Source organism: Planktothrix serta PCC 8927, from assembly GCF_900010725.2.
In the GTDB taxonomy this organism is placed as follows: domain Bacteria; phylum Cyanobacteriota; class Cyanobacteriia; order Cyanobacteriales; family Microcoleaceae; genus Planktothrix; species Planktothrix serta.
In genome coordinates this window covers 76,270-191,612 of sequence record NZ_LR734865.1, presented here as the reverse complement: position 1 = coordinate 191,612, position 115,343 = coordinate 76,270, and the positions used below count along the sequence as shown (strand labels likewise).

The window sequence follows — 115,343 nt, the reverse complement described above, 5'->3', positions numbered from 1 at the left end:
CTCGCCGCCTTCAAGCGTTTCTGACCTTCCAGACCTACTTCTGGCAAAATCAGATGGCGGGAGTAACGTTCGTAGTCGTCTTTCGTTAACTGGATTTCATCCAGATTGGGATTTAGCATAGCAATTTCGACAAAAAATATAACCGTCCCTTTTACGGGTTTTGGTCATCAAAACTATATATTGTATGTCCTAGGGAGGAAAATTGGTTAATATCTTATTAATTCTTCAACTTGAAACTGTTGATACTCATCTAAGCTCCAGTTTTGCAGGTCGGTTGCTTTTCCTGTTTGGACGGCAACAATAATATAAGAATAATCTGACCAAGCACAAACTCGATCAAATTCTGAGGGAATAGCTGGATGATCAGGATGGGAATGATAGATCCCTATAATAACAAGATTGCGATCGCGTCCTTGTTTTTGGGCTTGAATCATTTGTTGAGGAGAAATCGTAAACCGACGTTCAGAGGTGACGGGTTTATTCGGGGTTTCTACTTCCTCAAAGGTTTTAGCGGTTTCCGAATTCCAAGCATTTTCAGTAGAAATAATCTCCTCTACAATTTTATCATGATTTTCGTTAATTTTACCCATTAATAAGCCGCAACATTCCTGGGGATAGGTTTGTTCTGCATGGGTATAAATTGCTTGAATCTGTTCTGAAGATATTGTTAATGTAGGCATCGGTTAATATTCATTTTAGAATAGATTAGGATAATCATCAGTTTATTGACAACAAAAGACGAGACTAATAATAAAATAGCCGTTATCATTAATTCGATTAACTGAAACCAGAGAATAGACGGTTTAGAATTTCAATTTGACATCTGAATTAAGGATAATTACGATTGTTAACTAACTCTATTCCTAATTCGATAGCAGCTTTCATACTAGACTCATCTGCAATTCCTTTTCCAGCAATATCAAAGGCTGTGCCATGATCAGGAGAGGTTCTAATAAAAGGTAAACCAATCGTTGTATTAACGGCTCGATCAAATGCCATTAATTTAACCGGAATTAACCCTTGATCATGATATAATGCTAAGTAACCATCATGGGCATTTTTCCCTAAATTAAACCAAGCTTGACCCGGTTTAACCCACATCGTATCAGGCGGAATCGGGCCGTCTAATTGAATATAAGGATAGCGATCGCGTTGTTGATTTAACCAAGGAATTAACCAGTCTTTTTCTTCTGTTCCTAACTGTCCATTTTCTCCACTATGGGGATTTAATCCCGCCACAGCAATTCTAGGATTTTCTAGTCCAAATTCATGACGTAAACAATCCACAAATAACCCTAATTTTAAACTCATTAATTCCGGCGTTAAAGTTTGGGAAACTTGCGAAAGGGGAATATGAGTAGTAGCTAAAAGGGTTCTTAATGTCCATCCTGTATAGGGAGAACGAGCAACAAATAACATTCCAAAGCGTTTAACTTTGGCTTTTTCTGCTAATAATTCCGTTTGTCCGGGGTAATCATAACCCGCTAGATTCCATAATTTTTTAGCAATTGGCCCCGTAACAATACCATCAAATTCCCCTTTTAAAGTTCGAGCGATCGCTGTCTCCAAATATTGAAAACTCATCGCCCCACTGCTGACATTTCCGCCGCCTATTTTTAAACTCGGTAAAGTTAGATCAGGATCTAAATTAATGATCTTTAATTTATCCGGTTTTGCAGAATAAAACCCTTGACTTTGTAACTGCTGATAGGTTTGTTGTAAAATGCGATCGCTTCCTATCACAGTCAGATCACAATGTTGAGATAACACCGGATCAGCTAAGGCTTTTAACACCACTTCTGGCCCAATTCCTGATGGATCACCTAATGTTATGGCTAAACGAGGTAATTTTTGAGATTGAGTCATAATTCCCGTAGTAAGCCCTTCAGGGCTTTTTCTTAATCGTTTTAAATATTGTAGCCCTAAAGGGCTTACTACAGTAGTAAGCCCTTCAGGGCTTTCTCTTAATCGTTTTAAATGTTTTAGCCCTAAAGGGCTTACTACGGGGGAAGAATCAGTTAAAATTAACCCTGATAGAGAAATCAGTTTATATTCAACCTCAACTCATGAATATTCCCTCAACTTTGAATGTCGTGATCGGTTTATTTTTTATTTATTTGCTCCTGAGTTTATTCACCTCAGAAATTCAAGAAGTTTTAGCCAGTTCAGTTTTTGATTGGAGGGCCAAAAATTTATATCGTTCTCTGGAAATGATTTTAGGAACTCCGGTAACAAACTTACTTTATCAACACCCGTTAATTAAATCATGGAAAGATTATAAACAACGGGTGAATAAAAGTTCTATTGGGCCATCTTATATTCCCAGTTCTACCTTTGCTTTAGCTTTAATAGGTGTAATATTAGAACAGTCGGGGGTACAACCGAAAATCGATAGTTTGACTATTGAAGATTTTATTAAAGCTATTGATTCTGAATCTATTCAAAAGATTTTTGACCCAGATCAGATTAAACTGTTTAAAATTTTAGCCGTCAAAGCCAGTAATGAAGCCAGAGAATCGACGAATATTGAACCCTTAGAACGGGAAATCAAAGATTGGTTTGAACAGTCCATGAACCGAGCATCGGGAGTATATAAACGTCAAGTAAAATTCATTACCTTGGTGATTGGATTAATTGCAGCCATTGGATTAAATGCAGATACCTTAAATATAGCTAATCGCTTATTTCAAGAACCTGTTTTACAAGAAAATCTCAGCCAAACGATTAATATTGTATTAACTCAAGAGCCAAATTCTCAACTTCAGAATTGTTTAAAACCCCAACCCGACTCTCCAGAATCCTGCCAAAATTTAACAGAGGATTTTCTTTATTCTTATTTATTTGACTTTTCCTCTCTCCCATTAGGCTGGGGTAGATCTAACCTGAATCGACAGTTTAATTCAGAAGAAAATTTATTGACTTTTAATCTAATTAAAGCTATAATAGGATGGGGATTAACAGCGATCGCAATTTCAATGGGATCATCTTTTTGGTTCGATCTTCTCAACAAATTAATTAACGTTCGCAATACCGGATCAAAATCTTAAGGATTGACTATTGGCTAATTTCAACAGATGCGCTACAATCCCAGAACTAAAGGTAGACTATGCTAAAACGATTTAGTCGTTATAGTATGGGCGATAGTATATGGTGGGGAGTTGGCAATCACAAAATGAATCTAACGCAGGAAATTGTTCTCCAGAACGGCAAATATCGGATTGATGCTGTTCTTGGTCTAGGCGAGTTTGGCGTGACCTACCAAGCAACTCACCATCTAACTGATCAAACGGTGGCGATTAAAACGCTGCATCCGAAATTTATCACCTCCGTTGATTTTCCCCAAATTAAGCAGCAATTTATCACGGTTGCTAAACGTTTAAGCCAGTGTCATCATCCTAATCTGGTGCGTGTGCTGGACATCTTTGAAGAAAAGGGTTTACCCTATTTGGTGATGAATTATATTTCTAACCAAACCCTAGAAGAAACCTTAAAAACGAGTTCTCCGTTATCCGTTGATCAGGCGCTACAATACATCCGTCAGATTTCTTCCGCCTTGAGAACACTGCATCAACAGGGTTTACTACACGGAAATCTCCAACCCCGAAATATCCTGCTCCACAAGGGTACAGATATCCTCACCTTAGTTGATTTTGGGTTAACGAGTGGATTTATTGAACAGAATGCGGGGTTTCCCATCCGTAACCGGGTGTTATCCGTTGGTTATGCGTCCCTAGAACATTATCTCCCCCATCAACACCTAACCCCCGCAACGGATATTTATAGTTTGGCGGCGACGTTTTATTGTTTATTAACAGGTGAACCTCCCTTAGAAGCACCTTTGCGAGTCAATGAAGCCACACAACAGTTACTCACCGCTTCTAAACCCAGTTTAAGACAAATTCAACCTACCCTCAGTCCCGTCGTTGAACGCTTAATTTTCTGGGGATTAGAAATTGAACCCTCCCGACGTCCCCAGGGTGTTGATCAGTGGATTGCTTTTTTACCCATTGAAGACACGCTCACTGTGATTCAATCTCCCCATACCCTGATTCAACCTCAAAATCCCGTTATTGTACCTGCTACCCCTGAATCTGTGGCGGTGAAAGCTCTTGTTGAAACCCCTGTTGCGGTTCAAGAAAAACCCCTAACTCCTGTTGCTACATTATCGAGTATTCCCGCCAGTCCTCCTCCTCTTCCTCAAATCCGACCTGTTCCTATCAATATTCCGACTTGGGAACCCATAGAAACAACTTCTTCCTTGGGGTTTTTACTTCCGATTTTATTCTTAATTACCTCCTTATTTTTTGGTTGGGTTGGGTTTGATTTAACTCGGCGTTATGGGTATATTATTAGTCAGAAAACCAACCTTCAATTTAATCATCCCTTCAATAACTTAGATTCCACAGAACCGATGTTTGAAAATCCCTCTGTGGAAACTCAATCTCCGGCGGAAGTGGCGCCCGAACGTTCCACAGAAGAACCTTTAGAAGTCGGGGATGACTCAACCTTAGTAGAAGCACAAACCGAGGAAACCGCACCCGTTGATCAATATAGTAATACCAGTGTTATTGCTGAAACTGAGGGTGAAAGTTCATCAACTTCTGAGTCTGAATTAGAAGAATATTTACTCTCTCCTCCTCAAGAAGAAAGTTATTCTGATGTCGGATCGGAACCCTACGTTACAGACCCTTCAGTCTCTACTCCTGTAACCAGTTATTCTGATGATAATTATTCAACGGTTGAACCCTATACCCCCCCAGAACCCAGTTATCCTGAACAGACTAATGAGACTCTACCGACCGAGACGACATCGGGAGGAGGCGGTTCATTCTATCAAGAACCTGATCCTAATTATTACACTGAACCGACAGTTCCCATAGAGCCCGAATATCCCATTTCTTCAGAAGAAACAACCCCGATGACATCAGCACCGAATTATGGAACAGAATCTACTCTTCCCGCTTCCCCTTTAACTCCTCCTATCAGCAATTAACAGATTTTGGCTGAGTTTTGAAGTTGCGATCGCCTCTTAAATTTAATTAGGAGGAAAAGTATATTTTTCTAATTCCGTTGTGGTTTTTAATGTGCCTTTATCATCAAATATTTGCCATTTAATCGCCCCGATAAAATTCCCATACCAAGCCACTTTTTTAAACGGAGTTCCGGCTTTTGTGCCCTCAATTTCGACTTTAAACGTTGAAAATTTCCCGGCGGGAACTTCAATATCTTCTGTTCCTACAACCCGATAATTTTCTTTAACTTCTGTGGTCATTACCGCAATTTCTTGACCTTCCCAAGTCCAAGTATCCCCAGATGCTGGAGGATTTTTTAGAATCGTTTTTGCAGGTTCTAACCGATATTCGGTATTATTTCCTCCAAAGGTATAGAGTTGTCGATATTCTTTGACTAATCCATTAGGTTTAGCATACCAAATATAAAACGGTGCAAACCCCAAATTATTTTCCGTTTTATAAAGTGTTGTTCCATCGGATTGTGTTTCTAACCCTTCAACTTTAACCGTTAGTTTAGATTGCTTCCCATCAGCCGTTTTTGCTTGATATTCCCACACTCCTCCTACAGGTAGAGGAAAATAGTCCGGGGGTGGAGGTGGCGTTTCCGCAAAACTTTTGAACCCAATCATCACCAAAACAATTGTTAGAAATAATCCCCAAAAGCGTTTTTGCTTAAACATGATTTTCCTTCTTAATACTCTGTTGTTTTATTAAACCCCATTCAGGTATTAACGTCGAGACTGACGCAGAAACCTGGTTTCTTGGATTTTGTTATCTAAGCTATAATACAGTTAATCTTGTTCCTTGCTGTCCTATGGAAGAAATCTTAACCCTTAAAGAACTTTTGCTTAAAGGCGATATTTCAGGTTCTCTTGCTGTTGTGGAAGAATTAGAAGAAATGGGTCGTAAAGATATTATCAATAATATTCGCAGTTATGGTGTAATTCTGCTGTTGCATTTAATTAAACGAAAAGTTGAAAATCGCACCACTCGCTCTTGGGATGTTTCCATTCGGAACTCAATTTTAGAAATTCGAGGTTTAAACAAACGGCCGAAATCAAAAGGTATTTATCTTCCTGATGAAGATTTATATGCAACTTTAGAAGAAGCTTATTTTCAAGCCCTTAACAAAGCATCTTTAGAAGTTTCAGAAGGAATTTATGACTCAAAACAATTAGAACAGTTAGTCAATCCAGAAGAATTGTTAAATCAAGCAATGGAGTTAATTAACCCTGAAGGTTAAGTATAGAGAAATTTTAAGGAAGGGGTTTAATAGTAGAATGGGTATAGCCCATCCTACTAACCCTTATGGCTCAACAATTATTCGGCGTGCTGACGATACCAATCAATAGTATTTTTCAACCCTTCTTTAAAGCCAACTTCTGCTACAAAACCGAACTTTTCTTTGGCTCTCGTTGTATCTAAACAACGGCGAGGTTGACCATTCGGTTTATCGGTTTCCCAGACAATTTCCCCCTCAAATTCCATTAATTCACAAATCGTTTCTACTAAGTCTTTAATTTTGATTTCCTGATTTGTGCCTAAATTCACTGGATCGGGTTCATTGTATAATTGAGTCGCTCTCACAATTCCCCGCGCTGCATCCGTTGAATAGAGAAACTCGCGGGTAGGACTACCATCTCCCCAAACGGGAAGGGTCTGATCTCCTCGTTTTTGAGCTTCATAAACCTTGCAAATTAAAGCCGGAATAACGTGGGAACTTTTGGGATCAAAATTATCTTCTGGGCCGTATAAATTCACGGGTAACAGATAGATACCGTTAAAACCATACTGTTGACGATAGGATTGTAATTGCACCAATAAGGCTTTTTTAGCAATTCCATAAGGTGCGTTAGTTTCTTCGGGATATCCGTCCCAAAGATCATCTTCTTTGAAAGGAACTGGGGTAAACTTTGGATAGGCGCAAATTGTCCCCACACAGACAAACTTTTCGACTCCCGCACGATAAGCGCTGTCAATTAATTGAGTTCCCATGATCAAATTATCATAGAAAAGTTCCGCAGGTTTGATTAAATTTAAGCCAATTCCCCCAACGTGCGCCGCCAAATGAATGACAATATCTTGACCCTGAACAACTTTTTGGCAAGCGTCTAAGGTACACAGATTATAATCCTTAGAACGAGGGATCATAATCAGATTGGGATCGGCTCCCGCTTGATGCAGTTGAGCCACCACTTGACGACCCAAAAAACCCGCACCCCCTGTTACCAGAATCCGTTTATTTGTTAAATCCAGTGAATTCATGAATTTAGCCCCTATTGTATCCGTAATTAATCAAAGTGATGGCTTGCTTCTTGAGTTTCTTCTAAGGCTTTGAGATCGGAATCTACCATTAATTTTACCAATTCTTCAAAGGTAACAGTCAGTTCCCATCCTAATTTTTCTTTGGCTTTAGCGGGGTCACCAATTAAAATATCCACTTCCGCCGGACGCAAATAACGTTCATCGAATTTGACATAATTTTGCCAATCTAAATTGACATGACCAAAGGCAATATCTAGGAATTCCCGAATAGAATGGGTTTCGTTTGTAGCAACCACATAATCATCTGCTTCCGAATGTTGGAGCATCAGCCACATTGCTCGCACATAATCTTTAGCATAACCCCAATCTCGCTTAGAATCGAGATTTCCTAAATAGATTTCTTTTTGTTTTCCCTTAACAATTCGAGCCACAGCACGGGTAATTTTCCGGGTGACAAAAGTAGGGCCGCGACGGGGACTTTCATGGTTAAATAAAATCCCATTACAGGCAAATAAACCGTAGGATTCCCGATAGTTTATCGTTTGCCAATGTCCATAAACTTTAGCGCAGGCGTAGGGACTGCGGGGATAAAACGGTGTGGTTTCTTTTTGAGGAATTTCTACCACCTTCCCGAACATTTCTGAAGAACCTGCTTGATAAAAGCGGACTTCAATTCCGGTACGTTGTTGATAATCTCGAATGGCTTCTAATAGACGTAAGACCCCCATTCCAACAGTATCAACGGTATATTCTGGAGAGTCAAAACTTACCCGAACATGGGATTGAGCACCGAGGTTATAAATTTCTACGGGTTTAACTTCTTCCAAAATTCGGCGTAAAGTTGTGCCATCGGTTAAATCTCCATAGTGTAGAAATAATCGCGCCTCAACGTTATGAGGATCTTTATAAATATGGTCAATACGCTCGGTATTAAAGCTAGAACATCGGCGGATGATTCCATGAACTTCATAGCCTTTTTCTAGTAACAATTCACTCAAGTATGAGCCATCTTGACCTGTAATTCCAGTAATTAAGGCTCGTTTCCGTTCCGTCATTTAAACTATTCCTTAGAGTTTTGTTAGTTAATATTCCCTAGGTTAATTATATATAATAACTAATCAGGGGAGTGTATTCAATCTGCACCCCAGAAGATCATCAGCAATTGAGCACTCGAATCTATAACCGTGATCTTGCGGGTTCGTCAGTTTTGGATCAGCACCCATAACCAAATTAACCTGACATCAGTTTTAATTCAAGGCGAATTTTAATTCATACTTCTATGTGGCAATTTCATCCCCAGGAAAATAACAGATCATGTTGCCTGTTCCACTCTATCCTGAATTGTCCGTCTATGGGACTCATAATAAATCCCTAAACCTATCTATGTCAGAAGGTTTAGGGATAAATAAATCCTCAATTTTGGGGTTCAAGAAAAATAAAATAAGCTTCAAGTTATCCCTGAATTTTGTATTTTTTATCTTGAACTAATAAGCTCCATTATTTTTAGGAAAAATGACAACACCAATAGTTTTAATGACAATCCCCAAATCTGTCGAAAAATTCTTAAAGGTGACATAGTATAAATCCATCTGAACTCGACGAGGATAGGGAATATCATTCCGTCCTGAAACTTGCCAGAGTCCAGTAATCCCAGGTCTAATGGTTAAGATTTTATCCATGTGACGACCATATTTATGTAGTTCTTCCACCACTAAAGGTCTAGGGCCAACTACACTCATGTCACCGATTAAAACATTCCAAAATTGGGGGAATTCATCTAAACTTGTCACCCGTAAAAATCGACCTATCCAAGTAATTCTAGGATCATGTTTGAGTTTGAAATTATTCTGAAATTCTTCTCGCAGATGAGGAGAAGTTTCCATCATTTGCGCTAATATTTCATCGGCATTACTCACCATCGTTCTGAATTTAATACATCCGAACAACTTTCGGTTCTTCCCCACTCGCTCCTGTACATAAAAAACTGACCCTGGAGAGCTTAAGGCTATCAGCAGAGCCAAAATCAAGTAAACCGGAGCAAACAAAATCAGAACAGACAGAGAGAAGACAATATCAAATAATCGCTTAAAAAATTCCTCGTCTAAACGCTGTCGAGAGAGGGGTCGAGGCATTGCTCGATAGGCCAAGGGCAAAACCCCCCGCCTTGTGAACCCACGCCGAAGTCCCTTACCAAAGATGAGTTGGCTATTGGCAGTCATCTTACTCCTTCAATTCACACCACACACAGTCTTGATCATAAAGCCTCAAGACACCCAATATAGGTAATTCGGCTTTAGTTCGTCAAAATTCGGGGAGAAAATTATTTCTGACAGCAGCAGAAACGAGGGTAAACTCACCGAGAGTAGGGATAAACAGCCAAGCTTGATCCTGTCTTGACCCACTGCTAGGAACTTTACGTCTGAACCGTCTGCTGTTGGAAAGCTATTTTCACGCATCCGAAATTAATTGGCATTTTAGCATCTTCCGCAAGAAGCCCCACGTCTGACCCGGTAGGGCAGCGTGGGATGAATTGCGGTCAAGGATTATCGGAACAATCAGGTTGATTTTGATTCTCGATATATCGTCTCAGGGTTGAAATAGTTATTCCGCCACAACTTGCAACAAAGTAAGAACCATTCCAAAAAACATCTTTCCAGTAAAAAGAACTTAAATAACCAGAGAATTCTTGCCTGAGTTTTCGAGATGTCACGGATTTGAGGTTGTTAACTAAATTACTCAGAGCGATATCTGGATGATATTGAAAAAGAAGATGAACATGATCATCTTCACCATTAAACTCAATTAATTTACAATCCCACTTTTGGAGTAATTCTTCTAGGATTTCATGTAGCCGATTCAGCATTTCAAGAGTAAAAACCCGACCTCTGTATTTGATAGCAAAATCATAACACCCAACCAAGGAGGTGATTCAAAGTGCTGAAGGCAACAAAGGTTAGACTCTATCCAACACCCGAACAGGGATTGGCGTTAGCTAAGTCATTTGGTTGTGCAAGATGGTATTGGAATTTTGCCTTAAATGCCTGTATTCAGCACTATCAAGAAACTGGCAAAAGCCTAAAATTAGCATCTTACAAAGGAATGCTCCCTCAACTCAAAAAAGAATATCCTTGGCTCAAAGAAGATTGCTACTCATCGGTTCTCCAATGTGTAGCTATAAACTTAGACAGAGCTTACAAGAACTTTTTTGAGGGACGAGCTAAATTTCCTAATTTCAAGTCTAAACATCACAAGCAATCAATTCAGTATCCCCAGAGCGTTACTGTTAACGGTGAATATCTAAAAGTCCCTAAGATTGGTGAAATTAAAGCGATATTTCACAGAGAAGTCACAGGAAAGATTAAAACGGTAACAATCTCCAAAACTTCGACTGATAAATATTTTGCTTCAATTTTATGTGAAGTAGAATCAAACAGAGTTAAGGAATTAAGCAACAAAGTTATCGGGATTGATCTAGGGTTAAAAGATTTTGCAATTGTTCACAATGGAGAAACTGTAACCAAATATGCTAACCCTAAACATTTGTATCGCCATCAGAAAAATTTAGCCCAAAAACAGAAAAAGCTCTCCCGAAAAACTAAAGCTTGCACTGAGCGTAGCCGAAGTGGTAGTAAANGATATAGCACTACGCATTACAGTTAGGACATTTCTAAATCTTGAAACCCTTTCACTTCTTACTGTTCCCTGTTCCCTGTTCCCTTTCGCGTAGCGCTATACCTACTATAATTTCCTGCTTTTTTACCCTAAATCTACCTGCTAACGCCCTAGAAACCCGGTGTGGATGGTTATCAAATCCCACTCCTGCTAATTGGTTTTTAAAAGACACAGAGGGGACGTGGACTCTTTCGGTTCAAGGAGGATATCAAGCAAGCGGAATGGAGAATATTCCCGATCTTGATGGGCCAGAATATGTTAAAACCAATGGCAATTATGGCTATACCTGTGCCTGTTTAGATGTTAATACAGAGAGTAGCCAGATGAGAATTACTTCCATCCAAAGTGTTCAACCTTTGTCGCTTTCCACTTGTCAGGAAGATCCAAATTTACCCGCTTGGTAATTAACTCATTTAAACTAATAATTCCTCTAATTTATGTTGATTCCAAAGGGTCTGATAGAGTCCTTTTAAGGCTACTAATTCAGCATGGGTTCCCGTTTGAATAATATGTCCTTTATCCATCACAAAAATCCGATCAGTCATGGCAGCCGCTGACATTTGATGGGAAATAAACACAACGGTTTTGCGTTGGACTCCAGCTTTTAAATTCTGTAAAATTTCCGTCGCGGTTTGATTATCCACACTGGAAAGAGCATCATCTAAAATTAAAATCGGTGCATCCACTAATAATGCTCTTGCTAAGGCTGTTCGTTGTCGTTGTCCGCCGGATAATTGAATTCCTCTTTCTCCCACCAGGGTTTCATATTGTTTGGGAAAATTCAAAATTTCTTCATGAATTTTAGCAATTTTAGCAGCAACTTCAATTTCAGATAGTTTGGCTAGGGGGTTGCCATAGGCAATATTATTATTAATAGTGGTACTAAATAAAAAGCTTTCCTGGGGGACATAAGCGATCGCACTTCTTAAATCTGATAATGTTAACTGAGTAATATCCTGACCATCTACAAATAACTGATCCATCTTAATATCTAATAACCGAGGAATGGCATTAGCTAAAGTTGTTTTTCCTGAACCAATAGGGCCAACAATTGCAACGGTTTCCCCCGGTTTAATCAAAAAATTAACATCATTTAAAGCGGGAATTTTAGTTCTAGGATAGGTATAATTCAGATGAAATGCACTTAACCAGCCTTTAACCGGAGTCGGTAATATTAAGGGTTCTAAGGGATCTTTAATCCGAGGTTCAACACTTAAAATGGCTTCAACTCGATCAATACTAACTTCTCCCCGTTGATAAGCCGTAATTGTAAATCCCAATAAAGCCGTCGGGAAAACTAAGCGTTCTACATAGAGAATTAAGGCGACAAAATCACCAATACTGAGTTCTCCATTCGTGATTGATTCATCTCCAATTCCTAATAAAATCAAGAAACTTAAACTCGCAATTCCTCCTAATATTGGAAACAAAAGATTTCGGGTTTTTGCTAACTCTAAATTTGCCTCAAATAATTCTTGATTATTCCCAGCAAAGGCTTTTCGTTCATTTTCTTCTTGAGCATAAATTTTAATTAAAGAAATCCCACTCATATCCTCTTGAATCAAATCACTGATATTCGAGAGCTTGTTCTGAACATTTGTTTGTTGATCTCGGAGTTTTCCACTAAACACCTGTACTAAAATCAACATGAACGGGTAAACAGAAATTGATAATAAAGTTAGGCGAAAGTTAATGGCTAACATCACCGGAAGCGTTAACCCATAAGCAAATATCGTATTCGCAATACTGAGAACAGCAAACCCTAATAAACGGCGAATATTATCAACATCACTGGTAGACCGATTAATTAAATCTCCAACGGTACTTTCTGAGAAATAGGAGGGTTCTAGGGTTAATAAATGATTAAAAATCGTTTGTTTTAAATCAAATTCAACTTGACGACCCACCCCAAAAATAATAATGCGGGAAATCATCCGAATCACCCACATAATCGAGGCTAAAATAAAAATCCAAAATACTTGAGTCTGTACGGTATTAAACTCAATTGCCACTTGTAGCTCATCAACTACATCCCGAATTAAAATTGGAATATAAACCCCCACAGCGTTAACGAGAAATAGCGCGACAATTCCTAATGTGGCAGCTTTCCAATGGGGACGCAGATAGGCTATCAGTTTTTGTAATCGAGAAGATTTCATATTTAGGTGAATAAAGTTAACAGATTAAATTATAGGTTTAGTGCATCCGATGCAGTTTACACACCATACAGTTTAGCAATCAGATACTACCATTTGTCCTAGACATTTGAGAATTAATAACACATCATACAGTTGATTGTGACGCGGAAGCAAGGAAAATATATTAGATAATTCATATCGAGGAAATTCTTGATTGTTCAGTTTGACAAAGATAAAATTTCCGCCATTTGTTACCATGCCAAAAACAGGTCGTTCTGGATGGGGATTAGTTAGCATATAAGCGAAGGTTTGTGGTAAAGCAAGTTCTAAAGAAAAACTCGTTTCTTTGGATTCTATGACCACAACCCACAGGGTTTCTAGGAGAACAAGCGCATCAATTCGTCCTCGATAAATTACATCCTCACTTTCTGCTGTAATTTGCACAGTTGTTTCGGTTTTAAACCTAAATGGAGGATCAAAAAATCCCGCTAAATCAAGTAATGGAGAGAGAACAATCAATTTAATCGTTTCTTCTCCCAGTTGACCATCAGACAGTTGATAAAAGTATTTTTGCTGAATAGCATCAAGGGCTTTTTGTTCCTTTTCTGTTATTTCGCTATCAGGGTTTAACCATTCAGTAAAAAATTGATCATCTGTATTCCGTTGGAGGTTGAATTGGGTTTGCGGTTGACTGAATGTTTTAATCGTGCGCTCGATGGGAAAGGTTTGAGTCATAATTAATATATTATAAAATAAATACTATAGCTTATTTTGTCAAGAAATCACTCAGAAGCACGTTTTTACGATACGGTGCTAAAGCGCAACAACCTACTTATAGCTTTTGTAACACTCGGTTTTTTTATTATTATATAGAATTAACTGGAAATTAAGTTGTTGGTTCGTTCCCTTCTTCATCTGTAACTTCAAAATTAATTCGTTCGTAAATATCTCTTAGCGGGATTTGAAATTCTACGGATTCAAGGGTTAAGATAGATTCTTCTAAATCATATTCTGTTAATACCCATTTCCCGTTAGAAATTTTAGCAAATTGTTCAATATGATAGCTATATTGGTCAATTAAAATATATTCTTTAAATTCAGGAATTGAGCGATAGGCGAGAAATTTACCCCCTCGGTCATAGTCTTTAGTTGAATTAGACAAAACCTCAATAATCATTAAAGGATTTATCACAACTGTTGGGTTATTTTCTTGATAGATGGGTTCTCCTTGAATCACCATGATATCGGGATAGACATAACGGCGAGTTTGGGGTATCCACAGACGCACATCATTGATAAATATCTCGTAATCTTGACCATTCACAGTCAAAGGAAATTTGCGGCAAAAATTCAGCGCGAGTTTGTTGTGGTTAGTTGTTCCGCCTGGCATTGTTACTATCTCCCCATCATGATATTCACTTTTGTCGATCGCAGTTTCTTCTAATGCTAGATATTCCTCCGGCGTGTAATAACGTTTCTCTGTTTGTGGTAGCTTTTCGATAGCTAGTTTTTCTTGGGTTTGCATGGTCATTACCTCCTGCTCTCAAGTAATTTTATGATAACATGAAATCAGTTAGATTAAATAGCAATAAACATACTTTATCACCAATCAGATTATGACTATCATTGAACAAATCTACGAGATTGTTAAAAGCCTTCCTCAAGAGCAATCCCGCGAAATTCTCACTTTTGCGGAATTTATTCGCGCCCAGCACCTGAATGCTAACCCATCGAGTGCTACATTAGATACTTCGACTCCTTGGGCGGAACTGGTTTATTCCCTAGCTGGAACATGGGCAGAAGACTTTCCTACTCTGGAAGATATTCGTGGCACGCTGGAGGTCAGAAACCGGGTTTCTCAATAAATCTCTCGGTTGGGAAACAAAGGTTATTGCAGAAACCCGGTTTCTTGGCGTTGGCGCGATCGCAATTTCTCAGAAACCCGGTTTCTTTGAGTGCGAAATAACGTATCATAAATTTAGACTCTACTTAGCATTGATTGATTTTTCATGCAGTTTGAATGGGACGAAGCAAAGAGATCGGAAAATATTGCCAAACATCGGATTGATTTTGCAGATGTTTCTGAGATGTTTGATCGCCCGATGCTAACAGAGATCGATCAACGTACTGACTATGGGGAGGATCGTTGGATTGGGATCGGGTTTTTGCGAAATGGTGTAGCGGTTGTTGTCTGGACAACAAAGGCAGGATGATATAATTAGGATCATATCAGCACGAAAGGCAAATCGATATGAGCGTCAACGATTCGAGCAATATCTCTCGTACTAATTGGAAAGCATTAGAAGCGATGAATGATGAGGATATTGATTACTCTGATATTCCACCTTTGACGGATGAATTTTTTGATCATGCTACGCTAAGAATACCAGCCGCCCAAGCTCGTAATTTGATTCAGTTAGATGCTGAGGTGATAGCATGGTTTCGAGAGCAAAGTGCCGAGTACAAAACTACAATTAATTCGGTGTTGCGGCGTTATATTGAGAGTAGTGATGGTAAACAAGTAGTTTAATATTTTTCTCGTGGATAGTTCGGGGATATAATTTACCAAAATTCTTCTCCTTCTGGTTTTCCCCAAGAGATTTCTTCGCCCGGTTCTATTTCGCCTGCTAATAATTCATCTAGGGTATATTTTGAAATTTTATTATTTACAGGCTCTATAACCATTTTTCCATTTTCTATACTGCAAATTACTGAGTCCTCTGCTTTCAGGTTGAAAAATTTTACAATATAGTCCGGTATTGGCAAAGCTAAGGAATTACCCAAGTTGCTGATGTTTATTTTTGCTGTCATATATTATTCACCACATAAATAGTTCTTTGTCAACATAAACATATTTCCCCAAAACCGTCAGTGGTATCATCTCTCCTCTCCCCAGTAAATCAATTGAAACCCCATCTCTAATCAATATTTTAAACCATTCCTCGTCATCTTTTATTAAACTAGCATCTAATTCAATAACTTGACCTTCTTCCCCCATTACCTCCAACAAATCAGAAGTAAATACTTGAAATATTTCCTGATTATTACACCGCGAAGTCAAGCAATTGCCGTAACTTCCCGTAGCTTCAATATCAGATATTACCCATTGCTTTAAGAGATAATTTTTGTCTAAATACTCAATGATTTTTGCAACTTTCAATTCCAGTTTTTCTTCTGCTTCCGGGCAAAGAGTCACAGCCCATCTTTGACCGATATTATAGGTAATAGCCGACTTTTCAGATTTATAACGCCCAGCCGGAGTAATTCCGGTTTGATTCATTTCTCTAAATAATCCCCCAATGATATCATAAGAGCTTAGTTTATTTTGCAGACAATCTTGTACACAAGCAATAAATAAATCTTGAGGTAATAATCCCCGATCTTCGGCAAACATGGCTAACACACATTGTAAAATAAAGCGTTGAGCGATTAATTCAGAATTGCTTTCTTTTGATAATCTTTGTTGTAAAGTTGTAAATAATTCTCCCATTCTTCGCGCCGCAATTTCAGTAATTTCTACTTGATTATTTCTAAAAACAGGAGTCCGATTTCCCAACTCCATAAAAGCAAAAGCACTCGCTCTTTCTACTAAGTTAATCAGAGCAACTTTATCAACAGGTTCATCTAATTGATTATCAAAATCAAAAATCCAAAATTCATCAAAATTACAAAGAATCACATAACGAGGGCGATTAGGTACTAAACGTTGCCAATAAGCAAAAGCTTGGGCATAATGTTTATTTAGATCCTCACCCCGTTGTTTCATCTCAATTAAAACTTTAGGTTTCCAAATTAAATCAGCAAAACCAGTTTTACCTTTTTGACTCGCTTTTTTGATCGCTTCCTCATATTTTGCTCCCGCTTCTAAAGCACCCTCATAACCGAATGCTTTAAAAAAACGATCTAAAAAAGTTTGTGCTTCTTTTCTTTCTTGTCCTGTGATATGTTCTTTACAAAAATCAATAAATTTTTGTAAACTTTCCGGTGTTGCTACCATTTGATAATCCTCGCTCTGGTTTTAACTAATCAGAAACCCGGTTTCTAGTCTTTTAACGTTCTGGAAATAGCTTACATTCCCTGGATGTCGGTTTATTAACTTCCCCTAAACGAGAGTTTAAAAAGCGATCCATCCAGTTTTCAAAATAGATACGATTAGCTTGTTTTTGTTCGGGATCAGTTGTACTAATAGGATGGGGTGCTAATCCAATAATAGCGGCTGTTGTTACACAGAACATAGACTTTTGAAAACTTTGGCAAATCTGCACCCGTAAATCGTCTTCTCCTCGACAACTATTTTGATAAATATTATGTAAATAATCGGGAAGAAAATGACGCATATCCTGCATTAATTGAGTTGGGGGAATTCCTGAACCGCCAATGGGTAAGGGATCGGCGTATAATGCACCATAAGCAAAGTCTTTTTGTTCTGTGGGAATTTGATGGGCTTGAGCATTATAAGAAACTGTTCCAGGGAAAGGGGCTCCTCGAAAGAAAACCGCTTCAACATAGGGAACAGCCGTATCCATTAAAAAGGTTAATCCGGCAGATTTTGGCAGGATATCATAAACTTTATTATTGATTTTTACACTATAAGTAATCGGTTTATTGGCAGCTTCTACTAAGGCTAATAAAATATGATTGACTACATCAGGAATCGATTTAATTTCTCCTTGATCATAGCGATCGCTCAAGGAAATAAACATATCACTCATCACCCGCCAAAATTGACCTAATCCACTGTAATAAGCAAGTTGTCGAATTTGTTCAAGTAGAAATTCTGGGAAAAGTTGGTGTAACGGTTGAATGATTAGATTTCCCTTGATTTTGGCTTGAATTGCGGCGGTGGCTAACTGCACAAATTCAGGAGAATCTAAATAGCGATCTAAGGCTCCTCCCCCATGCCAAAACATAATTTTCATACAATATTCAGCATATTCAAAATTAATCCGATCATGCCACAAATATTGAAATATTTTTTGGGTTTTTACCTCTCCATTAAAATATTTAAAAAACGGAAATAATTCTAAAAATTGCCCCTCCGCAATATAAATTAAATTCTTGGAATAAGCATCCAGAACAATACCATAACTTTTTAAAATGCCAACAACTTCAACCAAATTTTCGGGATAATCGGGTAATAAGGCTTCACCGGACTCTAGGCGATAAATATACTCAGACAGAGGATGTTGAGAGGTAGCAGAAAATTGGGTAGGGGTCATTTTGTTTAAAGTTTTGATTAAAATTGCAGTTGATTTTATTGTACAAACAAGTGGATTCTAAGTGAAGAATGACTCTGACTCTCTCCCAGAAAGTCAGAGTCCCATTGAGGAATATTAAGGTTTTTCTAGGAGATGATTCGCAAACAAAGGTTGAGTATGAGCTAACGCTGTTGTAGACGCATCACTTAATCTCACCATCAGATTCGGTTGAATTCCTAACACAACAATAATTAAGGCTAAAACTATCGCTGGAATTCGATCGCGCCATTGGACGGGAGGCAAATTTACCACATATTCTGAGAGGCGACCAAAGAAAGCTTTATTCATCATAATTATGAAGTAAACGGAGGTTAATCCGGTTCCGATCATGCACAATAAAGTTTGGACTGGAAAGACTTCCATACTGCCTCGAAATATAATAAATTCTGCCACAAATCCGACTAAACCGGGTATCCCTGCACTCGCCATGACTGCCATAATCATGATGGTTCCAATTAAGGGTAAACCCCGTTCTGGATTCAATAATCCTTGAATAATATCTAAGTCTCGACTTCCGGCTTTTCGATATACAACTCCAACGGTTAAAAACATTAATCCTGAGATTAAACCATGACTGACCATTTGCATCACAGACCCTAACAAACTGATGGAGTTAGCGGCAGCAAACGCCAGTAAAATATACCCCATGTGAGCAATAGAACTATAGGCGACCATTTTCTTCATATCTTTCTGATAAATGGCACAAAAAGCTCCATATAAAACCGTTACTACGGCCCAACTTGCCATCCAGGGAGAAATTACTAACCAAGCATCAGGAAATAGGCCTACACCAAATCTTAATAGTCCGTAGGTTCCTAACTTTAATAAAACCCCGGCTAAGAGAATAGAAACGGGGGTTGAGGCTTCAACGTGAGCATCCGGTAGCCAGGTATGGAAGGGAACCAGAGGGATTTTAATTCCAAATCCAATTAAAAGACCTCCTAATAAAATTAGTTGAGTTGTTAAGGGTAAAGAGGAGACTCCTAACGCCGTTGAACTAATCGTATCTAAATCAAAATCAAGGGTATGAGTTAGCCAAACAATCCCTAAAAAGGAAGCTAAAATTAAAAAGCCGGAAATGGCGGTATAAAGTAGAAATTTAGTGGCTGCATAACCTTTGCGTTTCCCTCCCCAAATCGCAATTAATAGATAAAGGGGAATCAGTTCTACTTCATAAAACAGCAGAAACAATAAGAGATTTTGGGATAAAAATGTTCCGGCAATTCCAGCCGCAATCAGCAATATAGACGCATAATAAAGTTGATGGCGACTAATAAATAAATCCGTACTGGCGATCGCAATGGTAATTAATAAACCATTTAAAATTACTAAAGGTAACGATAAACCATCAACCCCTAAATAGTAATTTAATCCCAAGGGTTTAATCCAAGGAATATATTCTTTAAATTGTAAGGAGGGATTACTCGGATCAAATAATCCGGCTAAAACTAACGACCATAAAAATAACCCTCCAGCGATCGCCAATGACAATTGACGAGCCGTTTTACCCGAAATATTCGGCCAAAAAGCAATTAAAGCCGCACCTAACAAAGGAACCCAAATTAATACACTAAGCATAAATCAGTTATCAGTTGTAGGGGCGGGGTTTCCCCGCCCATAATTAGTTATCAGTCGATCTGTCTAAATCTGGGATTAAAAGAGCCACAACATCAGTCCCACGAGTCCTCCGACTCCGACAGCAATGGTGAGCAGATAAAATTGGGATTGTCCAGAAATGCTATATTTTAAGCCTTCTCCACTAAACAAGGTTGCTAAACCAAAAGCATTAACAATTCCATCAATAATATAGCGATCAATCCAAGCACTCAACGCAGAAATTCGACTGACCAATAAAACAACCGTGAGATTGTAAACTCGATCAATATAAAAATCGTAGGCGAATAAATCTTGCAATCCTTTCCAGGGTAATTTGAACGGTTTAGAACCCATTCCATATAAATAAATAGCTCCTCCAATTGTCACTCCGATTAAACCAGAAATTAACAGTAAAGGAACTGTTACTTGACGCAAAGTCTCAGCAAATCCAGAAGCAGGAACTTCAACGAAAGGTGCATTCCAACTGAGTAATAATTGCCATTGTTGTAACATCATTGGAACTAATAAAGTCACAATAATCATGGCAACCATTGGTACTGCCATTGGCCATGCAACTTCTGGGGCGCGTCTGGTTTTTTGTTGCGGTTTTCCGGCAAAAACTAACCCAAAAATCCGGGTTAAATTCAAAGCTGTTAAACAATTCACCAATAGCAACACTAAAATTAACCACAGGGGAACTGTCCAAAATCCATTGACCCAACGCCGCATCGTCCAAAACGTTCCCAAGGGCATTAACGCTACTAAACCCGCCGACCCCACAATAAAAGCCGTTGTCGTGGCGGGCATTTTTGACCATAACCCGCCCATTTCCGTTAAATCTTGGGTGTTGGTGGTGAGAATAATTGAACCCGCACTCATGAAAATTAGAGATTTAGCGATCGCATGGGTTAACAATAATAAAAGGGCAATATCAACTTGACTTTCTCCAACCGCAATAAATACCAATCCTAAATAGGCACTGGTGGAATGGGATAAGGCCCGTTTAATATCAATTTGAGCAATCGAAACCAGGGAAGCACCAATGGCCGTGACCGTGCCTAAAACGACCAACGTTGTTGAAGCAATCGGAGATAATGCTAAAACGGGTTGTAGTTTGATTAAAACATAGGCCCCACTAGCCACCACCACCGAATTTCGCAGAATCGAGGCTGGGTTTGGGCCTTCCATCGCTTCATCTAACCACAAATGCAAGGGAAATTGAGCACATTTTCCAATCGGCCCCGCAATTAACGCTAAACCCAGTAAGGTAGCCGTTAACGGGGGTAAGGAGGCCGTTTCTGACCAGGTTTCCAAATCGGAAAAACTCAAACTTCCGGCCGTTGTCGAGAGATAAACCACCCCCATCAATAGCAACACATCCCCCACCCGTTTCGTGAGAAAGGCATCCCTAGCAGCCGTCACTACCAACGGTTGAGCATACCAGAAGCCAACGAGGAGATAGGTAGAAAGGGTTAATAACTCTAGGAGAATATAACTAAGTAATAAAGAATCACTCAACGCTAATCCACTAATTGCCGCTTCAAAGAATCCCATCAGGGCAAAAAAACGAGCCAGTGCCCAGTCTTTTTCCATGTATCCTAGGGCGTAACATTGAGCAATTAAACTTAGGCTGGTGACTAATTCCATTGACCCTAAACTCACTGGGGAAATTTCCAGGGCTAAGGACAGGTCTAAATCGGTGGTTTGTACCCAATGGATAATAATTTGCTGAATGGGTTCATCCCAGGTGGTACGGAAAATCACTGAACCATGTATAAAAGCCAAAACCGTCATTAACAAATTAAAGTAGGCGGCGGGTCTTGGCCCGGTTCGTCGCACCAGTCCTGTTGACCAAGGTAAGGTCAAGATTGCCCCAAATAAGCCATACAAAGGAATCCACCAACTGGTCTGGAGGAGAAAATCAGTCATTTAAGTTAAATTAGAAAATTCTTATGAATTATCAATTTACTATACCAAGATTTCGCCTTTGGGTTTGCTCTCAGCCTTGATCTCTCGATTTTTTGTACATTTTTATAGAGCTTAAATCAATATGGCTCTATAAAATAGAGTTAAAAATCTTATGGCATGATTTTATCTCTCAAAAACTTAACAAAACTTAATCAAAATTCATTATCACCAAAAATAATATTAAAAATGAGAAAATATAATGCAGATTAATATTGTCAAGAGTGTCACGCTTCTCCTATTCTTAGAGAGGGAGGTTCGTTACTATTTCTGCAAATTGAAATTGTAGGTAATGTAAAGCCGTAATTGACAAAAAATTAAGGTACGGTAGAGCCTACCGCGACCGTCTCGCTCCCCAAGAGCAAAGCTTATCTCTCCTTCCATCCTAACAGGCTGGAGGTGAGCAATAGGAAAATATAACTATTGCGAAATCTAGGGAGCAATAAGCCGTAAAATTTGACTTAAAGGCGAACTACGACTGGCGAGTGTAGTCCTAAATCCGACGGTTTAAGCTGTTGGAAAGTCACTTATTGCTTAAAAATACATTGTAGTTTAGTCTGTTCATTAATTAGGAGTTAAACAATGTCAATTGCTGTTGGAATGATTGAAACCCTGGGCTTTCCTGCTGTTGTTGAAGCCGCAGACTCAATGGTAAAGGCTGCTCGCGTTACCTTAGTTGGATATGAGAAAATTGGCAGTGGCCGAGTCACCGTGATTGTCCGGGGCGATGTCTCCGAAGTCCAAGCATCCGTAGCGGCGGGAATTGAATCCGTCAAACGAGTCAACGGTGGTCAAGTAACTTCCACCCATATTATTGCTCGTCCCCATGAGAACTTAGAATATGTTCTCCCGATTCGCTATACCGATGCGGTGGAGCAATTCCGGTCTTACTAGAGACTAAAAAAGTATAACGTTGAATTGACGAGCGGAGAAGTTTTAAACAGCAATTTCACGCTTTAAAAGTCAATTTCAATTGAAATCGGAATTATTCCTGTTCTAGGCTGAAATTCCGTATTATTCCTTAACCGTTTAGATTGATTTTAGGAGTCAAATTTAATGGCGATTGCAGTCGGCATGATCGAAACTTTAGGCTTTCCTGCTATTGTTGAAGCCTCAGACTCAATGGTAAAAGCTGCCCGTGTCACCTTAGTTGGATATGAGAAAATTGGCAGTGGTCGCGTTACCGTGATTGTACGGGGCGATGTGTCCGAAGTCCAAGCATCCGTAGCGGCGGGAGTTGAATCTGTCAAACGAGTCAAGGGTGGAGAAGTTTTATCGACCCATATTATTGCTCGTCCTCACGAAAATTTAGAATACGTTTTACCCATTCGCTACACCGAAGCGGTAGAACAATTCCGCGAAATGGTGGCTGGGCGTCCCATCAACCGTCCCTAATTTCCAGAGAATTTAAACCAAGACTCGAAGCAGGCAGATCCTGCTATTTATTCTTGCAAATTTCCCTTTATTCTTCCTCCCACCCTTATGCAAATTGCCAAAGTGATTGGCACGGTCGTCGGTAATCAAAAAGAACCCAGTTTACGCGGTTCTAAATTTCTCCTAGTCAGATTTGTCGATGAAAATGGAGAAGATATATCCAATGGATATGAGGTGGCGATTGATGCCGTAGGGGCTGGAGTGAGCGAATGGGTACTTGTCAGTCGAGGTAGTGCAGCCCGTCAAATAGAAGGGAGTGAAAAACGCCCCAGCGATGCGGCTATTGTTGCCATTATTGACACTGTAAGTGTGGAAAATCGCTTGATTTACAGCAAAAAAGATCATTATTAACAGGAGAGAAACTGGGAGCAATTGAGAAGCCAGGAGCTTTAAATTTTTTAAGAGGGAGAAGGTAGGGATAAGTTAATTATTAGGATAAGTCAAATTTTGAAAAAAAGTTGAGATTCCGCACCCGAAATTAAAAACTTCAGACCTTCTTAATGTTTAATTGAATCAACTTCTGATTAATCCCCGATTTTGAAACCTGAGATAACGAACCCCTGAAAACGGACAACAAACAACTATTCGGTTAGGAGAAATTAAAATATGGCAGTTCGTGGCCTAGCGGCACCTCCAACCCCTTGGTCGAAGAACTTGGCAGAGCCGAAAATCGACCCAACGGCTTATGTACATTCTTTTTCTAATATTATTGGTGACGTTCGGATTGGGGCCCATGTATTAGTCGCCCCCGGTACCTCGATTCGCGCCGATGAAGGCTCACCCTTTGCGATTGGCGAAAATAGCAATATCCAAGACGGCGTAGTGATTCATGGCCTAGAAGAAGGTCGCGTCAAAGGTGATGACGGTCAATATTACTCCGTTTGGGTTGGGAAGAATTCTTCAATTACCCACATGGCCCTAATTCATGGCCCCGCCTATGTGGGAGATAATTGTTTTATTGGATTTCGCTCTACGGTATTTAACGCTAGAGTCGGGAATGGTTGCATTGTGATGATGCACGTCTTGGTCAAAGATGTGGAAATTCCCCCTGGAAAATATATTCCATCGGGTTCAATTATCACCAATCAACAACAAGCTGATCGCTTACCTGATGTCACCGAAGCCGATAGCAGCTTTGCGGCTGATGTGATTGGGGTCAACCAATCTTTGAAAGCAGGTTATCACTGTTCTGAAAACGCTTCTTGTATTCACCCCATCCGTAATGAAGCGGCGGGTCTTGGTAATGGGAGTGGACGCGATCGCTCCAATTCCTCTACCGGGAGTGCCAATTTAGCCTCCGAAATCGTGCAGCAAATCGGGGATCTGTTAGCCAAAGGCTACAAAATTGGCACTGAACACGCCGATGCTCGTCGCTTCCGCACTGGATCTTGGCGTAGTGGTGCTCCGATCACCGCTAAAAATACTGGAGAAGTCGTTGCAGCTTTAGAAGCTTGTCTGCGAGAACACACCGGGGAATATGTGCGTCTGTTAGGGATTGATTCCAAAGCCAAACGCCGGGTGTTGGAAGAAATTATTCAACGTCCCGATGGCCCCGTTGCTCAGAAATCTGGCAATGGTAAAGTTAGCACAGCAACAACTGCTTCAGGTTCGGCCAGCAGCGCCAGTTCCGATTTAGGGGGACAAATCGGGGATCTGTTAGCCAAAGGCTTCAAAATTGGCACTGAACACGCCGATGCTCGTCGCTTCCGTACCGGATCTTGGCGCAGTGGCCCCAGCATCTCTGGCTCAGGGGTAGGAGACATTCTCTCCAAATTAGATGCCATCATCAGCGAGCATTCAGGAGAATATGTACGTCTGATTGGCATTGACCCCAAAAACAAACGCCGGGTGTTGGAAGAAATTATTCAGCGTCCCGATGGTAAAGTTGTCAGCAAATCTGGCAGTGGTAAGGTCAGTGTCTCTGCATCTGCACCTGCAAGTTCAGCCACCAGTAGCAGTTCCGCTCTGGGGCAACAAGTTGGGGATCTGTTAGCCAAAGGCTTCAAAATTGGCACAGAATACGCCGATGCTCGTCGCTTCCGCACCGGATCTTGGAATAGTGGCCCTAGCATCTCTGGATCAGGGGTGGGAGACATTCTCTCCAAATTAGATGCCATCATCAGTGAGCATTCTGGGGAATATGTGCGTCTGATTGGCATTGACCCCAAAAACAAACGCCGGGTGTTGGAAGAAATTATTCAACGTCCCGATGGTAAAGTTGTCAAAACTGCTCCGGCTGCGGCGGGTGCTTCTACCAGCAGCACCAGTGCGGCTCCGGCTCCCCAAAGTAAATTTGGTAACACAGTTACGGATCAAGTTCGGGATCTGTTAACCAAAGGTTACAAAATTGGCACTGAACACGCCGATGCCCGTCGCTTCCGCACCGGATCTTGGCACAGTTGTTCTCCGATTCAATCTAACAATATTTCGGAAGTGATGGCAGCTTTAGAGGGTTGCGTGAACGAACATCGCGGCGAATATGTGCGGTTGATTGGGATCGACTCCAAAGCCAAACGTCGGGTACTGGAGGAAATCATTCAACGTCCTTAACGATCCATCCAGTTCCCTGTTGAAGCACTCTTTAGGTTCCAGCAACCATGAACATATCGCCACCGCAACTCCTAAACCCTGATGTTTATGTGAGTGGCGATGTCACTATCGATCCAGATGCCACCTTAGCACCAGGAGTAATCCTACAAGCTGCAACTGACAGTCAGCTTCGGATTGCTGCGGGAGTTTGTATCGGTCGGGGAGTCATTATTCAGGTTTATCAAGGTATCCTAGAGATAGAAGCCGGGGTAGTGTTGGGGTCGGGGGTGTTAATCCTGGGATCAGGAACTATTGGGGAAAATGCCTGTATTGGTTCAGAGACAACGATTTTGGAGAGTTCTATTGCACCTCAACAAGTCGTTGCTGCGAGATCTCTGATTGGGGATCAATCTCGTTTATTAGAACCAGAACAGGTGCCTCCCCCACCCGAACCCCCACAGTCCCCAGAACCCCAGAGAATTTCGACCTTTGAGGACGAGTTCGATCCTCTATCTGAGTTAGCCTCTTTTCCTCCTGAACCGCAGATTACGGCGATATTGGAAGAAAAACCTGCTCAACCTTCGGATGTTCTCTCAACTTCTCCTGAACCGGAAACGGCGATCGCATCTTCCTCGGAACAATCGGAAGAAACGGCTCTGGCTCCACAGTCTCCAGAATCGCTGGAACTGTCATCCCAGCCCCTCCCTCCGATCATCTATGGAAAAGATCACCTCAGTCAGTTATTGGATACCTTACTTCCCCATCGCAAAGCCTTCAATAACCCCCAGAATTGAAGCATTTCGGGTGTTGGTTGTCGGTTAACAGTCAACACCCCTGTTCCCCGACCCATCGGAATGATTGAAAATGGACGCAAACAGACAAAATTCCGGTTATTCTGAACAGTCAGTTCAGCACGAGTTTAGAGATATGGCTCTGGGTTTAGTTTCGACTCAGAGCTTCCCGGCTATTGTGGGAACGGCTGATATGATGCTGAAGTCCGCCGGGGTTCATTTAGTCGGATATGAAAAAATTGGGGGTGGACATTGTACCGCCATTGTTCGGGGAAAAATTGCTGAAGTGCGTTTAGCGGTGGAAACTGGGGCGCAAACGGCTAAACAGTTTGGTCAACTGATCTCTACGTTAGTGATTCCTCGACCTTTCCCTAACCTGGAAATTATACTGCCGATTAGTTCCCGGTTATCCCACCTCACCAACGGGGGGGCGAGTCATCGTTTGAGTAATCAGGCGGTGGGTTTACTAGAAACGCGGGGATTTCCAGCAATGGTAGGGGCGGCGGATGCGATGTTGAAGGCGGCGGATGTCCGTCTGATGTCCTATGAACGGATTGGGGCGGGATTGTGTACGGCGATTATTCGGGGGCCCGTGTCCGATGTGGCGATGGCGGTTGAGGCGGGAATGTTTGAAGCCGAACGCATTGGCGAGTTAAACGCCGTGATGGTGATTCCGCGACCTTTGGAAGAGTTGGATCAAACTTTACCGTTAGCCAGTTGTTGGATAGAACAGCGTCAACCCTTGAGAGTTCCGATTAATGTTAAGGAACAGGAGAAAGAAGTGATTCAAATCCCGGATTTACAAAAAGTCGAAATTCCGATCCAAGAAGAATATTTATAGATTTTAATGATTAGGCCTATCTGCATTAATTCGGGGTCGTTGATACAAGGAATTTAAGACTTTTTGAGCATTGGAGGTTCGACGACCTAATGTTTGGATTTGGGCATCTACTGTTTTCTGAAGTTTTAAAATTTGATCAAAAGTTGTAATACTATATAGTTGCGGATTTCTAGCCAGTCATCTCGTTGTTAGGAATATATTCTGAATACATATCTAACCGACCTAATTCTCGATTTGCTTGTTCTAGAAGTTTTTGGATTTCCATGTTATCCAATGTCCAACCTTTATTGATGAGGTTGGGTTGAAAGCTTCTGTAATGACTCTGTTGGATGTATGTGCCAGATTTAAAGTTCTTCATCAGGAATCATGGGATGCCTTATTTTAGATTTTACCAGAAAACTAAAATAAGGTGGATGCTTATTTTAGATTTTACCAGAAAACTAAAATAAGACGGATGTTTATTATAGTTTTTGCTCAAAAACTATAATAGTCGCTTTCTCTGATTTAGGATTCTATACTTAATTTATGAGTCTTACTTTGGGAATAGTAAAAGTGTTTATAGTACAGTTTAAGCATTCATGATTGACAGGAACAAACAACTATGAAAATTGCGATCGCTCAACTTAACCCCACCGTTGGAGACTTAAGCGGAAACGCTCAACGAATATTAGAAGCAGCCGAAAAAGCGTTTGAAGCGGGATGTAATCTGTTATTAACAACAGAATTATCCTTAACGGGATATCCCCCTAGAGATTTATTAATTCGTCCGAGTTTTATTCAGGCGACAACGGAAAAATTACAGCAATTAGCAAGGGATTTACCCCCAGAAATAGCGGTTTTAGTGGGAACAATTCAACGAAATTTAGACTATCAAAATCAGGGTGGAAACCCGATTTTTAACAGTGCAGCGTTATTAGAAAAGGGTGAAATTAAACAGTATTTTAAAAAACGATTGTTACCGACCTATGATGTTTTTGATGAAGATCGATATTTTGAACCGGGGTTAGAAAGTCATTTTTTTGTATTAGAAGAAAGTATTAAAGTGGGGGTAACAATTTGTGAGGATTTATGGAATGATGAACAATTTTGGGGTAAACGCAATTATCCTTGTAATCCTTTCCAAGATCTCGCTAATCTAAATGTGGATTTAGTGGTTAACTTATCGGCTTCTCCCTATCAAGTCGGGAAACAAAAATTCAGACAATCTCTAATTAGTTATAGTGCTAAACGTTATAATACTCCGATTTTGTATGCAAATCAAGTGGGGGGAAATGATGATTTAATTTTTGATGGTTGTAGTTTTGCGTTTAATAAAAATGGCGATAAAATATTAAGTTTAAAACCCTTTGAAACCGATTTTGAGATTATAGAATTTAATACAGAAACACAAGATTTAATCGCTATTTCTGCCCCAAATCAAGAGATAGAATTTATTAAAAATGAGGATCAAGAAATTTGGTTGGCATTAGTTTTGGGGGTAAAAGATTATGTTATAAAATGTGGATTTTCTCAAGTTGTTTTAGGGTTAAGTGGGGGAATTGATTCGGCTTTAGTTGCTGCGATCGCAACGGAAGCATTAGGAAAAGAAAAGGTTTTAGGGGTATTAATGCCATCTCCCTATAGTTCGGATCATTCAATTCAAGATGCTTTAGAATTAGCCAATAATTTAGGCATTAAAACCCAAACTTTACCCATTGGGAATTTAATGCAAACCTTTGATCAAACCCTAGAACCGATATTTGCAGAAACCTCCTTTGGATTAGCAGAAGAAAACCTGCAATCTCGCATCCGAGGAACCTTATTAATGGCGGTTTCTAATAAATTCGGACATTTATTATTAACCACTGGGAATAAATCAGAAATGGCGGTAGGATATTGTACCTTATATGGCGATATGAATGGGGGATTAGCGGTAATTGCAGATGTACCTAAAACCCGTGTTTATTCCCTATGTTCTTGGTTAAATCAATATCATGAAAAAGAAATAATTCCCCATCATATATTAGTAAAACCACCCAGTGCAGAACTTAAACCGGGACAGGTAGATCAAGATTCTTTACCTCCTTATGAAATTTTGGATGATATTTTATATCGTTTAATAGAAAAACATCAATCTTGGAGTGAAATTGTAGAAGCCGGACATGAACAAGCAGTCGTTAAAAAAGTAATTCGATTAGTGATGATTGCTGAATTTAAACGCCGTCAAGCCGCACCGGGATTAAAAATTAGCGATCGCGCCTTTGGAACAGGTTGGAGAATGCCTATTGCTAAAGCAATTGATTGGTAATTAGTCCTTGAGTTTATACTTCCGTGATATTTCCAGATACTAAAACTTGTTCAACAGTTAAAGAAAGTTGAGGAAAGATTCGAGAAATAATCGTTTGATTTTCGGTAAAAATTGTTTCTTCATATAACCCTTCTTCCCACAATAACACAGAGATTTTGTTAGTTATTGGATCAATAATCCAATATTCAGAAATGCCTAAAGCAGCGTATTCAGAGCGCTTATATCGATAATCTCGTGTAACAGAATCAGGACTAACAACTTCTACTGCTAACAGGGGAGGAGTTTGACAAATAGCAGATTCATCTAATAATTCTCGCACTTGTTCCCGTGTGATAATATAAACATCGGTCAGTCTTGATTTTTTCCACCCTGTTCTAATTCCGGCTTCTTTAAAACAAAGCCAAGGTAAACTTAAACGCTCAATTTCTATTTCTAAAATCCGTTCAATAAACTTAGCAATTAATAAATGTCTAAAGGTTGGAGGATTCATTAACTCTAGCTTACCATCGACTAATTCATAACGTTTATTTGTACCCTCATCATAAGCTAGATATTCCTCAAAGGTATAATTTTTTTGGGGAATGACGGTAATCATAGCATCTGATCGTTTAAGATAACTCAATTATATCGCATTTTTATTGCCAAGGTCAAACCTTTTTATCTCCTGAACTGACCCCAAGACTTCACAACTTCAAGAATAATATTATAACGGTTCAATTTCAATATAAACGCCTGTTTCCTTAGCATCAGGATCAAATTCAACACTTAACTGCGGTAAACAACTTAAACGGTCATCAATTAAGACTCCTGCACCATTTAAAGTTAAGGCATCTAAACAAGCACCTGCTAAATTATCAATATCAGAATTAGTGCGATGATTGCCTAATAATCGAATCACAATTGCAGCTTTCCGCAGGGGGAATTTATGGGTAATATTTTGTTCTGAAATTTGCCGATAAATTTCCACTTCGGCATGATTTCGCCAAGCGCGATAACGAGGAGGTAAATAGGTTCCATTGCTAGTGACTCTAGGACGAGCTTTAGGAACTACAACCCCAGGAATCATTAATTTAATCAATTCTGAGGGTTTTTTAGCAGGTTTTGGAGGGTCAACCGGAGGAGGTTCGGGAGGGTTAATAGAGGTAAATTCAACATCAATAATCGATTCTTTAGGATTAATTGTAATTCGAGTGACGGGAGATTCTAAGACTTCAGGTTTTTCTGGAATTGGAGAATTTTTGAGAGGGGAAGATTCAGCAGAAACTTCCGAATGAGACGGCGTTATAATCTTCTCAAATCCTGGTAGAGACGTGCCATGGCGCGTCTCTACATTTGTTAAAGGTTCTGGGTTTTGAGGTGCAATTTGAGGGGATTTAGGCGAAACTATTTTAACCTCATCCGTTGCATAATCTGGTAAAATCGGCTTAACGGGAATAGCCGGAAAAACAAGAGTTTTTGCTGGCTTAGGATTAGAATCAATTGCTGAGGAAAAAACACCGGGATTTACCCCTGGCATTTTTTTAGCAATTTGCATATACATGGCGGCAGTTTGTTGAGAAAACTTAAAATGTTCGTTAAACCAAACTTGCCAATTTTCAGGAGATAATTGAGCTTGAACGTGCAGTAACCATTCCCCAGCATTCCGCGCATGAATTAAGGAGGTTTGGGGAGTATCTAAACACTGTTGGTGTTCCTGATTAATGCGTTCTGCAAAATCATCTAAAGTGGGGAGAGGGGACTTAGAATCGCTTAGGACTTGCAAATAGGTTGACAGCATTAAATAAAAGTTTTGAATTTCAACAGGAAGTCGGTGGAAATTTGCCCCCATCCAAGACAAAAAAGGGGGAGTTACAGCGTTGGAATGGGGGTAAGATTGTTGATTCACCGACGGAATATTAAGATAAAGATTAATTCAGGAAATAGAGTTAAGTTTTGGGTGCTTCCATCCAAAACTGTAAGCTTTGTTTTTTGATATCTGATTTGACGATAACTCCAGGTTCTTTTTGCATGGGTAACACATCAAAAATATCCGTTTTAGCGCAATATTTCAAGTCTTCATAAGACCCTAAACGTAATAACCGTTGACCATGACTGGCATGATTTAACAGTTCAAATAAGTTATTTTGCCATTGAGAATACAATGAAATTGCCGCAAACACTTCATCATTTCCCGCAAAATCATCTAAAGGATAACCCATTTCATTAACTAGATTCTGGGCAATGGCCCCCGCACAAGCGGTGTCTTCTAGGGAAAAACTGCCTTCCCAACCGGAACCTAACACCCAAACGGTTTCCGGGGTTTTGGTCATTAAATATTCTACAATGGCCCGTCGATTAATAAACGCAGCCGTTAACACCACAGCAGCAGCTTGAACCCGTTCTAAACTGCGGGTTCCGTTGGTGGTGGTCATAAACAATCGTTTACCCTTCACGACCTCTGGAGTGCAACTCAGGGGAGAATTGCCCAAATCGAACCCATCTACCATTGCACCCCCCCGTTCACCGACCCGAATTCGTTTATCGGCGGGCCATTTTTCGCTAACTTGCATCAATTGGTCAATGTCGCTGAACACTTGTACCGCCTCGGCTCCCGCATTTAAAGCGGTGGCGATGGTGGTTGTCGCGCGTAACACATCCACGACAATTGCACAGTCGGGGAGAACATTCGCAGGGGCTAGTTCAGGAGTATGATAGACAAAAAATTTCACGGTTGGGGCTGTGTTTGATAAAATTGTCAATTTTTATTGTACATAGAATTGGCTCAAAAATTGAGCATCCGATGAATTTAATCTTAAACTGACTCCTGTTTTTAGATAATTATAGCAGAAATTCATGAATAATAAACGAATTTTATTTTTAAGTAATGGTCACGGGGAAGATACTTGTAATGGGGAGATTATTAAGGCGTTATTATCCTTAGATATCAATCTTAAAATGGCGGCGGTTCCGATTGTGGGGGAGGGAAATATTTATCGTCGTTTAGGAGTTCCGATTCTGACCCCAACCCGAACTTTACCATCGGGAGGATTTTTGTATATGAATCCTTTCGTATTTCTTCAGGATATCGCATCGGGTTTAATTGGATTATTAGGTAAACAATTACAAATGATTTGGAAACAAGCCCCACATTATGATATTTTAATGGTGACAGGGGATATTGTTGTAGCTGCGATCGCTTATTCTACAAAACAACCCTATATTATTTTTCTGTCTGCCTATTCCAGTTATTATGAAGGTCAACTCAATTTAGGGTTAATTCTTCCTTATCTGCTCAATTGCGATCGCTGTTTAGCAGTATTTACAAGGGATAAGTTTACCGCAGATGATCTAAAAAAACAAGGGATTAAAAAAGCTCAATTTGTGGGAACTCCGATGATGGATAATCTCACCCCAACGGGAGTTAATTTAAACCTAGATTCTGAATCTTTAATGATTGCTATTCTTCCCGGTTCTCGTCTTCCTGAAGCTAAAAATAACTTGATTTTACTGTTAAAATTAGTTGAAATTATTGATAATATTAGCAATCAAAAACTTCAATTTAGAGTCGCTGCGGTGGCGAGTTTAATGGTAGAATTAGATGAAATTGCAATATCGTTAGGTTGGCAACACCAAAACGGAATATTAATCAGTAAAATGGGTTTAAAAGTTATTTGTGATTCTGATAGGTTTGCAGATATTTTAAACGCGGCTGATTTAGTTCTAGGAATGGCAGGAACCGCCAACGAGCAAGCGGTGGGACTGGGAAAACCTGTGATTACAATTCCAGGGAATGGCCCCGCCTTTACCTATCGATTTGCTGAAGCACAATTAAGATTATTAGGATCATCGATTCAATTAATCGGAACTAAACCTGCGGATGATTCTATTTTACACCAAACTGCCCAAAAAGTTATCCAAACCTTACAAAATTCTAACTATTTAAAATCTTGTTTAAAGAATGGGAAAGAACGTATGGGAAAACCGGGAGGAAGTTTAAAAATTGCTCAATTTATATTAGAAACCGGGTTTCTTAAACAATAGATGTTACCACAAAGACACAAAGACACGAAGAAAGCAATAATGATGATTCAGGTTGTGACGAGGGTAGGGTTTAATACAATAAAAACTGTTATCAATCTTAAATATCTCCTTCATATCTTCCTTTGTGTCTTCGTGCCTTTGTGGTAAAATCTATAGTAAAAAAAAACGATTTTCAAAAACCTCTAAATTAAAAAAATGATCATGAAAAAAATTGTATTCAGTTGTTTAATATCCCTATTCACAATATCCCAACCCGTTTGGGGTCAAACTAAAAAAATCTGTCCAACGGAATTAGAACCTGCGATTAATACGATTGTAAATCGTCCGCAATTTCAACAGTCTCGCTGGGGAATTTTAATCGAAACCTTAACTTCAGGTACAACCCTTTATAATCGAGATAGTCAATATTATTTTATTCCTGCTTCAACGGTTAAACTGTTAACAACCGCCACCGCTTTACAAAAATTAGGCGCGAATTTTAGAATTAGAACCTCTGTTTATGGGGATAATCAAGGGAATGTTTATATTGTTGGGAGAGGCGACCCTAGTTTAACTGAAACTCAACTTAAAGATTTAGCACAACAGTTAAAAAATAGAGGAATAAATCAGATTAATCAATTAATTGCTGTCGATGGTTATTTTACAGGTTCACCCATACAACAAAGTTGGCAATGGGAAGACATACAAGCAGGTTATGGCGCACCGATTAATAGTTTAATATTAAATCAAAATTCCTTAGATTTAATTCTGTCTCCCCAAGCTGTCGGACAACCTTTAAAAGTAACTTGGGTACGTCCAGAACAAGCAACAGGATGGACAGTAGAGAATCAAACAAAAACTGTTAGCAAAAATCAACCGGAATTTGTAGATATTGGGCGAGATTTAAGCAAACCTATTATTCGAGTTTCAGGACAATTAAGAGTCGGTGCTGAACCTGAACCCGTTTATGCGGCTGTTGTGGAACCTACAGATAATTTTATCCAAGCATTTAAGCAGGTTTTAATTAATTCTGGAATTCAAGTTTTACAAACCTCAATTGCTGCTAATTTTTCCTATCCTCCAGAAGAATTAGCGTTTGTAGAATCTCCGACTTTAGCCGAATTAATTAAAACGCTGAATTTAGAAAGTAATAATGTTTATGCTGAATCTATTTTAAGAACATTAGGGGTACAGAATTCCCGTTCTGATAGTGTAGAATCAGGATTAAAAGAAATTAAATTAATTTTAACTCGATTAGGTGTTAATCCCAATAGTTATCAATTAGTCGATGGTTCAGGACTTTCTCAAAATAACTTAGTTAGTCCTTTAACTTTAGTCCAAACCTTAAGAATGATGGCAGGTTCTCCCCTGGGAGAATTATATCGGAATTCCCTCCCAGTTGCGGGAATCAGTGGTACGTTAAAAGGACGGTTTCGAGACACTTCTGCGGTCGGAATTGTACAAGCTAAAACGGGAACTTTAACCGGAGTTTCATCCTTGGCGGGTTATATTTTTTCCCCAGATTATCAACCCTTAGTATTTAGTATTATCATTAACCAAACTAACTTATCCACTCAACAACTCAGAGAAGCTATTGATGAAATTGTACTATTATTAACTCAGTTAAAATCTTGTCCTTGAATCTTGTTGTTATATAGCAATCTGTGTAGAATTTGTGATCAAAACCCGTAGGGGTGGCGTCCCTCCCAACCCTTTTTGCACCTGGGTTGGGAGGGACGCCACCCCTACACGGATTGTTATATTTTAATCAGGAGGTGCTAAAGCACAACAACAGATTTTTGATATAATTTTGAGGAGATTTAATTAATCAGAGTTGAGAATGAATCTACCCACAGCGACTTTATTAGTATCCTGTCCCGACCAAAAAGGATTAGTTGCTAAAATTGCTAATTTTATTTACTCCAATGGCGGAAATATTATTCATGCCGATCAACATACGGATTTTAGTGCTAACATTTTTTTAACCCGAATTGAATGGCAATTAGAAGGATTTAATTTACCCCGTGATGTGATTGCGCCTGCTTTTAGTGCCATTGCTAAACCCTTAAATGCTAATTGGCAACTGCGTTTTTCTGATACCATTCCTCGGTTATCCATTTGGGTGACAAAACAAGATCATTGTTTATTAGATTTATTGTGGCGATGGCAAGCTAAAGAACTAATAGCAGAAATTCCCTTAATGATTAGTAATCATTTAACATTAAAACCCCTTGCTGATCAATTTGGGATTGATTTTTATCATTTACCGATAAGCGCAGACAATAAATTAGAACAAGAAACCCAACAATTAGAACTCTTGAAAAAATATCAAATTGATTTAGTTGTTCTCGCTAAATATATGCAGATTTTAACTCCTGGAATTATCGATAATTTTTCGCAAATTATCAATATTCATCATTCATTTCTCCCAGCTTTTGCAGGTGCAAATCCCTATCAACGAGCCCATGAACGAGGAGTTAAAATTATTGGTGCAACGGCTCATTATGTCACGGCAGATTTAGACGAGGGGCCAATTATTGAACAGGATGTTGTGCGGGTCAGTCATCGGGACACCGTAGCAGATTTAATTAGAAAAGGCAAAGATTTAGAACGATTGGTTTTAGCGAGAGCCGTTCGTTTACACTTACAAAATCGCGTGTTAATCTATGGAAATCGCACTGTTGTTTTTGCTTAAACACTTAAAAGGGTTATAAAATGAGCCAAATTTTACAAGATTTACAAACAGAATGGCAGACTATTCAAGATCAAGTTGATGCCGTTAAAAGTGAATATAATGCGTTACGAAATAAACGTTCTAACCATCATGTTACTGTTTTATTTTCCTCCGATTCTTCCCTAGAATCCTTGGCAATGTTACAACAACAAGCTGAGGCAGAAGCCAATCGCTGGTCATTTGATTTACAACAACTCGATCAAGAAATTCAAGCCACTCGGATTAAATTAAGACAAATTCGTGCTAAACTAGCCGTTAAGCAAGCCCAAATTTATCGAGCGCAAGCTCAACAGAATTGGATTCAACTTAAACAACACCATGAACGCATTAATCAATTAGCTACTACTTTAGAAGCAGAAATTTTAGCCTTCTCTAAAACTGCCGAAAATTTTCAACCTCTTTCTGAAGAATGGCTTCCTAAACCTCCCCAATTATTAGAATTAGAAATGACTAATATTCCTTATATTAAGGCAGAGGAGAAAAAATTTAAGCTCGTGGGTAAACCCATTAATTTCAATCTGGAATGAAGGCAAAAAAGTGGATTAAAATTTTTCTGTGTATTGGGATGACGATGGGGATAATCATCGGATGTTATGATGTATTTTCCCCCCGTAAAATTGATTCAATTCCTTTACATTCTCCAATTCAAGTTACACCTTCACCATCTCCATCTGTTTCTGGGATCTCTCCTCAACTTAATACAATTGACCCTGATCAATTGTGGAGTCATGTTCAAGCATTAGTAGGAGAACGATATCAGAATTCTGATCGAAAAAGGGTGCGAAATTATTTAATTCAGCAATTAGAATTACTCAAGCTTTCTCCTAGTTTACAACCCTTTGAACAAGGGATTAATATTGTTACTAAACGTCTAGGAACTGATCCCAAAGCCGGATCAATTTTATTAGCGGCTCATTATGATACTGTTTTGAATTCTCCGGGTGCTGATGATAACGCCTCTGGGGTCGCTGTAATTTTAGAAATAGCTCGTTTATTGGTTCAAAAACCAACCCCTCGCAGCTTAGAAATCGTCTTTTTTGATCAAGAAGAATTAGGACTTTTAGGAAGTTTTGCCTTTACAGGACAGCCGGAAAATTTAAAGAATTTGCAAGCCGCAATTATATTAGATATGGTGGGTTATGCTTGCCATACTCCCGGCTGTCAAACCTATCCCCCCGGACTAACCGTAACTCCTGTTTTAGAAGCCGCAGGAATTGAATTTCCAGATCGGGGAGAATTTTTAACGGTAGTAGGAGAAGTTCAAAATTTACCCCTATTAAAAATCTTTCAAACGGTAGATAAATCCCTCAGAAATATAGGTTCTGATTCTATCAAAATTCCTCCTTTGGTTGCCCTTCCTATTCCCTTAAAAGGCTTATTAACACCGGATGTTTTACGCAGTGATCATGCTCCCTTTTGGTATCAAGGAATTCCGGCGGTTTTAATCACCGATACCGCTAATTTGCGATCGCCTCATTATCATCAACCGAGTGATACTCTTTCTAATATAGAGCCTAAATTTTTTGAAGGATCAGCCCAGATCATTTATAATGTAATCACTGAACTCCTGAATAGTCAAACTCCATTTATTCTTCCCCCTTCTTCATCCTAAACCAATCAATTGAGGATTTTTATCTAAACGGCTTTATTCTTCCCTGATGATCCTGTAAACTTTAAAATGAAGATTGGAGGGAAATGAACACCTATAAATAATACCTTTGATTTCTGACCGAGAATTGATTGAATTGAGATTCTAACAATGAATACTAAAGAAAAACTACAACGGCTATTATTAGATCTCGATAATCGAGGTTATAAAGCTTATAAAGATATTTTAGGGACTTATGAATTCCCCAATTTTACCTTAATTATTGATTACGTTCAAGGCGATCCTTTTGCAGCACCGAGTAAATTTCGGGTTCATATTCCCTCTAATATAGCCGGATTTCCCTCGGAATTATACCGTACTCAAAGCCGTGAAATTGCCCTAAGAGATTACCTAATTCGTGAATTTGACCAGACTGCAAGAGAGATTAGTAGCCCTAGAGGAACGGGCAAAAGTGGGATGATTGCAGTGACAAAAATGGGTCAGGAAATCTTAGAACGAACATCGGCTTCATTAATTACAATAACTCCCCCTTCTCCTAAACCCATTATTGTTGAAAACCAAGCCTTACAACGCGCTCGTCCAACACTTTCAACCCCAGAAAAAGGCATTGAAATTCGCTTTTTTGTCGGACTTCCAGCACGGGGACGGAATATTTTAGGTCGTCAAGCCGCGATGATGATTTGTGATGATATTCCGGCAATTGTAGACCGAGCTTTACGATATCAAAATTTGGATGGGGAAACCATTAAACGTCACGTTGAAATCGCTGAAGATGCGGATTATTTACGAGAACAATTAGCCGAAAAAGATTTAGTTGCTTTTATTGCAAACGGCGCAATTTTACCCCGTCGGAGTGGTGTTGATAGCCGTCCTTTAGCAGACAATGTGATTGCATTTCAATCTCCAAAATCCTTAGAAGTCGAGTTTAATTGTCCCAACCAAGGTACAATTAAAGGTATGGGAATTACCAAAGGAATTACATTAATTGTAGGAGGCGGTTATCATGGAAAATCGACGTTATTAAAGGCAATTGAATTAGGAGTTTATAATCATATTCCGGGGGATGGTCGGGAATTTGTGATTACCAATCCATCGGCGGTCAAAATTCGGGCTGAGGATGGTCGCAGTGTTGCAGGAGTTGATATTTCTGCGTTTATTAATCAACTCCCTCAAGGTCGTTCAACTAGAGAATTTTCTACGGAAAATGCCAGTGGAAGTACCTCCCAAGCTGCTAATATTATGGAGGCATTAGAGGCATTAGTTTTAGCCAAAAAACCGGAATCTTCCTCTATTCCTGCGGTGTTATTAGTGGATGAAGATACGGCGGCAACAAACTTTATGATCCGCGATCGCCGAATGCAAGAATTAATTGCCAAAGATCAAGAACCTATTACCCCTTTTATTGATAAAGTGCAACAACTTTATACCGATTATTCTGTGTCTACAATTTTAGTGATGGGAGGAAGTGGCGACTATTTTGATGTCGCTAATACTATAATTGCAATGGAGAACTTTCAGGCGCTAGAATTAACCGCAAAAGCCAAAGAAATCGCCCGTCAATATAGCACAGGTCGCACCTTAGAAGGGGGTAAAACATTTGGGATGATTCGCCCTCGAATTCCGATTTCTGAAAGCTTAGATCCCAGTCGTGGACGTTGGGATGTGCGGATTAAAGTTCGAGATCTGGATGAGGTGTTATTTGGAACAGAAGATATTGATGTTTCTGCGGTAGAACAAATTGTTTCTAAAGATCAATTACGAGCGATCGCTGCCGCAATGGTTTATGCTAAACAAAACTATATTGATGGAGAGAAAACTTTACCTCAAATTTTAGATGTCGTTATGCAGGATATTTCCACAAAAGGGTTAGATATAATTACCCCATTTCCCCAGGGAGATTTAGCAATATTCAGACGGTTTGAATTAGCTGCGGCGATTAACAGAATTAGAACGTTAGAAGTGAAACAATTTTAAATTGATCCCCCCGCCTTAAGAAGGGGGGGATCACAGAGTTAAAATCCCCACAAGGGGAAATCAAACCATCAAAGTCCCCCTTTTTAAGGGGGATTTAGGGGGATCTAATAACCCGTTTAATCATTGATTTTTTATTTTTAATAATTATGTCAAATCTAAAGATTCGAGTCAGTGTTGTTTTTGGAACTCGCCCCGAAGCGATTAAATTAGCGCCTGTAATTCAACAGTTAAAACAAAACCCAGGGTTTGAAATACAGGTGATTTTAACAGGTCAACATCGAGAAATGGTTTCCCAGGTGATGACATTATTTAATTTAACGGCCGATCACGATTTAAACATTATGCAACCGCAACAAACCTTAACTAATATTACCTGCGGAAGTTTACAAGGATTAGAAGATTTATTTAAACAATTAAATCCCCATTTAATATTAGTTCAAGGGGATACAACAACGGCTTTTGCTGCCAGTTTAGCCGCATTTTATCAAAAAATTCCAGTGGGTCACGTTGAAGCTGGATTACGCACCAATGATGTGTTTAATCCCTATCCTGAAGAAGCAAATCGGCGGTTAATTTCTCAGTTAACGCAATTGCATTTTGCCCCCACCATTCAAGCGGTTCAAAACCTAAAAAATTCTGGAGTTTTAGGAGAAATTCATCACACCGGAAATACAGTGATTGATGCGTTATTATCCGTTGCTCAACAACAACCTAAACTGCATATTTCCGAATTACAAAATAGTCCCTATCGGTTAATTTTAGCAACGGTTCATCGGCGGGAAAATTGGGGCGAACCGCTTCAGGGAATAGCAGAGGGATTCTTACAAATTCTGAATGAATTTCCCGATACAGCTTTATTGTTACCTCTCCATCGAAATCCAACGGTCAGAGAACCTTTAACCGAAAGATTAGGAAATCATCCCAGAGTCTTTTTAACAGAACCTTTGGATTATACCGAATTAGTGGCGGCGATTGATTGTTGTTATTTTGTATTAACAGATTCGGGAGGATTACAAGAGGAAGCACCGAGTTTAGGAAAACCTGTTTTAGTGTTAAGAACAACTACAGAACGTCCTGAAGCAGTGGAAGCAGGAACCGCTAAATTAGTAGGAACAGAAGCGGCGGATATTTTTACAGAGGCGAGTGTATTATTAAAGAATGAAACCGCCTATCAAAATATGGCAAATGCGATTAATCCCTTTGGGGATGGTCACGCTTCCGAACGGATTATTAATATTATTCAAGGGTATTTTTAGGGTTGAAAATAGTGACAAGGGGGAGATATTGAAATTGGAAGGCGGAAAAAAATTGAAACTTTAGTGATCTTTCTTCCTTTCTTAGTGTCTTAGTGTCTTTGTGGTTCTTTCAAAAATCAGAGTTTTTAGGCTTAAGTTAACACTAATGGGTGATATTAACTATTTGAAGACAGCCCTGAAGGGCTTACTACGGGGTGCGTAAGCCAAAATAAGTTAGGATTAAATTTGTATTTCCTGTATTGGTGACTTCGTGAACTTCCCCAGGTTCTACTGCTATACAAACCCCTGGTTTTAATTCATAATCAACGCCATTAATCGCAATATTTCCTAAACCCGATTCTACAAAAAATACTTCACACATATCAGCATGGGAATGACCACCCGCCACTTGTCCGGGGGCAAAACAGGCTTGAGAAAAATTTGTTAAATGGGGTAAATCTCCTAAACTCAACATCACCTTTTTTTTAATCGCTGGATTATGGGAAACTTCCTGTTCTGGAATTTGGTTTAAATCTGTTATTTTCATAGAATTAAAGATAAAATTCATTTTAATTTTACCAAATTAATGTTATTTAGTCAATTAATTTAGCTAAACAATTTTTAACAGTTTGAATAGCACTTTCAGGAGAATCTACAATAAAAACCAGTTCTGGAGCTAGAGATTTAAAAAAACTTTGGCTTTCTAAGTTTTGATTTAATAAAATAACGGGCTTATTTTGTTTAATCGCTAAGGCAATTTCTGAAGCGGTTCCGGCTCCGATTCCACAAGCAATCACAACATCGGAAGATAATATATTAATCACATTTCTAGCTTGACCTAAATTCGTAAAAATTGCAATATCAACGGCTTCAGACATTCCTTGATTATCAGCATTGGGTAAAATTCCTAAAGTTAAACCCTTAGCTGCTTTTGCTCCTTGATTAGCCGCTTCCATCACGCCACTATTTCGACCTCCTGTTAATAAGACCCATCCTGATTGAGCAATGAATTGGCCTAATTGATACCCATAATCAACATCCAGGGAAGTTGCTCCTTCTCCTGGCCCCATAATGCCAATGATGATTTTTTTCATAACTAATATGATAAGATGCCAGACATCTATTAATTTAGAGCGATAGGTCATCGCTGATTTCTAAACCTTGAGAAATCTTAAGATTTGTTATGAAAACTAAACTAAAGTTGAAAAAAGTATCCGGGGATGCCTTAATCCAAATGCGGCAGGATTTAATGGCGGAGTCCAGAGCCAGTTTTAACTACATCATTTTGGTGATAACGGCTTGTTTAATTGCGACATTTGGATTACTCAGTAATAGTACAGCCGTGATTATTGGAGCTATGTTAGTCGCTCCGATTATGTTACCGTTGCGAGGTTTAGCCTTTGGGATTTTAGAAAATGATCAAGAATTATCTCGGTGTGGTGTTATCTCGATTGTTGTGGGAACAATAGTGGCGCTGGTCTTATCAATTACTTTAGGAAAAATGGTTGGAATTGAAGATTTTGGTTCAGAAGTTTTAGCGAGAACTGAACCCAATTTAATAGATTTAGGAATCGCTGTTGTAGCTGGAGGATTAAGCGGTTTTACTAAAGTTGAAAAGGGAATTAGTGACGCCGTAGCTGGAACGGCAATTGCAGTGGCGTTAATGCCTCCTTTATGTGTCATTGGGTTAACGTTATCTCAAGGTTTTTATGATTTAAGTTATGGCGCAACATTGCTTTATTTAACCAATTTAATTGGCATCGCCTTAGCTTGTATGATTGTTTTTGTTTTGGCAGGTTATTCCCAACTCAAAAGAGAATTTGCCATTACACTGATTGTGGCTTTTGTTTTAGCTATTCCTTTAGGGATTAGTTTTTTACAGTTCGTAACTCAACTGCGGTTACAAACGGATTTAAGAAATATTTTTCAAGATAAAACCTTAACGGGACAACGAGTAGATTTACAAGATACTTATATTAATTGGAAACAAAATCCTCCCAAAGCTTTTTTAAAAGTTCGTGCTACTGAACCCGTGACCCCCAGACAAGTGCGTTTAGTTCAAGATTTTATTAATCAAAAAATGAGACAGAATTTTACGTTAGTTTTCTTAGTTGAAGAAGTTGAACAAGTAGAAGCAGAAAAGTAATCAGTTATCAGTCATCACATCTGTAATTTACTTTTGTTTCCCCACCTCCCAAATTGGCCCCATGAGGGTTCCTCGCAGTCGCCAGGAAGGTTGTTGAGGAACTTTAACCTCTAGTTGGCCACTATAAAGCTGTTCTTGAATATAAGGACTGTCTAAAACGGGCCAATTTTCTAAAACTCGTTTTTCTCCATTAATGACCGCATCTCCGATCGCCCCATTTTTTTGATAAGTTAGGGTTAAGCGATCGCCTGCTAAACTTTTATAACTTAATTTTCCTTGATTTTTCCAATCTTGAGCTTGTATTTCGGTTTGATCTAAAGCGGTTTTCAACTGTTGAAAATTAGGATAATCATCAACCGCAGCAACATCAGTGATCCAAGCGGTTTGATTTCCCTCGGCGGCTAAAGCTTGTAAATTCGGTTGTTTCTCAGAAATTGAAGATTTTAACTCAATTTTATCCCCCCAAGGTCGAGCCACTAACCAAATATTATGAATTTTCCAAATATACCAATTATTATAGCGTTGAGGTTGACCATAATCTTGAGGTAAAACCAGATGAGAAGCAGCAGGAACTCCCGCTTTTAAATCGGTTTGATTTAATCTTAATTGAAAGATTACAGCCCCCCGTTTTTGGACTAATTGATCTCCTGGACTGCGACCTGTGGCTTGAAGACCATGATAGGTTCCTCCTAAACTAATCACGGCGTTTTGTTGACCCTTTGGATCTCGCACCACTAATTTATAAGTTGCATATTGAGCGCGAATAGTTCCTTTGACTTGATAGACTCTGGCGGGTTCTAATAGGGTTCCTAAACTATAGTTTTTTGTGATATAGAATGTTTCCCAGAGACGGTTACTTTCGTGATAACTATAATATGCCGGATGGCTGGCTCTAGCTTCAAAAGGCAGGGGAATTTCTTTACGAGCGATCGCGGTTAAAATTTCAGGAGGACGATAGGAACTTAAGGCCGCAGGTAAAGCTAACTGAGCATATTTTTCATCCATTTTTTCTGCTAATTCCGGTTGATTTCCCCACCATAACCAAGCAACAGCCGTTAATCCATTATTCCAAGTATTGCGATCAAATCCTCGACTTTCTGCCCCGCCTGCGGTTCCCCAACTCAGGCGTAATGCCATATTAACGGCATACCAATCTAATAAGCCTTTGGCTAATTCTCGTAATTTTTGATCTTGAGAAAAATCATATAGATTTAATAACCCACTAATACTATACCCATAATAAATAGAAGAATGAAACTCGCCCTGACCAATGGTTAAAAACTTATTTAATTCTGAACGTAACCACGCTTCATTGGTGGCTGCACTGGCTGGATCACCGACAGGAAAACCACTAGCATTCATTAACGCTAAACCCGATGCACGCTGCATAAAGGTATGGTTTTCTGTTCCGCCTTCTGTCCATTCTAAAACCCTCGGTGATTCTAGTTGACGACGATAGGCAAGTTTGACATCTAAAGGCATACTATCTTTAAATAAAAAGAAGATTCGTACATCTAAAGGAGCCCGAAAATGATAGAGATCCGGCTGATCTTGATCCAGTTTTAATAAAACATCCCAACTGTGTTGAGAATCATATTTTTTCCCGTCGGGTTGATTTTGGAGACTTAATCGTGCTAAAATAATAGGGAGTAAATATTTATGAGGATCACCGAGTTTAATTTGTCGCCACCAAGCCTCTTTTTCATCTAAATTAAGGGCTGCTAATTTTTTCTGAATGGCTAAACTTCTGGCTTGAAATGCTATTTCCTCGGAAGAATTGACCTTAAGAGGTTGTGGGATAATCAAGTTTTTTGGGGGGACGGAATTAAGAGCAAAATCTTCTAGCAATAGGTTAGGAATCTGCGTCTCTAAATCAGGCTTTTGGGATTGAGAGTTAACGGAATGGGAACGACAGCCCGAAGCAAAAATGAATATAGCTGTTAACCCGATCAGAATTTTAAAAAGGGTGTTCATGACTTTTTTAATAATTGTAGTGGTGTGCGATCGCTTCCTTTCTATTCTGTCCCCCACCGCCGACATCCCACCCCCCTAACGAAAAAAATAGCTCAATCCCCGATACGGCAAGAATTCAGCATTTTTTCAGGAATGCCAGACTTAACCTAAGATGATAGAGGCGGTAAGATGGGAAATACCTGATCTATTCATCTGGGAGTAGGGAATCGCATGAGTCGGGGAGATGGTCGAAAGCTGAAACTCATGGTCGTCGATGACGAACCAGACAACTTAGATTTGTTGTTTCGGACATTTCGCCGGGATTTCCAAGTGTTCAAGGCCGACAGCGCCCTCAAAGCTCTGCAAATTCTCGACGACGAGGGTGAAATGGCGGTGATTATTTCCGATCAACGGATGCCAGAAATGAACGGAACCGAATTTCTCGGCAAAACCGTTGAACGTTTCCCTGACACCATTCGGATTCTGTTAACCGGATATACGGATGTTGAAGACCTAGTGGAAGCGATTAACTCTGGTCAAGTTTTCAAATACATCACCAAACCTTGGAATCCTGAAGAACTCAAGTCTGTAATTCAACAGGCGTCTGAAACTTACAAATTCTTCAAACAACGAACAAATGCTCTGCGGCGCGCTCTGCGTCGGGAATCTCTGTATAACGATGTGGTCAGCGCCCTGCGAGAGTCCCTAGACTACTCCAGTATGCTACAAACCATTGTTCGCACCTTGGGAGAAACCTTCGATGCGACGGGCTGTTGTATTCGTTCTGTCGAAGAAGGAAGACTTTCACTGCAAATCTTTTCTTATGGGGGAGACGCGGAGAATGTCCAAACCTGGCTATCTCAGCTTGAAACTTCTATGCAAGCGGTGCTAGAAAGTCGGGAAACTCAAATTCAACAAGGGCCAAATCATCCCGATAACGGGACTGAAATTATTTTACCCCTGACCTATCAGCATGATTTACTGGCTGTTTTGGCTCTTTATCAAGACAACAGTATTTCTTCTTGGTCAGAGGATGATATTCAACTGTTGGAAGTTGTTTCCGAACAAGCTTCTTTAGCGCTATCTCAAGCCAAACTCTATCAACGGACAGTAGAGTTAGCTGAACAGATGCGAAATGAACTCAAAGTCGCCAGTCAAATTCAAAACAATCTCCTGCGTCAAAGTTGGCCAGAGTTTGATACCTTTCGGGTACAAGCCTGTTGTCATCCGGCGCGAGAAGTGGGGGGGGATTTCTTTGAAGTCTTTATTCATCCCCAAGGGGATATTTGGGTAGGCTTAGGGGATGTCTCTGGTAAAGGGGTTCCAGCGGCCCTATTTATGGCGAGCGCGATTTCGGTGATGCGTCGGGAACTGTCCGTGGAAACGTCTCCTGAACCGGATCAGGTGATGCAAAACCTCAATCAGATTTTGTCTGATGATTTAGTCAGTAATAATCACTTTATTACAATGGTTTTGGCTCGTTACACTCCCTCTACGGGACATCTAGCCTATGCCAATGCTGGACATATTTATCCGATGGTCTGGGCAAATTACCCTCATCCATCCCTAACCCTTGAACCCACGTTTCTCAAGACTCGTGGCATTCCCTTGGGAATTCTTCCCGTCTGGAAAGGCAAAGGAGACAGTCTCACCCTCAATCCTGGGGATATCTTCTTAGTAACCAGTGATGGTATTACTGAAGCTACAGTGGTGCACGAAGCAACCGATGGCAGTCCCGCCATTCGCTCGATGTTGCAACAGGAGGGACTTTGGAAGTTACTCCAACAACAGGAACAGCTAAATTTAGATGGTTTATTATCGGCTATCCGAGAACATAATCCCGTTCAGGAAGATGATCAAACTATACTCTCTCTGGAGGTTTTGTTGACTGATGAAAACTGAGCTTCAAGTGCCAAGCGATATTAGGTTTTTAACAATTGTTGAAAACTGGTTATTGAGCAGTTTGGAAGTCGAACTAGGAGATCATGTGGATTGGCCCCGTCAGTCAAATCGGTTCCGCCTCGTCCTCGCAGAAGCTTACTCCAACGTCATTCGTCATGCTCACCGCGATCAACCCCATCTTCCTGTGATGGTTCGTTTGGAATTAAAGGATCGAGATATTTCTTTAGAAATTTGGGATCACGGTACAGGCTATGAGGTGGATAATTACCATCCTCCTAAGCCTGAAGATAAACAAGAAAGTGGTTATGGTTGGTTAATTATGAATCGATTAATGGATCGGGTAGATTATTGTTTACAAATTGAGGGCCGTAATTGTTTAAAATTAGAAGCTAGTTTACCTGAAAAAGTAACAAAATCTTAAAATGTTTGACGGTTTAAGGAATAGGGAATAGGGAATAGGGAATAGGCAATGGTCAAGAATATTGCTGTGCGAAGTACAATTGCTTTTTGCCTTTTGCCTTTTGCCTTTTGCCTCTTGCCTCTTGCCCACTGATTACTGATGACCGACAAGAATTTAATATGAAATCCCTTAATGTTTGCTACAAATCCCCCCCTGTAGAGACTAGCCATGCTTAGTCTCTAGGGGTTAGAGGGAATCATCTGTAGCATCTATAATGGGATTTCATATAAGTTAAGAACGAGTTTGACTCGCTTGCAATTGTTGTAACATTTCTTCGGGATTTTTGGCAGGTTGATTACATTTTAATCCCTGACAAACTAAGCCGATAATATCAGGGGAAAGCGTGTTATCAACTTTAAAAATAGTAGCGGGGAAATACTGTACACTCAACCCTAAAATTTGTTCGGGAGAAGTTCTAACGAGGGTATTATTTCGATACCAATCTAACGCAGTAAATAAACTCGGACAAGCTTGGGGAGATTTTTGCATCACCGAACTAAAGGCGGTTAACCCTTGTTCAGCTAAATCTAAAAATTCCAGATTTTCTGTTAATAAAAACAGACGGACTAAATTAGCAAGAGCCACCCCATTCGCCGCCGGAGTTGCATTATCAATATAACTCCGTTCTCGAATTAATAAATCTTCTCCGGTGTCTTTGGCCGTATTAAAATATCCTCCGAGTTCCACACTCCAGAGTAAATTATCAAATTCTTCTTGAACTTTTTTCGCCTGTTCTAACCAATAATCAGGCTGTACTAAAGCGGGGGTTACTGTTAAACTGGCTTGATGTAAATCAATTAACGCTTTAATCAATAACGCATAATCTTCAGATTGAGCTACAACGTCCGGTTGTCCTTCATAATTGACTCGATGTAAACGTCCTTCTACCCATTGATGATTGAGAATAAATTGAGCCGCTTTTGTGGCTAATTCTAAATATTCAACTTCCCCAAAAACTTTGGCAGCTTTGGCTAAACCTGAAATCATTAAACTATTCCAAGCTACAATCATTTTAACATCAGTAACTGGGGGAATTCTGCCTAACCAGTCGTGAGTTTTTGCCTCTTGATTATTCCGGGCGGGAGGAAAGAGTTTCACCGCTTCTGGCAATTCCCCATACCGGATTTGAAATAGTTTTTCTAAAGCAGATTCAATGGTATTACTTAACTCCTCTGCATTCCACCGTTGCAAGACATTTTTGCCTTCAAAGTTCCCCGATTTGGTAATCGTAAATTGTTCTTGCAAAGCTGCATATTCTTCTGGCGTTAAAGCTTGTTCCAGTGTACTATTATTCCAGACATAAAATGCTCCTTCTTCGGGTTCTAACTCCTCTGGAGAAGTAAAATTATCGGCATCTTGGGACGCATAAAAATAACCTTCTGGGGCGGTCATTTCCCGTTTTAACCATTCAAAACTTCCCTGAATTGACCGTTTAAAAGCAGGTTTTTGAATCCCCGCACTCCATAAATCCGCTAAATATTCAACAATTTGCCCATTATCATAGAGCATTTTTTCAAAGTGGGGAACTGTCCAAGTCGGGTCAACGGTATAGCGATGAAATCCTCCCGCAACGTGATCATAAATTCCCCCTAAAGCTAAGTCTAAACCCCGTTGAGTACAAGCTTGTTTCGCATCATATTCAGACTCAAGATTAAACCGAATTCTTCGCAATGCCATGTCAGCATAAGGAATCATCGGAAACCTTGGCCCCCCATATTCATTGCGAGTAATTACCCCGGTATTCGCTTCTAATCCTTTTTGTAATAAATCTTCTGTTAATTCAGACTCCGGTAAAATTGTCGCTTGTTGCAAATGCGTCATAATTTCATCTTTAAACGCTTGCAATTTGGTCTTTTCTAAGTCATAAAATCGACGAATTGATTGTAAAACTTCTAAAAATCCGGGTCTTCCATAACGGGGCTCTAAGGGAAAGTAAGTTCCACCATAAAAGGGGATTTTTTCATCGGGACTTAAGAATATATTTAACGGCCATCCTCCTTGACCTGTCATCATTTGTAAAGCCTGCATATAAATACTATCAATTTCTGGTCGTTCTTCTCGATCAACTTTAATCGGTAAGAAATTTTGATTCATATATTGAGCAATTCCAGGGTCAGAAAATGCCTCTCCTTCCATGACCGTACACCAATGACAACTGGAATAACCAATAGAAAGAAATATGGGTTTATTTTCCAAACGAGCTTTTTCTAACGCTTCATCACACCAGGGCCACCAATCAATCGGGTTTTCTGCGTGTTTCCGAAGATAGAGACTTTTGGACTCAGAAAGACGATTAACCATTAGGGATACCTGAAGATGTTTTTAGACTCAATCGATTTTAGTTTAACATTTTGATTCGGTTCTGGGTATGGATTTTTTGATTAGCAATTTATGGTTTAATATGTAGAGACGTTGCATCCAACATCTCTACGGGGATTATTTCTTAGATTCTGGGTTTTGAAATTATGGTTTCTCGACGACAGTTTAATCAACTCGCTGCTTATTTTTCCCTGGGTTCGCTTGTTCCTTCGGCTGTTTCTCAATTATTTAATTATAACGCAACTGAAACAGAAATTCAACAGGAATTTAAAACATTATTATCCATTTTAGATCCAGAAACTGAGTTATTAATCCCGACTTATTTAGGGAATGATCAACGGCGTTTTTATGGTCGAGGTGTTCCTAAAAACTTGAAACAAATTCATAAGTTTCCGTTAGGAACAGGAGTTACTTATGTGGGACGCACCCGTAAAGTTTGGAGTGGTGCCGGGTGGACAGGACAACCCACTATTACGCGCGATCGCGGCAAAACTTATATTATTATAGGAGCATTCGACTATTATTTAAGAAAAATAGAATTAGAGACTCAGAAGGAAATTTGGAGATATAAATTTGATGATGTCATTAAAGGAACATCGAGTATTTATATTGATGAAACAGCAACAGATGAGAACAGAATTGTTGTTTTACAAGGAAGTCGGAGCAGTCTGTCAAAAGGAGGATTAGCCACCAGTTTTCGGGCAATTTCCTTTAGGACAGGAAAAGAACTCTGGAAGTTAAATTTACGGTCTACCCCAAGTTATAGTCGAGATAATGATAGTTCGCCTTTATATTTAGGAGATGGAGTTATTTTTAATGCGGGAGAAAATGCCATCGGTTATTTTCTCAATAGTTCAGTTAAAACAGCCGAAAAAAAATCAGGATTTTTACAACCGCAAATTTTATCAGAAGTCAAACTTTATCAGGATGGAGATAGTAGCCGACATGGGGGAAATTTAGTGAGTGAATCTTCTCCTTCTCGGTTAGAAAACCGAATTTTTATGGCATCGGGTTCGGGACATATTTATGGAATTGATTTAAAAACTAGAAAAATTATTTGGGATTTTTATACGGGTTCTGATATTGATGGTTCGGCGGTTATTTCTCAAGAAGGGAAGTTATTTTGTGCGATTGAAAAACAATATATTCCGGGAAATGGAGGCGTTCTTAAACTTAATCCTAACCGCGAACCTAAAGAGAGTGTGGAATGGTTTTTCCCCACCAAAAATCAACGGTTTAATACCTGGGAAGGCGGTATAATTGGTTCTGTAGCCTTAAATGATGAATATAATCCCGATGGATTTCCAGCTATCTTTGCCACCAATGCGATTGATGGGTATTTATATATTGGATCTCAAATGATAACTACCGGAAAAACCGTAACCGGGCCATTAGGAAAGGGAGAATATAAAACCCCTTTAATATTAGTACAGGAAAAAATCGGAGCCTCGATTTCAACGCCTATTTTTACCGATGGTTATAAATTAGTAACGGCGGGATATAATGGAGTTTATTTATTTAATTTATATTGGGAAGAAGCCAGAGCAAATCAAAGTAATGCGATTCCCAACCAACGGGGGGAATATTATCGGTTAAGAGTCGAACAAACGGGACGATTTAAACCGGAAGTTTCCTTCGAGTCAACTCCTATAGTTTGGAATGGTCAGGTGATGATTTGTGGACGGGATGGGGGATTATATACGTTAGGGTGAATTTTATCCCTAGAAGTATTTAAAGCCTATAAGCCAGCGAGCGAGGACGCTCGCACTGCGGCGGTTTAACAATTTTAGAATAGGAAATAAGGAATAGGAACTTTTGGGCTTTTTAATCAGGGTTGAGCCAGTTTTCTACTTTCAAATTAGGAACACGGGAAAATTCACGGACATTGTTTGTAACTATGGTTAGATGTAATGTCAAAGCATGGGCAGCAATTAATAAATCATTACTTCCAATGGGAGTTCCTTGCTGTTCTAAATAAGTACGAATTTCTGCATAATATTGCTCTACAGGATGAGTTAGAGGCAGTATTTCAATACTATCCAAGATAGTTTGCAGTTTTTCTATAAGCTTTTGAGAGTTCTTTTTTTGGGCTCCAAACTTTGATTCACAGGCTACGATAATACTTGTACAAACTTGATCTTCTCCGACCTCTTGAATTTTATAAAATATCACTCCTCTGGGGTTTTTAATTAATTCGGAGATGATATTTGTATCTAATAAGTATAAATAATTCATTTTTAGAATTCGATATCATCTAAGGGTAATAATCCTTCGTCCACGTCTGCAAAGTCTTCATCTAAGGGTTCAAGGGTAGAAAGGGTTTGTAGGAGGGATTTTTTCTGGACTGGGGAAATAATAGCGAAGGGGATACCGTCTTGGATGATGGTGAGGGTTTCGCCTGTTTTTTTTGCTTGGTTAATTAGAGTTTGGAGGGTTTCAGGAAGTTCAGCAAGGGTAATTTGTGTCATGGTAGTTTCTAGGGTTAGGGAAGATCAACTTGGCTTACATCTATTTTACCTGTGACGGCGGTACGATATTCTTGTGAACTACCCACACTTACTCGTAGAGAACTGTGGGCTTTCAGTGATGGGTATTTATATATTGGTTCTCAAATGATGATTTGTGGACGGGATGGGGGATTATATACATTAGGTTAAAACTATCAGAAACCCGGTTTCTCTACTTACAGATAGGTGCTCAGAAACCGGGTTTCTAATGTTATCTCTCGGTTAAGATCAAAAGTTGACTGAAGAAACCCGGTTTCTCTTTACAACCGTAAAATTAGAGTGTGGCAACCTGTTAATTTGAGGTAGAGCCTCAAAGTTAGCATTGTAATGCAGAACATTGGAACAAGGAGAAATTGGCATTTTTATGGGAGTTTATGTGGTATTTTTTAGGAAAATAATCTTGATTATTATGAGTGTACAATCCATTTAGACTTGCTATATCTTCCTCAAAATGTTATAATTAAACTAGCAATTTTTATATGATTAGTTATGTCCGAAGGATTACAAACCTCAAGGCTTCAACAAGCATTAGATAAAGTAGAAGCACTCTCAATTGAGGAACAAAACCTCATCGTTGAAATCTTAGTTAAGCGCCTACAGAGAAACCGTCGAGAACAACTACTCCAAGAAATTCAAGAAGTTCGACAGGAAGTGGCAGAAGGCTTGATTACAGTGGGTTCTGTAGATGATTTTCTTCGGGAGTTAGAGACTTGAGAAAAATTGCTTGGACTCCCAAATCTCTAAGAGCTTACAAACGATTAATTCGTCAAAATCCACAGTTGCGAGTTGCTATTGAAGAAACTCTCCGTCAACTGGCTACTGATCCTTTTCATCCTACTCTAAAAACGCATAAACTATCTGGTGAGTTTGATGGGATTTGGTCAGCTTCAATTGACTATCGTTATCGTATTTTGTTCGAGTTTACTGTTATCAATGACCCTGAAAATATTATCTTACTGTTGAACCTCGGAAACCATGATGATGTCTACTAAACAAGAACTTACGCAACAAGTCAAAGAAACCGGGTTTCTCGTTTGCATCGGGTTCTAGTCCGTTAGAAGCCATCAAGGAGACTGTGATTGAGGGGATTACTATTCCTAAAGGAACGAAAGTCTATTGGTCAATGCTCGGTGCGGGAAGGGATGCTGAAACCTATCCTCAACCTGAGCAATTTCTTCCTCAACTGCCATTACGATTTCAATCCAGAGAAGTTGTACCCAGTCTTTTAAAGTGATAGTAAGATGTTAACAGCTTTTCTGTTTCCAACTATTAAACTTATTTGAGCAATCAACTGATGGTAACAATCAAAACTCAACTTACTCTCGATGAATTTCTGACCCTTCCTGAAACCGACTTAAATTATGAATTGATTAATGGAGAAGCAATTCCCAAAATGGCCCCCAAACGTTTTCATTCTCGAATCAGAGGAACTCTATGTACCCTGTTAACTCAATGGTGTCAAAATCGAGGAGAAATCGGGATAGAATGGGCGGTTATTCTCAAAAAAAATAATCGAGATTGGGTTCCAATTCCTGATTTACTTTATATTTCCTATAGTCGTCTACCTTTAGACCGATTTATTGATGAAGCTTGTCCTGTTCCCCCTGAATTAGTAATAGAAATTATATCGCCGGATCAAACCTTTGGCCAAATGAGTGAAAAAGCGATTGATTATCTCAATGCTGGAGTATTGAGGGTTTGGGTTATTGACCCTAAAGCTAAAACCATTACTATTTTTTATCCTGATGCACCTCCTCAAACAAAACGAGATGAAGCAATTTTAACGGATAATTTATTAGAAGGATTACAACTCACGCCTCTGCAAGTTTTTCAACAAGCTGGGATTATTTGAAATTATTGTATCTAGTCAATTAATATCCTCTGGATACATTAATAGTATTATTTAAAGGTAATCCCTCTTGACTCTTTTGCAGGGCTTCAATAATTTGGGGAGCCACACAAGCCGGAATTGTTTTAGCCGCAATATGAGGAGTTATAATAACTTTTGAATGAACCCAAAATGGATGATTTTTCGGTAAGGGTTCATTCTGAAAAACATCTAAACACGCTCCCGAAAGTTGACCGGATGTTAACGCAGTTAATAAATCTTCTTCAACTAAATGTTTCCCTCTGGCGACATTAATTAAATAAGCGCCTGGAGGTAACGCCGCAAAGGTGTTTTGATTTAAAATCCCTTCGGTTTCTGGTGTTAACGGTAACAAACAAACTAAAACCGAACATTCACTTAAAAATAAATTAAATTCTTCCTTTCCTGAAAAACAATTAATATTATCTAATCTTTTAGGAGTTCGACTCCAACCTCGAACCGAAAACCCGATCAATTTAAGTTTTTGAGCAATATCTAAACCCAGAACTCCTAACCCTAAAATTCCAACGGTACAATTTGCTATATTTCTAGGAGGTAAACCTTGCCATAACTGTTGATTTTGCTGAATTTGATAGGCGATAAATTGACGATGAAACTGCAAAATCGCTAATAAGATATATTCGGACATTTGGGCGGTTAAAGACTCATCTACTAATCGCACAATTGGAATATTAGGCGGTAAATTCGGATCTCGTAAAATATGATCAACACCCGCTCCCGTTGAGATAATTATTTTTAAATTGGGGAATTTTTCAATCACTCCCAAGGGGTGCATCCAAACTAAAACGGCATCAATTTCTAATAAATTATCAAAATTAGGGTAAACTTCAATTTTTAACTCCGGTTGATCAGTTTTTAGAGCAGAAATCCAAATTTCAGGATTTTCAAATTCTCCTAATAATAATAATGTCATTTTTTATCCTTTAGACGGTTAGCAACCATTCTTGAAACTCCCGACGCACTGCAACACGACCGGATTTAATATTGTTTTTAATGATTTGAGGTAAACTTTCTAGGGCAATTTCAGGAAACACTAAACTTCTCGGACTGGGTTGATACTCTTGTCCTTGTAACTGATAAATTTTAAGTTTATTTTGATCACAACGCCAAATTTCAGGAATTCCTAAACGGCCATACATTGAACGTCTGGAGAGAGATTTTCGGGTTAAATCAATTTCTAATACTAAATCAGGAGGTGGATTTTCCGGTAAACTAATCGTTAACTTATGATCAATTGCCGATAAATTTTGAATATAAAAACAACTATCCACTTCTAAACTAATCTTTAAATCCGGTCGTTGCCAGAGCATTGTTCCTAAACAACGATAATTAATATTTTGTAAATCTAACAGCATGATGATAAATTCTTCTAAAATTTCACGGTATTCCTGATGTTGGGGGGAAGGAGTAATCAATTCCAAAGTTCCCTGATCATAAGCCAGTAAAGTCCCTCCATTTTTTTGCCGTTTAAACAGAATTGTTTCTAAATCCTGCCAAGGGACATTCTCAAGGAGGATATTGCCGGGATGAGGAGATTTAGACATTCTCGCAATCAAAAAAGTGAACAATCATGATTAATATTATTCTATATCGATCTAAGATTAAGGTGGGAACGTTCAATTCCTTGGTGAAATTGCCCCATTTAGGAGAAGTTGACCTATGCCCAAAGGGTCTTTTGCAGAATACAATGCGGCCACAGCAACGCAAATCACCTTTTATTATGACAATGGCCATGATGAAACCTTTAGCATTCCTATGCCATCGGCGGAATTAGCCCCCCTACTGTCCCAACTCTTAAATCAAGCCTGGCTGACCTTTCACCTGGTTGATCAAACGGTCATGATTAATATGGCGAAAGTAGAAAAAGTCGAGTTAAAACCCCCGCTTATTGAAGTAGAAGGAGAGGGAATTTTCCTGAATTCTCAACGGGTAACAGCCCTACATCGGGGCGCCGTAGGTCGTTTAAAAGTTACTGAATAAATTAACCCCTGCCATCATATTCCATACCTTAAAATCACCCCATAGGATTCCAGATTTATGCCCACTGTGTCTTTAATTCAAACTAACTCCTATAACCCTCAACGGTTAGAAACATCCTTAGAAGCTCTACTGGAACCCTGGGGAGGGATGAGCGCCTTTGTCAAACCGGGCGATCGCGTTCTCCTCAAACCCAATTTATTAACCGGAAGTCGTCCCACAAAAGAATGTGTGACCCGACCGGAATTGGTGGCGGCGGTGGCTAAACAGGTGATTGCGGCGGGAGGAAAACCTTTTTTAGGGGATAGTCCCGCCTTTGGGAGCGCCTTGGGGGTCGCCCGTGCTAATGGCTATTTACCCTTAATTGAATCGTTAAATTTGCCAATTGTTGAATTTCAGGGAAAACGGTATCAAACTGTTAGTGAAGGTTTTGATCATTTACGGTTAAGTAAAGAAGCGATGGAAGCCGATGTGATTATTAATTTACCCAAACTAAAATCCCATGTTCAACTCACCCTGACAATGGGGGTTAAAAATCTTTTTGGTTGTGTACCGGGAAAAATGAAAGCTTGGTGGCATTTAGAAGCGGGAAAAGATGTTAATCGGTTTGGAGAAATGTTAGTTGAAACCGCTAGAGCGATTAATCCTAATTTAACGATTTTAGATGCAATTATTGGTCATGAAGGTAATGGCCCCAGTGGGGGTGAACCTCGTGAATTAGGGATTTTAGCGGCTGCTGATCATGTGTTTTCCCTGGATAGAACAATTGTTGATATTCTTCAGGTTGATCCGAGTTGGATTCCGACAATTGTGGCGGCTCAACGATTGGAATTATGTCCTGAATTAACAGACATTCAGTTTCCGTTATTAACACCTGAAGAATTACAAGTTTCTGATTGGAAATTACCCGATGCTTTAGTCCCGATTGATTTTGGTTTACCTCGCGTTTTGAAATCTACTTTCCGACATTTTTATATTCGCTGGATTAAAGAACCCATGACCACCTATAGCAGTCTTAAATAGGTTGTAATATTTTATTGTAGGGGTGGCGTCCCTCCCAACCCAGACAGTTAGAGGGTTGGGAGGGACGCCACCCCTACAGAACTTTTTCACAAATCCTACACAGATTGCTATACACCCATCGTTACCTATTCTATTCAGTTTCAGCGATCGCTTTTATTAACTCCAGAATCACATCATACCGAAAATCATCGGCTAATTGAGTTAATAATTGACCAATAGACCCCTGAGCAGTCGGAATCTTTTGAATAGCTTCAGCCACTAACTTAGAATTAAGTTTTAATGTCGCTTGATATAACTCTTGAATCAGGGGTTTGGGTAACAACGCTAATACTTCTGGTGTTAATTCTGCAATGTGGTTTAATTCTCTGGGGGAAGTAGATATTTCTAGGGGTTCTAAATTGACTTCATTTTCTTCATAAATAAAATCAACCCCTAAATGTTGAGCAATTTTTTCAAATAACACTTCAACCCGAAACGGTTTCCGAATAAAATCATCACATCCTGCTGATAAAACCACTAATTTATCCTGTTGTAAAGCACTGGCTGTTAACGCAATAATTACCGTTGCTTGACCCTGTAAACGCTGTTTAATCCATTCTGTCGCTTCATAACCATCCATCACAGGCATTCGCATATCCATAAAGATTAAATGGGGTTGCCAACTTTCCCAAAGACTAATCGCTTCCTGACCATTTTCGGCTTCTTTTAATTGAAATCCCAAAGGGTTTAAAACCTTAATTACTAACTGTCTATTTGTCCAATTATCATCAACTACTAAAATTCGATAATGGGGTTGATTCGGTGCTAACCCGATGACTCGCCGGGTTAATTCTTGACACCGACTTTCTGAAAACTTGGCTAAATTGGCTTTAATATAAAATTGAAAGTTTGTTCCTTTTCCGATTTCACTGGTAACGGTTATTTCTCCTCCCATTAATTTCACAAACTGTTGACTAATCGGTAAGCCTAATCCAGTTCCTTGTTGAGATTTTCGCCCTGTTTCAGTTTGTACAAACGGTTGGAATAATAATTCTAATTCTTCGGGGGCAATTCCTGGGCCAGTATCTTCAACTTCAAAATTAAGTGGAATTTGATTAGGGGATGAGTTTGAATTTAAAGGTTTTACCCTTAAAGTAATAGACCCCTTTTCTGTAAATTTAATCGAATTTCCCAAAAGATTAATTAACACCTGTCGTAATTTACTTTCATCGGTTTCAATATATTCAGGAAGACTGGGATCGGCAATAATATTAAACGCTAAACCTTTAGATTCGGCTTTAAAGGCTAACATATCCTTAATACAATCAAGGAGACGTGGTAAATCAAACTTAGCCGGATTTAATACAATTCGTCCCGCTTCAATTTTAGACATTTCTAAAACATCATTAATTAAATTTAACAGATGTTCACCACTGCGACTAATAATGTCTAAATGTTCTTGATGATTGGCTAATAAAACTTGAGAATTTCGCTGTAAATCCCGTTCTATCAGTTGCGTAAATCCTAGAATAGCATTCATCGGCGTTCGCAATTCATGACTCATGCGGGCTAAAAATTCACTTTTAGCATGATTCGCTGCTTCTGCTGCTTCTTTCGCCTGTTGTAAGGCGATTTCTGCTTGTTTGCGATCGCAAATATCCCGAACAATTGCACAGCCGTATTCTTTTTGATTATATTCTAAATAACTCAACGTAATTTCAACACTAATTTCCTGACCTGTTTTCGTTAAATGAACAGATTCAAACGTAAAAGAACCCTGTTGTTTTAAATCCTCCCAAGAAATCGGCCATGCGTCATCAGGTGCTTGCCGATCAATATCTTTAACCCGCATTTGAAGTAATTCTTCTCTGGAATATCCCAAAGCATTACAAGCCGCTTGATTCACATCAAAAAAACGCGCTTTCCCATCGGTAAATAAAAAATAATCCCTTGATTTTTCAATCGAAAACTGTGTTAATCTTAACTTTTCATCAATTTCTTTGCGTTCGGTAATATCTTCAATTACTCCTAAAATTCCGATCACATTTCCCTGAGAATCCTGCATCGGAATTCGACTAATATCTAACCATAACGTTCGACCATCGGCGGAAGGTTTTTGTTTGGGTGCAATTAAGTGCATTTCCGCTTGTTTTGATGCCATCACCCGCCGATCTTGTGCGCGAAAGAAATCACCAATCTTCGGGTCAGGAAATAAATCATGATCCGTTTTTCCAATCACATACTCTTGACTTTCAAACTGTGCCGCTTCCGCCCAATTTTTATTACAGCCTCTAAAGACTAAATTTGTATCTTTCCAAAATACTTGTTGAGGAATATTATTCAAAATTAACCGTAAATATTCCTCTCGTTTTTTAATATCTTCTTCCGCTAACTTCCTTTCTGTGATATCCTGAATTTGACCCATAACAGAATGGGGTTTTCCCTGAGAATCTAAACGTAAATAACCGTTAACAATCGCATAAACCCAATATCCTTCTTTATGAAGATAGCGTTTTTCTAATTGAAATTGAGGAATTTTTTGAGTAATTAACTGATTAAAAAATTGAAAACTAATGGCTCGATCATCAGGATGGGTAATTTGATTCAGTTCAAATTCCATTAATTCAGCTTGAGAATAACCCACGAACTTACAAAAGGAAGCATTCACCTCCAAAAATCTCCCCTCTAGGGAAATTTCTACCATTCCAATGGGAGATAAATGGAATAAATCTCTCCAATGGGATTGACTTTCTTGCAATGCTATTTCAAGTTGCTGACAAGCTGGGATTTCTTGTTCTTCTGATCCGTTAGGAGTTATCATAATCCTCCTGATCTGATTTTGGTAATGTAAAATAAAATGTAGTTCCAATTCCCCATTCTGATTCTATCCAAATTTTTCCCCGATGACGATCAATAATTTTTTTACAAATTGCTAACCCTACCCCAGTCCCCGGATATTCTTGATTGGTATGAAGACGCTGAAACACTTGAAAAATCCGGTCAAAATTTTCGGGTTTAATTCCAATCCCATTATCTTCAACCTTAAATAGCCATTCTTGGGGCTTTTCTTGAACTGAAATTACTATTTTAGGCTGAACATTAGGACGTTGATATTTAATGCCATTACCGATTAAATTTTGAAACAATTGCCCCATTTGAATCCGATCCGCCATCACCGTTGGTAACGGCTCAGAAGTAATAATAGCACGACTTTCTTCAATCGCACTATGCAGATGAGCTAAAGATTTTCTGAAAACATCCTGACAGTCGGTAGCTTCAAATTTACGTTTTTTCGTTCCCACTCGACTATATTCTAGCAAATCCTTGATCAGTTCTTGCATTCTAATCCCCTCATCTAAAATGGGGGCAACATACTCATCCGCTTCTTGTTCTAAATTAATTTCCGACTTCAACGCTAATAACAGTTCTGCAAAGCCTGTTATTGTTTGTAGTGGTTGCTGTAAATCGTGGGAAACTACATAAGCAAATTCTTCTAATTCTCGATTAGAACGCTGTAATTCTTGATTTAAGTGTTCTAATTTTAGATTTTTATCTTGTAATTGTTTTTGTAAACGCCGAATCGTTAATTGATTTTCAATTCTAGCAAAAACTTCTTCTACTTGAAACGGTTTTGTAATATAATCAACTCCGCCAACAGTAAAGGCTTTAACCTTATCAAAAACATCATCTAAAGCACTTAAGAAAATCACAGGAATTCCCGCCGTTTTTTCCTGACTTTTCAAGACTTCACAAACTTGATACCCATCCATTTCGGGCATTTTAATATCTAATAAAATCAAGTCCGGTGGCTCATGCTTCACCGCCATTAACGCTAACTTGCCATTAATCGCACATTGAACTTCATAGCCCTGTTCACTTAAGGTTTTTGACAACAACCTCAAGTTATCAGGCGTATCATCAACAATTAAAATATGACCGAGATGATCTGACATATAGCAGGGAACAGGGAACAGGGAACAGGGAACAGGGAACACCGGAGGAAAAGACAGGTGTACAGTTTAGCTTTGCTGCATCAGTCTTTGTCCTAATAGGTCTAGCGACTGCTATACCGTTTTTAATCAATTCATCCCTGCATGACAATTTAGCATTTTAGGGGGAACAGGGGTGTTGACGGTTGACTATTCGCAGCTAACAGTCAACCGTCAACCGTTTCTAACTAGCCATCTAAACTGTTTAAACTAAGGGGAACCATATCGCCTTGAAACGTGAGTCCTAAAAACATTTCCTCTTTGGGTCGAATAATTGTTCCGGTTAAGACACAGCGTTCCTCCTGTTCAGCAATGGCGGAAATATGGGCGCGAATATCTTCTCTGGTCAACGATGGTCGATAATCTCCCGATTTTTGTTGGACATAATTCCATAGTATGTCTCGAATCAGTGCTTGATAGCCTTTGTTCTTTGCTAGTCCTTTTAATCTTTCTTTGAGTTCCCGTTCCAGGCGAATGCTTGTGACTTCCATATCCGTTGTTGAAGTTCGAGGAAGGGTATACATAATTTTTTCTCCATGAATAGGTAGACATCTCTGTAATATTAGTGTAGTATAAATAACGTGAGATTAAAACTATCTATAGCAGTCGCCAGACCTATTAGGACAAAGAGTGACACTGAAACCTAGACAGTGAAGTCTTTTCCTCCGGTGTTCCCTGTTCCCTGTTCCCTGTTCCCTGTTCCCTGTTCCCTGTTCCCTGCTATATATCGAGGTTTAGGTTTCAAGTGATCAACTTATCCACACTCTGGCAAAATTCCAATCATTTCAAGGGTTCGGGCTCATTCAGTGGAGTCACCCGGAATCATGAAACCGGAACCTCGATTAATGAGGGCCAGTCAAGCAGTGGTTATAGTGATCTATTAGAAGCAGATCAATCAAGGATATCCAAGCAATTTCACTTTAACCCTCTGATGATTGCACCATCCTTGTTTTATCAACAAAGCGGGAGGTACAGATGGATATGAACTGTACCTGCACCCAAGCTCAAACCGGACTTGGTTGAACCCCCGCTTCCTGATCAGAAAAACAGGCGGGGGTTTGTGTGTGTATCAGTAAGCCTAAATGGAGTAAAACCGTGACCAGCCCAACTGACGTATTAAGGCAATCTGTGGTCGTATTCTCCCAAAATTATTTGCCCATGAGTCAAGTCAATATCAAACGGGCAATAGCGTTGTTAGTGACCGGAAAAGCTGAACCTTTGGATCTCAATTCCAATGAAGCTGGCTGGTTCGTCCATTCTCCCAGTACCGTGCTTCACGTTCCGGCACATATTCGCTTAACCATGGCAGGTCAAGAACGGATTTGGAAAGTTCCCCCGGTAAACCGTCGGGAAATTCTGCGCCGAGATCATCAATGCTGCCAATATTGCGGGAGTTCCAAACGATTAACCATCGATCATGTCTTTCCCCGTTCTCGTGGGGGTACTCATACCTGGGATAACGTGGTCACGGCTTGTGAACGTTGCAATACTGTTAAAGGGAGTCGCACCCCTGAAGAAGCTCGAATGCCGTTACGCACGAAGCCCAAAGCACCTATCCACCCTGTTGTTGCTTTCGCCGAATATTTCTGGCAAGGAAGGTAGGCAGTCAGTTGTTAGTTAACAGTTAACCGTCAACCGTCAACCGTCAACCGTCAACAAACCCTTGCCTTTTGTGAAAAGGGATTGATCAATCAATGCTGAAGTTAACTTATACCGAAACAGCCTTTCATATCGAGCGTCTGAGTCAATCTCCAGAACAACTGGTGGCGCTGCGAGTAAAGTTGGCAATGCGAATGGGCCAAACAATGGTCGTTGAACCGAGTTCTGCCTCATTTCTTTTACCTGTCAATATCTCCACTTTATCGATGTTAGAGGCGGCTATTCGTCTACAACGCTCAGAAGCGATCGCGTTATGTGTGGCGGATACAGAAACTATTGAAGTCAGTTTAACGGGAACTTGGATTACCGTTGATCCAGAGGGTGAAAATGGAATTTTTCTGACTGTTTTAGGCGATCGCACTGAATCTTTACTCTATCACCTGTGGCAACAAGCTCACGGCAGTGCTTCTGTGATTCGAGATTAATTTTAAGGTGGGTTAGGTGTAGAAAATATTGAACTCAATCATTGATTAATGTTCAAAATATGCTGTAACCCACTGATCTTTTATCAATCAACAAAATCAATATTTTTTTGATAAATTTCTAAGGGTAAATTATCTGGATCTTGAAAAAATGTATATCGTTTTCCTGTGATTTCATCTGTGCGGATGGGTTCTACTATTATTCCCTTTGCTAATAATTCAGCAACAGTTTGATCAATATTATCGACTTCAAAAGCTAAATGTCTTAAACCACAAGCTTCTGGTTGATTGGGTCGTTGAGGAGGATTGGGAAAGGAAAATAGCTCTATCTGATCTTGGGTTCCCACTCGCAAATCTAACTTATAAGAATTCCGTTTTTCTCTAAAAGTTTCGGCAATAATTTCAAACCCTAAAAGATTGACATAAAAATCCTTTGATTTTTGATAATTAGAACAAATAATTGCAATGTGATGGATTTTATTAATTTTCATGGTTTATCCTTCTTAAAAACCAAATCCTCGATGTCCAAAACTTGAACCTTGTCAACGGTGTCAACTTCTGCTATTGTATAGAGTCTGTTGTCAACAACGCTGTTGATCAAATTGCAGTATCCTACACTACAAATTTTTCCGATCCCTTCCCTCAGCTTCCTTTTTTCTTCGGCAATAACTAGACTAAACACCAGATATAGGATATAATTGCGGATAAATCCCAATAAAAACACTATATCTAGTATTTGGGAAAATTATCGTCCAGAATCTAGGTGTTTGCCCATGTCTCAGAATTTAATTAAGGCTGGAGTTATTGTTCCGAGTCAATGGCCCCTAGCCCGTGTTTGGCTGGAAGTTGCCACCTTACTCAGTATCGCACCCCGACACATTGAGCGCCTAGAATTCTGGCATCATCAAATTTGGGTAAAAATTCAACACAAAAAGGCGGTTTTCGTGAGTTACCGTCGTTTACCCCTGTGGACAGAAACGGGGTTAGATGCCATTCAAAATTGTAGCGATCGCTCCAGCTTAGAGCAATTAGGGGAAATGCTGAGTTTAGAAGTCAAGCACTATCAAACGCAGTATAACCCCTTGGTGTTGGAAGAATGGCGTTCTGCTTATGCCCAAAAATCCCAACAATTCAAACGGGAAGTCCAACGACAAGCGCAAGAAGAAGAACGTCTTAGACCCCTGCGGGAGCGTCAACAAACCTGTCAACAATGGCGAGATAGCTGGAAAACCATTTTACATTATTGTAATAGCTTCGATGCCTTAGAACGGTTAGCTCCCGAACTCCAACAACAAAGTCAAGAATTTGCCGACTTACCCGAAGGCGAAACTGCAATGCAACTGTGGCATCAACGCTGGCAAGAACTCACCCAAGCAACCGCTTAGGAATCTTCTTCCTCAATATCCCATTCATTAGAAACTGTTAATCCTGAGATTAGCAGTTTATTCCTATTGGTGCTATTAATTTGCAACAATTTAAGATATAATGAAGCAGGTTTGAATTCCCAGAGTATTACATTAAACCTGGATATCAGGGTAGTGATCGATCTCAAAAGTATCGCACAAGGATACAAGGATACAAAATCAGGGTCAGCGCTGAATCCATCATCGGCGCGATGAAGATAGATATACCCTGTATGGGGGATGACCTTTCAGACTCCCTTGTTAACTAGAGTTAGCAAAAATATATCGCTGACGATAACCTTAAACCCATCGTCAACGGCAATTCAAGACGTAGCAAAGTTCAAAACGTCAAATTTTTTAAATCCTCTCCAAAAGTAGGGTAAAGCATACCCGAACTCTAAAGTCAAATATTCTCAGTCATCTTGGGGAGATCATACCCTCTAGGTAACTTCAACTTACCTTTATTAGTCATGTTTTTGCATCCTTAAAACGCTGTAGAAACACTCAAAAATAAAGGGGTGCTTTTCAGGGATTTTAATCAACCCAAAACCGCTTTACTTGGGTAAAGGGGAATATCAGACTGTTTGCACAAGTAAACCCCTATAAAACAGAAAGGAGGTGACACCCATGTTCAAGCAAAATCAAAATAAACTCAAAAAAGTGCAATTAGTTGAAGGAGTATTTGTGTATACTCCCCTTGATGATGTTTGCATTCCTGCTTTACGTTCTGGGTATGCAGGATATCCTGTTAATCCTCGGTGGAATGCTATCAAATTTCATGCTTGGAAAATCGGACGCCAATGGCGCTTGGCGCTAGGACGTGGTGAAATGCTCATCCGTTCAACGGACTCCACATTAGTACCAATTCAGCAGACTGAAGAAAGTAGTGATTCCCCGTTACCTCGATCGTGGGGCGTTGTCAGTTATCAATTATCAGTTATCAGTTATCAGTCATGAGTGAATCGTTAAGCTGTTAAGCTGTTTTAGAGGGTTAACAGCTTAATGATTGCTATAGCGCTACTTGAACAGGGAACAGGGAACAGGGAACAGGGAACAGGAAGAATTAAAAGGGTTTCATGGTTTAAAAATGTCCTAACCGTAATGCGTAGCGCTANCGCTGACAATCAATTGAGAGCATAATAAATGTCTCTGTGATGGTGATTTAATATTGGTGCGTGCGCGGAGCTTACGCACCCTACAATTTGATCAAAAATTTTTAATATAAATTGAGTGCGATCGCATCCCCAACCCGTAGCACCAACCCCAACCCCAATTAAATAATCAAACCATCATCAAAGCGATCGCTTCCCAACCCAATTAAATGCTCAAATTACAATGAAGAAGAATCCAAACTTTTGGCTTCTTCTTCCGTTTGAGGTAAATGTAAACCACATTCTTGTTTTAAACCTTGGAAACGAGTATCCCGTTCATTTTCATCTGTTGCCATTAATGGACGGCTAGAATGCCAATCTCCGACGGTCGTATAACCCAGATCAAAATAGGGATGGTAGGGTAAATCATGGGCCGTTAAATATTGATAAATATCCCTAGAATTCCAAGAGAGAATCGGATGAACTTTGTATCGCCCCGACTGTTTAATGACTCGATTTAAGGTTTTGCGATGATGGGTTTGATCTGCGCGTAATCCTGCTAACCAAGCCGTTGCGTTTAATTCTTGTAAAGCCCGTTGCATCGGTTCAACTTTGCGAATTTTATCGTAATAGTTTAAGGCTTCGACGTCATTTTTTTCCCATAATCGGCCATGTAAAGCTTCCATTCGCGCCGGACTGATGGGAGATTGATAGACTTTTAAATTCAAATTGAGGCGTTGTGTTAACTCTTCAGCAAAAATATAAGTTTCTGTGGGTAAATAACCCGTATCAACCCAAACAATCGGAATATTAGGAACAACACGAGTCACTAAATGCAGCATCACCGCCGATTGAATTCCAAAGCTGGTACTCATCACCAAACCCTCCCCAAAGGCTTCGGCTGCCCACTGGACAACATTAAGACCATCCGCATCAGCCAATTGCTGATTCACAGCGTCTAAATCGAGTTCGAGTGGTTGAATGGCTTGAACTACCTTATGGTCTGAGGCTTGATCCCGATGATCACCGTGCTGTTGGGAAGGGGTGCGATCGCCTGTAACGGGAGGGGATGTAGATTGGAGATTCCCGTTGACATTGGGATCAGTCAGATTCAATTGCGGCATAGTTTTCCTGGTTTCCCTTGTTATCGAGATTAAGTGTAGACGATGAAGGGCCTTATGGGTTGGCTTAAGACTGGACGAACTGAGTTAGTCGTTTTCGTGCTTTTTAACCCCTGGCAACGGATTTGGTTTCCAAACCCCTACAGCTAACCAGACCCTCATATTTCAGATTTTGTGGATTCTATTCTGAATTTTACCACAACAATTCTATCGAAAGTTTCGCCCTGTTGGGGTCAGGACGTCCAAATCATACCCTTTCAATGTTCGCCACGTTGAGTCAGTTGAAGATTGAATATTTATAAACCCAGGAAAAAAGCCCTAAAAAAACAGAATTATTATTAATTTCAAAAACTTCGTTGTTGGGCTTTATCCCCAAAATTCAGAGGGATAAAGCCCAACAAAAAATAGATTCATTTACAATTGTCAACCAACAACTGCACTAATTGCTTCTACCGGATAACCAACGGCTTGCCATCCTGCTAAACCTCCGATGAGTTCAGCAACTTTTTTAAATCCAACTTCACGAAGTTTTGCTGCGGCTTCAGCCGTTTTTTCATCACTTTCGCCGTAAATATAAATATCACGGTTCAGTTCTAAATTCGACAAAACCTGTTCGGGAAGACTATCAAGAGGCATACGAATTGCGCCTTGAATATGGCAGTGATTGAAGCTATTTAAGTCACGGACATCAATAATAGTTAATGCAGGTTCGCCCCAGTCCAAACGGGTTTTGAGGTCATAAACACGCGCTTTTGCTGCTAGAGGAGGAGGTTTCGGAATGAATCGAGAAAACATAATTAAATATCCGTTAAATTTGGCGTTCAAGTTCCCTTGAATGTAACAAATTATTTCTAATTTAGCTAAGTTTTGTTACCATCCTCTTGACAGATTTATTCCTATTAATTTCTATTCCTTTTGACTCCTAGAGCAGGGAAGCAGGGGAAGCGTCCTCGCTCGCTAACAGTCAACAGTCAACAGCCAACAGTCAACAATCAACTGTCAACAGCCAACACCCTAAGTTATGCTGGTCTTGCCAATATATGCTGATGGTTGATATGACTAGCACCCTAACTCCTGTTCCCTTTGTAGATTTGAGTTTAATCCACGATCCCCTTAAACCTGAAATTCAAGCCGCGCTCCAGGCTGTGATTGATAAGGGCGACTTTATTTTAGGTCACGCTGTAACCGAATTTGAAATCGGCTTTGCTAAAGCTTGTGGGGTTCGGTATGGGGTGGGAGTGGCTTGTGGAACGGATGCGATCGCTCTCGGTTTACAAGCCTGTGGAATTCAACCGGGAGATGAAGTTCTCGTGCCAGCCAATACCTTTATTGCTACACTGATAGGAGTATTACACGCCGGGGCCACTCCGGTATTAGTTGATTGTGATCCCTGTATGGCTTTAATTGATCTCAATCAAGCGGCTCAAGTTGTTACTCAAAAAACCAAAGCCATTATTCCGGTACATCTCTATGGCCAAATGGTTTCCCCTCATCAACTCTTTGCTTTTGCGAAAGCCCATAATTTAATTATTTTTGAAGATGCAGCCCAGGCGCACTTAGCCGAGCGAGAAAGTTATTGTGCGGGAAGTATTGGGTTAGCCGCAGCGTTTAGTTTTTATCCCAGTAAAAATTTAGGTTGTTTTGGGGATGGGGGAATAGTTGTTACCCAGAATGAAACTGTTGCTCAAAATCTCCGGTGTTTAAGAAATTATGGTGCTCCTCAAAAATACTTGCATACCGAACAGGGAACGAATAGCCGTCTCGATAGTTTACAAGCTGCTATTCTGAATGTTAAGTTACCCCATTTGAATACTTGGAACCGCGATCGCAATTTTGTGGCGGAAAAATACGATGCGTCTCTTCTGTTACTCCGAGAAAAGGGTATTATTCCGATTGAAAATCAGAGTGCGGATGGTCATGTTTACCATCTTTATGTTATTCGTGTAACGGAGGAATGTGCCATTGACCGCGATACCCTCAAAGATAAACTCACGGAACAGGGAATACAAGTTGGGATTCATTATCCTATTCCTTGCCATCTTCAACCCGCTTATCAAAATTTAGGCTACAAAGAAGGGAACTTCCCCCAAACGGAAAAATTAAGTCAACAAATTTTATCCTTACCGATGTATCCAGGGGTAACAACCAACCAAATTAATCACGTCTTTACCGCCATTCAGTCTGCTATTGGTGCGTAGGGGAGCAGGGGAAGCAGGGGGAGCAGGAGGAGAGGAACAGTCAACCGTCAACCGTCAACCGTCAACCGTCAACACTAATTATGCAACTCAATCGTAAAATTCCGATCGCCATTGAACAATATTTATTAAATTGGATTATTGTTTTATTGATGGTGTTGTTGTATGCACCGCTTTTAATTCATTGGTACGATGGCTGGCTCAATAAAAATATTGGCATCGAGCATGAATATTTTAGTCATGGTTTAATTGGTTTACCCTTTGCAGCTTATATTGTTTGGACAAAACGGCAGCAATGGAAAGAGTTACCGAATATGAACCATCCATTAGGGCTGGTATTACTGGTAATTGCTAGTATTTTTTATTGGAGTGGTTTAGGGGATTTAGTTAATCTTTCATTTCCTTTAATGTTGACCGGACTTTGTATCCATTTTAAGGGAATTTCCGGTTTAAAATTAATGGGAATAGCCTTGATTTTTGTCTTACTGGCAACACCCAATCATTTACCCTATTTAATAGAACCCTTCGCATTACCCTTGCAGAAATTTATTGCTCAGGTTGCCGGATTTGTTCTCACCCAATTTAATTTAGATGTTAGCGTAGAACAAATTTATCTGTTTGTGAATGATCAGATTGTTGAAGTAGCCCCCCACTGTGCGGGGTTAAAAATGTTATTTACCAGTCTCTATGTGGGATTAATGTTACTGTATTGGACGGGACTTTTGGCTAACAGAAATCTCAGTATTTTTTTCTTAGTGAGTGCGGCTTTAATCAGCATTGTTGCTAATATTATTCGCAACACCCTGTTAGCACTGTTTCATGGAACGGGTCAAAATGGGTTATTCTCATGGCTGCATGAAGGTTGGGGAGGAGATTTATATTCAGCGTGTATGCTGGGTTTATTAGTGGTATTAATTAATGGATTACAACATTATACTGCCATTGATTCCGAATCGTAGTTATTGCGGGTGAACAGTTGGCTTATCTCTTATGTCGCTTCTCGATTCCATAAGCTCAATTCCCTGTTCCCTGTTCCCTGTTCCCTGTTCCCTCATTACCGATATGATTTTATCGCTGAAACTGCGACAGCAACAATCTAAAATTATTATTGTCATCTTGATGACGATATTATTAATTGGTGCTGCACTTCCAGGCTACATCAGCCAAAAATGGTCATGGCTCGATATGCCACAACTCAAAACCCTACCCCAACTGCAAACGATTAGAAAAGAAGGTTTAACTCTTCCGGGATGGCAAACGGTTAAAATTCAATCACTCCAAATTGGAAATAAACAGTGGTTACAACAAGAGGTAAAACGAGACAACCAAACTGCAACAGTGCTGTTATTAACCCAAAATTACTATAAAGATCAGCCCCAACTTGACTGGATGGATATTAACGGATTTCTAGGGTGGAAAACCGATGAGTATCAACGCGATCGCTTTTCTGTAAAATCCACCTCTGAGGACTTAGACCCCGTTGAAGTTGAAGTCCAATTTTTTAAAGCTTGGACTGCAACCCAAACCTATGCCGTTGCTCGCTGGTACGCTTGGCCAAACGGTGGACATCCAGCACTGAGTCATTGGTTTTGGGCTGATCGTTGGGCTCAACTCAGTCGAAATCGCGCTCCCTGGGTGGCGGTCTGTCTTTTGATTCCGATTAAACCCTTGGGTAATATTCAAGACGTCTGGCCTGTGGCGACCTCCCTGGGTGAAAGTATACAAGCTTCTTTAATGGCAGAAGCCTTAGTTTCCACAATTCCTTAAGTTAAGGAATGAGTCAGGAGGAGTGGGTTGAGCCATCGGGGTGTGATCTACAAATAACCTATTCCTTGTTCTGTGTTTCCTATTGTCTTCGATGATGAATCAACGTTACGCCAAGACATCGGCTTCCCTATTTTTAGCCAGTCTGTACTCGACGAGTTGGATGGTATCGGTTTCAGCGTTATTGTGGGGATTTTCTGCCCAACAACGGGTTTTAGCCCAAACTGTAACCCTTCCAGAAAGATGTGTAATTCCCCAGGAAGTCGCCAGTCAACAATATCCGGGGGCGCAACTGCAACCGCCTACCTTTCCTCAACCCACCTGGCCGCAACTCATACAACTATTTGAACGAGCCGGAAATCCGGTCTTAGATCGTTCTGGAGCCCTTCCACCTCCAATTGATAATATTTATTTCAAACGTTTGAGTGAAAATCGCGGGGCGAATTACCGTCTTGGCCCTGGAGATCAACTTTATATTGATGTGTTTATTAATAGCCAACGCTCTAATGATTTAAGTGTTCCGACCACAACAGTGACTCCCGATGGTGCAATTCTACTACCTTTAATTGGGGCGATTCGGGTTCAAGATTTAACCCTGGAACAGGTACAAGGAATTATTAATAACCGTTTAAATCCTTATGTAAAAAATCCCCAGGTTAATATCTCCTTATTAACGCAGCGTCCCGTGCGAGTCACGATTACAGGGGAAGTCGCCAGACCCGGATTTTACCCTTTAGCAAGTCCTGAACTCCCCATTGCTTTGACAACAGCCCTAGGAACTACAACAGCAGCCGATTTGCGGATAGTTAAAATTCGGCGCACCTTAGCTAATAATCAGGTAGTGGAAACAGAAGTGGATTTGTTAACTCCGTTGTTGCTGGGGGTTAGACCTGTGGATGTGTTACTCGAAGATGGGGATGTGATTGTGGTTCCCTCCCAACAGGTTCGGGCCTATCAAGGGCCAACCCGAAATATTTTAGAAACCTATAGTTTGGCCGCCGCCCCAACGGCTGTGAGTATAACGATTGTCGGAGATGTCACCCGACCCGGATTTTATCAACTTCCTCCTGGAAGCGGACAAGTCACAACGGCTATCCAAGCCGCTGGGGGTGCTAGAATCACGTCGGATTTACGGTCAGTTTTGATTTGTCGGATTACTGTGGATGGTCGCTTAGTGGAGGATATTGTGGATTTGTATACTCCCATTCAGGAAGCCACGGCTTTACCCAATGTGTCTTTACAGAATGGAGATGCGATTATTATCCCCAAACTGCAACCGGATGAACAGGAGGGTTATGATCAACGTTTGATTGCGACATCAACCTTAGCGAGTCCTCAAATTACGGTGAGAATTTTGAGTTATCCGATCAATGCAGTGGGTGCGGTGGTGTTAGCGAATGGGAGTAGTTTTATTGATGTGTTGAACTCCGTTCCTTTGAATTTAGCAGATTTGCAGGAAATAGCTTTAATTCGTTATGATCCAGAAACAGGGAAACCCACAAGACAGATTTTGAATGGAAAAAATGTATTAGCGGGTGATGCAACGGATAATGTTTTGTTACAAGATAATGATGTGATTGTTGTTAATCGGAATTTAGTCGCTCAGATCAGTTATGTTTTAAATACTTTTACTCAACCTTTCCGCGATATTCTCGGATTTCTCCTATTTTTCCAACAATTACAGGGCGGGGTAGAAAATTTGTTTAGTCCAAATTCCTCTGGAAGTGGCAGTAGTAATAATAAATAAATCATTAGTAGTTAACAGCCAACCGTCAACAATTAATTATGACTTTACCGATAGTTAAACGATATTTAATTGCATTTGAAAAGTATAAATGGGCGGGTTTTGCTACGTTTATGGTGGCGTTAGGAGCCTCTGGAGCCGTAGCAATGTTGATGGAAGCACCTGTCACTCCTCCCTATAAAGCAACGGGTTTAATGACGAGTCAAAATAGTCCGGTAATTTTTTCTAAAACGGGTGAGGTTATTCAACAACAAGGACAACAACTCTCCCTGGAAATGTTAGTCCCTGCCAGTGTTTTGGAACCAATTGTCAAACAATTTAATATTGTACCCACTGATCTGAAAAAAAAATTATCAATTAAATTAGAACCCGCAGTTTCTGCATCCAAAGACGGCCCTGGAACGCCGATGAAAATCACTGTTTCTTTTCAAGATCCGAATCGAGAACGGGCGGTAATGGTTGTAAATACCGTCATGCAAAAAATGCAGGAACAAAGCCGTGTAATTAATACCCAACAATTGAATAGTATTATTACTCTAATTCAAGAACGATTAAAACCAGTCGAAGGAGAACTCAGACAGGTAGAAAAAGAGTTAGAAAATTATGATAAACGGGAAGGAGCTACCATTTTAAGTTTAGAAAATGGTTCGTTACCCGCAGCAATTTTAGGCAATGAACAACAGCAAAAAGACCTGAAATTACAGTTGGAAGCTCTGAATGCTCAACTGGCAAGTTTAGAATCTCAATTGGGTTTAAATGCTGATCAAGCCTTTGTTTCCCAAGCGTTAGCGGCTGATCCAATTATTGCTCAATTGCGGGTTCAATTGTATGAAATTGAATCACAATTAGCGGTTTTACGCAAGGATTATCGAGATCAACATCCCTTTGTGGCAGAATTAGTTAAACGTCAACAAGCCGCCGAACAACAGTTACAAGAACGCGCCTCGGAAGTGTTAGGAGGAGATGGAATTGCCGCACCTTTGCGTCAAGTGGATCAAATTCGAGTTGATTCATCTCTTGATCCCACTCGCCAACAATTAGCTCAAAATTTAATTACCTTGAAAAGTCAAAAGGAAAGTTTAGAACAACAATTAGAAGGATCGAAAAAAACCGGAGAAGATTTGAAGCAGAATTATGCTACAATTCCTAATAAACAAATGGAAAAACAACGCCTAGAACAGCAGGTGGCTTATAAAAAGGCATTGTATGATCAAATGCAGGCGAAGTTAGTGGATGCTCAAGCCGCCGAAGCGGAAACAACCAGCAGTTTAGCTATTGCCAAAGAAGCGGAAGCTCCTGATGTGGAAACCCCAAAAGCAATGAGTATGGCTTTAATTTTGGCTATGGGCGGACTGGGAGGCATTTTAGGCGGGGCGGTGATTATTTTTGTATTAGGAATGCTGAGTGGAAAATTCTATACCTGGGAAGAAATTGAGGGGGCTTTTAAAGAACGAGAAGTTCCCCTTTTAGGGGTGGTGCCAACGGTGTTTTTATACTCAGATGATTATGAATTTCCTTTATTATTAAAACCCCATTCGGCTTATTTGGAATTTTATGAAAAAGTTCGGACTAATTTACAACGGGTGGGAAATAAATCTCCGAAGGTTATTTTAATTACCAGTGTAGGAAATTCAGAAGGAAAAACTTTAAGTGCGTATAATTTAGCGATCGCTGCGGCTCGTAGTGGTAAGCGCACGTTATTAATTGAAGCAGATTTGCGATCGCCTTCTCAAGTCGAATCTTTAGGATTAACTCTTGACCCTCAAAGTTTGATTGAACCCTTACAATATTATGGGGATTTATATGGTTGTATTCGTTTAGTTCCTGATGTGAGTAACTTGTATGTGATTCCCTCTCCTGGGCCAATGCGTCAACCCGCCACGATTTTAGAATCGAGTGAATTGCGGCGTCTATTAGAAGAAGTCCGCTATCGGTTTGATTTTGTAGTGGTGGATAGTCCGGCGTTAAACGGCAATAATGATGTTTTAACCTTGGAGCCCTACACCGATGGCATGGTGATGGTCGCCCGTCCAATTTATACCGCATCGGGATTATTGGGTGAAGTTACAGACAAATTAATGGATACTGAGGATGAAGATCCGAAAAAATATCGTCCGCGACTGTTGGGAGCCATTATCAATGGAGCCGATATTCTGGTGGATGACTTTGAAGAAGATACTTTAGAACATCAGGAAACGATTCGATCTCAAGCTCGCATCCGACCCGCACTCAAACCCAAAACCCCCCCTCAGCAAAAACGATTACCCGCTAAAGTTCGCAAATAAGTAGAGGGATAAGTAATGCCTTGGTTTGCCAAAATTGAAACTGGAATTGTAGAAAAAGCGGTGTTTGATCAATCTATTCCGGCCCATATTGCTTATTATTGACGCAGCCGAAAACCATGCAGCTTTAGCTCATGGATGAAGGCAAGCAGCGCTTTTAAGCGCCTGTGTGTTAATGCGTATTGTGATGAGGATCGTTAATATATTCCATAATAACTTTAGAGCTAACACTACCAGCAGTAGTATGAAAATATGAGCGAGTCCATAGACTAGGAAGTTTTAACAAATGAGGAAATTCTCTTCTTAAATAACGTGATGATCTCCCTTTAAAAGCTTGCACAATCTGACTAATGGCGTAATCAGGTTGATGGCAGATAAACAAGTGAATATGATCAGGAGCTATTTCTAATGCTTTAATTTCCCATTCTTTCTCAATTGCCAATTCATAAAATATCTCCCGACAGCGTGTTGCTACATCTCCAATTAGCACACGCTTTCTTCTTTTTGGAATCCAGACGATATGAACACAAGCCAATCCGACTGAATGGTTGTAATGCTTGTAATCTATAGCCTTTAGCTTCATTTTTGGTTGTTTCCTTGTTTTAATCGACAAAATCAGTTTACTGTGTTAAGGTTGATAGTAGCAAGCAAACAACCCATTGAGAGGTCGAATCAATGATAGTTCTCGAATACAAAGTTAAAGCAAAGCCCCATCAGTGCAGAGCGATTGATGAAGCGATTAAAACGGTACAGTTCATCAGAAACAAGTCAATTCGTTACTGGATGGACGCACCTAAAGATACCAAAATTGATCGATTTGCTTTAAATAAGTATTCTACAGAACTTCGTTCGGAGTTCACTTTTGTCAAAGACTTAAACTCAATGGCAGTACAAGCTGCTACGGAACGAGCATGGTTGGCAATTTCTCGTTTTTACGAAAATTGTAAATCCAAAAAAACTGGAAAGAAAGGATATCCTCGTTTCCAGAAAGATTGCCGTTCTGTTGAATATAAAACGTCGGGTTGGGTGCTTAATCCAACTAAAAGACGAATCACGATAACTGACAAAAAAGGGATTAGTGAGCTTAAACTTCTGGGAAAATGGGATATCCATCAATACCCAGTTAAGTCTATTAAACGAGTTAGACTTCTCCGTCGTGCTGATGGATATTACTGCCAGTTCTGTCTTAATATTGCCGTCACCGATGTTCAACCGAAAACTGGAAAGGAAATTGGACTTGATGTTGGCATAGAATCTTTCTATACAGATTCTAACGGGTATCAAGAACCCAATCCTAAGTTTCACCAGAAAGCAGAAAACTCTATTAAAAAATCTCAGAGAGAAATTTACAAAAAGGTTAAAGGTTCATCGGGAAGACGGAAAGCCAGAAAAATTTACGCCAAAAAACACTTAAAAGTAAGTAGACAACGGAATGAACACGCCAAGAGAATTGCGCGTAACGTATGCACATCAAACGATGTAGTCGTCTACGAAGATTTAAGTGTTAGAAATCTGGTTAAAAACCACTGTTTAGCTAAGTCAATTAGTGATGCAGGATGGTATTTGTTTCGACAATGGATAGAATATTTTGCGGCTAAATTTGATAAATTAGCGATTGCTGTTCCACCCCATTACACTTCGCAAAAATGCAGTAATTGTGGGGTAATCGTTAAAAAATCTCTATCAACTCGCACCCATATTTGTCGTTGCGGGTGCGAACTTCATAGAGATATAAACGCTGCTAAAAATATTTTGAATTCAGCTAAAAATAGGGAAGGGCATTCCCGAATTAACGCTACAGGAGTTGGAGTCTCTACTCTAATTGGTGAAAGCCTGTTAGAGCAAATTCTGACGTAGAATGTAGAATCCCTGCCGCAGAGAGCGCAGGGAGTGTCAAGTTAAGGAATTAATTGCCAAAGGTCATCAAGCTCGGAGTGGCTATTGGGCTCATCGAGGGGGAGGGATGTTGATTTTTCAAGCTGAGTCCTTGGCGGAAGCGGAAAAAATTGTTGCGGAAGACCCTTTGATTCAGAATGGCTGTGTGACCTACGAACTTTATCAATGGTGTTTGGTTGCAGAATAAAAAACTGTGTTATACTAATAAATGACCTGGACTTATGCGATTAGAACGCCCAAACCTTGTCAGAACCGGAAGGTGGCAGCAATACGGGATGCTTCTGATAGGCGTAAACTCCGGGTCACTTTTTTTACACGATTTTATTGAATCTGTAATTAGTAATATTTCTTTTAGAAAGCTGGAGTGGTTATGCCGGGTTTCGGAGATCTTTTCCAAAAAGCCGTTTATTTGGGGGTGGGTTTAGCCTCCTATGCTGGAGAAAAAGCCAGTAAAACCCTAGCAGAATTACGCACAGATGCCCAAAAATTAGCCGATGAGCTAGTTAAACGGGGCGAAATGACAACTGAAGAAGCGCGTCGTTTTGTGGAAGATACAATTCAGCAAGTTCAACAACCGACGAACGAACCTCCGACTTCATCCCAAAAGCCTGAACCGCGCCGAATTGAAATTTTAGATGATGATGACTCTGCTAAGGCGGATGATGGTGTTGATCAGTTAAGAAAACAGGTACAGGATTTACAAGACGAGTTGCGTCGTTTACAGCAATAGCCAAGGGATAATCGGGGTCAACCCGGCAAAAAAATTCCCGGTTAATCGTTAACTAATTCGCGCTATACTAGAATTCTAGTGTAGCTATTTTTTGCTATATTTTATAAAGTTTATTCAGATAACGGGTTATCAGTCCCATGGAAGAGTGGTCAAAAAGTATTGTAGAAGCAATTGAAACAGCAGTTTCGGACATGGAGAAGTTTTTTACAGACGTGACTGAAGAATTTAACGAAATGTTGGGCGAACTCACCAAGATCTCGGAAGAAATGACCGATGAGGTACAAAATAAAATTCTTCCTGAACTTGATGAATGTATCAATGATATCTTTGAACCGATTATTGATATTTATTTTGATCTGGATTTGGATATCGAGGGAGAACATTTTGATCCCTTTGTCACTTATGTTCAACCGACAGAAACAGAACACCCGGCTTGTCGAGGATGCCAACATTATCACGGACAAGTTTATGGAGGAAATTTATTAGTTTGTGGAATGCACCCAACAGGGGCTGAAACGGAAACTTGTCCTGATTGGGAAGGGTAATTAGGCAGTCTTGCAATAGGCAATGGTGATTGATTTTTTGAGTGTTTTAATAATATCAAGAGTTAATAAATTAACTGTTAATTATTAACTCTTACACTGATAACTGATAACTGTTAACTGATAACTGTTAACTGATGACTGATAACTGTATTCCTCAAATTCCACCTTCATTGCATCTACGAGCCTATCAACAGCAAGCAGTTAATAACTGGTTTGCGAATCGGGGGCGGGGAACGTTAAAAATGGCAACAGGAAGCGGTAAAACCATTACAGCTTTAGCGATCGCCACTGAATTATATCAGAAAATTGGTTTACAAGCGTTAATTATTGTTTGTCCCTATCGCCATTTAGTTACCCAATGGGCAAAAGAGGCGGAAAAATTTAATTTTAACCCGATTTTAGCCTTTGAAAGTGTGCAGTATTGGCAACGACAGTTATCTAATGAATTATATCAATTAAGAGCCGGATATCAACCGTTTTTAACAATTATTACCACTAATTCTACATTAATTTCAGAAGGATTTCAATCTCAAATCCGTTATTTTCCCGAAAAAACGTTAATGGTGGGAGATGAAGCCCATAATTTAGGGAGTCCTCGGTTAGAGGAAAGTTTACCTCGAAATATTGGCTTAAGATTAGCCCTTTCTGCGACTCCTGAACGGCATTTTGATGACAGTGGAACCGATGCGATTTTAAACTATTTTGGGCCTGTTTTACAACCGGAATTAACTCTAGCAGAAGCAATTCGTCAAGGCGCATTAGTTCGGTATTTATATTATCCGATTTTAGTCGAATTAACGGAAGCAGAAAGTCGAGCTTATCATCGATTAACTACTCGGATTGGTTGGGCGTTAATGGAAGATAATAAAAACTGGGAAAATAACGAAACCATTACAGCTTTATTAATTCAAAGATCTCGATTAATTGCATCAGCAACTAATAAATTAGATGCGTTACGCCAGTTAATGAAAACCCGGTTACAAACAACTCATACTTTATTTTATTGTGGGGATGGAAGTGTAGAAACCTTAGAGGATTATTCTCCTCGACAATTAGAAGCAACTGTTGAATTATTAGGGTCAGAATTAGGCTATCGGGTGAATACTTATACCGCAGAAACGCCGTTAATTGAACGGGAAAAATTACGTCAACAATTTGAACAAGGAGAATTACAAGGATTAGTTGCAATTCGCTGTTTAGATGAAGGCGTTGATATTCCAGCGATTCAAAATGCCGTAATTTTAGCCAGTAGTTGTAATCCTCGACAATTTATTCAACGACGGGGTAGAATTTTAAGACCCCATCCAGGGAAAGAACGAGCAACGTTATTTGATATGATTGTTTTACCTCCAGATTTAGAGCGAAATACCTTAGAAGTTGAACGCAATTTATTAAGAAAAGAGTTAAAACGGTTTTTAGAATTTGCCAATTTAGCCGATAATGCTGGGGAGGCGAGATTAAAATTACTTCAGTTACAAAAACGATATGGGTTATTAGATTTATAATCCTATTTAGGGTTGATGCTATTGGGTGCTGGGATATTGAGAAGGGTCAGGTCTAATTTAACCACAAAGACACAAAGACACAAATGAAGTTGTAAACAGGCTTCTTGCTGATTGCTATATTTTCAAAATTGACAAAATCTTGTAATATTGAGTATAGTGGCGATTGCCATCCTACGGGGATAATTAAAATGTTTAAATATTCTGAAAGTTTGATTACGGCGATTGCTAATGTTTTTGCTGAAAAAAAATCTAGTTATGGGGATAATATTAATCCGAAAGAGGCTCAAGACCCGATTACCAATGCTTCTCCAGAAGTGCAAGAAATTATTGAACGGGTTTTACAAGCAGAACGAGATAAATTATATATGAAAAATCCGCGAAATATTAATGATGATATTCTCAAAATTATTAAGGATGTGGTGAAATGAGATTAATTTCTATTCAACTCTGTAATTTTCGGCAATTTTATGGGAAAACTCCCGAAATTACTTTGGGTTATGGGGAAAGAAATACAACGGTTATTCATGGCAATAATGGGGCGGGAAAAACCACATTAATGAATGCCTTTACTTGGGTTTTGTATGAAAAATTTAGTGCCGCCTTTGCTATTTCTGAACATTTAGTTAATAAACGAGCTTTGAATGAATCGGAACCCGGAAAAGCAATAGGATGTTGGGTAGAATTAATCTTTGAACATGATCATAAACGATATTCAGTCAAACGGATTTGTCGAGCTTATAAAAATGGTAGTGAGATAGAACACGGTCGCAGTGAATTATCGATGCAAGTGGCGGGAGATGATGGACGCTGGGGAATTCCTCCTCACCCTCCTGAAGAAATTATTAATCGAATTTTACCCTTAAGTTTACATCAATATTTCTTTTTTGATGGAGAACGAATTGAGCAGATTGTTAGAGATGAACGCAAACTAGAAATTGCTGATGCGACAAAAGAGTTATTAGGGGTGGAAGTATTAAATCGAGCAATTAAACATTTAGGAGAAGCCAAAAAATCCTTAGAAACTGATTTAGGAATGATTGGAAATCCTGAAACTAAAAAGTATTTACAGGAGAAGAAAAAAGCGGAGCAGGAAATTGAACGTTTGTTGCAAAGACAGACAGAAATTACTCAAGAGTTAGAGCACCAAAAGCAGGTTAAATCAACCTTGAGTGAGAGATTGATGGAGTTAAGTGGTGCGGCGGAATTACAACAATTACGCGATGAATTAGACCGGAAAAAACAATTACTACGAGAACAACTCCATCAAGCTCATACTGCTATTAATCGAGGAATTTCAACAAAAGGCTATACTGTTTTAATCTCTGAATTAACGGCTGAATTCAGAACTTTATTTTCAGGAATGCGAGAACGGGGGGAGTTGAATACTGGAATTACAAAACAGTTTGTGCAAAATTTATTAGAACAAAAGCACTGTATTTGTGGGTCTGAATTAATCCCTGGAGATAGGGGATGTGAACAAGTAGAATATTGGTTAAATCAAGCGGGAACTGCTGATATTGATGAAACAGCAATTCGGTTAAGTACCCAAGTCGATGAATTAGATAGACAAGCGATTGAATTTTGGGACGAAATTAATCGCCAACAACTGAATATTCAAACTTATCGAGAAGAATTACAACGAATTGAAAATGAACTGGATAGTATTACGAATAAACTCAGAAAGTTTCCCGATGAGAATATTCAAGAATTACAAAAACGCTTAGATGAAATTGAACTCAAAATTAATGAATTGAATCGAGAAACGGGTTCAAATCAGCAACAAATTGAGAATTTTAAAGCAACGGTTGAGAGTTTGTCTCGACAAGTTGATAAGCAACAAATGAATGAAATAAAACAAGTTTTAGTGCAACGGAGAATTGCAGCAACTCAGGATGCAATATTGCGTTTAACGGAAGTAAAAGACCGTTTAGACCAACAGTTTCGCTGTCAATTAGAAAAGCGGGTTCAAAAGTTATTTAGTCAAATTTCCTTTACGCCTTACTTACCGAAATTAACCGAAAAATATGAATTAAAGTTAGTGGAAACGACCGCCGGAGAGGAGGCGGAAGTCGCCGCTTCAACAGGGGAAAATCAGATTTTAAGTTTATCGTTTATTGGGGGAATTATTGAGGGAGTAAGAGAATGGAGTCAAAAAAACACTTTAATGGGCCCTGATAGTAGTACCTTTCCGATTGTTATGGACTCACCTTTTGGAAGTTTAGATGAAATTTATCGGCGACAAATTGCGAATATTATTCCGCAATTAGCGAATCAATTAATTGTTTTAGTCACTAAAACTCAATGGCGGGGAGAAGTAGCAGAAGAGATGGAAAAACGCATCGGACGAGAGTATGTTTTATCCTACAATTCTCCAAAAAATGATTGTGAGGAAGATTGGATAGAATTAGGAGGAGAGCGTTATCCTTTAGTGCATCAAAGTTCAAATGAGTTTGAATATACGGAAATTTTAGAAGTGGAATATGATTTTTAACTGTAACACCTCAGCTTGTTTCTGTCTAGGGTAAATTGTACTTATTTTTTACGAGATATCCCCTTGACGTTAAAACGTTTACAAAATTTTATACTCAAGCTTTCATCCTAGGGTTACGCTTAAAATCCGCAGTTGCAATGAGAGAGAAATGGACTATTTAACAGAGTGGACAGAAAGTGGTGTTGACGAAGAACTCACCCAACTTAACGTGATTCCTCTGGATGGGTATCGTCCGTTAGATTATCTTCTCTATGCTGATACCCTTCCGCGATTAAATACAGGTCGTATATCCCAACCTCTTCTTAACCGTTATCAGCATCTTTATGAAGGAGGTTGGTGGTGTTCTGGAATTGATATTTTGACCGGAAATCCTGATTTATGGGGATGTTTTAAGCCTATTAAACCTCGTTTAAGTTCAGATCAGCGTAAATGTATTAAATATGAACATCCTCCCCACACACCAACGGGGATTTTTGCCTTAAGAATTTCCCGAAAAATTTGGGAGAGAATTGCTAAAAAATATAACGTTAAAATCAATCCTGATGATCTCCAACCCCATCAACCTGATTTGGGTTTTTGGCGCTGGGTGATTTGTCATCCTGAACTACCTTTATGTATTACTGAAGGTGCTAAAAAAGCCGGAGCATTATTAACAGCAGGATATATTGCGATCGCACTTCCTGGAATTCATAGTGGGTATCGAGTTCCCCGTGATCAATATGGAAATAGAATCGCTAAACCTGCTTTAATTCAGCAGTTACAGCAGTTTGCGTTTGAAAATCGCAAAATTTATATGGTCTTTGATCAAGATACTAAGCCTAAAACAATTAAAGCCGTTAATTCAGCGATTCAGCAAACTGGATATTTATTAACACAGGCTGGATGTTCCGTTTATATTGTTAACTGGAATCCTCAGCTTGGAAAAGGGGTTGATGACTTAATTGCAGAACAAGGACAAACGGTATTTGATCAGGCTTATCAAACGGCGATCTCCTTAGAAATGTGGAAAGCATTTTCCTATAATCGCTTAACCTATCCTGTAAATATCAATCTCAAAAGTCGCTATTTATCCCCGATAAACATACCTGAATCTGCCAAATTAATCGCTATTAAATCTCCTAAAGGAACCGGAAAAACAAAAGTATTAGAAACCATAGTTAAAGAGGCAATTGAACGAGGACAATGGGTTTTAGTGATTGGTCATCGAGTTCGACTCATTGAAGCCTTATGTCAACGGTTTGGATTACAATACATGAAATCAGCAATTCAACACCAAAATTCTGCTTTAGGATATGGATTATGTATTGATTCATTACATCCAAATTCTAGGGTTAAATTTGAAGCCCAAGACTGGTCAAATGGACTTGTAATTTTAGATGAAGTCGAGCAAGTATTATGGCATGGATTAAACTCCGAAACCTGTCAAAACCATCGGGTTTCTATTCTTAAATCCTTAAAAATTTTAATGCAAAATGTTTTAGGTGGAAACGGTCAAGTTGTTATTTCTGATGCCGATTTAAGTGATACATCTATTGATTATTTAACCCGCTTATCTGGGGTTTCTCTCCAACCTTTTGTAATTCACAATGAATGGCAACCTTCACGCGATGAAGCTGAGACAATTTATAACTATTTAGGAAATACCCCTGACCAACTGGTGAAAGACTTAGAACAACATATTGCAGAAGGGGGGAAACCTTTTGTTTGTTTATCTGCCCAAAAATTAGCCAGTCAATGGGGAACTCGTACCCTAGAAACCTATTTAAAAACACAATTTCCAGAACGTTCAATTTTGAGAATTGATTCAGAATCCTTAGCTGATCCCACTCATCCCGCTTATGGTTCAATTACAAACTTTAATCAAGTGCTAAAATTCTATGATATTGTGTTAGTGTCTCCCTCGATTGAAACTGGGGTTAGTATTGAAATTAAAAATCATTTTACCTCAGTTTGGGGCATATTTCAAGGGATTCAAGCGGAAAATTCTGTCCGTCAAGCCTTGGGACGAATTCGAGATAATATTCCCCGATTTATTTGGATAGCAAACCGAGGATTTAATCAAGTCGGAAATGGGTCAACTTCTATGAGTTCTTTACTCGGTAGTGGACAACGATTAACTCGTTTAAATATTCGGCTATTGCAACAATCGGATTTTGCCGGATTAGATGATTTAGAAATGGGATTTCAAGCCGAATCTTTAGTCTGTTGGGCAAAAATGGCAGTCCGATTTAATGCCGGAATGGATCATTATCGGGAGACAATTTTAGCAGGATTAATAGCAGAAGGTCATCAGATTATTGAGATTCCTGAAACTACAAAAAAACCTAAAAATGCTATTAAATCAACCCAAAAATTTAAACCCAATAATTCCGAACGTCCCAGTCTAAATGAACTGATTTTAGCGGTAAAAGATCAGAATTATCAAGCGGAATGTTTAGCCGTGATTAATTCTCAAGACTTAAGCGAGTGCCAATATTATTATCTGCAAAAGCAATTAGCAAAAACCCCTGAAGAACGTCGTGCTATCCATAAATACGAGTTAAAATTACGCTATGGGGTTGCTGTCACTTCTGATTTAATTAATAAAGATGATCAAGGATGGTACGAACAACTCAGGATTCATTATTTCTTAACCGTTGGTCGGCCCTATTTAATAGGTCGAGATGCGTTAATGGCAAGACGGTTAATGGAACAAGGACAGGGTAATATTTTTGCCCCTGATTTTAACCGTTCTCAGTTGGGAGCAATTATTGGTATTATGGAATTATTAGGGATTCCCGCTTTACTGAAAAATCCAGAACGGGACTTAAAAAATACCGATATGGACTTACAAACCATTGCTGAAATTGCTCTACAAGATCGAAATGCTATCAAAACCATTATCGGAATAGGACTGGCTAAAAATTCTAGTCCGATTACAATTGTACAGCGTTTTTTAGATAAAATTGGCTATCGTTTAACCTGTGTCCGAGTGCAAAGTTTAGGAAAAAAACGAGTCCGAGTTTATCAGGTTGTTGATCCCCAAGATAACCGAGAACAAATCTTTCACCATTGGTTAAAATTAGAAGGTCAATATCCGGGTAAATTAGAGGTTATTTCTCATGAAAATACACCTACTCCCGCTCCTTTTCTATTCACGCCAGACTATATCCAACTCTCCCTATTCAAGTCTTAAGTGAGCCAGAAACCGGGATTTTCTCAAAATATATTTATAAAAACCCGGTTTCTTTTGGGCAAAAAATAAGTTAAAATCAATAAAGTTGAGATTATTTCATAAAATGAACACCCTATCAACTCCCACAATTCAACCGCAAACCCTGACAAAAATTGGTGTCATTGGAGGGGGACAACTCGCTTGGATGATGGGAATGGAAGCCGCATCTTTAGGGGTTTCTTTATTTGTTCAAACCCCCCACACCACTGACCCTGCTGTTGCTTTTGCATCCGAAACAATTTTAGCCGCTATTGATGACGCAACAGCCACCGCAAAATTAGCGACTCGTTGCGATGTTATTACTTTTGAAAATGAATTTGTTGATTTAAACGCCTTATCTAAACTCGCAGAACAGGGGGCTTGTTTTCGTCCTCGCTTACAAGCTTTATCCTTATTATTAGATAAATATGATCAATTGAGTTATTTAGAAAAAATCGGTTTACCTGTCCCTGCTTTTCAACTGTTAACGGCTGAAAACAATCAAACAATTGATCATAATCTCGGTTATCCTGTTGTTTTAAAAGCCTGTCGTTATGGATACGATGGACAGGGAACCTTTATAATTAAAAATCCAGAGGAATTATCTCAAACATGGGCAAAATTCAACTATCCTCCGATGTTATTACAAAAATTTGTTCCCTTTGAACGGGAATTAGCGGTTATTGCGGCGCGTTCTGTTACCGGAGAGGTGGTCGTTTATCCAATAGTTGAAACGGTGCAGAAAAACCAAGTTTGTCATCGGGTTATCGTCCCTGCTAATATTAATAAAACTCTATCCGAACAGATAGAAGCGATCGCAAAAACCCTACTCAATAGTTTACAAGTAATTGGTGTATTTGGGATAGAATTATTCTTAACATCCGAAGGAGAACTATTAGTGAATGAAATCGCACCCCGCACCCATAATTCCGGTCATTTTAGTTTAGATGCTTGTGAAACTTCCCAATTTAAACAACATTTAAGAGCGGTGAGTGGTTTACCATTAGGCAATACCGCTTTAAACTGTAGTGGGGCGGTGATGGTGAATTTATTAGGCTTTGAAACCGCTAATAGTGACTATTCTCAAAAACGCCAAAAAATCGCTGAAATTCCTAATACTTTTATTCGTTGGTATGGAAAAACCGCCTCTCGTCCCGGTCGCAAATTAGGTCATGTAACGGTATTAATTCACACAGAAAATGATCAAAATATAGAACAAGAAGCCAAAACAATCGCCGATAAAATTGAATCGTTCTGGTACTCGTAGGGTGCGTAAGCTCCGCGCACGCACCAAAAACCCATCATTCCCAAAAAAAGGCAGTCTATAAATTACTTTCCGTGATATATTATTAATTATAAGGGATATTTGCACTCAGTACACATGGCTACTTCTATCTATTATATTCCTATTGAGGAATCATTAGGGATTGCTAAACATTATTTTATTTCCTCCGATGGCACCTTTAAAAATTCAATTGGTTGGGGGCCTAATGGTGTTGAATATAAAGGTAAAGGAGTTGAATTAACCCCTGAACAAGAACAACGGATTTTAGACTATCCTCAGTTATTTGGAGAGTATAATATTCATCGGAATAATTGTGAAATGTTTGCTTGGTATGTGATTACAGGTCAACGATATTCGGGACAAATTAAAGACAAAATTCATACTGCAATTGGAGCTTTAACTGTTTCTTTCGTTCAGCCTGTTTTAACTGTCCGCAGTTATGAAAGTTATCAGTTAAAGCACGCTATTATTAACAAGTTAAATGAAGATTTAGAAAGCACTAGAAAAGAAAAGCTGAAACAACAGCAAAAAGAACGTGATGAATTTTGGAGAAAACGAGATGCAGGTGAATTGTAGATAAAGTAGTGCGACTATCTTGGTCGCTAATATTCCTTGATTAAGTGTGATTAGGTGCGTGCGCGGAGCTTACGCACCCTACAAAGTTAGGTAAAAACACTAATAGTTTATTGTTTTATGGTTAATAACTTCAAGTTCAAATGTTCAACAACTAACGATTTACAAACAAGCTCTATTCTGTTATTTCCTCCTATTTCAAAAAATAAATGTAGCCATTCCTGCTCAGAAAGAGACTGACTTTGTATCCAAGAGGAAGGTATAACTCGACCCCACCCTACAATTGTACCCAAATGAGTTGGGATTGAATTTAACTCATCTTGATTAACATTAAATTGGATATCAACATGAATACAAGATTTTAGAATTAGCTGAAACATTTGGTCTGTAGTAGCTATTTCAGTATTGGTAGAATTTGAGTTGAGTTGCCAATAATAGTTAATATTCAGAACATAATCATAAGGAAGTTGCAATCCCATTGATAAAAGTTCTGATTCAGTAAAATCATACTGTTGCCAAATTTTTTCAAAGTTCATCATCTGATTATGTTAAGAATTAGGTGAAGAAATTAAATTAAAACGTAAATGTCCAACTCGAAATCGATAGTTTTGCTTCTAAAGTCGTTTTATCAATCCCTTTAACCAGTAGCTGAAGAACATCTGTAGAGGTTAACAAATTTTCGGATGACATGATGAATTAACTCCCTAACAAATCCGAGGTAACTGTTCTCCACTCAACATATCAATAATTCGTTTAGCCCCAATTGTACTCTGCATTGTAACTAAAGGGGTTGACGTTTGTTTAACGCAACCAATTAAACTTGCTTGGGGTATTTTTGCCTGTAAAATCGATAAAGTTTTTTCAATATCTTTCTCAGGAACAAACACCGCAAACCGCCCTTCATTAGCAACATAAAGGGGGTCAAATCCTAAAATTTCACACGCTCCTTTGACTTCTTCTAATACATTAATAGCTGTTTCTTGAATTTCAATTTCAACTTTAGCAGCAGTAGCAATTTCATTTAACGTACTTGCTAAACCGCCTCGTGTTAAATCTCGTAAACAGTGAATTTCTATTCCCGCCTCTAATAACTCTAAAACCACATCCGCCACAGGTGCAGAATCACTTTCTATTGTTGTTTCAAATTCTAATCCTTCCCGCACCGCCATAATTGCAATCCCATGTCGCCCCAAATCCCCATTAATAATAACCGCATCTCCCGGTTGAACGGATAAGGGATTAATGGTTAAATTATGTTCAATGATTCCGATACCCGATGTATTAATAAAAATCCCATCTCCCTTGCCTTTATCAACAACTTTAGTATCTCCAGTAACGATTTTAACCTGAGCTTTTTCGGCAGCTTGTTTCATCGATAGAATAATTTCCCATAAGGTTTGAATCGGTAAACCTTCTTCTAAAATAAAACCCACACTTAAATATAAAGGACGAGCCCCCGCCATTGCTAAATCATTAACGGTTCCATGAACAGCCATTGAACCAATATCTCCCCCAGGAAAAAATAGGGGATTAACGACATAAGAATCCGTTGTAAACGCTATTTTATTTCCATTTAATTGTAAGGTAGCTGCATCATGTTCAACTTGATTTGGATGCCCAAAAGTGGGTAAAAACATCTGATCAATTAATTGACGCATGAGTTTACCCCCACCGCCATGAGCGAGTAAAATATGAGGGTATTGTTGAATCGGAATGGGACAAGTTAAACTAAAATCTGGATCAGAGGTCATAGAGAGGTTATTGATAGAGTTACTATCAATTCTATAATGAAATTTACGGAACTTAAAAAAATCATGAAAAGCTATTATAATTTCTCTGAAAACTTAACTACTGGTACAACATTTGTTACCGTCGGTGCAGCGAGTGGGGCAGGAATTTATAGCACAATTGGTGGTGTGGGACTGGTGGGAAGTTTTGGGGGAATTGGGTTAGGAATGATGCCCTTAATGGGTGTGGGTGCGGTGGCGGGTGCTGCAACTTATGGCGCATTTAGAGGCATTAATCAAGGGGATTCTATTGCCTGGGGTGCAGTAGGATTAGGGGCAATTTCTGGGGTAGGAATTTCTTCGGTTGTGGGAGGAATGGGGTTAGGTTTTGCGGGAACAGGTGTAGGAATTGGCATGGGAACATTAGGAGTTTTTGGCGGAATTGTTGGGTTAGGATTATATGGTATTGCCCAATTAATTGATGCTGCTGGAAGCGGAGAAACAGCGTTTCAAGCCTTTGACCGGATGGAAGAACGGATTTTAGATCAGGAATTTTATACCGCCGCGTTATTAGAAGTTTTGGAACTTATTCCTGAATTTCAAGAAGAAAAATTAAAACAAAAATTCAATGATTTAGAATTAGAGGATGAATTAAAACAGCTTAAACAAAATATTCAAGATCCACAGAAATCATCTGCTCAAAAAAAAACAGAAAAACCTAATATTGAAAATCATACTCTTGTTATTCGTCCCCATTCACCAGATTTAATGTGGACAGAAACACAGCGTTTAGCCGGACATCAAGATTCAATTCATGCGGTGGCTTTTAGTCCTGATAGTCAAACTTTGATCAGTGCTAGTGATGATCGTAATATTCACATTTGGGATGTTAATACAGTTAAGAAAAAATATACTTGGTTTATGCCTTATGAGATGTATTCAGTTGCTATTAGTCCGAATTCAGAAATCGTTGCTACAGGAAGTGTTAATGGTCGAATTACCCTCTGGAATTTTCAGACTCGACAACTAAATCGAACTTTATTGGATCTAAATTTTCCCGAAAAAAATATGGGAATTATTACCTCCCTTGTATTTAGTCCCGATCATCAAATTTTAATCAGTGGAAGTTGCGATAAAACCGTTAGACTTTGGAATTTTAAAACGGGACAATCTAAACGAATTTTGAACGGACATACTGATGGAGTTTGGTCTGTAGCGATCTGTTCTCAGAGTCAATTTGTAGCCAGTGGGAGTGCTGATAAAACTATTAGAATTTGGAATATCAAAACCTATGAAAATCCTATTGTTTTAACCGGACATTCTAACTGGGTGACTTCGGTTTTATTCAGTCCTGATGATCAAACTTTAATCAGTGCGAGTGCTGACAATACAATTAAAGTCTGGGATCTTAAAACCTATCAATTAATTCGGACATTAACCGGACATTCTGCTGCTATTTTTTCTATAGCTTTGAGTCCCAATAGTCAAATTTTGGCGAGTGGAAGTGTGGATCAAACGGTTAAATTATGGAATTGGAAAACAGGGGAATTATTGCAAACGCTCTCTGGTTGTTCTCCGGTTGTGTTTAGTCCCGATGGTCAACGATTAGTTAGTGGGAGTAAAAAGGGTATTTTACAACTCTGGTATCAACAATTAAGTCTACCGGAATTAATTGCATCTGAATGTTATCAAAATTGGTGGCAAGTATTAGGAGTAAATCCCAAGGCAACACCGAATCAAGTCAAACAAGCCTATTATCAATTAGCGAAACAATATCATCCTGATTATAACGTTAAATCAGAAGCGATCGCTGTTATGCAAAGAATTAACCACGCCTATGAGACTTTTTTAAATGAATGGAATCAAAGGGTGCGATCGCAATCAATAAAATGATCAATTCAACAAATATAAAGATTATTAACTAAATGAAAAAACAAGAATAATTATAATTTTTGAATAAAGTTAGTTATGTACTATAGCAGTCCTAAATAGGTTGTAATATTTTATCGTAGGGGTTTGGTCTCCAAACCCAGGCGCAAAGAGGGTTTGGAGACCAAACCCCTACAAAACTTTTTCACAAATCCTACACGGATTGCTATATTACAACATAATTTAGATATTTCGCAATTTTATTTCGAGTGACTGATTATTCATGTTGCTTGTCAATCGCTCTTGATAAAGATACATAATATCGTTAATAGCTACTTCTTTGACTTCAATTAAATTAACTAATTTAATCTGTCTAGTTGTTCCTCTGGTAATAATCCAAACTTGTTTATGATGATTATAAAATTCTTCTGTTGTTCTTCCAGATAATTCAATACTACCTTGTTTCAGTTTATTACAATAATTATTTATTTGTTCACTTTTACTGTTTTCTATATTCTGGAAATCAAGAGTACAATCATAAATAACTGCTAAATTTCCAATTTTGAAAAAACCATCAGCTTTTCCGGCTTGTCTTTCTCCTGTAAAATTATATACTGTCTCTATTCCCAATAACTTGAGTAAATAATAAGCATATTCTTCAAATTGTTTCCAGTTATTTGTTGTGATAATTTTATCAAAAAATCTCGGTGATAAGTCTGAATCTAATTGTATTTGTTGATTCTGGTTATCCTTGTTAATATCTGAAATTTTACTCGGAATAAAATTATCATTTAAAGTAAAAGCCATTAACTTATTCATAACTCTCTGAAATTCAAGCATTTCATCCTTAAAAATACGAATTTTGGTGCTAATAAATTCATTTTCTAACTTTTTTCTTTGATCTATTACAATATATTTAGTACCATTTTTTGATTGTTTAACCTCAAAGAAATAGTAATGGGAACTGCTAAAATATTTTTCTTCTAAAAAAATTAGATTGTTTGGCGATAAATTAGATTCTATTTGATTATTATGATAATTGTGATCGGTTTCAGTAACAGAAGTGTCATTTAAGGAAAAATTAATCAGCTTATTCAAAATTCTTTGAAATTCAAGCATTTCATTTTCAAAAATACGCATTTTGGTACCAATAAATTCATTTTCTAACTTTTTTCGTTGATCGATAATAATATATTTGGATCTATTTTTGGCTTCTTTGACTTCAAAAAAATAATGATGTGAACCGCTAAAATATCTTTCTGCTAAAAGAAGATTCCTCTTTTCAGGAGAAAACCAATTTTCTGTCATATTTTTACTCTTTTATATTAGCTGAGTTATTAAATATAATATCAATATATATGATAACATCAGAAGCGATCGCTGTTATGCAAAGAATTAACTACGCCTATGAGACTTTTTTAAATCAATGGAGTCAAAGGGTGCGATCGCATTCCTAAAAAACAAGAAAGAGTTGTAATCTCCATTTTCACATTAATTTAGCGAATATTATTAATTTTTTATATAAAGGTTATTTATATAAAAAATACTCGTACCTTGACCCCCAAAAAAAAATTAGAAGTTTACGGGAACCGGGTTACAGTGCGCGAGTACATCCTTAATTGCTAAACGCTAATCTGAACCTCGGTGTGATACCAATTGGGTTGATCCATTAAGGTGTCCCGGTTAGATTAAATTTGCATTTTCTGAAAATTATGAATACATTATCTCAAAATACAGCCAATCGCACTAGAAATCCTCTAGAGTCGTGGCTAAACTTCTCTAAGGCTCTTGAACCCAATATAGAACGGATACTAAACAGGTTTGAGGGACTGGGCTATACTGTTTTGCTCCAACCCGATATTATCTCAGGACGACATCAGGGAATTTTGCGAAGTTATTGCAACGGTATCCTGGGTGATCGCTTTCGTCAGGCAATGCAGCGAATTAACCCAGAGGTTACACCTCAGCAGATTGAAACTATCCTTCATCAGCTAACAGCAACTCGCACCCTGCCATTAATGCAGCACAACCGTCAATGGCATCTGCAATTGTTGAATGGTATTAAAATAACTTCAGCGAACGATCCGAGTCAACTCATAACCTTGAAACTCTTGGATTTCTCCAATTTGTTCAACAACGATTGGTTGGTAATCTATTCCTTTCCTGTGGTTGAAGCCAACTATCAGCATTGCCTGGATCTAGTTATTTTTATTAATGGATTACCATTAGCCGTATTTCAAGGTCTTCATGGAGGGCACAACCCCTGGGCACTTAGAGCCGCTTGTGTACAAATTCAAGAGGATCAAACTCGCCTACCGAAGTTTTTTGCCTTGAATGAGTTACTGGTGCTTTCTAATGGAATTCAATCTCGGATTGGTACACTTGCCAGTCAATGGAAACAGTTTAGTCAAATTCACTCCACTAACGGAGAAAATATTCCTTTTCCAGGAGAAACCGAGATAGAAACATTGATTCTCAATATTTTCGATCCCCGTCGCTTTTTGGAAATTATACAACACTTTATTGTATTTCGACAAAGCCGGACAAAGTTAACCAAAAAGTTACGTTCTCATTCATTTTGTACCCTGAATATTCCTAAAGCCAATAATATGAAGATATTGGCTTACTCTAAATAACAAATCCATCATTTTTTATCAACATAATTTAGGAGAAAATTCAATGACTACTGTTATCTTCTATGAAAAACCGGGCTGCATCAACAACACCAAGCAAAAAGCCTTATTGCAAGCGGCAGGACATACCGTTGAAGCTTATAATTTATTAACTCAATCTTGGACAGTTGAAACCCTGCGTCCATTTTTTGGGGATTTGCCCGTTGTAGAATGGTTTAATTACACCGCACCTCAAATTAAATCAGGGAAGATTGTTCCTGCCCAATTAGACGCAGAAACAGCCTTGAATTTGATGATTGATGACCCTCTATTGATTCGTCGTCCGCTTCTGCAAGTTGGGACTCATAGGAAAGTTGGCTTTGACAGTGACAAAATAGCAGCTTGGATAGGGTTAGAAGCAGCCGATCAATCTCAGCAGATTGTTCGAGATCAGTTGATTCAGCAAGATCTACAGACCTGTGCTAACAGCAATCAGTCCCATTCTATCCCTTGTGCTTCTAACGAAACATAGAGCAATCTGCTCCCAAAAAGTGACTAACAGCCTTGTACAGAAATAATCTGTGAACTACCCGGTAAAATCGGGTTAGTTTATTGTGTGCGCCATCGTCCTTATGAAGGGATAATCAAAACCGTTACTATTTCAAAGAACCCTGAATAAAAACCAAATTATAGAGGAATTGGACAGCTTAAACTAAAGTCTTGATTAGAGATCATAGATAGGTTATTAATTAAATTATTATTAATTCTATAATAAAATTTCAGAATAGAGTGTATAAACACGAGCGAACAAGAAATCGTAAATTTTGGAAAAACCGGACTTACTATTTCACACAGAAGCGAAAAATCATGAATTCAACATCACTCTCCAAAACCAAAATAGCCATCTTAGCTGCATTTATCTACACGGCTGTCATGGGTTTCGGTATGTTCTACATGAAAACCTTCAAGGGCATCTTCTATGGCACTCCCGACATGATGAATGTGTTCTGGTTCGTCATGATTATTGTTAATATCATCAATGTTTTCTTTGTCATCCGCTATTTTAGCTGGCAAGAGGTTGGATTTCGCAAACTCAACACCAGACAACTCCTCTGGTTTGTCCCCTCACTGTCGGTATTGATCGCTATGTGGGTCGTGTTTCTGTCCGCTTTGGCTTCAGCCTCTCTCAATGCAGCGCAGTGGCAGTTGTTGGCCCTGGTGGGCTTCACAACCTTTTTGGTAGGTCTTGGTGAGGAGACTATGTATCGGGGCATCGTTTTAAACGCATTTTTGACCACAAACCGAGTCCGTTGGGCAATGCTAGTCAGTGCGATCGCATTTTCGCTACTGCATTCTGTGAATGTTTTTGGTGGTTCGCTTCCGTTAGAAATGATGGTGCAGCTAGTTTTCACCTTTCTGTTTGGGTTCTTATTTGCACCACTCATGATCAAGTTCAATAATATTTGGCCGTTAATTATTTTTCACTGGCTATGGGATTTTGTTCTGTTTGCTGCTAACCTTGTGGACGCATCTAATGTTTCTCTGCTTTCCTACATTAATACTCCCGTTGCAATTGTTGTTGGTACAATTTTGTGGATTCGCATTCATAAAGAACAATATGGGGTCGTCAAACCATCTTCGATGATATCTTAAAGGTTAGGTTTTCCTGAATATCGGCAATAGACTCATCCATTAGCCCTAAAGACGATTTTTATAATTTTGCAATCGGTAATTGGTTAAAAAACGCTGTTATTCCTATGGCGTGATCCTGAAGACTTAACTATCATTTGGTAATATCATTCCCGCACAGGTAGGAATCCAAAGAGTCCTGGGTCATATCAATAACTTCTGGATTTCCTATCTGATTACTCATTATTTTTACAACGATCCTTCATCCGCAGTAGAGAAGATATAGTTATAAAATTCTGTTCCTGTAACGACATTGATCACAACGACTCGACTTGTATCTTTATCGTACATCACACGAACTTGTTTATCTTCAGCCATAAATTTATTGCCCGAAGTCCGCTTTAACATTCCCGCGAAGAAAAACTCTCCATCCTCAATTTGAACCGCAATTTCGTTAGTATTTCTTTGGGGAGTCATATAAGTCTTCTCAGGTGCAGAAGACTGAGCTATCTGCATGGGGGTATTCTGTAAGGAATTAGCTTGAACAGGTAAAGAAATACTTACTGTACCAACAAGACAAGCGATCGCTAATAAGGAGGTTTGAAATTTCATTCTTGTTTCCAAAAATCAAGTTGAAGGTTAACAAAAATCAAAACTTTATGTTTTATTCCCCATCCCTAGGGAAACGATAAAGTTATCACCAAATAAAACAAAACTTTAGGGGTTAGACTTTGATATCAAACCCCTACAATAAAATACTACAACCTATTGAGGATTGCTAGATATATTCGGTTTTCTCAACATTAGAGATTTCGGTTGAGATTTAGGACGCACACGATAAACTTTGAATTTATTTAATGCTAGACTAGCGGATTGTGCAACTGAACTTTGAGTATCTCGTAATGCTTTTTGTAAAATTGGAATCACTTGCTGAGAGGGAATATTCCCTAATGCAATAATCGCTTGCTGACGAACACTCGGATCAAGATCTTGACTCAAACGAGTCAAAATAGGAATCGTTTGTTGCACTTCCCGACTTAGACGACGAGAAGCAGTAATTTTTCCTAATGTTGCTGCAACAGAATAACGCACTTGAGGATTAGGATTTTGAAGATATCCTGTTAAGGTGTTAATTGCTCCTAAGTTTCCCGATGTTCCAATGGTCAGAATTTGCTCAATTAATTGTTCCTCTGACGTTGCTTTTATTGGAGGTAATGTGATTTTTTCTGAATTCAAAATAGCCGGGTCAGTAATAATTTCTGAAACTGTCGGTGATTCGGCAATTGTAGACTCAGTAATAATTTCTGAAACCGTTGGAGATTCGGCAATTGTAGAATCAGTAATTGCTTCTAAAACTGTTGGAGATTCGGCAATTGTAGACTCAGTAATAATTTCTGAAACCGTCGGTGATTCGGCAATTGTAGACTCAGTAATAATTTCTGAAACCGTTGGAGATTCGGCAACTGTAGACCCAAGAATTTCTTCTGAAACAATTGGGGGTTCTACTTCAATTACAGTGAGTTGTTGTTCTGTAACTTCCTCCTCAATAACGGGTGTTTCCTCTGGTGTTTCCGGTAAAGTTAGAGTGAGTTCAATTACTGGAGTTGATTCTTCTATCAAAATAGGAGATTGAACCTCCTGCTCACCCAAAGACTGACTTGATGCTTGAACCTGTGCTTGACTGGCTTCTAATTCAGCAGTCACTTGTTCCAGCATAGTTTGATACTGAGTCAAAATTTGATTCAGTTCTGTAATTTGAGCTTCACTTTGTTGTAACTGTTCCGTGAGTTGTTGTTGTTGAATTTCAGATTCAGCCAGGGATTGACTCACCTGTTGAATTTGAGTATCTTTCTCCTGTAACTGTATACCCATCTGTTCCCGTTCAGCGATATATTCAGTTTCTACCGTTTGTCTAACTTGCTGAAGTTGATTTTGATGTTCCTGTTGTAACTGTTGAATGGTTTGTTGTTGACGAATCTGATGTGATTTTTCCTGTTCCTCCCGTTCTTGACGAATTCTTCCCTCTATACTTTGTTTTTGCTGGGAAATCTGTTTTTGAAACCACAGGTAGGCAATTCCCACCCCAACCACGACTCCAACGATTAACATAATCACTAAATTGCCCCAAACCATAAAATCACTCCTATTTTATCTAAAACGAATATAATCTCTCAAGATATGTATATGTTGCTTATCTGAATTCGTCAATGGAAATGTCATCTGAATCTATTATCGTTCGCGCTCACGTTTTTGTATCGGGACAAGTCCAAGGGGTGGGATATCGCTACTACACCCAAAAACAAGCGACTCATCGAGGAATTCAGGGTTGGGTGAGAAATTTAGCGGATGGTCGAGTCGAAGCGGTATTTGAAGGAAATCGAAACACGGTGGATGGGATGATTCAGTGGTGTTATCACGGGCCAAAATCTGCCCATCCTAGGGATGTAATCGTCCATTTTGAAGAACCAGAAGGTTTACAAGGGTTCGAGATTCAATATAAAAAGGGGTGTTGACGCTTGACCGACAATCAACAATATCCAACATCTAACACCCCCTTAAATACCCCTAAATTTTAGACTGAACAAACTCCTCTAAGCGTTGAATTCCTCTTTCAATTGTGATTAAATCCGTTGCATAAGATAAACGAATATGATCATCATTTCCAAAGGCTTGACCGGGTACGGCGGCTAACTGTTTTTCTTCCAGTATAAAGTTACAGAAATCAACGGAATTTAAACCCGTTTTGGCAATATTAATGTACATATAAAATGCGCCATCCGGTTTCAAACAACTAATTCCTTGAATTGCATTTAATAACTCAAACATCACCTCTCGCCGTTTAGCAAAGGCTAGACGCATTTCTTCAACACAATCTAAGGAGTTTTCTAACGCTGCGATCGCACCATATTGAGCAAACGTACAAACATTAGAGGTACTATGACTTTGCACACGGGTTGTGGCTTTAATAATATCCAGATCTCCGGCTAAATAGCCAATGCGCCACCCTGTCATCGCAAAGGATTTCGCAAAACCACTACTAATTAAGGTGTATTTATAGCTTTCGGGATGGGCTGATGCAATACTTAAATGCTTGACATCATCGTAAATAATTTTAGAATAAATTTCATCCGAAACCACTAAAGTACCTGTCTCAACTACCACTGCTGCTAAGGCGCGAATTTCATCCGGGGTATACACCATTCCTGTAGGATTTGAGGGAGAATTCAAAACAAAAAGTTTTGTCTTCGGTGTAATGGATTGACGCAGCATTTCCGGCGTTATTTTATAACCCGTATCTGCTCCCGTCGTCACAATTACCGGAACCCCTTCTACCAGTTTTACCATTTCAGGATAGCTTAACCAATAGGGAGCAGGAATAATCACTTCATCCCCAGGATTGATCACCGCTACCATCAAATTGTAGAGGGAATGTTTACCGCCATTAGTAACAACAATATTGTCACTTTTATAGTCTAAACCTGTTTCTTTACTTAAGGTTTGAGCAATTAATGAGCGTAACTTCGGTTCCCCGGCTGCTGGGCCATAGCGAGTTTTGCCTTCATCTAAAGCCTGTTTCGCCGCAGCAACAATATGCTTAGGGGTATCGAAGTCCGGTTCGCCCACGCTAAAATTTAAGACATCCATCCCCTCAGCTTTCATGGCTTTTGCCTTCGCTGAGATCGCCAGCGTTACAGACGGCGGAACCTTTTCGACTCGCGTTGCTATCTTCATATTTCTTCCCCCTTGGAGACTCCCGAATTACCTATACTCAGGTTAGCGCTTAGAGGAAAAGGGGGTCGGGGTCTATGCTGCATAAGTAAGTATCTCCAGATAAAAGGAAACCGTTGAATAATCTCTAATTCTCTGTTTCAATCTTTAGATTTTAGGAGGGGGATTGCATCGTGGCAACCCATTTGTTATAGGATGATAACATTGTATTATAATAATTGCTAGTATTTTTATACAACAAACCTTAATCTATTCAGCTTGAGGGCTGACGGTTAAAGGTTAAGAAAATTTTAAATTATTACCACTAATTTAGGATGGCTATATCAGTTAACAATTCCCACCCCTATTATGAGGAGAATTAATATGCGATTCATTAATCCTAAAACAGACTTTGCCTTTAAAAAAATATTTGGCTCTGAAGATAGCAAAGATATTTTAATCAGTTTTTTAAATAGTATTCTTTATCCCGAAAATCCGGCTATTGAAGATTTAACGATTCTCAATCCCTATCAAGCTCCTAAAATCCGAGGGATTAAAGATACTTATTTGGATGTCAAAGCCACAATAACCGGGAATAAAACCGTTATTATTGAAATGCAGATCTTGAATATAGAAGGATTTGAAAAACGAATTTTATACAATGCAGCTAAAGCCTATTCAATTCAGTTAAAAAGTGGCGAAGATTACACCTTATTAAATCCAGTTATTGCCGTTACAATTACGGATTTTGAGATGTTCCCTAATCTGGATAAAGTCATTTCTCGGTTTATTTTAAAAGAAAAAGAGTTTTTAGTGGATTATCTGATTTATGATATAGAATTAGTTTTTGTAGAACTTCCCAAATTTAAGGCCTCAATTAATGAGTTAGAAACCTTAACCGATAAATGGATATATTTTATTAAAAGTGCTAAAACCTTAGAAACTATTCCTGAAACAATGGCAAATATTCCTCAACTTCAAAAAGCCTTTACTATTGCCAATGAAACTACCTTAACCCCCGCAGAACTCGAAGATTTAGAAAAACGTGAAATCTATATTTATGATCAACGTAATGCGATTAAAAAAGCAGTTCGATTAGCTAGAGAAAAAGCTTTAAAACAAGGCATTCAACAAGGTATTGAACAAGGTATTGAACAAGGTAAACAAGAATCTAAACTAGAAATTGCTCAACAATTAATCGGTTTATTAGATGATCAAACCATCAGCCAAACCACCGGATTAAGTATAGAACAAATCCAACAATTGAGACAAAAACAAGAAACTCCTAGTTAAAAAGTCTCCCGTAGAGACGCGCCATGGCGCGTCTCTACCCCAAAAACACTAATTTAGACAACGGATTGAGACTAGCTATATAATGAAGCGATACGCATAGCGCGTTTTCCTATCCCTTATTCTTGAGTTTGATTGTACTTGATGCTGAATTTTTACTTTGATACGGAAACGGATACCCACAAGTCCTTCGAGTTACCCGGCGCTCGCCCCCATTATAACCCTGACCGTCCAGGTCAAGTACAACATATTGCTCTGGACTTAGTTCTTGATATTCCTAATCAAAGTTTTCAAGGAACTTGTACCCTACATTTGAATCCGGTTAAAAGTGGAATTGATACCTTAACATTAGATGCTGTTAACTTAGAAATTAAAGAGGTAAAAATTGAACAAAATCAGCAAGAGTTTGACTATGATGGCGAACAGTTACAGATTCATCTCAATCAACCCACAACCGTTAATCAGTTAATAAAATTGGTGATCACTTATGCTGTCACCAACCCCCAACGCGGACTTTATTTTATTAGTCCGAATAAAAATTATCCTGACAAACCGATTCAAGTTTGGACACAGGGAGAAGATGAAGATTCTCGCTTTTGGTTTCCTTGTTTTGACTACCCCGGACAACTCGCAACTTCAGAAATTCGAGTACAAGTTCCTAAACAATATTTAGCGATTTCCAATGGAGAGTTAATTCACACTGAAACCAAAGGTAAAACCAAAATTTACCATTGGTCACAAAAACAAGTTCATCCCACTTATTTAATGACCTTAGCGGTGGGAGATTTTGCCGAAATTAAAGACGAATGGAATGGAATTCCAGTTTTATATTATGTTGAGAAAAATCGTCAAGAAGATGCTCTCCGCAGCATGGGGAAAACCCCGCAAATGATTGAATTTTTCTCTCAATATTTTGGCTATTCCTATCCCTATCCGAAATATGCTCAAGTTTGTGTAGATGACTTCATTTTTGGCGGAATGGAAAATACCTCAACAACGTTATTAACCGATCGCTGTTTATTAGATGAACGAGCTACCCTAGATAATCGTAACACAGAAAGTTTAGTAGCCCATGAATTAGCCCATCAATGGTTCGGGGATTTAGTAGTCATTAAACATTGGTCACACGCTTGGATTAAAGAAGGCATGGCGACCTATACTGAGGTATTATGGACAGAACAACAATATGGCAAATCCGAAGCGGCTTATTACCGTTTAAATCAAGCCAGAAACTATTTTTCTGAGGATAGTTCTCGCTATCGTCGCCCCATTGTTACCCATATTTATCGAGAAGCAATTGAACTTTATGACCGCCATTTATATGAAAAAGGCGCTTGTGTTTATCATCTGATTAGAACAGAATTAGGGGATGAACTGTTTCAAAAAGCGATTCAAACCTTTGTTCAAGATAATGCTCATAAAACCGTAGAAACTATTGATTTATTACGAGCGCTCGAAAAATCAACCGGATCTAATTTACTTCCCCTATTTGATCAATATGTGTTTCGAGGCGGACACCCTGATTATAAAGTCTCTTACTGTTGGGATAATAATAGTAAATTAGCCAAAATCACAATTAAACAAACTCAAGCCAAGGATGGGGATAAACTCAGCGAGCAAAACTTATTTGATTTAAAAATACCCATTGGTTTTGGATATAAACCGGATAAAAAAGCTCCTGAAACTCCTGTTCCCCTTAAAACCTTTACGGTTAGAGTCCATGAACGCGAACAAACCTTCTATTTCCCTTTAGAGGAAAAACCTGCTTTTATTAGCTTTGATGTTGATAATAATATTCTCAAAACTTTGACTTTGGATTATGCGATCGCTGAATTAAAGGCACAATTGCAATATGATCCCGATCCCATTTCTCGAATTTATGCCGCTAAAGCCTTAGCCAAAAAAGGCGGATTAGAAGCCGTTAAAGCCTTGTCAAATGCCTTAAAAAATGATAAGTTTTGGGGGGTGCGGGTGGAAGTTGCTAAACAATTAGTTCGAGTCAAATTAGATCAAGTCTTTGAGGGATTAGTAGCGGGTTTAACTGATGAAGATGCGCGGGTCAGACGTGCGGTGATTAATAGTTTAGCTAAACTGAAAACCACCGAGAGTTATCAAGTGTTAAAACCCCTTTTAGAAAAGGGAGATCCCAGTTATTTAGTTGAAGCTTCAACAGCAACGGCGTTAGGAGAAATTGCAGCGACTCATTGTGAAGATAAACATCTAATTGAACAAACGATTAAACTCTTAAAATCTGTTCTCAAAGAAAGGGAAGGATGGAATGAAGTTGTGCGTTCTGGGGCTATTTCAGGACTGAGTAAAATGAAAACCTCAGAAGATGCCTTGAACCTGATTTTAAAATATACCGCCCCCGGTATTCCCCAAGCGTTACGGTTAACTTCCATTCGTGCTTTAGGTAGTATTTCCACAGGTCAAACCCCAACCAATACCGAGCGAATTTTACAGCGCTTAGAGGAATTATCTAATGAAACCTTTTTCCTAACTCAAGTCGCCGTTGTCGCCTCTTTAGAACAGATGGAAACCTCAAAAGCGATGGATGTATTGCAATCTTTAGCCGACCAAACCCTAGACGGACGAGTTCGTCGCCGTGCTGAAGAAGCTATTCAAAGTGTTCAGGGAAAAATTGGTTCAGAACCTGGGTTGAAAAAACTTCGAGAAGAACTTGACAAAATCAAAAAAGAAAATCAAGAACTTCGGAGTCGCCTCGAAACTTTAGAAGCGAAAAGCAAATCTACTAAGCATTAACAGGGAGAAGGGGAGAAAGGGCGACAAAAACATCATTTTCCAGGTTTTTGCCCCGGCTTCCATCCCTCAAAGCGGTTGAAGAATAGCTCAACCTCACGACGTCAAAAACTTAACGTGATTTAACGTTTGATCGCGCACCAAAAACGGAGATTTAAGTTAACTTACAATAAAGAACAATCCCAAAAGGTAAGGTTGTTGCAAGATTCAGAGCGATTAACTCATTGTGATTCAATTGTCAACAACCCCAACCTCCCTTGAATTGAATCCTTTTTTGACAAGAACCCAACCGTTCCTTACTTTCAAGGAGCAGAAACTTACAGTTCCCTTCAGAATCACGGAGGAGAACATCAGCAAATTTTGAGTGAATTACACTTCTCTATGCGTCAACTGAGACAACAAATTCTATCAGGGTGTATTAAGGTGGCTTGCCTTCATACTCTCTTCAATATTGATTCGTGGGATTATAACCCAATTTGAAAAGAGTTCGCTAAGATTTTAGTGAATCATCCTATTATTCCCCTTTGAGATCCCCTAAACAAATGTGATCATCCCCATATAATTCATCAAATCTGAGCAGGTAAAAGGGTTATTCAACAGTGTAAGTTTTGTTAACAGATGTTAATGTATGCTATAGTTTGAAACATGGCATACATACCACTCAGANTTCGTGCATTGGTTGATACGCCTTGGTTGAGAGAGTATCTTAACTTATGTGTTTGTTAGCAAATGTTAGCAAAAAAGTATCGGTCGTTGTGCTCAACCCTTAACTTGATTAATCCCCCAACTGTGAATCCGGGTGATCAAATCTCCTTTTTGACAAACCGTGCAATTTTTGTCAGAAAGGCTACAATCGGAAAGGTCTTGGTGCAATCCAATGATCACCTTTGAATATTTGTCTTCCTATGTTAGGACTGAAGTGAGTTATGATCATTCACTCAGTAACTCGGTGGGCAAATGTTGAAACTTGAAACAGTATGCCACTGGTTCAATAGTCTACTGATAGACATTTCTATTCTGTGATTGATTTTTACTAATTGAGGAGCATGAGGAACGCGGCATGATCCAGATTAACAACGGACTCGCAACCACAAAGCCTGAGACAGAAACATTATCGTTTCTTCCCCTTCCAACCCCTAGCAACATCACTCCCCCGGATTTGGATGATCTTGAACCGGATGAAGAAGATTTAATTGATGAAGAAGACATCCTAGAGGAGGTGACAGCGGATGAAGATGATGAGACTAAAGCAGGTAAAGCTGCTAAATCTCGGCGTCGTACTCAGGCAAAGAAAAAGCATTACACAGAAGATTCAATTCGCCTCTATCTGCAAGAAATCGGTCGGATTCGATTATTACGAGCGGATGAAGAAATTGAACTCGCTCGAAAAATTGCTGACTTATTGGAACTAGAGCGAATTCGGGAAAAATTGATGGAACATTACCATCGAGAACCCAATGAGCAGGAATGGGCGAGCGCCGTTGATATGAGATTACCAGAGTTCCGCCGCCGTCTGTATATCGGTCGTCGGGCTAAAGATAAGATGGTACAGTCTAACCTGAGACTGGTGGTTTCTATTGCCAAAAAATACATGAATCGCGGTCTGTCTTTCCAAGACTTGATTCAAGAAGGCAGTTTAGGATTAATTCGTGCCGCTGAGAAATTTGATCACGAAAAAGGCTACAAATTTTCAACTTACGCTACATGGTGGATTCGTCAAGCCATTACGCGGGCCATTGCTGATCAGTCTCGAACCATTCGGCTTCCGGTTCACCTCTATGAAACCATTTCTCGAATAAAAAAGACGACCAAACTACTCTCTCAAGAAATGGGTCGCAAACCGACCGAAGAAGAAATCGCAACTCGCATGGAAATGACCATCGAAAAATTGCGGTTTATTGCTAAGTCTGCTCAACTTCCCATTTCCTTAGAAACACCCATTGGGAAAGAGGAAGATTCTCGTTTAGGAGACTTTATTGAATCTGATGGCGAAACTCCTGAAGATCAAGTTTCTAAAAATTTATTACGAGAAGATTTAGAAAATGTATTAGACACTCTCAGTCCCCGTGAACGAGATGTATTACGGTTGCGTTATGGATTAGATGATGGCCGCATGAAGACATTAGAAGAAATTGGTCAAATTTTTAATGTCACCCGTGAGCGTATTCGTCAAATAGAAGCAAAAGCTCTCAGAAAGTTACGCCATCCTAACCGCAATAGTATTTTGAAAGAATATATCCGTTAGAGGATGTTGATTCTAGGTGGGTATAAACAATCCGATACTGAGGAACAAAGGGTTTGATTATCCTCCCTTGAGGATGAATCAGCGTCCTATCTTTCAAACCGTTTATGGAAACATTACGGTTAAAAATTAACCTGCCGAAACAAACTTTAAAAAAGATTGAGTTTCGGCAGAAATTTGTAGATTTGTGTTCTCTTTTCCCTGTTTCCTGTTCCCCCTATATTAAAAACTTGAGAGTTTGTATCCCATCCTCTCAAGTCATGTTAAAATCTTCTTGCGAATTAAATTCTGTTGTTTAATCCGGTCATCATCCGGTTTTAATGCTTTTGGTTTCTAGGGTGATGTAGTGGGATATCCCATTACATCAAACCCCAGAAGTGAAGAAAGCCTTGACCTGACATCAGTTCGACAATAATCGCACTGATAAAGCCAATCATCGCCAAACGGCCATTCCAGTTTTCTGCACCAGGGGTAAATCCCCAATCCCAATGATTGCGCTGTTGTTGTTCAGGGCTATTGGTTAATTGTGTTTGTGTGTTTTGCATGGTTGTTACTCCTGTTTTGCTTGATGTAACGTTCTGTAAATTAATGTAACTAACTCGTAAAAAAACGGCAAGTTACGATCTCTTCAAGATTAGAACACCTGAAATTGCACAAATACTGCACATTTCTCCTATTTTCTTGGATCTGAGGAATAGATGCGATCGCTCAGATTCTATCTTTAGGTAGGGTGACGTGAGTTCGATATCGTTAAATATAAGCTCAGTAGGCAGCCCAAAAATTCTAAAAGCTACCAATCTTTTGCCCCTGATCAATTAGCATTTTAAGTTTAATATTTATAGAGATATACGGCAGATTTATAATTTTCAATAAATCGGTTCTTCAAAAGCATCTAAGGCTTAACAGCCTAAATATTTACTAATTTTAACTCAACCCGTATTATTCATGATTCGCTTCCTCCTAACCGTCCTTCAATTATCTCGCATTTTTATTGTAAAATAACAATGAGGCTAATCCTTTGACCTATAGCTTCCTCAAATTTATGACCTTCCTTCTCAAACATCTGTTTTCAGAAGTAAGCAGTCCTGAAATTTGTGACTCTATTTCCAGTGAACGAACCAACCCCTTGTAAAACTTCAATGAATCATCCAATTTATCAGCCTCCTTTTACCTTAAAAAATGGCTTTTTAATGACGGTTTATGCAGCATTAAGAGCCAGCCGAACTTGGGAAAAAAATATCAATTTACCTGAGCCTCCTTATCAAGAAGTCGTCTTTTTAGGGGCGGGAGGAATTCCGATTTATGGTATCGTTGCAATTCCTAAAAACCCTAGAGGAACAATTGTTTCAACCTATGGAATTACTGGAACTTTAGACAATCAATGGTTTTTAAGGCTCTGGGGAAGAAAAGCCTTTGCTGCGGGTTATGCCGTCGTTTTATTTGATTGGAGAGCCCATGGAAAAACAGCAGAATTATCCCCCACATTAACCTCCGATGGCTTATATGAAGGGGAAGATTTTGTCAGAATTGCGGCACAATCTAAACAAATAGGTTGTCCGACTCCCTTTTGGTTTACAGGTTATTCTTTAGGCGGACAATTAGCTTTATGGGGGATTAAAACTGCTCAAACGGTGCATCAATGGGGAGCAGATTTAGACTTAAAAGATTCAGATATCGCTGGAGGTGCAGTGATTTGCCCCAGTTTAGATTCAATTCGTTCTTTATCTTATTTAATGCAACATTCTTGGGGGAAATATTTAGAACGAGCAATTACTAAAGAACTCAAAAAATTAGCTAGAAATCTTTATCAACATCACCCCAATGATATTGATCCAGAAGCCATTAAACGGGCGAATTCGATTTGGGGATTTGACCATGAATTAGTGATTGAACGCTTAGGCTTTAAAAGCGTTGAAGACTATTATCAAGCCAGTAGCGGGTTACAGTTAATCCCTCAACTCAGCAAACCTACATTAATTTTATATGCAGAAGATGATCCCCTGTTTGATCCCACAATTATTCCTGATTTAAAAGCAGCTAGTGATCAAAATTCTGCCATTAATTTAGTTTCCACAAACTACGGAGGTCATGTCGGTTATATTAGCAGTAAAGTTTGTCAAAATCAATTTAATGATCCTGACCGATGGTGGGCATGGAATCGAATTTTAGATTGGTTTGACCAACAAGAACAACAATTAGAAATTGGCGATCAAAAATTAGTTGAATTTCGTTAGTTTCATTGTTCTCTATTCCCTGATATAGCTTATGAATTACGGCCCCTCTCCCAATACTCGATATCCCCTTCCTCAACAAACCCGATTAGTTTATCTTAAAACTATTGTTAAAAACCCTAATATTATCGTTGGGGATTACACCTATTATGATGATTTTGAAAACCCCGAAAACTTTGAAAAAAATGTTCTTTACCATTTTGATTTCATCGGTGATAAACTGATTATTGGTAAATTTTGCTCCATTGCTTCCGATGTTAAATTTATTATGAATGGCGGCAACCATCGAACAGATTGGTTAACAAATTATCCCTTTCCGGTTTTTGGTCAGGGTTGGGAATTTGCGATGCCCGATTCCTGGCCGAATAAAGGGGATACAATTATTGGGAATGATGTTTGGATAGGTTATGGAGCTACAATTATGCCCGGTATTGAAATTGGGGATGGGGCAATTATTGCCTCTCAAGCAGTTGTCACCCGTAACGTTTCACCCTATAGTATTGTCGGGGGAAATCCGGCTCAAGAAATCCGTAAACGGTTTGAAGAATCCCTGATTGAAGAACTTTTAAATATTCGGTGGTGGGATTGGGATATTCAAACGATTACTCGCCATCTTCAGGCAATTTGTGGTACAGATATCAACGCTTTACGCCAAGAACAATACCTTCGCCAAACTCAAAAAAGCTCTAATTCTTAGAGGGGTTAGAACGCAATGAAAGCCAACCTAAAAAGACATAGCGAAGGTATTATTAAATTTGTTAGGATTCTCCTAAATTTTACAGCATAAATTCTGAGGCAACAATCATTGTTCCTATTCCTGAATCTGTGAATACCTCTTGGATTAACGCATGGGGAACACGACCATCTAAAATATGAGCAGCCCGCACCCCTTGGGCTAAACTTCTCACACAACAAGTGACTTTAGGAATCATACCCCCAGAAACAATTCCTTTGTCAATTAACTGTCGGGCTTCCTGAATATTAACTTGGGCAATTAAAGTATCAGGATTATGATAATCCTCCAAAATTCCCGCCGTATCTGTTAATAGAATTAACTTTTCAGCCCCTAATGCTGCCGCAATTTCCCCCGCAACAGTATCAGCATTCATATTATAGGCTTGTCCGTTTTCATCCGTTGCCACACTAGAAACAACCGGAATATAACCACTACTAACTAAAGACTCTAATAGTTTAGTATTCACACTACTAACTTCCCCAACAAAGCCAATATCCGCTTGACCTTGAGGACGAGCTTTAATTAAATTAGCATCCTTCCCACATAACCCAACAGCTTCTCCTCCCGCTTGGTTAATGAGAGAAACAATTTCTTTATTCACCCGACCGACTAACACCATTTCCACCACATCCATCGTAGCCGCATCCGTGACTCGCAACCCATTTTTAAATTGAGGTTCAATTCCCAATTTTGCCAACCAACTGTTAATTTCTGGGCCTCCTCCATGAACAACTACCACTCGAATTCCGACAAAAGACAGTAATACAATATCCTGCATCACCTTATCTTTGAGGCTACTATCCTTCATCGCAGCCCCCCCATATTTCACCACAATAGTACGATTAGAAAACTTTTGAATATAGGGGAGGGCTTCGCTAAGAATTTTAGCGCGAATTGCTGTATCTGTTTGGTCGAAGTCGCTATGTTTAAGCATAAAATTTTCCTGAGCGCGTGTAGAGGCGGGTTTTTTGAAATCTTCCCTAATTAACCATAAACCCGGTTTCTTGAATCAAGATGATTAAACAACGGAAGATTTGTACAGAAATCGGGTTTCTACCCGCCCCTAAGATTTTAGTTTATTTGAGGGTGCCATCAATGCCCACCAACGACTAAGCGGCAAATAGATGACAGGAGCCCACAAACTGCTGAGAATTGCCGTTGAAAGTGCCACCCCTTGTTGATGTAACCAAAGATTCTCTAAATCTGAATATCCAGAGATACTTAATTGTAAACCTCGAATCGTTTCCAGCATAATAGCCATGCCAAAAACAATCAAAGCCACTGAAATAAAATCCTCTTGAATTTTTTTGATAATTCGTTTGTAGATAATGACGGTTAAAATTCCAACGGCAATAAACGGAATAATATGGGAAGGTTGGGCTCGTGTTAATCCATCTAAAATTAACCCACAGGATAAACCCCCGACAATAGCTTCTAACAAGGTTCGTTTTAGACTCCAAGCCACCAACCAAATTAACACCCAGTTAGGGATAATTCCAAACAATTCTAAGCCAGGGATACGGACTAAAGATAACCAGATACAAATCATTAGGGAAATAACGGTAACAGTCCAATTTAAGAGTTGATAGGATTTAAGAGTCATGAAAAAAATTGGGAAGTTGTCACGTTTAAACATCAAAATTTATCTTCATCAGTTATAGCAGGGAACAGCGATCGCGGATTTAAGCGGATTTCACGGATTTCACGGATTTTAATCTGTCTTATAGCAGGGAAAGAAATTATTTCTTCCCTGTTCCCTGTTCCCTGTTCCCTGTTCCCTGTTCTGAAATATTATTTTTAATTTTTCGGTAATTCTATAGAAGGATTAGAGGTTTTATTCGATTCAGAATTTAATTTTTGATTGCGGTAAACAATCACCCATTCTAAAGAAGAAATAGGAGCAAAAAATTCCAGAATAGCTTCAGGAGCCGGAGCTTTATTCATATCCACAGAAATCACTTTTCCAATCGGGATACCGGGCGGTACAATTTGACTATAAGCAGAGGTGACCACAACATCCCCGACTTTGACATTCGGATCACTTTCAAAAAACTCCATAACGCCTTGTTCAATGGCTTTTCCCTTGAGAAATCCCATATTTCGACTGCGACTAATCGTGATCCCAATTCGACTCATGGGGTCACTCAGGAGCATGACTTTACTGGTGTTAGGTGTGACATTAATCACTCGTCCAATTAATCCCCCAGGAGCAACCACTAAATCCTGATTTTGAATTCCATCCTGACTCCCACGACCGATAATAATTTGTTTCCACCAGGAATCTGCACTGCGACCAATCACAGGAGCAACAACACCTTTATCCTGTTTTTTAGAATTGACATAATTTAAAAGTTCTTGAAACTTTTGATTTTGGATTTGAACTTCTTGAAGTTGAGCTTCTAACTGATTAATTCGAGGATCAATTTGTCGAACAATTTTATCTTGTTCCGTAACCGTTGCTGTTGCTAAATGAAAAGGACGAGTTAACCAATAGTACATTTCATACAAAGCAGCCCCTTGAGTTTGTCGCACCAACCAAGCGGCTAAAATTGCCAAACCCAGTAAAATAATTTGATTCCGGCTCCGATTCCACCAACTGCGTGTTTCCATACCCATTAAAATTAAACGGTAAAAAAAAGATGAGGATGGAAAACTGTTACCATCCCCGACTTCCATTAAGAACATCGCCTAGAAGTTACGGGAACTCCCACTAAAAACCCGTTCCAATTGTTTGAAGTTTTCTAATACCCGACCTGTTCCCAACACCACACAGCATAAAGGATCAGCCGCAATATGGGTAATAATTCCAGTTTCATGACTAATTAAGGTATCGATTCCCTTAAGTAAAGCGCCTCCACCTGCCAGCATAATGCCCCGATCAATAATATCAGCAGCAAGTTCTGGAGGAGTCCGTTCTAAAGTTCGTTTCACAGCATCAATAATAATTGATAAGGGTTCTGCCATACTTTCACGCACTTCTGGGGCTTTAATCGTCACCGTTCGAGGCAAACCCGATAATAAATGAATGCCCCGCACCTCCATAATATTATCTTCATCAGCATAAGTGGGATAGGCTGAACCCATCTTAATTTTGATATCCTCAGCCGTTTGTTCTCCAATCACCAAGTTATGAACTTTTTTCATATACAGGATGATGGCGTCGTTAAGTTCGTCTCCGGCGACTCGAACTGACTCACTCAATACCGTTCCCTGTAAACTCAAAACCGCAACTTCTGTCGTCCCACCCCCAATATCCACAATCATATTTCCCGTCGGTTCCGCAACAGGTAAACCTGCGCCAATAGCAGCGGCTACAGGTTCATCAATCAGTCGGACATCTCGCGCCCCCGCTTGAGAAGCCGCTTCAATTACAGCCCGTCGTTCTACTCCAGTTACCCCACTGGGAATTCCAATGACAATTCGNAGGACATTTCTAAATCTTGAAACCCTTTCACTTCTTACTGTTCCCTGTTCCCTGTTCCCTGTTCCCTTTCGCGTAGCGCTATAAATACTGAGCAAAACTGAGAGGAGAAACATTCAGACTCTTATATTTGCCTGAACGCTTCTCCTCTAATGTTTGACTTTAACCCCTAAATTGTATTAATCTATAAAAGTGATAATTCCTATTTTTAGGGGAATAGCCAAGATTTAAAATTCAGAGAAAAATGAAAGTTGTTTTGAAATTTTGAAAAATTTTTATTTGAAAACAATTAAGCACCGATCGCTTCTTCAACACCGGGTAAACGTTGGGCAGAATAACCCACACCTCGCACGGTTAAAATATATTCAGGATTGCGTTGATCTTCTTCAATTTTCGCGCGTAAACGAGCAACATGAACATCCACAACCCGCATATCGGCAATGCGTCGGGGTGTATAACCCCATAATTCTTTGAGAATTTCTGAGCGAGAAACCGCCTGTCCACAACGTTTAACCAACAATTCCAACAAATTGAATTCAATATAGGTTAAGGGAACCACTTTATCGCCTTTATAAACGCGGCGTTTGACGGTATCAATTCGCACGGCTTCAATTTGAATTACTTCCGGGCTGAGATGATGGGATGAAGTCGTATCTTTAAACCGTCGTAAAATCGCATGAATTCGGGCTTCTAATTCTTTAGGAGAAAAGGGTTTAGTTAAATAATCATCAGCGCCTAATTCTAAACCTGTAATTCGATCGGCTACGTCCCCTAATGCGGTTAACATAATAATAGGAACATCGGATTTAGTCCGAAGTTCTTGGCAAACTCCATAACCATTTAGTTTCGGCATCATCACATCCAAAACTAAAAGGTCAGGATTTTCTCGTTCAAACATTTCCAGCGTTTCTAAACCATCGGCGGCGACTACAACATTGTAGCCCACCATCGAAAGACGAGTTTTTAAGATGCGCCGAATCGCGGATTCATCATCAGCAACGAGGATTTTTTCACCGTTGCGTTTTTCTTCAACTTGGGGTTGTACACTCATATCGGCTTTGTATGATGGATGGATTGGCTGTTGATGGAGCAACGCCAAAGCGAATCATATCAACGGTCGCAGGTTCCCAGGACTGCTTCAACCCACAAATCCCGATAACCTGCACAGTGACATGATGGGACAGAAACTCACTCGCTTTTGGGGTGGGTGATTCAGTCTAAGTGCTTAGATTGCTATTGATTATGATAACATACGTTTTCAATTTGTTATCAAACTTAACAGTCCGCCCGTTGATTGTCATATTCAGTTACATAAGTTAATATTTTTTAAACAAAAAAGGATTTCAACAGATACTTAAACAATTAATATAGGGTAAATGATAAGCTTTAACAAGAGGCTTATAAAATCAAATTTGTTAATAAAATTGATTGTCCCAATGTAGTTTAGTAAAAACAATGCCGAATCCATTTCTAGGAGTCAGGATTCCTCCTGAACTGCATGAAGCACTTATGGCAAAAGTAACAACAACTGGACAATCTAAGTCAGATATTGTTATTCAGGCTTTAAGTGCTTACCTGGGAATAGCCACACAGCATCAAAAGCTTGAAGATTTAGAGACACGACTGTCTACATTAGAACTAAAGTTAGAACAACTGACTCATCAAGTTGAGAACTAGGAAATTAGGGAATAGGGAAAGGGGAATCAAGTTTTATCATAAAAATAACCTGGTATCCCTATATTTTTTAGGGCTAATTAGGAGGAAGTATTTTGAATTGACAGGAGCAGTTAACACCCATTTTAAAACAGTTTTAAAGAGGAATTTATGGCTAAATTTAAGTTACGCCGTTCTCAAAATGTTTCGGGGAATTTTTACGTTGATCAGACTTGTATTGATTGTGATACTTGTCGCTGGATGGCTCCTGAAGTCTTTCAACGTCGGGATGAACAATCAGCAGTTTATCATCAACCTCTGAATAAAATTGAACAAGAACACGCTTTACAAGCATTATTATCTTGTCCAACGGCTTCGATTGGCTGCGTTGAAAATCCTTCTGAAATTGTTAATATTCAACAAACTTTCCCCCTTCCAATTAAAAACAATGTTTATCATTGTGGCTATCATTCTCAAGCATCTTTTGGGGCAACCAGTTATTTCATTCAATATCCTCAAGGGAATATTTTAATTGATTCTCCTCGATTTGCTCCTCCTTTAGTTAAACGCTTAGAAGAATTAGGGGGAGTGCGTTGGATGTATTTAACCCATCAAGATGATGTCGCAGATCATCAAAAATTTCATGATCATTTTGGCTGTGATCGGATTTTACATCAAGATGAAATTCGCACAGAAACAAAAGATGTAGAAGTTCAATTAATGGGGACGGACGACATTCAATTAAGCGATGATTTATTAGTGATTCCGGTTCCCGGTCATACGAAAGGACACACGGTTTTACTCTATCAAAATGAATTTTTATTCACCGGAGATCATTTAGCTTGGTCAAACTCTCTTCAACAGTTATATGCCTTTCGAGAATATTGTTGGTATTCCTGGCCTAGCTTAGTCAATTCGACCCAAAAATTGCTAAATTATTCCTTTGAGTGGGTGCTTCCGGGTCATGGAAGGCGCTATTATGCCGATGCCACAACAATGCACCATCAACTCAAAATTTGTATACACTGGATGGAGACACTAGAGGTTACTGGTCAGACTTATGCGAGGTGATAAGCTCACNCGTCTTTTCTGGTCGGATGCACGGACTCAGAAGTTACAGCCAAAAAATCAAAGAAGATCCGAATCTACCTAAACCCTGAACAAAGAGGGTTGCTCAAACAATGGTTCGGAGTTAGTAGATTTGTCTACAACGAAACCCTTAAATATTTGCAGCAACCTGACACAAAAGCGAACTGGATGGCGATTAAAACAGGAATCTTAAACGGATTACCTGAATGGGCTAAACCTGTTCCTTATCAAATTAAATCAATAGCCATCAAAGATGCTTGTTTAGCTGTTAAAGCTGCAAAGAAAGGGTTTAAGGTAGATGGTAAGATTCGGCGATGTAAATTTCGGAGTCGAAAGGATGTAAAGCAATCAATTTACATCCCTAAATCAGCGATTAAAGATTGTGGGATTTACCACAGTATATTAGGAGGGTGTAAATTTAAAGAATTACTTCCCGATAATTTTAGCGATGGTCGATTAACGTTAATTTATGGCGAGTATTACTTGACCATCTCCACAAAAGTACAACAACTAAATTCCGAGAATCAAGGGAGAGTTGTTGCCTTAGATCCTGGGGTTCGCACCTTCATGACATTTTTTTCTGAAACATCTTTTGGTTGGCTAGGTAAAGACTCTAACTTGCAGATTCAGAAATTATGTTTCCAGTTAGACAAATTAGTGTCTCAACTATCAAAAGCCAAATGTAAACAGAAAAGAAACCTCAAAAAAGCAGCGAGTAGACTTCGTTGTAAAATCCAGAACTTAGTCAAGGAATTACATCATAAAACAGCTAGATTTTTAGTGGAAAACTTTGATGTAATTTTACTTCCCACATTTGAAACATCACAGATGGTTTCTAAGTCAAGACGTCAACTTAGAAACAAATCTGTCAGGCAAATGCTAACTCTAAGTCATTATGAGTTTAAGCAATTTCTGAAATGGAAGGCTTGGGAAAACCATAAAGTTGTGATTGATTGTAACGAAGCCTATACTTCTAAAACGGTGTCATGGACAGG

General features: G+C 39.1%; 111 protein-coding genes, 1 other RNA gene and 1 pseudogene (1 of these 113 running past the window's edge). 66 read left to right on the top strand and 47 right to left on the bottom strand.

Translation table 11 applies throughout. The features are described 5' to 3' along the window. The 3 genes from moeB to pdxA all read right to left on the bottom strand — a co-directional run. Nucleotides 1–119, bottom strand: partial view of a molybdopterin-synthase adenylyltransferase MoeB gene (gene moeB, locus PL8927_RS10085; protein ID WP_083620705.1) — the start only. Its footprint begins 1,054 nt before the window's first position; only the first 119 of its 1,173 coding nucleotides appear in the window; it begins with the start codon at nucleotides 117–119; its stop codon lies beyond the left edge, outside the window. A gap of 87 nt (nucleotides 120–206) precedes the next feature. After that, nucleotides 207–680, bottom strand: coding sequence for a Mov34/MPN/PAD-1 family protein (locus PL8927_RS10080; protein WP_083620702.1), 474 nt, complete (start codon nucleotides 678–680; stop codon nucleotides 207–209). 148 nt (nucleotides 681–828) lie between these two features. Next, nucleotides 829–1,866: a 4-hydroxythreonine-4-phosphate dehydrogenase PdxA gene (gene pdxA, locus PL8927_RS10075; RefSeq protein WP_083620698.1), complete on the bottom strand. Its 1,038-nt coding sequence runs from the start codon at nucleotides 1,864–1,866 to the stop codon at nucleotides 829–831. 200 nt (nucleotides 1,867–2,066) lie between these two features. Between pdxA and PL8927_RS10070 the strand changes: the two genes are divergently transcribed. Then, nucleotides 2,067–3,047 (top strand): hypothetical protein, encoded by a 981-nt coding sequence (locus PL8927_RS10070; RefSeq protein WP_083620695.1) that lies wholly within the window; start codon nucleotides 2,067–2,069, stop codon nucleotides 3,045–3,047. A 59-nt stretch (nucleotides 3,048–3,106) separates the two neighbouring features. Further along, nucleotides 3,107–4,993: a serine/threonine protein kinase gene (locus PL8927_RS10065; RefSeq protein WP_083620692.1), complete on the top strand. Its 1,887-nt coding sequence runs from the start codon at nucleotides 3,107–3,109 to the stop codon at nucleotides 4,991–4,993. 42 nt (nucleotides 4,994–5,035) lie between these two features. Here the strand turns inward: PL8927_RS10065 and PL8927_RS10060 are convergent, their stop codons facing one another. Continuing rightward, a complete protein-coding gene (locus PL8927_RS10060; protein WP_083620690.1) occupies nucleotides 5,036–5,692 on the bottom strand; it encodes a TapB family protein in 657 nt (218 codons plus the stop codon). A gap of 134 nt (nucleotides 5,693–5,826) precedes the next feature. Here PL8927_RS10060 and PL8927_RS10055 point away from each other — a divergent pair, with 134 nt between their 5' ends. Then, nucleotides 5,827–6,255 carry a DUF29 family protein gene (locus PL8927_RS10055; protein WP_083620687.1) on the top strand — a complete coding sequence of 143 codons (429 nt, stop codon included), beginning with the start codon at nucleotides 5,827–5,829 and terminating at the stop codon, nucleotides 6,253–6,255. Between the two features lie 77 nt (nucleotides 6,256–6,332). On the opposite strand, the gene PL8927_RS10050 is transcribed toward PL8927_RS10055, so the two are convergent. The 4 genes from PL8927_RS10050 to tnpA (PL8927_RS10035) form a co-directional block, all read right to left on the bottom strand. Then, nucleotides 6,333–7,277, bottom strand: a complete 945-nt coding sequence (locus tag PL8927_RS10050) for a GDP-L-fucose synthase family protein (protein ID WP_083620685.1) — start codon at nucleotides 7,275–7,277, stop codon at nucleotides 6,333–6,335. A 26-nt stretch (nucleotides 7,278–7,303) separates the two neighbouring features. Beyond that, on the bottom strand, nucleotides 7,304–8,332 hold the full coding sequence (gene gmd, locus PL8927_RS10045; RefSeq protein ID WP_083620683.1) for a GDP-mannose 4,6-dehydratase: 1,029 nt from the start codon (nucleotides 8,330–8,332) through the stop codon (nucleotides 7,304–7,306). Between the two features lie 429 nt (nucleotides 8,333–8,761). Further along, entirely contained in the window at nucleotides 8,762–9,496 is a 735-nt protein-coding gene (locus tag PL8927_RS10040; protein WP_083620680.1) for a sugar transferase, read from the bottom strand. A gap of 317 nt (nucleotides 9,497–9,813) precedes the next feature. Continuing rightward, nucleotides 9,814–10,206, bottom strand: a complete 393-nt coding sequence (tnpA, locus tag PL8927_RS10035) for an IS200/IS605 family transposase (protein WP_083620676.1) — start codon at nucleotides 10,204–10,206, stop codon at nucleotides 9,814–9,816. 5 nt (nucleotides 10,207–10,211) lie between these two features. Here tnpA (PL8927_RS10035) and PL8927_RS10030 point away from each other — a divergent pair, with 5 nt between their 5' ends. After that, complete coding sequence (locus PL8927_RS10030; protein ID WP_231505975.1) at nucleotides 10,212–10,937, top strand: RNA-guided endonuclease InsQ/TnpB family protein; 726 nt, start codon at nucleotides 10,212–10,214, stop codon at nucleotides 10,935–10,937. Between the two features lie 14 nt (nucleotides 10,938–10,951). Then, entirely contained in the window at nucleotides 10,952–11,353 is a 402-nt protein-coding gene (locus PL8927_RS10025; RefSeq protein ID WP_231505974.1) for a DUF4087 domain-containing protein, read from the top strand. Between the two features lie 9 nt (nucleotides 11,354–11,362). On the opposite strand, the gene PL8927_RS10020 is transcribed toward PL8927_RS10025, so the two are convergent. From PL8927_RS10020 to PL8927_RS10010, 3 genes are all read right to left on the bottom strand, one after another. After that, nucleotides 11,363–13,108 carry an ABC transporter ATP-binding protein gene (locus PL8927_RS10020; RefSeq protein WP_083620674.1) on the bottom strand — a complete coding sequence of 582 codons (1,746 nt, stop codon included), beginning with the start codon at nucleotides 13,106–13,108 and terminating at the stop codon, nucleotides 11,363–11,365. 72 nt (nucleotides 13,109–13,180) lie between these two features. Next, nucleotides 13,181–13,822 carry a type I restriction endonuclease gene (locus tag PL8927_RS10015; protein ID WP_083620671.1) on the bottom strand — a complete coding sequence of 214 codons (642 nt, stop codon included), beginning with the start codon at nucleotides 13,820–13,822 and terminating at the stop codon, nucleotides 13,181–13,183. A 151-nt stretch (nucleotides 13,823–13,973) separates the two neighbouring features. Further along, the gene (locus tag PL8927_RS10010) at nucleotides 13,974–14,612 is read right to left on the bottom strand and encodes a Uma2 family endonuclease (RefSeq protein WP_083620668.1); all 639 of its coding nucleotides are present in this window, start codon (nucleotides 14,610–14,612) and stop codon (nucleotides 13,974–13,976) included. A gap of 91 nt (nucleotides 14,613–14,703) precedes the next feature. Between PL8927_RS10010 and PL8927_RS10005 the strand changes: the two genes are divergently transcribed. The 3 genes from PL8927_RS10005 (at nucleotide 14,704) to PL8927_RS09995 (ending at nucleotide 15,617) form a co-directional block, all read left to right on the top strand. Further along, complete coding sequence (locus tag PL8927_RS10005) at nucleotides 14,704–14,952, top strand: DUF2281 domain-containing protein (protein ID WP_083620665.1); 249 nt, start codon at nucleotides 14,704–14,706, stop codon at nucleotides 14,950–14,952. 144 nt (nucleotides 14,953–15,096) lie between these two features. Then, complete coding sequence (locus tag PL8927_RS10000; protein WP_231505973.1) at nucleotides 15,097–15,300, top strand: BrnT family toxin; 204 nt, start codon at nucleotides 15,097–15,099, stop codon at nucleotides 15,298–15,300. Between the two features lie 38 nt (nucleotides 15,301–15,338). Beyond that, nucleotides 15,339–15,617: a BrnA antitoxin family protein gene (locus tag PL8927_RS09995; RefSeq protein WP_083620662.1), complete on the top strand. Its 279-nt coding sequence runs from the start codon at nucleotides 15,339–15,341 to the stop codon at nucleotides 15,615–15,617. A gap of 32 nt (nucleotides 15,618–15,649) precedes the next feature. Here the strand turns inward: PL8927_RS09995 and PL8927_RS09990 are convergent, their stop codons facing one another. The 5 genes from PL8927_RS09990 to PL8927_RS09970 all read right to left on the bottom strand — a co-directional run bounded on the left by PL8927_RS09990 (nucleotide 15,650) and on the right by PL8927_RS09970 (nucleotide 21,870). Continuing rightward, nucleotides 15,650–15,898, bottom strand: a complete 249-nt coding sequence (locus PL8927_RS09990; protein WP_083620659.1) for an AbrB/MazE/SpoVT family DNA-binding domain-containing protein — start codon at nucleotides 15,896–15,898, stop codon at nucleotides 15,650–15,652. A 7-nt stretch (nucleotides 15,899–15,905) separates the two neighbouring features. Beyond that, a complete protein-coding gene (locus tag PL8927_RS28005) occupies nucleotides 15,906–17,084 on the bottom strand; it encodes a type IIL restriction-modification enzyme MmeI (RefSeq protein ID WP_197047373.1) in 1,179 nt (392 codons plus the stop codon). 52 nt (nucleotides 17,085–17,136) lie between these two features. Beyond that, a complete protein-coding gene (locus PL8927_RS09980) occupies nucleotides 17,137–18,306 on the bottom strand; it encodes a CO2 hydration protein (protein WP_083620657.1) in 1,170 nt (389 codons plus the stop codon). A gap of 114 nt (nucleotides 18,307–18,420) precedes the next feature. Then, nucleotides 18,421–19,923, bottom strand: a complete 1,503-nt coding sequence (locus PL8927_RS09975) for an NADH-quinone oxidoreductase subunit M (RefSeq protein ID WP_083620655.1) — start codon at nucleotides 19,921–19,923, stop codon at nucleotides 18,421–18,423. Between the two features lie 75 nt (nucleotides 19,924–19,998). Further along, the gene (locus PL8927_RS09970; RefSeq protein WP_083620652.1) at nucleotides 19,999–21,870 is read right to left on the bottom strand and encodes an NAD(P)H-quinone oxidoreductase subunit F; all 1,872 of its coding nucleotides are present in this window, start codon (nucleotides 21,868–21,870) and stop codon (nucleotides 19,999–20,001) included. Between the two features lie 618 nt (nucleotides 21,871–22,488). Between PL8927_RS09970 and PL8927_RS09965 the strand changes: the two genes are divergently transcribed. From PL8927_RS09965 to PL8927_RS09940, 6 genes are all read left to right on the top strand, one after another. Further along, nucleotides 22,489–22,800, top strand: a complete 312-nt coding sequence (locus PL8927_RS09965; RefSeq protein ID WP_072716901.1) for a carbon dioxide-concentrating mechanism protein CcmK — start codon at nucleotides 22,489–22,491, stop codon at nucleotides 22,798–22,800. 162 nt (nucleotides 22,801–22,962) lie between these two features. Beyond that, nucleotides 22,963–23,301: a carbon dioxide-concentrating mechanism protein CcmK gene (locus PL8927_RS09960; RefSeq protein ID WP_083620649.1), complete on the top strand. Its 339-nt coding sequence runs from the start codon at nucleotides 22,963–22,965 to the stop codon at nucleotides 23,299–23,301. Nucleotides 23,302–23,388: 87 nt separating this feature from the next. Continuing rightward, entirely contained in the window at nucleotides 23,389–23,691 is a 303-nt protein-coding gene (locus tag PL8927_RS09955) for a EutN/CcmL family microcompartment protein (RefSeq protein ID WP_083620646.1), read from the top strand. Between the two features lie 255 nt (nucleotides 23,692–23,946). Beyond that, nucleotides 23,947–25,890 (top strand): ribulose bisphosphate carboxylase small subunit, encoded by a 1,944-nt coding sequence (locus PL8927_RS09950; RefSeq protein ID WP_083620643.1) that lies wholly within the window; start codon nucleotides 23,947–23,949, stop codon nucleotides 25,888–25,890. Between the two features lie 47 nt (nucleotides 25,891–25,937). Then, entirely contained in the window at nucleotides 25,938–26,663 is a 726-nt protein-coding gene (locus tag PL8927_RS09945; protein ID WP_083620640.1) for an LbetaH domain-containing protein, read from the top strand. Nucleotides 26,664–26,733: 70 nt separating this feature from the next. Further along, nucleotides 26,734–27,501, top strand: a complete 768-nt coding sequence (locus PL8927_RS09940) for a carbon dioxide-concentrating mechanism protein (protein WP_083620637.1) — start codon at nucleotides 26,734–26,736, stop codon at nucleotides 27,499–27,501. Nucleotides 27,502–27,670: 169 nt separating this feature from the next. Here the strand turns inward: PL8927_RS09940 and PL8927_RS09935 are convergent, their stop codons facing one another. After that, nucleotides 27,671–27,859 (bottom strand): hypothetical protein, encoded by a 189-nt coding sequence (locus tag PL8927_RS09935; RefSeq protein ID WP_197047372.1) that lies wholly within the window; start codon nucleotides 27,857–27,859, stop codon nucleotides 27,671–27,673. A 243-nt stretch (nucleotides 27,860–28,102) separates the two neighbouring features. Here PL8927_RS09935 and PL8927_RS09930 point away from each other — a divergent pair, with 243 nt between their 5' ends. Continuing rightward, nucleotides 28,103–29,788, top strand: coding sequence for an NAD+ synthase (locus tag PL8927_RS09930; RefSeq protein ID WP_083620634.1), 1,686 nt, complete (start codon nucleotides 28,103–28,105; stop codon nucleotides 29,786–29,788). A 13-nt stretch (nucleotides 29,789–29,801) separates the two neighbouring features. Here PL8927_RS09930 and PL8927_RS09925 read toward each other — a convergent pair whose 3' ends face one another. The 3 genes from PL8927_RS09925 to PL8927_RS09915 form a co-directional block, all read right to left on the bottom strand. After that, the gene (locus PL8927_RS09925; protein WP_197047371.1) at nucleotides 29,802–30,383 is read right to left on the bottom strand and encodes a Uma2 family endonuclease; all 582 of its coding nucleotides are present in this window, start codon (nucleotides 30,381–30,383) and stop codon (nucleotides 29,802–29,804) included. A 108-nt stretch (nucleotides 30,384–30,491) separates the two neighbouring features. Next, complete coding sequence (locus PL8927_RS09920; RefSeq protein ID WP_231505972.1) at nucleotides 30,492–31,565, bottom strand: RusA family crossover junction endodeoxyribonuclease; 1,074 nt, start codon at nucleotides 31,563–31,565, stop codon at nucleotides 30,492–30,494. A 148-nt stretch (nucleotides 31,566–31,713) separates the two neighbouring features. Further along, nucleotides 31,714–32,496, bottom strand: a complete 783-nt coding sequence (locus PL8927_RS09915) for a 2-phosphosulfolactate phosphatase family protein (RefSeq protein ID WP_083620936.1) — start codon at nucleotides 32,494–32,496, stop codon at nucleotides 31,714–31,716. 124 nt (nucleotides 32,497–32,620) lie between these two features. Here PL8927_RS09915 and PL8927_RS09910 point away from each other — a divergent pair, with 124 nt between their 5' ends. The 7 genes from PL8927_RS09910 (at nucleotide 32,621) to wecB (ending at nucleotide 41,360) form a co-directional block, all read left to right on the top strand. Further along, nucleotides 32,621–33,808: a lipid-A-disaccharide synthase-related protein gene (locus tag PL8927_RS09910; RefSeq protein WP_083620631.1), complete on the top strand. Its 1,188-nt coding sequence runs from the start codon at nucleotides 32,621–32,623 to the stop codon at nucleotides 33,806–33,808. A gap of 201 nt (nucleotides 33,809–34,009) precedes the next feature. After that, nucleotides 34,010–35,428 carry a D-alanyl-D-alanine carboxypeptidase/D-alanyl-D-alanine endopeptidase gene (gene dacB / locus PL8927_RS09905; RefSeq protein ID WP_083620628.1) on the top strand — a complete coding sequence of 473 codons (1,419 nt, stop codon included), beginning with the start codon at nucleotides 34,010–34,012 and terminating at the stop codon, nucleotides 35,426–35,428. Nucleotides 35,429–35,627: 199 nt separating this feature from the next. Then, nucleotides 35,628–36,482 carry a formyltetrahydrofolate deformylase gene (gene purU, locus PL8927_RS09900; protein WP_083620625.1) on the top strand — a complete coding sequence of 285 codons (855 nt, stop codon included), beginning with the start codon at nucleotides 35,628–35,630 and terminating at the stop codon, nucleotides 36,480–36,482. Between the two features lie 20 nt (nucleotides 36,483–36,502). After that, on the top strand, nucleotides 36,503–37,048 hold the full coding sequence (locus PL8927_RS09895) for a hypothetical protein (protein ID WP_083620622.1): 546 nt from the start codon (nucleotides 36,503–36,505) through the stop codon (nucleotides 37,046–37,048). Continuing rightward, entirely contained in the window at nucleotides 37,045–38,133 is a 1,089-nt protein-coding gene (locus PL8927_RS09890) for a M28 family peptidase (protein ID WP_083620619.1), read from the top strand. Before PL8927_RS09895 ends, PL8927_RS09890 begins: the two co-directional genes overlap by 4 nt. A 147-nt stretch (nucleotides 38,134–38,280) precedes the next feature. After that, complete coding sequence (locus tag PL8927_RS09885; protein ID WP_083620616.1) at nucleotides 38,281–40,104, top strand: ABC-ATPase domain-containing protein; 1,824 nt, start codon at nucleotides 38,281–38,283, stop codon at nucleotides 40,102–40,104. 146 nt (nucleotides 40,105–40,250) lie between these two features. Then, nucleotides 40,251–41,360, top strand: a complete 1,110-nt coding sequence (gene wecB, locus PL8927_RS09880; protein WP_083620613.1) for a non-hydrolyzing UDP-N-acetylglucosamine 2-epimerase — start codon at nucleotides 40,251–40,253, stop codon at nucleotides 41,358–41,360. Between the two features lie 187 nt (nucleotides 41,361–41,547). On the opposite strand, the gene PL8927_RS09875 is transcribed toward wecB, so the two are convergent. Beyond that, a complete protein-coding gene (locus tag PL8927_RS09875; RefSeq protein ID WP_083620935.1) occupies nucleotides 41,548–41,886 on the bottom strand; it encodes a cupin domain-containing protein in 339 nt (112 codons plus the stop codon). A gap of 46 nt (nucleotides 41,887–41,932) precedes the next feature. Beyond that, nucleotides 41,933–42,433, bottom strand: coding sequence for an SLOG cluster 4 domain-containing protein (locus PL8927_RS09870; protein WP_083620934.1), 501 nt, complete (start codon nucleotides 42,431–42,433; stop codon nucleotides 41,933–41,935). 89 nt (nucleotides 42,434–42,522) lie between these two features. Between PL8927_RS09870 and PL8927_RS09865 the strand changes: the two genes are divergently transcribed. Continuing rightward, on the top strand, nucleotides 42,523–43,485 hold the full coding sequence (locus PL8927_RS09865) for a DUF389 domain-containing protein (protein ID WP_197047370.1): 963 nt from the start codon (nucleotides 42,523–42,525) through the stop codon (nucleotides 43,483–43,485). A gap of 27 nt (nucleotides 43,486–43,512) precedes the next feature. On the opposite strand, the gene PL8927_RS09860 is transcribed toward PL8927_RS09865, so the two are convergent. Beyond that, nucleotides 43,513–45,459, bottom strand: a complete 1,947-nt coding sequence (locus tag PL8927_RS09860) for a hypothetical protein (RefSeq protein ID WP_083620610.1) — start codon at nucleotides 45,457–45,459, stop codon at nucleotides 43,513–43,515. 210 nt (nucleotides 45,460–45,669) lie between these two features. Here PL8927_RS09860 and PL8927_RS09855 point away from each other — a divergent pair, with 210 nt between their 5' ends. Both PL8927_RS09855 and PL8927_RS09850 read left to right on the top strand, forming a co-directional pair. Further along, nucleotides 45,670–47,340: a SpoIIE family protein phosphatase gene (locus tag PL8927_RS09855; protein ID WP_083620608.1), complete on the top strand. Its 1,671-nt coding sequence runs from the start codon at nucleotides 45,670–45,672 to the stop codon at nucleotides 47,338–47,340. After that, nucleotides 47,330–47,761: an ATP-binding protein gene (locus tag PL8927_RS09850; protein ID WP_083620605.1), complete on the top strand. Its 432-nt coding sequence runs from the start codon at nucleotides 47,330–47,332 to the stop codon at nucleotides 47,759–47,761. Before PL8927_RS09855 ends, PL8927_RS09850 begins: the two co-directional genes overlap by 11 nt. 270 nt (nucleotides 47,762–48,031) lie before the next feature. Here PL8927_RS09850 and PL8927_RS09845 read toward each other — a convergent pair whose 3' ends face one another. Beyond that, complete coding sequence (locus PL8927_RS09845) at nucleotides 48,032–50,101, bottom strand: thioredoxin domain-containing protein (RefSeq protein WP_083620599.1); 2,070 nt, start codon at nucleotides 50,099–50,101, stop codon at nucleotides 48,032–48,034. 164 nt (nucleotides 50,102–50,265) lie between these two features. On the opposite strand from PL8927_RS09845, the gene PL8927_RS09840 reads away from it, so the two are divergent. After that, the gene (locus PL8927_RS09840) at nucleotides 50,266–51,831 is read left to right on the top strand and encodes a PQQ-binding-like beta-propeller repeat protein (RefSeq protein WP_083620596.1); all 1,566 of its coding nucleotides are present in this window, start codon (nucleotides 50,266–50,268) and stop codon (nucleotides 51,829–51,831) included. Nucleotides 51,832–51,943: 112 nt separating this feature from the next. Here PL8927_RS09840 and PL8927_RS09835 read toward each other — a convergent pair whose 3' ends face one another. Further along, nucleotides 51,944–52,354 (bottom strand): type II toxin-antitoxin system VapC family toxin, encoded by a 411-nt coding sequence (locus tag PL8927_RS09835; RefSeq protein WP_083620593.1) that lies wholly within the window; start codon nucleotides 52,352–52,354, stop codon nucleotides 51,944–51,946. 2 nt (nucleotides 52,355–52,356) lie between these two features. Further along, the gene (locus PL8927_RS09830) at nucleotides 52,357–52,587 is read right to left on the bottom strand and encodes a prevent-host-death family protein (RefSeq protein ID WP_083620590.1); all 231 of its coding nucleotides are present in this window, start codon (nucleotides 52,585–52,587) and stop codon (nucleotides 52,357–52,359) included. Between the two features lie 51 nt (nucleotides 52,588–52,638). On the opposite strand from PL8927_RS09830, the gene PL8927_RS09825 reads away from it, so the two are divergent. From PL8927_RS09825 to PL8927_RS09805, 5 genes are all read left to right on the top strand, one after another. Beyond that, nucleotides 52,639–52,776, top strand: a complete 138-nt coding sequence (locus PL8927_RS09825; protein ID WP_156093151.1) for a hypothetical protein — start codon at nucleotides 52,639–52,641, stop codon at nucleotides 52,774–52,776. Nucleotides 52,777–53,115: 339 nt separating this feature from the next. After that, nucleotides 53,116–53,340, top strand: coding sequence for a hypothetical protein (locus tag PL8927_RS09820; protein ID WP_083620587.1), 225 nt, complete (start codon nucleotides 53,116–53,118; stop codon nucleotides 53,338–53,340). After that, a complete protein-coding gene (locus PL8927_RS09815) occupies nucleotides 53,337–53,618 on the top strand; it encodes a type II toxin-antitoxin system RelE/ParE family toxin (RefSeq protein WP_083620584.1) in 282 nt (93 codons plus the stop codon). Before PL8927_RS09820 ends, PL8927_RS09815 begins: the two co-directional genes overlap by 4 nt. A gap of 71 nt (nucleotides 53,619–53,689) precedes the next feature. After that, a complete protein-coding gene (locus PL8927_RS09810) occupies nucleotides 53,690–53,860 on the top strand; it encodes a cytochrome P450 (protein WP_156093150.1) in 171 nt (56 codons plus the stop codon). Nucleotides 53,861–53,920: 60 nt separating this feature from the next. Continuing rightward, nucleotides 53,921–54,478, top strand: coding sequence for a Uma2 family endonuclease (locus PL8927_RS09805; RefSeq protein ID WP_083620581.1), 558 nt, complete (start codon nucleotides 53,921–53,923; stop codon nucleotides 54,476–54,478). Nucleotides 54,479–54,497: 19 nt separating this feature from the next. Here PL8927_RS09805 and PL8927_RS09800 read toward each other — a convergent pair whose 3' ends face one another. Both PL8927_RS09800 and PL8927_RS09795 read right to left on the bottom strand, forming a co-directional pair. Beyond that, a complete protein-coding gene (locus tag PL8927_RS09800; protein WP_083620578.1) occupies nucleotides 54,498–55,427 on the bottom strand; it encodes a 2-hydroxyacid dehydrogenase in 930 nt (309 codons plus the stop codon). A gap of 10 nt (nucleotides 55,428–55,437) precedes the next feature. Beyond that, on the bottom strand, nucleotides 55,438–56,058 hold the full coding sequence (locus PL8927_RS09795; protein WP_083620573.1) for a Uma2 family endonuclease: 621 nt from the start codon (nucleotides 56,056–56,058) through the stop codon (nucleotides 55,438–55,440). A 115-nt stretch (nucleotides 56,059–56,173) separates the two neighbouring features. Here PL8927_RS09795 and PL8927_RS09790 point away from each other — a divergent pair, with 115 nt between their 5' ends. Both PL8927_RS09790 and PL8927_RS09785 read left to right on the top strand, forming a co-directional pair. Further along, nucleotides 56,174–56,494, top strand: coding sequence for a hypothetical protein (locus tag PL8927_RS09790; protein WP_083620570.1), 321 nt, complete (start codon nucleotides 56,174–56,176; stop codon nucleotides 56,492–56,494). A 57-nt stretch (nucleotides 56,495–56,551) separates the two neighbouring features. After that, on the top strand, nucleotides 56,552–57,514 hold the full coding sequence (locus tag PL8927_RS09785) for a DUF362 domain-containing protein (protein WP_083620568.1): 963 nt from the start codon (nucleotides 56,552–56,554) through the stop codon (nucleotides 57,512–57,514). A 130-nt stretch (nucleotides 57,515–57,644) separates the two neighbouring features. Here PL8927_RS09785 and PL8927_RS09780 read toward each other — a convergent pair whose 3' ends face one another. The 3 genes from PL8927_RS09780 to PL8927_RS09770 form a co-directional block, all read right to left on the bottom strand. Further along, on the bottom strand, nucleotides 57,645–60,314 hold the full coding sequence (locus tag PL8927_RS09780; protein ID WP_083620567.1) for a PAS domain S-box protein: 2,670 nt from the start codon (nucleotides 60,312–60,314) through the stop codon (nucleotides 57,645–57,647). Further along, nucleotides 60,301–61,446 carry a response regulator gene (locus PL8927_RS09775; RefSeq protein WP_083620565.1) on the bottom strand — a complete coding sequence of 382 codons (1,146 nt, stop codon included), beginning with the start codon at nucleotides 61,444–61,446 and terminating at the stop codon, nucleotides 60,301–60,303. The genes PL8927_RS09780 and PL8927_RS09775 overlap by 14 nt, the downstream gene beginning before the upstream one ends. Nucleotides 61,447–61,670: 224 nt before the next feature. Then, entirely contained in the window at nucleotides 61,671–62,006 is a 336-nt protein-coding gene (locus tag PL8927_RS09770) for a ribbon-helix-helix domain-containing protein (RefSeq protein ID WP_083620562.1), read from the bottom strand. A gap of 571 nt (nucleotides 62,007–62,577) precedes the next feature. On the opposite strand from PL8927_RS09770, the gene PL8927_RS09765 reads away from it, so the two are divergent. Beyond that, complete coding sequence (locus PL8927_RS09765) at nucleotides 62,578–63,084, top strand: HNH endonuclease (RefSeq protein WP_083620559.1); 507 nt, start codon at nucleotides 62,578–62,580, stop codon at nucleotides 63,082–63,084. A gap of 92 nt (nucleotides 63,085–63,176) precedes the next feature. Next, complete coding sequence (locus PL8927_RS09760; RefSeq protein WP_083620555.1) at nucleotides 63,177–63,566, top strand: alr0857 family protein; 390 nt, start codon at nucleotides 63,177–63,179, stop codon at nucleotides 63,564–63,566. An 83-nt stretch (nucleotides 63,567–63,649) separates the two neighbouring features. On the opposite strand, the gene gloA2 is transcribed toward PL8927_RS09760, so the two are convergent. After that, nucleotides 63,650–64,054 (bottom strand): SMU1112c/YaeR family gloxylase I-like metalloprotein, encoded by a 405-nt coding sequence (gene gloA2, locus PL8927_RS09755; protein WP_083620552.1) that lies wholly within the window; start codon nucleotides 64,052–64,054, stop codon nucleotides 63,650–63,652. A gap of 282 nt (nucleotides 64,055–64,336) precedes the next feature. On the opposite strand from gloA2, the gene PL8927_RS09750 reads away from it, so the two are divergent. Together PL8927_RS09750 and PL8927_RS09745 are read left to right on the top strand one after the other, a co-directional pair. After that, on the top strand, nucleotides 64,337–64,948 hold the full coding sequence (locus tag PL8927_RS09750; protein WP_083620545.1) for a hypothetical protein: 612 nt from the start codon (nucleotides 64,337–64,339) through the stop codon (nucleotides 64,946–64,948). A 645-nt stretch (nucleotides 64,949–65,593) separates the two neighbouring features. Continuing rightward, nucleotides 65,594–65,923 carry a hypothetical protein gene (locus tag PL8927_RS09745; protein ID WP_083620542.1) on the top strand — a complete coding sequence of 110 codons (330 nt, stop codon included), beginning with the start codon at nucleotides 65,594–65,596 and terminating at the stop codon, nucleotides 65,921–65,923. Nucleotides 65,924–66,296: 373 nt separating this feature from the next. Here the strand turns inward: PL8927_RS09745 and cysH are convergent, their stop codons facing one another. Next, on the bottom strand, nucleotides 66,297–67,181 hold the full coding sequence (gene cysH / locus PL8927_RS09740; protein WP_083620538.1) for a phosphoadenosine phosphosulfate reductase: 885 nt from the start codon (nucleotides 67,179–67,181) through the stop codon (nucleotides 66,297–66,299). A 420-nt stretch (nucleotides 67,182–67,601) separates the two neighbouring features. Beyond that, nucleotides 67,602–67,973: a rhodanese-like domain-containing protein gene (locus tag PL8927_RS09735; protein WP_083620534.1), complete on the bottom strand. Its 372-nt coding sequence runs from the start codon at nucleotides 67,971–67,973 to the stop codon at nucleotides 67,602–67,604. A 260-nt stretch (nucleotides 67,974–68,233) separates the two neighbouring features. Between PL8927_RS09735 and PL8927_RS09730 the strand changes: the two genes are divergently transcribed. From PL8927_RS09730 to PL8927_RS09710, 5 genes are all read left to right on the top strand, one after another. Further along, nucleotides 68,234–69,376, top strand: coding sequence for a DegT/DnrJ/EryC1/StrS family aminotransferase (locus PL8927_RS09730; RefSeq protein ID WP_083620531.1), 1,143 nt, complete (start codon nucleotides 68,234–68,236; stop codon nucleotides 69,374–69,376). Between the two features lie 80 nt (nucleotides 69,377–69,456). Beyond that, complete coding sequence (crtB, locus tag PL8927_RS09725; protein WP_083620527.1) at nucleotides 69,457–70,332, top strand: cyanoexosortase B; 876 nt, start codon at nucleotides 69,457–69,459, stop codon at nucleotides 70,330–70,332. 103 nt (nucleotides 70,333–70,435) lie between these two features. Next, on the top strand, nucleotides 70,436–71,140 hold the full coding sequence (locus tag PL8927_RS09720; RefSeq protein ID WP_197047369.1) for a cyanoexosortase B system-associated protein: 705 nt from the start codon (nucleotides 70,436–70,438) through the stop codon (nucleotides 71,138–71,140). Between the two features lie 94 nt (nucleotides 71,141–71,234). Beyond that, complete coding sequence (locus tag PL8927_RS09715; protein WP_231505970.1) at nucleotides 71,235–72,884, top strand: polysaccharide biosynthesis/export family protein; 1,650 nt, start codon at nucleotides 71,235–71,237, stop codon at nucleotides 72,882–72,884. Between the two features lie 38 nt (nucleotides 72,885–72,922). Next, nucleotides 72,923–75,166 carry a GumC family protein gene (locus PL8927_RS09710; protein WP_083620513.1) on the top strand — a complete coding sequence of 748 codons (2,244 nt, stop codon included), beginning with the start codon at nucleotides 72,923–72,925 and terminating at the stop codon, nucleotides 75,164–75,166. Nucleotides 75,167–75,335: 169 nt separating this feature from the next. Here the strand turns inward: PL8927_RS09710 and tnpA (PL8927_RS09705) are convergent, their stop codons facing one another. Continuing rightward, nucleotides 75,336–75,746: an IS200/IS605 family transposase gene (gene tnpA / locus PL8927_RS09705; RefSeq protein ID WP_083618782.1), complete on the bottom strand. Its 411-nt coding sequence runs from the start codon at nucleotides 75,744–75,746 to the stop codon at nucleotides 75,336–75,338. Nucleotides 75,747–75,838: 92 nt separating this feature from the next. Between tnpA (PL8927_RS09705) and PL8927_RS09700 the strand changes: the two genes are divergently transcribed. The 11 genes and pseudogenes from PL8927_RS09700 to PL8927_RS09650 all read left to right on the top strand — a co-directional run bounded on the left by PL8927_RS09700 (nucleotide 75,839) and on the right by PL8927_RS09650 (nucleotide 87,384). Beyond that, nucleotides 75,839–77,020 carry an RNA-guided endonuclease InsQ/TnpB family protein gene (locus PL8927_RS09700; protein ID WP_083620509.1) on the top strand — a complete coding sequence of 394 codons (1,182 nt, stop codon included), beginning with the start codon at nucleotides 75,839–75,841 and terminating at the stop codon, nucleotides 77,018–77,020. A 40-nt stretch (nucleotides 77,021–77,060) separates the two neighbouring features. Next, nucleotides 77,061–77,246: pseudogene (locus PL8927_RS09695) on the top strand (YciI family protein); the annotation flags it as partial. 23 nt (nucleotides 77,247–77,269) lie between these two features. Continuing rightward, an RNA gene (gene ffs / locus PL8927_RS09690) (signal recognition particle sRNA small type) lies at nucleotides 77,270–77,366 on the top strand. Between the two features lie 63 nt (nucleotides 77,367–77,429). Continuing rightward, entirely contained in the window at nucleotides 77,430–77,789 is a 360-nt protein-coding gene (locus PL8927_RS09685; protein ID WP_083620502.1) for a phasin family protein, read from the top strand. A gap of 137 nt (nucleotides 77,790–77,926) precedes the next feature. Further along, the gene (locus PL8927_RS09680; RefSeq protein WP_083620497.1) at nucleotides 77,927–78,334 is read left to right on the top strand and encodes a hypothetical protein; all 408 of its coding nucleotides are present in this window, start codon (nucleotides 77,927–77,929) and stop codon (nucleotides 78,332–78,334) included. A gap of 134 nt (nucleotides 78,335–78,468) precedes the next feature. Then, complete coding sequence (locus PL8927_RS09675; protein ID WP_083620493.1) at nucleotides 78,469–79,839, top strand: DNA phosphorothioation system restriction enzyme; 1,371 nt, start codon at nucleotides 78,469–78,471, stop codon at nucleotides 79,837–79,839. Between the two features lie 188 nt (nucleotides 79,840–80,027). Beyond that, nucleotides 80,028–80,267 carry a hypothetical protein gene (locus PL8927_RS09670; protein ID WP_083620488.1) on the top strand — a complete coding sequence of 80 codons (240 nt, stop codon included), beginning with the start codon at nucleotides 80,028–80,030 and terminating at the stop codon, nucleotides 80,265–80,267. Next, nucleotides 80,264–82,330, top strand: a complete 2,067-nt coding sequence (locus PL8927_RS09665) for an AAA family ATPase (RefSeq protein WP_083620483.1) — start codon at nucleotides 80,264–80,266, stop codon at nucleotides 82,328–82,330. Before PL8927_RS09670 ends, PL8927_RS09665 begins: the two co-directional genes overlap by 4 nt. Nucleotides 82,331–82,478: 148 nt before the next feature. Next, entirely contained in the window at nucleotides 82,479–85,505 is a 3,027-nt protein-coding gene (locus PL8927_RS09660; protein ID WP_083620480.1) for a plasmid replication protein, CyRepA1 family, read from the top strand. 103 nt (nucleotides 85,506–85,608) lie between these two features. Then, nucleotides 85,609–86,790 (top strand): 5-(carboxyamino)imidazole ribonucleotide synthase, encoded by a 1,182-nt coding sequence (locus PL8927_RS09655; RefSeq protein ID WP_083620476.1) that lies wholly within the window; start codon nucleotides 85,609–85,611, stop codon nucleotides 86,788–86,790. A gap of 114 nt (nucleotides 86,791–86,904) precedes the next feature. Further along, a complete protein-coding gene (locus PL8927_RS09650) occupies nucleotides 86,905–87,384 on the top strand; it encodes an NC domain-containing protein (RefSeq protein ID WP_083620472.1) in 480 nt (159 codons plus the stop codon). A 107-nt stretch (nucleotides 87,385–87,491) separates the two neighbouring features. Here PL8927_RS09650 and PL8927_RS09645 read toward each other — a convergent pair whose 3' ends face one another. Together PL8927_RS09645 and hypE are read right to left on the bottom strand one after the other, a co-directional pair. After that, nucleotides 87,492–87,917, bottom strand: coding sequence for a hypothetical protein (locus PL8927_RS09645; RefSeq protein WP_083620468.1), 426 nt, complete (start codon nucleotides 87,915–87,917; stop codon nucleotides 87,492–87,494). A gap of 168 nt (nucleotides 87,918–88,085) precedes the next feature. Further along, nucleotides 88,086–89,132: a hydrogenase expression/formation protein HypE gene (hypE, locus tag PL8927_RS09640; protein ID WP_083620463.1), complete on the bottom strand. Its 1,047-nt coding sequence runs from the start codon at nucleotides 89,130–89,132 to the stop codon at nucleotides 88,086–88,088. A gap of 63 nt (nucleotides 89,133–89,195) precedes the next feature. On the opposite strand from hypE, the gene PL8927_RS09635 reads away from it, so the two are divergent. Then, complete coding sequence (locus tag PL8927_RS09635) at nucleotides 89,196–91,001, top strand: DnaJ domain-containing protein (protein ID WP_197047368.1); 1,806 nt, start codon at nucleotides 89,196–89,198, stop codon at nucleotides 90,999–91,001. A 219-nt stretch (nucleotides 91,002–91,220) separates the two neighbouring features. Here PL8927_RS09635 and PL8927_RS09630 read toward each other — a convergent pair whose 3' ends face one another. Continuing rightward, nucleotides 91,221–92,285, bottom strand: a complete 1,065-nt coding sequence (locus PL8927_RS09630) for a hypothetical protein (protein WP_197047367.1) — start codon at nucleotides 92,283–92,285, stop codon at nucleotides 91,221–91,223. A 404-nt stretch (nucleotides 92,286–92,689) separates the two neighbouring features. On the opposite strand from PL8927_RS09630, the gene PL8927_RS09625 reads away from it, so the two are divergent. The 3 genes from PL8927_RS09625 to PL8927_RS09615 all read left to right on the top strand — a co-directional run bounded on the left by PL8927_RS09625 (nucleotide 92,690) and on the right by PL8927_RS09615 (nucleotide 95,242). Further along, the gene (locus PL8927_RS09625) at nucleotides 92,690–93,613 is read left to right on the top strand and encodes a type I restriction endonuclease (protein ID WP_083620455.1); all 924 of its coding nucleotides are present in this window, start codon (nucleotides 92,690–92,692) and stop codon (nucleotides 93,611–93,613) included. Nucleotides 93,614–93,656: 43 nt separating this feature from the next. Beyond that, nucleotides 93,657–94,121 carry an ArsC/Spx/MgsR family protein gene (locus tag PL8927_RS09620; protein ID WP_083620450.1) on the top strand — a complete coding sequence of 155 codons (465 nt, stop codon included), beginning with the start codon at nucleotides 93,657–93,659 and terminating at the stop codon, nucleotides 94,119–94,121. A 335-nt stretch (nucleotides 94,122–94,456) separates the two neighbouring features. Next, the gene (locus PL8927_RS09615; RefSeq protein ID WP_083620446.1) at nucleotides 94,457–95,242 is read left to right on the top strand and encodes a CPBP family intramembrane glutamic endopeptidase; all 786 of its coding nucleotides are present in this window, start codon (nucleotides 94,457–94,459) and stop codon (nucleotides 95,240–95,242) included. A gap of 225 nt (nucleotides 95,243–95,467) precedes the next feature. Here PL8927_RS09615 and PL8927_RS09610 read toward each other — a convergent pair whose 3' ends face one another. Both PL8927_RS09610 and PL8927_RS09605 read right to left on the bottom strand, forming a co-directional pair. After that, complete coding sequence (locus PL8927_RS09610) at nucleotides 95,468–95,830, bottom strand: hypothetical protein (protein ID WP_083620443.1); 363 nt, start codon at nucleotides 95,828–95,830, stop codon at nucleotides 95,468–95,470. A 153-nt stretch (nucleotides 95,831–95,983) separates the two neighbouring features. Further along, a complete protein-coding gene (locus PL8927_RS09605; RefSeq protein ID WP_083620441.1) occupies nucleotides 95,984–97,351 on the bottom strand; it encodes a HEAT repeat domain-containing protein in 1,368 nt (455 codons plus the stop codon). A gap of 80 nt (nucleotides 97,352–97,431) precedes the next feature. Between PL8927_RS09605 and PL8927_RS09600 the strand changes: the two genes are divergently transcribed. Beyond that, the gene (locus tag PL8927_RS09600; protein WP_156093148.1) at nucleotides 97,432–97,731 is read left to right on the top strand and encodes an acylphosphatase; all 300 of its coding nucleotides are present in this window, start codon (nucleotides 97,432–97,434) and stop codon (nucleotides 97,729–97,731) included. Between the two features lie 52 nt (nucleotides 97,732–97,783). On the opposite strand, the gene PL8927_RS09595 is transcribed toward PL8927_RS09600, so the two are convergent. Beyond that, nucleotides 97,784–98,950 (bottom strand): pyridoxal phosphate-dependent aminotransferase, encoded by a 1,167-nt coding sequence (locus tag PL8927_RS09595; protein WP_083620433.1) that lies wholly within the window; start codon nucleotides 98,948–98,950, stop codon nucleotides 97,784–97,786. A gap of 360 nt (nucleotides 98,951–99,310) precedes the next feature. Here PL8927_RS09595 and PL8927_RS09590 point away from each other — a divergent pair, with 360 nt between their 5' ends. From PL8927_RS09590 to rpoD, 3 genes are all read left to right on the top strand, one after another. After that, the gene (locus PL8927_RS09590; RefSeq protein ID WP_083620429.1) at nucleotides 99,311–100,219 is read left to right on the top strand and encodes an Rpn family recombination-promoting nuclease/putative transposase; all 909 of its coding nucleotides are present in this window, start codon (nucleotides 99,311–99,313) and stop codon (nucleotides 100,217–100,219) included. 141 nt (nucleotides 100,220–100,360) lie between these two features. Continuing rightward, nucleotides 100,361–102,979, top strand: a complete 2,619-nt coding sequence (locus PL8927_RS09585; RefSeq protein ID WP_083620424.1) for a M1 family metallopeptidase — start codon at nucleotides 100,361–100,363, stop codon at nucleotides 102,977–102,979. A gap of 1,057 nt (nucleotides 102,980–104,036) precedes the next feature. Continuing rightward, nucleotides 104,037–105,221 (top strand): RNA polymerase sigma factor RpoD, encoded by a 1,185-nt coding sequence (gene rpoD, locus PL8927_RS09580; protein WP_083620420.1) that lies wholly within the window; start codon nucleotides 104,037–104,039, stop codon nucleotides 105,219–105,221. A gap of 356 nt (nucleotides 105,222–105,577) precedes the next feature. On the opposite strand, the gene PL8927_RS09575 is transcribed toward rpoD, so the two are convergent. After that, nucleotides 105,578–105,763: a hypothetical protein gene (locus PL8927_RS09575; protein ID WP_083620414.1), complete on the bottom strand. Its 186-nt coding sequence runs from the start codon at nucleotides 105,761–105,763 to the stop codon at nucleotides 105,578–105,580. A 594-nt stretch (nucleotides 105,764–106,357) separates the two neighbouring features. Here PL8927_RS09575 and PL8927_RS09570 point away from each other — a divergent pair. Then, complete coding sequence (locus PL8927_RS09570; RefSeq protein ID WP_083620410.1) at nucleotides 106,358–107,452, top strand: YheT family hydrolase; 1,095 nt, start codon at nucleotides 106,358–106,360, stop codon at nucleotides 107,450–107,452. 31 nt (nucleotides 107,453–107,483) lie between these two features. Next, entirely contained in the window at nucleotides 107,484–108,146 is a 663-nt protein-coding gene (locus PL8927_RS09565; protein WP_083620406.1) for a CatB-related O-acetyltransferase, read from the top strand. Between the two features lie 79 nt (nucleotides 108,147–108,225). Here PL8927_RS09565 and argB read toward each other — a convergent pair whose 3' ends face one another. From argB to rpaB, 5 genes are all read right to left on the bottom strand, one after another. Beyond that, nucleotides 108,226–109,119: an acetylglutamate kinase gene (gene argB, locus PL8927_RS09560; RefSeq protein WP_083620402.1), complete on the bottom strand. Its 894-nt coding sequence runs from the start codon at nucleotides 109,117–109,119 to the stop codon at nucleotides 108,226–108,228. 129 nt (nucleotides 109,120–109,248) lie between these two features. Next, the gene (gene mreD / locus PL8927_RS09555) at nucleotides 109,249–109,788 is read right to left on the bottom strand and encodes a rod shape-determining protein MreD (protein WP_083620398.1); all 540 of its coding nucleotides are present in this window, start codon (nucleotides 109,786–109,788) and stop codon (nucleotides 109,249–109,251) included. A 194-nt stretch (nucleotides 109,789–109,982) separates the two neighbouring features. Continuing rightward, a complete protein-coding gene (gene mreC, locus PL8927_RS09550) occupies nucleotides 109,983–110,795 on the bottom strand; it encodes a rod shape-determining protein MreC (RefSeq protein WP_083620928.1) in 813 nt (270 codons plus the stop codon). Nucleotides 110,796–110,873: 78 nt separating this feature from the next. Next, a complete protein-coding gene (locus PL8927_RS09545; protein ID WP_083620394.1) occupies nucleotides 110,874–111,722 on the bottom strand; it encodes a rod shape-determining protein in 849 nt (282 codons plus the stop codon). Between the two features lie 173 nt (nucleotides 111,723–111,895). Next, a complete protein-coding gene (rpaB, locus tag PL8927_RS09540) occupies nucleotides 111,896–112,657 on the bottom strand; it encodes a response regulator transcription factor RpaB (protein WP_083620389.1) in 762 nt (253 codons plus the stop codon). Nucleotides 112,658–113,061: 404 nt separating this feature from the next. Between rpaB and PL8927_RS09535 the strand changes: the two genes are divergently transcribed. The 3 genes from PL8927_RS09535 to PL8927_RS09525 form a co-directional block, all read left to right on the top strand. Next, a complete protein-coding gene (locus PL8927_RS09535) occupies nucleotides 113,062–113,283 on the top strand; it encodes a ribbon-helix-helix domain-containing protein (RefSeq protein WP_083620379.1) in 222 nt (73 codons plus the stop codon). 147 nt (nucleotides 113,284–113,430) lie between these two features. Continuing rightward, entirely contained in the window at nucleotides 113,431–114,330 is a 900-nt protein-coding gene (locus tag PL8927_RS09530; protein ID WP_083620375.1) for an MBL fold metallo-hydrolase, read from the top strand. Between the two features lie 99 nt (nucleotides 114,331–114,429). Next, the coding region (locus PL8927_RS09525; RefSeq protein WP_083620371.1) for an RNA-guided endonuclease InsQ/TnpB family protein at nucleotides 114,430–115,343 on the top strand (914 nt) is incomplete at its 3' end.

Bases quoted from the DNA above. Each gene is read 5' to 3' on its own strand.
- PL8927_RS10080 (WP_083620702.1), bottom strand. From the start codon at position 680: ATGCCTACATTAACAATATCTTCAGAACAGATTCAAGCAATTTATACC.
- pdxA (WP_083620698.1), bottom strand. From the start codon at position 1,866: ATGACTCAATCTCAAAAATTACCTCGTTTAGCCATAACATTAGGTGAT.
- PL8927_RS10070 (WP_083620695.1), top strand. From the start codon at position 2,067: ATGAATATTCCCTCAACTTTGAATGTCGTGATCGGTTTATTTTTTATT.
- PL8927_RS10065 (WP_083620692.1), top strand. From the start codon at position 3,107: ATGCTAAAACGATTTAGTCGTTATAGTATGGGCGATAGTATATGGTGG.
- PL8927_RS10060 (WP_083620690.1), bottom strand. From the start codon at position 5,692: ATGTTTAAGCAAAAACGCTTTTGGGGATTATTTCTAACAATTGTTTTG.
- PL8927_RS10055 (WP_083620687.1), top strand. From the start codon at position 5,827: ATGGAAGAAATCTTAACCCTTAAAGAACTTTTGCTTAAAGGCGATATT.
- PL8927_RS10050 (WP_083620685.1), bottom strand. From the start codon at position 7,277: ATGAATTCACTGGATTTAACAAATAAACGGATTCTGGTAACAGGGGGT.
- gmd (WP_083620683.1), bottom strand. From the start codon at position 8,332: ATGACGGAACGGAAACGAGCCTTAATTACTGGAATTACAGGTCAAGAT.
- PL8927_RS10040 (WP_083620680.1), bottom strand. From the start codon at position 9,496: ATGACTGCCAATAGCCAACTCATCTTTGGTAAGGGACTTCGGCGTGGG.
- PL8927_RS10020 (WP_083620674.1), bottom strand. From the start codon at position 13,108: ATGAAATCTTCTCGATTACAAAAACTGATAGCCTATCTGCGTCCCCAT.
- PL8927_RS10015 (WP_083620671.1), bottom strand. From the start codon at position 13,822: ATGACTCAAACCTTTCCCATCGAGCGCACGATTAAAACATTCAGTCAA.
- PL8927_RS10010 (WP_083620668.1), bottom strand. From the start codon at position 14,612: ATGCAAACCCAAGAAAAACTAGCTATCGAAAAGCTACCACAAACAGAG.
- PL8927_RS10005 (WP_083620665.1), top strand. From the start codon at position 14,704: ATGACTATCATTGAACAAATCTACGAGATTGTTAAAAGCCTTCCTCAA.
- PL8927_RS10000 (WP_231505973.1), top strand. From the start codon at position 15,097: ATGCAGTTTGAATGGGACGAAGCAAAGAGATCGGAAAATATTGCCAAA.
- PL8927_RS09995 (WP_083620662.1), top strand. From the start codon at position 15,339: ATGAGCGTCAACGATTCGAGCAATATCTCTCGTACTAATTGGAAAGCA.
- PL8927_RS09990 (WP_083620659.1), bottom strand. From the start codon at position 15,898: ATGACAGCAAAAATAAACATCAGCAACTTGGGTAATTCCTTAGCTTTG.
- PL8927_RS28005 (WP_197047373.1), bottom strand. From the start codon at position 17,084: ATGGTAGCAACACCGGAAAGTTTACAAAAATTTATTGATTTTTGTAAA.
- PL8927_RS09980 (WP_083620657.1), bottom strand. From the start codon at position 18,306: ATGACCCCTACCCAATTTTCTGCTACCTCTCAACATCCTCTGTCTGAG.
- PL8927_RS09975 (WP_083620655.1), bottom strand. From the start codon at position 19,923: ATGCTTAGTGTATTAATTTGGGTTCCTTTGTTAGGTGCGGCTTTAATT.
- PL8927_RS09970 (WP_083620652.1), bottom strand. From the start codon at position 21,870: ATGACTGATTTTCTCCTCCAGACCAGTTGGTGGATTCCTTTGTATGGC.
- PL8927_RS09965 (WP_072716901.1), top strand. From the start codon at position 22,489: ATGTCAATTGCTGTTGGAATGATTGAAACCCTGGGCTTTCCTGCTGTT.
- PL8927_RS09960 (WP_083620649.1), top strand. From the start codon at position 22,963: ATGGCGATTGCAGTCGGCATGATCGAAACTTTAGGCTTTCCTGCTATT.
- PL8927_RS09955 (WP_083620646.1), top strand. From the start codon at position 23,389: ATGCAAATTGCCAAAGTGATTGGCACGGTCGTCGGTAATCAAAAAGAA.
- PL8927_RS09950 (WP_083620643.1), top strand. From the start codon at position 23,947: ATGGCAGTTCGTGGCCTAGCGGCACCTCCAACCCCTTGGTCGAAGAAC.
- PL8927_RS09945 (WP_083620640.1), top strand. From the start codon at position 25,938: ATGAACATATCGCCACCGCAACTCCTAAACCCTGATGTTTATGTGAGT.
- PL8927_RS09940 (WP_083620637.1), top strand. From the start codon at position 26,734: ATGGACGCAAACAGACAAAATTCCGGTTATTCTGAACAGTCAGTTCAG.
- PL8927_RS09935 (WP_197047372.1), bottom strand. From the start codon at position 27,859: ATGAAGAACTTTAAATCTGGCACATACATCCAACAGAGTCATTACAGA.
- PL8927_RS09930 (WP_083620634.1), top strand. From the start codon at position 28,103: ATGAAAATTGCGATCGCTCAACTTAACCCCACCGTTGGAGACTTAAGC.
- PL8927_RS09925 (WP_197047371.1), bottom strand. From the start codon at position 30,383: ATGATTACCGTCATTCCCCAAAAAAATTATACCTTTGAGGAATATCTA.
- PL8927_RS09920 (WP_231505972.1), bottom strand. From the start codon at position 31,565: ATGCTGTCAACCTATTTGCAAGTCCTAAGCGATTCTAAGTCCCCTCTC.
- PL8927_RS09910 (WP_083620631.1), top strand. From the start codon at position 32,621: ATGAATAATAAACGAATTTTATTTTTAAGTAATGGTCACGGGGAAGAT.
- dacB (WP_083620628.1), top strand. From the start codon at position 34,010: ATGAAAAAAATTGTATTCAGTTGTTTAATATCCCTATTCACAATATCC.
- purU (WP_083620625.1), top strand. From the start codon at position 35,628: ATGAATCTACCCACAGCGACTTTATTAGTATCCTGTCCCGACCAAAAA.
- PL8927_RS09895 (WP_083620622.1), top strand. From the start codon at position 36,503: ATGAGCCAAATTTTACAAGATTTACAAACAGAATGGCAGACTATTCAA.
- PL8927_RS09890 (WP_083620619.1), top strand. From the start codon at position 37,045: ATGAAGGCAAAAAAGTGGATTAAAATTTTTCTGTGTATTGGGATGACG.
- PL8927_RS09885 (WP_083620616.1), top strand. From the start codon at position 38,281: ATGAATACTAAAGAAAAACTACAACGGCTATTATTAGATCTCGATAAT.
- wecB (WP_083620613.1), top strand. From the start codon at position 40,251: ATGTCAAATCTAAAGATTCGAGTCAGTGTTGTTTTTGGAACTCGCCCC.
- PL8927_RS09875 (WP_083620935.1), bottom strand. From the start codon at position 41,886: ATGAAAATAACAGATTTAAACCAAATTCCAGAACAGGAAGTTTCCCAT.
- PL8927_RS09870 (WP_083620934.1), bottom strand. From the start codon at position 42,433: ATGAAAAAAATCATCATTGGCATTATGGGGCCAGGAGAAGGAGCAACT.
- PL8927_RS09865 (WP_197047370.1), top strand. From the start codon at position 42,523: ATGAAAACTAAACTAAAGTTGAAAAAAGTATCCGGGGATGCCTTAATC.
- PL8927_RS09860 (WP_083620610.1), bottom strand. From the start codon at position 45,459: ATGAACACCCTTTTTAAAATTCTGATCGGGTTAACAGCTATATTCATT.
- PL8927_RS09855 (WP_083620608.1), top strand. From the start codon at position 45,670: ATGAGTCGGGGAGATGGTCGAAAGCTGAAACTCATGGTCGTCGATGAC.
- PL8927_RS09850 (WP_083620605.1), top strand. From the start codon at position 47,330: ATGAAAACTGAGCTTCAAGTGCCAAGCGATATTAGGTTTTTAACAATT.
- PL8927_RS09845 (WP_083620599.1), bottom strand. From the start codon at position 50,101: ATGGTTAATCGTCTTTCTGAGTCCAAAAGTCTCTATCTTCGGAAACAC.
- PL8927_RS09840 (WP_083620596.1), top strand. From the start codon at position 50,266: ATGGTTTCTCGACGACAGTTTAATCAACTCGCTGCTTATTTTTCCCTG.
- PL8927_RS09835 (WP_083620593.1), bottom strand. From the start codon at position 52,354: ATGAATTATTTATACTTATTAGATACAAATATCATCTCCGAATTAATT.
- PL8927_RS09830 (WP_083620590.1), bottom strand. From the start codon at position 52,587: ATGACACAAATTACCCTTGCTGAACTTCCTGAAACCCTCCAAACTCTA.
- PL8927_RS09820 (WP_083620587.1), top strand. From the start codon at position 53,116: ATGTCCGAAGGATTACAAACCTCAAGGCTTCAACAAGCATTAGATAAA.
- PL8927_RS09805 (WP_083620581.1), top strand. From the start codon at position 53,921: ATGGTAACAATCAAAACTCAACTTACTCTCGATGAATTTCTGACCCTT.
- PL8927_RS09800 (WP_083620578.1), bottom strand. From the start codon at position 55,427: ATGACATTATTATTATTAGGAGAATTTGAAAATCCTGAAATTTGGATT.
- PL8927_RS09795 (WP_083620573.1), bottom strand. From the start codon at position 56,058: ATGTCTAAATCTCCTCATCCCGGCAATATCCTCCTTGAGAATGTCCCT.
- PL8927_RS09790 (WP_083620570.1), top strand. From the start codon at position 56,174: ATGCCCAAAGGGTCTTTTGCAGAATACAATGCGGCCACAGCAACGCAA.
- PL8927_RS09785 (WP_083620568.1), top strand. From the start codon at position 56,552: ATGCCCACTGTGTCTTTAATTCAAACTAACTCCTATAACCCTCAACGG.
- PL8927_RS09780 (WP_083620567.1), bottom strand. From the start codon at position 60,314: ATGATAACTCCTAACGGATCAGAAGAACAAGAAATCCCAGCTTGTCAG.
- PL8927_RS09775 (WP_083620565.1), bottom strand. From the start codon at position 61,446: ATGTCAGATCATCTCGGTCATATTTTAATTGTTGATGATACGCCTGAT.
- PL8927_RS09770 (WP_083620562.1), bottom strand. From the start codon at position 62,006: ATGTATACCCTTCCTCGAACTTCAACAACGGATATGGAAGTCACAAGC.
- PL8927_RS09760 (WP_083620555.1), top strand. From the start codon at position 63,177: ATGCTGAAGTTAACTTATACCGAAACAGCCTTTCATATCGAGCGTCTG.
- gloA2 (WP_083620552.1), bottom strand. From the start codon at position 64,054: ATGAAAATTAATAAAATCCATCACATTGCAATTATTTGTTCTAATTAT.
- PL8927_RS09750 (WP_083620545.1), top strand. From the start codon at position 64,337: ATGTCTCAGAATTTAATTAAGGCTGGAGTTATTGTTCCGAGTCAATGG.
- PL8927_RS09745 (WP_083620542.1), top strand. From the start codon at position 65,594: ATGTTCAAGCAAAATCAAAATAAACTCAAAAAAGTGCAATTAGTTGAA.
- cysH (WP_083620538.1), bottom strand. From the start codon at position 67,181: ATGCCGCAATTGAATCTGACTGATCCCAATGTCAACGGGAATCTCCAA.
- PL8927_RS09735 (WP_083620534.1), bottom strand. From the start codon at position 67,973: ATGTTTTCTCGATTCATTCCGAAACCTCCTCCTCTAGCAGCAAAAGCG.
- PL8927_RS09730 (WP_083620531.1), top strand. From the start codon at position 68,234: ATGACTAGCACCCTAACTCCTGTTCCCTTTGTAGATTTGAGTTTAATC.
- crtB (WP_083620527.1), top strand. From the start codon at position 69,457: ATGCAACTCAATCGTAAAATTCCGATCGCCATTGAACAATATTTATTA.
- PL8927_RS09720 (WP_197047369.1), top strand. From the start codon at position 70,436: ATGATTTTATCGCTGAAACTGCGACAGCAACAATCTAAAATTATTATT.
- PL8927_RS09715 (WP_231505970.1), top strand. From the start codon at position 71,235: ATGAATCAACGTTACGCCAAGACATCGGCTTCCCTATTTTTAGCCAGT.
- PL8927_RS09710 (WP_083620513.1), top strand. From the start codon at position 72,923: ATGACTTTACCGATAGTTAAACGATATTTAATTGCATTTGAAAAGTAT.
- tnpA (WP_083618782.1), bottom strand. From the start codon at position 75,746: ATGAAGCTAAAGGCTATAGATTACAAGCATTACAACCATTCAGTCGGA.
- PL8927_RS09700 (WP_083620509.1), top strand. From the start codon at position 75,839: ATGATAGTTCTCGAATACAAAGTTAAAGCAAAGCCCCATCAGTGCAGA.
- PL8927_RS09685 (WP_083620502.1), top strand. From the start codon at position 77,430: ATGCCGGGTTTCGGAGATCTTTTCCAAAAAGCCGTTTATTTGGGGGTG.
- PL8927_RS09680 (WP_083620497.1), top strand. From the start codon at position 77,927: ATGGAAGAGTGGTCAAAAAGTATTGTAGAAGCAATTGAAACAGCAGTT.
- PL8927_RS09675 (WP_083620493.1), top strand. From the start codon at position 78,469: ATGACTGATAACTGTATTCCTCAAATTCCACCTTCATTGCATCTACGA.
- PL8927_RS09670 (WP_083620488.1), top strand. From the start codon at position 80,028: ATGTTTAAATATTCTGAAAGTTTGATTACGGCGATTGCTAATGTTTTT.
- PL8927_RS09665 (WP_083620483.1), top strand. From the start codon at position 80,264: ATGAGATTAATTTCTATTCAACTCTGTAATTTTCGGCAATTTTATGGG.
- PL8927_RS09660 (WP_083620480.1), top strand. From the start codon at position 82,479: ATGGACTATTTAACAGAGTGGACAGAAAGTGGTGTTGACGAAGAACTC.
- PL8927_RS09655 (WP_083620476.1), top strand. From the start codon at position 85,609: ATGAACACCCTATCAACTCCCACAATTCAACCGCAAACCCTGACAAAA.
- PL8927_RS09650 (WP_083620472.1), top strand. From the start codon at position 86,905: ATGGCTACTTCTATCTATTATATTCCTATTGAGGAATCATTAGGGATT.
- PL8927_RS09645 (WP_083620468.1), bottom strand. From the start codon at position 87,917: ATGAACTTTGAAAAAATTTGGCAACAGTATGATTTTACTGAATCAGAA.
- hypE (WP_083620463.1), bottom strand. From the start codon at position 89,132: ATGACCTCTGATCCAGATTTTAGTTTAACTTGTCCCATTCCGATTCAA.
- PL8927_RS09635 (WP_197047368.1), top strand. From the start codon at position 89,196: ATGAAAAGCTATTATAATTTCTCTGAAAACTTAACTACTGGTACAACA.
- PL8927_RS09630 (WP_197047367.1), bottom strand. From the start codon at position 92,285: ATGACAGAAAATTGGTTTTCTCCTGAAAAGAGGAATCTTCTTTTAGCA.
- PL8927_RS09625 (WP_083620455.1), top strand. From the start codon at position 92,690: ATGAATACATTATCTCAAAATACAGCCAATCGCACTAGAAATCCTCTA.
- PL8927_RS09620 (WP_083620450.1), top strand. From the start codon at position 93,657: ATGACTACTGTTATCTTCTATGAAAAACCGGGCTGCATCAACAACACC.
- PL8927_RS09615 (WP_083620446.1), top strand. From the start codon at position 94,457: ATGAATTCAACATCACTCTCCAAAACCAAAATAGCCATCTTAGCTGCA.
- PL8927_RS09610 (WP_083620443.1), bottom strand. From the start codon at position 95,830: ATGAAATTTCAAACCTCCTTATTAGCGATCGCTTGTCTTGTTGGTACA.
- PL8927_RS09605 (WP_083620441.1), bottom strand. From the start codon at position 97,351: ATGGTTTGGGGCAATTTAGTGATTATGTTAATCGTTGGAGTCGTGGTT.
- PL8927_RS09600 (WP_156093148.1), top strand. From the start codon at position 97,432: ATGTCATCTGAATCTATTATCGTTCGCGCTCACGTTTTTGTATCGGGA.
- PL8927_RS09595 (WP_083620433.1), bottom strand. From the start codon at position 98,950: ATGAAGATAGCAACGCGAGTCGAAAAGGTTCCGCCGTCTGTAACGCTG.
- PL8927_RS09590 (WP_083620429.1), top strand. From the start codon at position 99,311: ATGCGATTCATTAATCCTAAAACAGACTTTGCCTTTAAAAAAATATTT.
- PL8927_RS09585 (WP_083620424.1), top strand. From the start codon at position 100,361: ATGCTGAATTTTTACTTTGATACGGAAACGGATACCCACAAGTCCTTC.
- rpoD (WP_083620420.1), top strand. From the start codon at position 104,037: ATGATCCAGATTAACAACGGACTCGCAACCACAAAGCCTGAGACAGAA.
- PL8927_RS09575 (WP_083620414.1), bottom strand. From the start codon at position 105,763: ATGCAAAACACACAAACACAATTAACCAATAGCCCTGAACAACAACAG.
- PL8927_RS09570 (WP_083620410.1), top strand. From the start codon at position 106,358: ATGAATCATCCAATTTATCAGCCTCCTTTTACCTTAAAAAATGGCTTT.
- PL8927_RS09565 (WP_083620406.1), top strand. From the start codon at position 107,484: ATGAATTACGGCCCCTCTCCCAATACTCGATATCCCCTTCCTCAACAA.
- argB (WP_083620402.1), bottom strand. From the start codon at position 109,119: ATGCTTAAACATAGCGACTTCGACCAAACAGATACAGCAATTCGCGCT.
- mreD (WP_083620398.1), bottom strand. From the start codon at position 109,788: ATGACTCTTAAATCCTATCAACTCTTAAATTGGACTGTTACCGTTATT.
- mreC (WP_083620928.1), bottom strand. From the start codon at position 110,795: ATGGAAACACGCAGTTGGTGGAATCGGAGCCGGAATCAAATTATTTTA.
- rpaB (WP_083620389.1), bottom strand. From the start codon at position 112,657: ATGAGTGTACAACCCCAAGTTGAAGAAAAACGCAACGGTGAAAAAATC.
- PL8927_RS09535 (WP_083620379.1), top strand. From the start codon at position 113,062: ATGCCGAATCCATTTCTAGGAGTCAGGATTCCTCCTGAACTGCATGAA.
- PL8927_RS09530 (WP_083620375.1), top strand. From the start codon at position 113,431: ATGGCTAAATTTAAGTTACGCCGTTCTCAAAATGTTTCGGGGAATTTT.